Annotated in this window: 107 protein-coding genes, 5 pseudogenes and 1 riboswitch (2 of these 113 running past the window's edge); of the genes and pseudogenes, 49 read left to right on the plus strand and 63 right to left on the minus strand. The window is 62.9% G+C overall.

The genetic code is table 11. The annotated features are described in order from the left end of the window. Together I7X18_RS28660 and I7X18_RS28665 are read left to right on the plus strand one after the other, a co-directional pair. Window positions 1-155, plus strand: partial view of a class I SAM-dependent methyltransferase gene (locus tag I7X18_RS28660; RefSeq protein WP_193045419.1) — the 3' portion only. The gene continues 688 nt to the left of window position 1, outside the view; 155 of the gene's 843 nt are visible here — the last part of the coding sequence; its start codon lies off the left edge, out of view; it ends in the stop codon at window positions 153-155. A 371-nt stretch (window positions 156-526) separates the two neighbouring features. Next, window positions 527-1,282 carry an SDR family NAD(P)-dependent oxidoreductase gene (locus I7X18_RS28665; RefSeq protein WP_226863296.1) on the plus strand — a complete coding sequence of 252 codons (756 nt, stop codon included), beginning with the start codon at window positions 527-529 and terminating at the stop codon, window positions 1,280-1,282. A gap of 171 nt (window positions 1,283-1,453) precedes the next feature. On the opposite strand, the gene I7X18_RS28670 is transcribed toward I7X18_RS28665, so the two are convergent. After that, complete coding sequence (locus I7X18_RS28670) at window positions 1,454-2,029, minus strand: beta C-S lyase family protein (protein WP_198730501.1); 576 nt, start codon at window positions 2,027-2,029, stop codon at window positions 1,454-1,456. Between I7X18_RS28670 and I7X18_RS28675 the strand changes: the two genes are divergently transcribed. Beyond that, entirely contained in the window at window positions 2,024-2,830 is an 807-nt protein-coding gene (locus I7X18_RS28675) for an MFS transporter (RefSeq protein ID WP_198730502.1), read from the plus strand. The genes I7X18_RS28670 and I7X18_RS28675 overlap by 6 nt on opposite strands. Here I7X18_RS28675 and I7X18_RS28680 read toward each other — a convergent pair. After that, window positions 2,822-3,535, minus strand: a complete 714-nt coding sequence (locus I7X18_RS28680; RefSeq protein ID WP_193045417.1) for an SDR family oxidoreductase — start codon at window positions 3,533-3,535, stop codon at window positions 2,822-2,824. The genes I7X18_RS28675 and I7X18_RS28680 overlap by 9 nt on opposite strands. Window positions 3,536-3,619: 84 nt before the next feature. Between I7X18_RS28680 and I7X18_RS28685 the strand changes: the two genes are divergently transcribed. The 3 genes from I7X18_RS28685 (at window position 3,620) to I7X18_RS28695 (ending at window position 6,281) form a co-directional block, all read left to right on the plus strand. After that, a complete protein-coding gene (locus I7X18_RS28685) occupies window positions 3,620-4,228 on the plus strand; it encodes a TetR/AcrR family transcriptional regulator (protein WP_193045416.1) in 609 nt (202 codons plus the stop codon). A gap of 333 nt (window positions 4,229-4,561) precedes the next feature. Continuing rightward, window positions 4,562-5,170, plus strand: coding sequence for a class I SAM-dependent methyltransferase (locus tag I7X18_RS28690; protein ID WP_193045415.1), 609 nt, complete (start codon window positions 4,562-4,564; stop codon window positions 5,168-5,170). A gap of 364 nt (window positions 5,171-5,534) precedes the next feature. Beyond that, on the plus strand, window positions 5,535-6,281 hold the full coding sequence (locus I7X18_RS28695; RefSeq protein ID WP_193045414.1) for an SDR family NAD(P)-dependent oxidoreductase: 747 nt from the start codon (window positions 5,535-5,537) through the stop codon (window positions 6,279-6,281). A gap of 155 nt (window positions 6,282-6,436) precedes the next feature. On the opposite strand, the gene I7X18_RS28700 is transcribed toward I7X18_RS28695, so the two are convergent. From I7X18_RS28700 to I7X18_RS28715, 4 genes are read right to left on the minus strand one after another with little or no spacing between them, the layout of a single operon-like run. After that, on the minus strand, window positions 6,437-7,525 hold the full coding sequence (locus tag I7X18_RS28700; RefSeq protein WP_193045413.1) for an aromatic ring-hydroxylating oxygenase subunit alpha: 1,089 nt from the start codon (window positions 7,523-7,525) through the stop codon (window positions 6,437-6,439). A gap of 11 nt (window positions 7,526-7,536) precedes the next feature. Further along, window positions 7,537-7,935, minus strand: coding sequence for a cupin domain-containing protein (locus tag I7X18_RS28705; protein ID WP_193045412.1), 399 nt, complete (start codon window positions 7,933-7,935; stop codon window positions 7,537-7,539). A 28-nt stretch (window positions 7,936-7,963) separates the two neighbouring features. Then, window positions 7,964-8,932, minus strand: coding sequence for a PDR/VanB family oxidoreductase (locus I7X18_RS28710; protein ID WP_193045411.1), 969 nt, complete (start codon window positions 8,930-8,932; stop codon window positions 7,964-7,966). Window positions 8,933-8,972: 40 nt separating this feature from the next. Continuing rightward, window positions 8,973-9,500 (minus strand): type 1 glutamine amidotransferase domain-containing protein, encoded by a 528-nt coding sequence (locus I7X18_RS28715; RefSeq protein WP_193045410.1) that lies wholly within the window; start codon window positions 9,498-9,500, stop codon window positions 8,973-8,975. Between the two features lie 593 nt (window positions 9,501-10,093). Here I7X18_RS28715 and I7X18_RS28720 point away from each other — a divergent pair. After that, complete coding sequence (locus tag I7X18_RS28720) at window positions 10,094-10,705, plus strand: helix-turn-helix domain-containing protein (RefSeq protein WP_193045409.1); 612 nt, start codon at window positions 10,094-10,096, stop codon at window positions 10,703-10,705. Here the strand turns inward: I7X18_RS28720 and I7X18_RS28725 are convergent. After that, on the minus strand, window positions 10,702-11,373 hold the full coding sequence (locus I7X18_RS28725) for a TetR/AcrR family transcriptional regulator (RefSeq protein WP_193045408.1): 672 nt from the start codon (window positions 11,371-11,373) through the stop codon (window positions 10,702-10,704). The genes I7X18_RS28720 and I7X18_RS28725 overlap by 4 nt on opposite strands. Before the next feature lie 474 nt (window positions 11,374-11,847). Between I7X18_RS28725 and I7X18_RS28730 the strand changes: the two genes are divergently transcribed. The 3 genes from I7X18_RS28730 (at window position 11,848) to I7X18_RS28740 (ending at window position 16,140) form a co-directional block, all read left to right on the plus strand. Then, window positions 11,848-13,194, plus strand: a complete 1,347-nt coding sequence (locus tag I7X18_RS28730; RefSeq protein ID WP_232375363.1) for an MFS transporter — start codon at window positions 11,848-11,850, stop codon at window positions 13,192-13,194. A 360-nt stretch (window positions 13,195-13,554) separates the two neighbouring features. Beyond that, window positions 13,555-15,021 carry a glutamine synthetase family protein gene (locus I7X18_RS28735; protein ID WP_226863295.1) on the plus strand — a complete coding sequence of 489 codons (1,467 nt, stop codon included), beginning with the start codon at window positions 13,555-13,557 and terminating at the stop codon, window positions 15,019-15,021. A gap of 87 nt (window positions 15,022-15,108) precedes the next feature. Beyond that, entirely contained in the window at window positions 15,109-16,140 is a 1,032-nt protein-coding gene (locus tag I7X18_RS28740; protein ID WP_193045407.1) for an alpha/beta fold hydrolase, read from the plus strand. A gap of 108 nt (window positions 16,141-16,248) precedes the next feature. Here the strand turns inward: I7X18_RS28740 and I7X18_RS28745 are convergent, their stop codons facing one another. Further along, on the minus strand, window positions 16,249-16,644 hold the full coding sequence (locus I7X18_RS28745) for a hypothetical protein (protein ID WP_193045406.1): 396 nt from the start codon (window positions 16,642-16,644) through the stop codon (window positions 16,249-16,251). Between the two features lie 613 nt (window positions 16,645-17,257). Then, on the minus strand, window positions 17,258-18,169 hold the full coding sequence (locus I7X18_RS28750; RefSeq protein ID WP_193045405.1) for a LysR family transcriptional regulator: 912 nt from the start codon (window positions 18,167-18,169) through the stop codon (window positions 17,258-17,260). Window positions 18,170-18,333: 164 nt separating this feature from the next. Here I7X18_RS28750 and I7X18_RS28755 point away from each other — a divergent pair, with 164 nt between their 5' ends. Both I7X18_RS28755 and I7X18_RS28760 read left to right on the plus strand, forming a co-directional pair. Beyond that, window positions 18,334-18,690, plus strand: coding sequence for an asparagine synthase-related protein (locus I7X18_RS28755; RefSeq protein ID WP_332522608.1), 357 nt, complete (start codon window positions 18,334-18,336; stop codon window positions 18,688-18,690). Continuing rightward, on the plus strand, window positions 18,687-19,712 hold the full coding sequence (locus tag I7X18_RS28760; protein ID WP_198730505.1) for a DMT family transporter: 1,026 nt from the start codon (window positions 18,687-18,689) through the stop codon (window positions 19,710-19,712). The genes I7X18_RS28755 and I7X18_RS28760 overlap by 4 nt, the downstream gene beginning before the upstream one ends. Window positions 19,713-19,858: 146 nt before the next feature. Here the strand turns inward: I7X18_RS28760 and I7X18_RS28765 are convergent, their stop codons facing one another. From I7X18_RS28765 to I7X18_RS28780, 5 genes are all read right to left on the minus strand, one after another. After that, window positions 19,859-20,791, minus strand: a complete 933-nt coding sequence (locus I7X18_RS28765) for a MerR family transcriptional regulator (protein WP_193045404.1) — start codon at window positions 20,789-20,791, stop codon at window positions 19,859-19,861. A 184-nt stretch (window positions 20,792-20,975) separates the two neighbouring features. Next, window positions 20,976-21,341 (minus strand): alpha/beta fold hydrolase, encoded by a 366-nt coding sequence (locus tag I7X18_RS28770; protein WP_193045403.1) that lies wholly within the window; start codon window positions 21,339-21,341, stop codon window positions 20,976-20,978. Window positions 21,342-21,377: 36 nt separating this feature from the next. Then, window positions 21,378-21,563, minus strand: a complete 186-nt coding sequence (locus I7X18_RS30205; RefSeq protein WP_404822779.1) for an alpha/beta fold hydrolase — start codon at window positions 21,561-21,563, stop codon at window positions 21,378-21,380. Between the two features lie 286 nt (window positions 21,564-21,849). Then, window positions 21,850-22,674 carry a hypothetical protein gene (locus tag I7X18_RS28775; RefSeq protein WP_193045402.1) on the minus strand — a complete coding sequence of 275 codons (825 nt, stop codon included), beginning with the start codon at window positions 22,672-22,674 and terminating at the stop codon, window positions 21,850-21,852. A 577-nt stretch (window positions 22,675-23,251) separates the two neighbouring features. Then, complete coding sequence (locus I7X18_RS28780) at window positions 23,252-23,779, minus strand: SRPBCC family protein (RefSeq protein WP_332522609.1); 528 nt, start codon at window positions 23,777-23,779, stop codon at window positions 23,252-23,254. Between the two features lie 24 nt (window positions 23,780-23,803). Between I7X18_RS28780 and I7X18_RS28785 the strand changes: the two are divergent. From I7X18_RS28785 to I7X18_RS28820, 9 genes and pseudogenes are all read left to right on the plus strand, one after another. Then, window positions 23,804-23,995, plus strand: a pseudogene (locus I7X18_RS28785) (IS481 family transposase); the annotation flags it as partial. Between the two features lie 62 nt (window positions 23,996-24,057). Then, on the plus strand, window positions 24,058-24,735 hold the full coding sequence (locus I7X18_RS28790; RefSeq protein ID WP_193045400.1) for a TetR/AcrR family transcriptional regulator: 678 nt from the start codon (window positions 24,058-24,060) through the stop codon (window positions 24,733-24,735). A 167-nt stretch (window positions 24,736-24,902) separates the two neighbouring features. Beyond that, window positions 24,903-25,724, plus strand: coding sequence for an ABC transporter substrate-binding protein (locus tag I7X18_RS28795; RefSeq protein WP_226863294.1), 822 nt, complete (start codon window positions 24,903-24,905; stop codon window positions 25,722-25,724). A 16-nt stretch (window positions 25,725-25,740) separates the two neighbouring features. Beyond that, window positions 25,741-26,529 carry an amino acid ABC transporter permease gene (locus I7X18_RS28800; protein ID WP_193045398.1) on the plus strand — a complete coding sequence of 263 codons (789 nt, stop codon included), beginning with the start codon at window positions 25,741-25,743 and terminating at the stop codon, window positions 26,527-26,529. A gap of 16 nt (window positions 26,530-26,545) precedes the next feature. Further along, window positions 26,546-27,331, plus strand: a complete 786-nt coding sequence (locus I7X18_RS28805; protein ID WP_193045397.1) for an amino acid ABC transporter ATP-binding protein — start codon at window positions 26,546-26,548, stop codon at window positions 27,329-27,331. Between the two features lie 33 nt (window positions 27,332-27,364). Next, on the plus strand, window positions 27,365-28,966 hold the full coding sequence (locus I7X18_RS28810; RefSeq protein ID WP_232375364.1) for a gamma-glutamyltransferase family protein: 1,602 nt from the start codon (window positions 27,365-27,367) through the stop codon (window positions 28,964-28,966). A gap of 230 nt (window positions 28,967-29,196) precedes the next feature. Further along, window positions 29,197-29,784, plus strand: a complete 588-nt coding sequence (locus I7X18_RS28815) for a TetR/AcrR family transcriptional regulator (protein WP_193045396.1) — start codon at window positions 29,197-29,199, stop codon at window positions 29,782-29,784. A gap of 86 nt (window positions 29,785-29,870) precedes the next feature. Next, window positions 29,871-30,008 (plus strand): hypothetical protein, encoded by a 138-nt coding sequence (locus I7X18_RS29790; protein WP_226863293.1) that lies wholly within the window; start codon window positions 29,871-29,873, stop codon window positions 30,006-30,008. A 96-nt stretch (window positions 30,009-30,104) separates the two neighbouring features. Continuing rightward, window positions 30,105-31,277 (plus strand): amidase, encoded by a 1,173-nt coding sequence (locus I7X18_RS28820; protein WP_232375365.1) that lies wholly within the window; start codon window positions 30,105-30,107, stop codon window positions 31,275-31,277. 554 nt (window positions 31,278-31,831) lie between these two features. Here the strand turns inward: I7X18_RS28820 and I7X18_RS28825 are convergent. After that, complete coding sequence (locus I7X18_RS28825; protein WP_193045395.1) at window positions 31,832-32,233, minus strand: type II toxin-antitoxin system VapC family toxin; 402 nt, start codon at window positions 32,231-32,233, stop codon at window positions 31,832-31,834. A 530-nt stretch (window positions 32,234-32,763) separates the two neighbouring features. On the opposite strand from I7X18_RS28825, the gene I7X18_RS28830 reads away from it, so the two are divergent. Beyond that, on the plus strand, window positions 32,764-33,558 hold the full coding sequence (locus I7X18_RS28830; RefSeq protein WP_193045394.1) for an SDR family oxidoreductase: 795 nt from the start codon (window positions 32,764-32,766) through the stop codon (window positions 33,556-33,558). A gap of 103 nt (window positions 33,559-33,661) precedes the next feature. After that, window positions 33,662-34,534, plus strand: a complete 873-nt coding sequence (locus I7X18_RS28835) for a helix-turn-helix transcriptional regulator (protein WP_193045393.1) — start codon at window positions 33,662-33,664, stop codon at window positions 34,532-34,534. A gap of 11 nt (window positions 34,535-34,545) precedes the next feature. Here I7X18_RS28835 and I7X18_RS30210 read toward each other — a convergent pair whose 3' ends face one another. The 4 genes from I7X18_RS30210 to I7X18_RS28850 all read right to left on the minus strand — a co-directional run bounded on the left by I7X18_RS30210 (window position 34,546) and on the right by I7X18_RS28850 (window position 37,658). Continuing rightward, entirely contained in the window at window positions 34,546-34,884 is a 339-nt protein-coding gene (locus tag I7X18_RS30210; protein ID WP_404822798.1) for a Mu transposase domain-containing protein, read from the minus strand. Between the two features lie 462 nt (window positions 34,885-35,346). Then, window positions 35,347-36,189: a bifunctional 5,10-methylenetetrahydrofolate dehydrogenase/5,10-methenyltetrahydrofolate cyclohydrolase gene (locus tag I7X18_RS28840; protein ID WP_193045392.1), complete on the minus strand. Its 843-nt coding sequence runs from the start codon at window positions 36,187-36,189 to the stop codon at window positions 35,347-35,349. Window positions 36,190-36,210: 21 nt separating this feature from the next. Further along, window positions 36,211-36,287, minus strand: a riboswitch (ZMP/ZTP riboswitch). Between the two features lie 98 nt (window positions 36,288-36,385). Continuing rightward, on the minus strand, window positions 36,386-36,778 hold the full coding sequence (locus I7X18_RS28845) for an NUDIX domain-containing protein (RefSeq protein ID WP_193045391.1): 393 nt from the start codon (window positions 36,776-36,778) through the stop codon (window positions 36,386-36,388). Window positions 36,779-36,812: 34 nt separating this feature from the next. Further along, complete coding sequence (locus I7X18_RS28850; RefSeq protein ID WP_193045390.1) at window positions 36,813-37,658, minus strand: MerR family transcriptional regulator; 846 nt, start codon at window positions 37,656-37,658, stop codon at window positions 36,813-36,815. 346 nt (window positions 37,659-38,004) lie between these two features. Here I7X18_RS28850 and I7X18_RS28855 point away from each other — a divergent pair, with 346 nt between their 5' ends. After that, a complete protein-coding gene (locus I7X18_RS28855; protein ID WP_193045389.1) occupies window positions 38,005-38,769 on the plus strand; it encodes a class I SAM-dependent methyltransferase in 765 nt (254 codons plus the stop codon). 213 nt (window positions 38,770-38,982) lie between these two features. Here the strand turns inward: I7X18_RS28855 and I7X18_RS28860 are convergent, their stop codons facing one another. From I7X18_RS28860 to argE, 8 genes and pseudogenes are all read right to left on the minus strand, one after another. Then, complete coding sequence (locus I7X18_RS28860) at window positions 38,983-39,483, minus strand: NUDIX hydrolase (RefSeq protein ID WP_193045388.1); 501 nt, start codon at window positions 39,481-39,483, stop codon at window positions 38,983-38,985. Between the two features lie 211 nt (window positions 39,484-39,694). Next, window positions 39,695-40,330 carry a maleylpyruvate isomerase family mycothiol-dependent enzyme gene (locus I7X18_RS28865; RefSeq protein ID WP_193045877.1) on the minus strand — a complete coding sequence of 212 codons (636 nt, stop codon included), beginning with the start codon at window positions 40,328-40,330 and terminating at the stop codon, window positions 39,695-39,697. Window positions 40,331-40,345: 15 nt separating this feature from the next. Continuing rightward, entirely contained in the window at window positions 40,346-40,645 is a 300-nt protein-coding gene (locus tag I7X18_RS28870) for a hypothetical protein (protein WP_226863292.1), read from the minus strand. Between the two features lie 973 nt (window positions 40,646-41,618). Next, on the minus strand, window positions 41,619-42,818 hold the full coding sequence (locus I7X18_RS28875) for a 2-oxo acid dehydrogenase subunit E2 (RefSeq protein ID WP_193045386.1): 1,200 nt from the start codon (window positions 42,816-42,818) through the stop codon (window positions 41,619-41,621). A gap of 1 nt (window position 42,819) precedes the next feature. After that, window positions 42,820-45,157: pseudogene (locus I7X18_RS28880) on the minus strand (transketolase-like TK C-terminal-containing protein). A gap of 4 nt (window positions 45,158-45,161) precedes the next feature. Beyond that, window positions 45,162-46,166, minus strand: a complete 1,005-nt coding sequence (locus tag I7X18_RS28885) for a 1-aminocyclopropane-1-carboxylate deaminase (RefSeq protein WP_193045385.1) — start codon at window positions 46,164-46,166, stop codon at window positions 45,162-45,164. Window positions 46,167-46,383: 217 nt separating this feature from the next. Continuing rightward, window positions 46,384-47,676, minus strand: coding sequence for an MFS transporter (locus I7X18_RS28890; RefSeq protein ID WP_193045384.1), 1,293 nt, complete (start codon window positions 47,674-47,676; stop codon window positions 46,384-46,386). Window positions 47,677-47,678: 2 nt separating this feature from the next. Then, on the minus strand, window positions 47,679-48,833 hold the full coding sequence (gene argE, locus I7X18_RS28895; RefSeq protein ID WP_193045383.1) for an acetylornithine deacetylase: 1,155 nt from the start codon (window positions 48,831-48,833) through the stop codon (window positions 47,679-47,681). 415 nt (window positions 48,834-49,248) lie between these two features. Here argE and I7X18_RS28900 point away from each other — a divergent pair, with 415 nt between their 5' ends. Then, window positions 49,249-49,986, plus strand: coding sequence for an Lrp/AsnC family transcriptional regulator (locus I7X18_RS28900; RefSeq protein ID WP_232375366.1), 738 nt, complete (start codon window positions 49,249-49,251; stop codon window positions 49,984-49,986). Window positions 49,987-50,228: 242 nt separating this feature from the next. Here I7X18_RS28900 and I7X18_RS28905 read toward each other — a convergent pair whose 3' ends face one another. The 11 genes from I7X18_RS28905 to I7X18_RS28955 form a co-directional block, all read right to left on the minus strand. Further along, entirely contained in the window at window positions 50,229-51,113 is an 885-nt protein-coding gene (locus I7X18_RS28905; protein WP_193045381.1) for an NAD-dependent epimerase/dehydratase family protein, read from the minus strand. 28 nt (window positions 51,114-51,141) lie between these two features. Continuing rightward, window positions 51,142-52,230: a TauD/TfdA family dioxygenase gene (locus I7X18_RS28910; RefSeq protein WP_193045380.1), complete on the minus strand. Its 1,089-nt coding sequence runs from the start codon at window positions 52,228-52,230 to the stop codon at window positions 51,142-51,144. Window positions 52,231-52,490: 260 nt separating this feature from the next. Next, entirely contained in the window at window positions 52,491-53,579 is a 1,089-nt protein-coding gene (locus I7X18_RS28915) for a TauD/TfdA family dioxygenase (protein ID WP_193045379.1), read from the minus strand. Then, window positions 53,576-54,832 (minus strand): MFS transporter, encoded by a 1,257-nt coding sequence (locus I7X18_RS28920; RefSeq protein ID WP_193045378.1) that lies wholly within the window; start codon window positions 54,830-54,832, stop codon window positions 53,576-53,578. Before I7X18_RS28920 ends, I7X18_RS28915 begins: the two co-directional genes overlap by 4 nt. Next, complete coding sequence (locus I7X18_RS28925) at window positions 54,829-56,028, minus strand: amidohydrolase (protein ID WP_193045377.1); 1,200 nt, start codon at window positions 56,026-56,028, stop codon at window positions 54,829-54,831. Before I7X18_RS28925 ends, I7X18_RS28920 begins: the two co-directional genes overlap by 4 nt. After that, the gene (locus I7X18_RS28930; RefSeq protein ID WP_232375367.1) at window positions 56,025-56,930 is read right to left on the minus strand and encodes a polysaccharide deacetylase family protein; all 906 of its coding nucleotides are present in this window, start codon (window positions 56,928-56,930) and stop codon (window positions 56,025-56,027) included. The genes I7X18_RS28925 and I7X18_RS28930 overlap by 4 nt, the downstream gene beginning before the upstream one ends. Window positions 56,931-56,958: 28 nt before the next feature. Continuing rightward, the gene (locus tag I7X18_RS28935) at window positions 56,959-57,846 is read right to left on the minus strand and encodes an ABC transporter permease (RefSeq protein WP_193045376.1); all 888 of its coding nucleotides are present in this window, start codon (window positions 57,844-57,846) and stop codon (window positions 56,959-56,961) included. Then, complete coding sequence (locus I7X18_RS28940) at window positions 57,843-58,643, minus strand: ABC transporter ATP-binding protein (RefSeq protein WP_193045375.1); 801 nt, start codon at window positions 58,641-58,643, stop codon at window positions 57,843-57,845. The genes I7X18_RS28935 and I7X18_RS28940 overlap by 4 nt, the downstream gene beginning before the upstream one ends. Then, complete coding sequence (locus I7X18_RS28945; RefSeq protein WP_193045374.1) at window positions 58,640-59,428, minus strand: ABC transporter permease; 789 nt, start codon at window positions 59,426-59,428, stop codon at window positions 58,640-58,642. The genes I7X18_RS28940 and I7X18_RS28945 overlap by 4 nt, the downstream gene beginning before the upstream one ends. Window positions 59,429-59,456: 28 nt before the next feature. Next, a complete protein-coding gene (locus I7X18_RS28950) occupies window positions 59,457-60,833 on the minus strand; it encodes a substrate-binding domain-containing protein (RefSeq protein WP_193045373.1) in 1,377 nt (458 codons plus the stop codon). A 35-nt stretch (window positions 60,834-60,868) separates the two neighbouring features. Further along, entirely contained in the window at window positions 60,869-62,062 is a 1,194-nt protein-coding gene (locus I7X18_RS28955; protein ID WP_193045372.1) for a M24 family metallopeptidase, read from the minus strand. A 251-nt stretch (window positions 62,063-62,313) separates the two neighbouring features. Here I7X18_RS28955 and I7X18_RS28960 point away from each other — a divergent pair, with 251 nt between their 5' ends. From I7X18_RS28960 to I7X18_RS28970, 3 genes are all read left to right on the plus strand, one after another. Continuing rightward, window positions 62,314-63,045 carry an IclR family transcriptional regulator gene (locus I7X18_RS28960; protein WP_193045371.1) on the plus strand — a complete coding sequence of 244 codons (732 nt, stop codon included), beginning with the start codon at window positions 62,314-62,316 and terminating at the stop codon, window positions 63,043-63,045. A gap of 247 nt (window positions 63,046-63,292) precedes the next feature. Beyond that, a complete protein-coding gene (locus tag I7X18_RS28965; protein WP_193045370.1) occupies window positions 63,293-64,210 on the plus strand; it encodes a phytanoyl-CoA dioxygenase family protein in 918 nt (305 codons plus the stop codon). Between the two features lie 41 nt (window positions 64,211-64,251). Then, complete coding sequence (locus tag I7X18_RS28970) at window positions 64,252-66,261, plus strand: alpha/beta hydrolase family protein (protein WP_193045369.1); 2,010 nt, start codon at window positions 64,252-64,254, stop codon at window positions 66,259-66,261. Window positions 66,262-66,306: 45 nt separating this feature from the next. On the opposite strand, the pseudogene I7X18_RS28975 reads toward I7X18_RS28970, so the two are convergent. After that, a pseudogene (locus I7X18_RS28975) lies at window positions 66,307-67,471 on the minus strand (IS481 family transposase). A 149-nt stretch (window positions 67,472-67,620) separates the two neighbouring features. Between I7X18_RS28975 and I7X18_RS28980 the strand changes: the two are divergent. The 6 genes from I7X18_RS28980 to I7X18_RS29005 all read left to right on the plus strand — a co-directional run bounded on the left by I7X18_RS28980 (window position 67,621) and on the right by I7X18_RS29005 (window position 72,007). Beyond that, complete coding sequence (locus I7X18_RS28980; RefSeq protein ID WP_226863290.1) at window positions 67,621-67,881, plus strand: nucleotidyltransferase domain-containing protein; 261 nt, start codon at window positions 67,621-67,623, stop codon at window positions 67,879-67,881. Between the two features lie 183 nt (window positions 67,882-68,064). After that, window positions 68,065-68,889, plus strand: a complete 825-nt coding sequence (locus I7X18_RS28985; protein ID WP_193045368.1) for an alpha/beta fold hydrolase — start codon at window positions 68,065-68,067, stop codon at window positions 68,887-68,889. A gap of 75 nt (window positions 68,890-68,964) precedes the next feature. Further along, window positions 68,965-69,759, plus strand: a complete 795-nt coding sequence (locus tag I7X18_RS28990) for a MerR family transcriptional regulator (RefSeq protein ID WP_193045367.1) — start codon at window positions 68,965-68,967, stop codon at window positions 69,757-69,759. Window positions 69,760-69,876: 117 nt separating this feature from the next. Beyond that, window positions 69,877-70,506, plus strand: a complete 630-nt coding sequence (locus tag I7X18_RS28995; RefSeq protein ID WP_193045366.1) for a TetR/AcrR family transcriptional regulator — start codon at window positions 69,877-69,879, stop codon at window positions 70,504-70,506. Then, window positions 70,503-71,750, plus strand: a complete 1,248-nt coding sequence (locus I7X18_RS29000; RefSeq protein ID WP_193045365.1) for a glycosyltransferase — start codon at window positions 70,503-70,505, stop codon at window positions 71,748-71,750. Before I7X18_RS28995 ends, I7X18_RS29000 begins: the two co-directional genes overlap by 4 nt. An 8-nt stretch (window positions 71,751-71,758) precedes the next feature. After that, complete coding sequence (locus I7X18_RS29005) at window positions 71,759-72,007, plus strand: NUDIX domain-containing protein (protein WP_332522616.1); 249 nt, start codon at window positions 71,759-71,761, stop codon at window positions 72,005-72,007. Between the two features lie 240 nt (window positions 72,008-72,247). On the opposite strand, the gene I7X18_RS29010 is transcribed toward I7X18_RS29005, so the two are convergent. Beyond that, window positions 72,248-72,787, minus strand: coding sequence for a P-loop nucleotide/nucleoside kinase family protein (locus tag I7X18_RS29010; RefSeq protein ID WP_193045364.1), 540 nt, complete (start codon window positions 72,785-72,787; stop codon window positions 72,248-72,250). A 157-nt stretch (window positions 72,788-72,944) separates the two neighbouring features. Between I7X18_RS29010 and I7X18_RS29795 the strand changes: the two are divergent. Next, window positions 72,945-73,106 (plus strand): annotated as a pseudogene (locus I7X18_RS29795) (IS3 family transposase); the annotation flags it as partial. Between the two features lie 522 nt (window positions 73,107-73,628). On the opposite strand, the gene I7X18_RS29020 reads toward I7X18_RS29795, so the two are convergent. From I7X18_RS29020 to I7X18_RS29030, 3 genes are all read right to left on the minus strand, one after another. Further along, window positions 73,629-75,398 carry an AAA family ATPase gene (locus I7X18_RS29020; protein ID WP_193045362.1) on the minus strand — a complete coding sequence of 590 codons (1,770 nt, stop codon included), beginning with the start codon at window positions 75,396-75,398 and terminating at the stop codon, window positions 73,629-73,631. Between the two features lie 208 nt (window positions 75,399-75,606). Further along, window positions 75,607-77,079, minus strand: coding sequence for a hypothetical protein (locus I7X18_RS29025; protein WP_193045361.1), 1,473 nt, complete (start codon window positions 77,077-77,079; stop codon window positions 75,607-75,609). A gap of 112 nt (window positions 77,080-77,191) precedes the next feature. Next, window positions 77,192-78,214, minus strand: a complete 1,023-nt coding sequence (locus tag I7X18_RS29030; protein ID WP_193045360.1) for a DUF3644 domain-containing protein — start codon at window positions 78,212-78,214, stop codon at window positions 77,192-77,194. A 292-nt stretch (window positions 78,215-78,506) separates the two neighbouring features. Here I7X18_RS29030 and istA point away from each other — a divergent pair, with 292 nt between their 5' ends. From istA to I7X18_RS29045, 3 genes are all read left to right on the plus strand, one after another. Next, entirely contained in the window at window positions 78,507-79,739 is a 1,233-nt protein-coding gene (gene istA, locus I7X18_RS29035) for an IS21 family transposase (RefSeq protein ID WP_226863382.1), read from the plus strand. A gap of 2 nt (window positions 79,740-79,741) precedes the next feature. After that, entirely contained in the window at window positions 79,742-80,524 is a 783-nt protein-coding gene (istB, locus tag I7X18_RS29040; protein ID WP_193045358.1) for an IS21-like element helper ATPase IstB, read from the plus strand. 289 nt (window positions 80,525-80,813) lie between these two features. Beyond that, window positions 80,814-81,155 (plus strand): thiol-disulfide oxidoreductase DCC family protein, encoded by a 342-nt coding sequence (locus I7X18_RS29045; protein ID WP_232375527.1) that lies wholly within the window; start codon window positions 80,814-80,816, stop codon window positions 81,153-81,155. Window positions 81,156-81,582: 427 nt separating this feature from the next. Here I7X18_RS29045 and I7X18_RS29050 read toward each other — a convergent pair whose 3' ends face one another. After that, a complete protein-coding gene (locus I7X18_RS29050) occupies window positions 81,583-82,197 on the minus strand; it encodes a TetR/AcrR family transcriptional regulator (protein WP_193045356.1) in 615 nt (204 codons plus the stop codon). 188 nt (window positions 82,198-82,385) lie between these two features. Here I7X18_RS29050 and I7X18_RS29055 point away from each other — a divergent pair, with 188 nt between their 5' ends. After that, window positions 82,386-82,994 (plus strand): hypothetical protein, encoded by a 609-nt coding sequence (locus I7X18_RS29055; RefSeq protein ID WP_193045355.1) that lies wholly within the window; start codon window positions 82,386-82,388, stop codon window positions 82,992-82,994. Window positions 82,995-83,165: 171 nt separating this feature from the next. Then, window positions 83,166-84,233 (plus strand): FAD-dependent oxidoreductase, encoded by a 1,068-nt coding sequence (locus I7X18_RS29060; protein ID WP_193045354.1) that lies wholly within the window; start codon window positions 83,166-83,168, stop codon window positions 84,231-84,233. Between the two features lie 173 nt (window positions 84,234-84,406). On the opposite strand, the gene I7X18_RS29065 is transcribed toward I7X18_RS29060, so the two are convergent. Beyond that, window positions 84,407-85,450: a hypothetical protein gene (locus I7X18_RS29065; RefSeq protein ID WP_193045353.1), complete on the minus strand. Its 1,044-nt coding sequence runs from the start codon at window positions 85,448-85,450 to the stop codon at window positions 84,407-84,409. 29 nt (window positions 85,451-85,479) lie between these two features. Between I7X18_RS29065 and I7X18_RS30215 the strand changes: the two genes are divergently transcribed. Next, window positions 85,480-86,070 (plus strand): NAD(P)-binding protein, encoded by a 591-nt coding sequence (locus I7X18_RS30215; RefSeq protein WP_193045352.1) that lies wholly within the window; start codon window positions 85,480-85,482, stop codon window positions 86,068-86,070. Window positions 86,071-86,344: 274 nt separating this feature from the next. Then, on the plus strand, window positions 86,345-87,064 hold the full coding sequence (locus tag I7X18_RS29075; protein WP_193045351.1) for a class I SAM-dependent methyltransferase: 720 nt from the start codon (window positions 86,345-86,347) through the stop codon (window positions 87,062-87,064). Here the strand turns inward: I7X18_RS29075 and I7X18_RS29080 are convergent, their stop codons facing one another. Both I7X18_RS29080 and I7X18_RS29085 read right to left on the minus strand, forming a co-directional pair. After that, complete coding sequence (locus I7X18_RS29080; protein ID WP_193045350.1) at window positions 87,065-87,655, minus strand: P-loop NTPase family protein; 591 nt, start codon at window positions 87,653-87,655, stop codon at window positions 87,065-87,067. 13 nt (window positions 87,656-87,668) lie between these two features. Next, window positions 87,669-88,031: a ClpX C4-type zinc finger protein gene (locus tag I7X18_RS29085; RefSeq protein WP_193045349.1), complete on the minus strand. Its 363-nt coding sequence runs from the start codon at window positions 88,029-88,031 to the stop codon at window positions 87,669-87,671. Window positions 88,032-88,598: 567 nt separating this feature from the next. On the opposite strand from I7X18_RS29085, the gene I7X18_RS29090 reads away from it, so the two are divergent. Further along, the gene (locus I7X18_RS29090) at window positions 88,599-89,831 is read left to right on the plus strand and encodes an IS110 family RNA-guided transposase (RefSeq protein ID WP_193045348.1); all 1,233 of its coding nucleotides are present in this window, start codon (window positions 88,599-88,601) and stop codon (window positions 89,829-89,831) included. A gap of 15 nt (window positions 89,832-89,846) precedes the next feature. Here I7X18_RS29090 and I7X18_RS29095 read toward each other — a convergent pair whose 3' ends face one another. Further along, window positions 89,847-90,437 carry a recombinase family protein gene (locus I7X18_RS29095; protein WP_193045347.1) on the minus strand — a complete coding sequence of 197 codons (591 nt, stop codon included), beginning with the start codon at window positions 90,435-90,437 and terminating at the stop codon, window positions 89,847-89,849. Between the two features lie 266 nt (window positions 90,438-90,703). Between I7X18_RS29095 and I7X18_RS29100 the strand changes: the two genes are divergently transcribed. Then, complete coding sequence (locus tag I7X18_RS29100; protein ID WP_193045346.1) at window positions 90,704-91,267, plus strand: GrpB family protein; 564 nt, start codon at window positions 90,704-90,706, stop codon at window positions 91,265-91,267. Window positions 91,268-91,720: 453 nt separating this feature from the next. On the opposite strand, the gene I7X18_RS29105 is transcribed toward I7X18_RS29100, so the two are convergent. Next, complete coding sequence (locus tag I7X18_RS29105; protein ID WP_232375368.1) at window positions 91,721-94,792, minus strand: arabinosyltransferase domain-containing protein; 3,072 nt, start codon at window positions 94,790-94,792, stop codon at window positions 91,721-91,723. A 338-nt stretch (window positions 94,793-95,130) separates the two neighbouring features. Here I7X18_RS29105 and I7X18_RS29110 point away from each other — a divergent pair, with 338 nt between their 5' ends. Next, window positions 95,131-95,751 (plus strand): TetR family transcriptional regulator, encoded by a 621-nt coding sequence (locus tag I7X18_RS29110; protein ID WP_193045345.1) that lies wholly within the window; start codon window positions 95,131-95,133, stop codon window positions 95,749-95,751. Further along, window positions 95,748-96,458, plus strand: coding sequence for a VC0807 family protein (locus tag I7X18_RS29115; RefSeq protein ID WP_198730508.1), 711 nt, complete (start codon window positions 95,748-95,750; stop codon window positions 96,456-96,458). Before I7X18_RS29110 ends, I7X18_RS29115 begins: the two co-directional genes overlap by 4 nt. Window positions 96,459-96,981: 523 nt before the next feature. Here the strand turns inward: I7X18_RS29115 and I7X18_RS29120 are convergent. The 4 genes from I7X18_RS29120 to I7X18_RS29135 all read right to left on the minus strand — a co-directional run bounded on the left by I7X18_RS29120 (window position 96,982) and on the right by I7X18_RS29135 (window position 100,773). Next, window positions 96,982-97,494: a lipoprotein LppJ family protein gene (locus I7X18_RS29120; protein ID WP_232375369.1), complete on the minus strand. Its 513-nt coding sequence runs from the start codon at window positions 97,492-97,494 to the stop codon at window positions 96,982-96,984. A gap of 12 nt (window positions 97,495-97,506) precedes the next feature. Continuing rightward, on the minus strand, window positions 97,507-99,249 hold the full coding sequence (locus tag I7X18_RS29125) for an alpha/beta hydrolase (RefSeq protein ID WP_232375370.1): 1,743 nt from the start codon (window positions 99,247-99,249) through the stop codon (window positions 97,507-97,509). Window positions 99,250-99,271: 22 nt separating this feature from the next. Continuing rightward, window positions 99,272-99,571, minus strand: a complete 300-nt coding sequence (locus tag I7X18_RS29130; RefSeq protein ID WP_193045343.1) for a type VII secretion target — start codon at window positions 99,569-99,571, stop codon at window positions 99,272-99,274. A gap of 944 nt (window positions 99,572-100,515) precedes the next feature. Further along, complete coding sequence (locus I7X18_RS29135; protein ID WP_193045342.1) at window positions 100,516-100,773, minus strand: type II toxin-antitoxin system Phd/YefM family antitoxin; 258 nt, start codon at window positions 100,771-100,773, stop codon at window positions 100,516-100,518. Window positions 100,774-101,327: 554 nt separating this feature from the next. Between I7X18_RS29135 and I7X18_RS29140 the strand changes: the two genes are divergently transcribed. Together I7X18_RS29140 and I7X18_RS29145 are read left to right on the plus strand one after the other, a co-directional pair. Beyond that, the gene (locus I7X18_RS29140; protein ID WP_193045341.1) at window positions 101,328-101,666 is read left to right on the plus strand and encodes a helix-turn-helix domain-containing protein; all 339 of its coding nucleotides are present in this window, start codon (window positions 101,328-101,330) and stop codon (window positions 101,664-101,666) included. A gap of 49 nt (window positions 101,667-101,715) precedes the next feature. Then, window positions 101,716-102,237: a hypothetical protein gene (locus I7X18_RS29145; protein ID WP_193045340.1), complete on the plus strand. Its 522-nt coding sequence runs from the start codon at window positions 101,716-101,718 to the stop codon at window positions 102,235-102,237. A 26-nt stretch (window positions 102,238-102,263) separates the two neighbouring features. Here I7X18_RS29145 and I7X18_RS29150 read toward each other — a convergent pair whose 3' ends face one another. Continuing rightward, window positions 102,264-102,521: a helix-turn-helix domain-containing protein gene (locus tag I7X18_RS29150; RefSeq protein WP_193045339.1), complete on the minus strand. Its 258-nt coding sequence runs from the start codon at window positions 102,519-102,521 to the stop codon at window positions 102,264-102,266. A 59-nt stretch (window positions 102,522-102,580) separates the two neighbouring features. Between I7X18_RS29150 and I7X18_RS29155 the strand changes: the two genes are divergently transcribed. Continuing rightward, window positions 102,581-104,308, plus strand: a complete 1,728-nt coding sequence (locus I7X18_RS29155; protein ID WP_193045338.1) for a TniQ family protein — start codon at window positions 102,581-102,583, stop codon at window positions 104,306-104,308. Here I7X18_RS29155 and I7X18_RS29160 read toward each other — a convergent pair. From I7X18_RS29160 to I7X18_RS29195, 9 genes and pseudogenes are all read right to left on the minus strand, one after another. Continuing rightward, window positions 104,298-105,254 (minus strand): TniB family NTP-binding protein, encoded by a 957-nt coding sequence (locus I7X18_RS29160; protein WP_226863288.1) that lies wholly within the window; start codon window positions 105,252-105,254, stop codon window positions 104,298-104,300. The genes I7X18_RS29155 and I7X18_RS29160 overlap by 11 nt on opposite strands. Window positions 105,255-105,341: 87 nt before the next feature. After that, window positions 105,342-107,483: an integrase gene (locus I7X18_RS29165; protein WP_193045336.1), complete on the minus strand. Its 2,142-nt coding sequence runs from the start codon at window positions 107,481-107,483 to the stop codon at window positions 105,342-105,344. Continuing rightward, the gene (locus I7X18_RS29170) at window positions 107,476-108,174 is read right to left on the minus strand and encodes a TnsA-like heteromeric transposase endonuclease subunit (protein WP_226863287.1); all 699 of its coding nucleotides are present in this window, start codon (window positions 108,172-108,174) and stop codon (window positions 107,476-107,478) included. The genes I7X18_RS29165 and I7X18_RS29170 overlap by 8 nt, the downstream gene beginning before the upstream one ends. Window positions 108,175-108,379: 205 nt before the next feature. Continuing rightward, on the minus strand, window positions 108,380-109,591 hold the full coding sequence (locus I7X18_RS29175; protein ID WP_226863502.1) for a hypothetical protein: 1,212 nt from the start codon (window positions 109,589-109,591) through the stop codon (window positions 108,380-108,382). Window positions 109,592-109,762: 171 nt separating this feature from the next. Continuing rightward, a pseudogene (locus I7X18_RS30220) lies at window positions 109,763-110,128 on the minus strand (TniQ family protein); the annotation flags it as partial. Window positions 110,129-110,278: 150 nt separating this feature from the next. Continuing rightward, window positions 110,279-112,870, minus strand: coding sequence for a replicative DNA helicase (dnaB, locus tag I7X18_RS29180; RefSeq protein ID WP_404822777.1), 2,592 nt, complete (start codon window positions 112,868-112,870; stop codon window positions 110,279-110,281). A 446-nt stretch (window positions 112,871-113,316) separates the two neighbouring features. Then, a complete protein-coding gene (gene rplI, locus I7X18_RS29185) occupies window positions 113,317-113,775 on the minus strand; it encodes a 50S ribosomal protein L9 (RefSeq protein ID WP_193045334.1) in 459 nt (152 codons plus the stop codon). 29 nt (window positions 113,776-113,804) lie between these two features. Beyond that, the gene (rpsR, locus tag I7X18_RS29190) at window positions 113,805-114,065 is read right to left on the minus strand and encodes a 30S ribosomal protein S18 (protein WP_193045333.1); all 261 of its coding nucleotides are present in this window, start codon (window positions 114,063-114,065) and stop codon (window positions 113,805-113,807) included. A gap of 50 nt (window positions 114,066-114,115) precedes the next feature. Further along, window positions 114,116-114,550: the 3' portion of a single-stranded DNA-binding protein gene (locus I7X18_RS29195; RefSeq protein ID WP_193045332.1), read on the minus strand. Its footprint extends 93 nt past the window's final position; the window shows 435 of its 528 coding nt (coding positions 94-528); the start codon falls outside the window, past its right edge — the gene reads right to left on this strand; the stop codon is at window positions 114,116-114,118.

Consider the following 114,550-nt stretch of genomic DNA (forward strand, 5'->3'; position numbering starts at 1 on the left):
ACGATGCCGTCATCTCAGCGCTGGATGACCGCACACGTGACGATGTCCGTGCGGCGATGAGCCACTTGCTGCGTGAGTATGAACGTCCTTCCGGCGATGGGTTCCTGCTCCCTGTCGCATGCCAGATCGTGCGAGCGTCGAAGGCGCCTGAGTAAACTCCCCCGCGCGCCGCAGCATCGGCGGCGAGGGGTTGAGCGAGATCGATCGGATCGCGCCACTGCGCCGGCGGAACCCGCATCATCCGCCGGCCCGCGTTCTGGTCGTAGGTGTTCGAGCCCAGCGGCACGATCCGGGGGGTGACGCGAGACCCCGAACCCGACATACTCACCGAAGCCATCCCGCAAGCACGAGAACAAAGCCATCGCCAATGTGGCCGGGCCCTAAAGTAGTTCAGCAGGCCGCTGGGCGACGAGATCCGGTATGCATACGCGTGACCGCTTCGGGTCGAAGATCATGTAGTAGTCCAACCGCCACCCCCCCAGCGAGTCCTCGCGATACTGGACCGTTTTGGGGATCTGCCAGCCCGATGTCGGCAGGAAGCGGCGTCCAGCACGGGAATATGCGGCCGGCAAACCCGGCTGACACGGGCATGACAAAACGACGACAACCAACGGCATTGATCGTGGGCGCCTCCAAGGGACTCGGCCTGGCCATGGTCGACGAATTCCTGACCCGCGGCTGGCACGTCATCGGGACCATTCGTGGTACCGGCACGACAGGTCTACATGCCCTGGACACCAGAAACCGTCTGGACATCGAGACGCTCGATATCACCGTGCCCAGGCAGATCTCAGCGCTACGTGAGCAACTGAGCGGTACCACTGTCGATCTGCTATTCGTCAATGCCGCCGTGGCGCATGCCGATATCCCCGTCGCCGACGTTTCCACCGAGAGCTTCGTGGAAGTCATGGTGACCAACAGCCTGAGCCCCATGCGCGTCGTCGAATCCCTGCAGGACCTCGTACCCGATACCGGCACCATCGGCATCATGTCGTCGAGTCAGGGAAGTATTTCGTTGAATACGGTCGGCGGACACGACGTGTATCGCGCGAGCAAGTCCGCACTCAACCAACTGTTCCGCAGCTACGCAGCGCGGCACGCCGCGGATGCACGAACCCTGTTGCTGATCAACCCCGGTCACGTCCAGACCGAACTCGGGGGGCCGGACGCGACATTGACGACGAAAGACAGCATCCCAGGCGTCGTGGACACCATCCTCACCCACCAAGGCGCCGGCGGACTGCATTTCCTCGACTACCGCAACCAGGTCGTGCCCTGGTAAGTGATCACGCGTCTAGTCGTCGACTCGGCCAGGCGGCCGTGCCACCGCGCACCTTTGGAAGACGTAAACGGTTCGAGCACGCCGACCGAGCCGAACCCCACCGCAGCACCACCATGATGGCTACCACCGCACAGATGTCTTGTGGCTTCTCAATTTTCATGGCCACTCCGGCTAGCTGATCAGCGTGGTGCCGGTCCGGGCGAGGATTTCCTCGAGGACGTCCGGCGTCGTCGCGAAGTTCAACCGGGCGAAACTGGCGGTGTCCACGTCGGTGTGTTGGCCGAAATCAGCGCCGGCACTGAGTTTCACACGACCGCGCTCGAGGATTCGTGCCGCAGGATCACCCGCTAGCGGCGTTCGGTTGAAGTCGAGCCAGCTCAGATACGTCGCCTCCGGTTCGTGGTATCGGATGTCAGGATGGGCATCAGCCCAATGCTTCACCCGTTGACGATTCTGTTCCAGCAGGGACAACGTCTGCCGGCGCCAGCCGGCGCCGTGCTGCCACGCGGTGACCGTGGCTATCCGGCTCAGAACGCTTGGCGTACCGAAGTAGTCCAACGGAGCGCGGTCGAGCGCCTGTGCGGTGGGCTGGTGTCCCAATGTGCTACAGCGCAACGGGTACCGGCCAGATTGAAGGCCTTGGCGCTGATGGAAGGGACCTGGCCTGTCGGCTTCATCCTCGCCGGGATCTTCTCCTACATCCTGCGGTAGACCGCGCTCGGATGGCGCGGGTTCTTCGTCATGCAAGCCTGTCTCGCGATCGTCGCGCTCATCGTCCGGAGGAACCTCCCCGAGTCGCCCCGATGGTTGACGTCGCGCGGCCGATTCGCTGATGCCCGAGCCACTTTGGAGTCTATCGAGGCCAACACCGAGCAGGCTTGCGGCAACACACTTCCCGCGCCCGCTGTCGTCGCCCCGGTCGATGAGGTCCACGATCACTCAGCGTCCTGGCGAACCCTGTTCTCGCGTGACTACCGAAAGCGAACGCTGGCCAGCTGGGCGATGTGGTTCTGCCTTCTCGGTGGCTACTACGGTCTGACGACGTGGATCGGAAAGCTGCTCGCCGATTCGGGATTCGATGTGGTGAGAACGGCTGGGTACATCGTCCTGATGGCGCTCTGGGGCATTCCCGGTTTCCTCACCGCTGCCTACCTCATCGAAGTCGTGGGCCGCAAGCTGTGTCTGGTCGGGTTCGCGCTCTGTTCGGCGATCGCAGCCTTCGTCTACGGCAGCGCGTCTGGCCTGACGGAGCTGATCATCGCAGGATCATTTCTCCAGTTCTTCTTCTTCGGAATGTTCTCATCGATCTTCGCCTACACCCCAGAGCTTTTCCCCACCCGAGCCCGGGCGATCGGCATGGGGAGCTCAACCGCCGCTGGTCGACTGGGCTCCATCTTCGGGCCAGTGATCGTTCCAATCATCATTGCTTCCAGCGGCACGAGCGTCGTCTTCACGGCCAGCGCGGTCCTGTTCGTCACCGGGTCACTCATCGCGATCATCTTCCTGCCCGAGACGCGGCAGACAGTGCTCGAGGACATCTCACGCTAGCGCGGCGAAGATCTGCTCGTACCGTTCCTTCGGGTCGAGCGGTAGCCCAGATTTCACGAACTTCGCCCAGTCGTCGCCCAACACCTCCTGCGCGCCCGACTCGATCGCATCGAGACCCGCACCCGCCAGGTCGGCTGGGTCGATCTTCGCCCCCTCCATGCCCTTGACCATGTCGGTGTCGACCAGCCCCATGTGCACGCCGACCACGTGCGTGCCCTGCGACGCGAGCTCGAGGCGCGTGCTGTCCGTCAACATCCACGCCGCAGCCTTCGACGCAGCATAGGCACCGGAGCCCGGAGCAGTGAACCAGGACAACGCGGAGATGACGTTGAGGATGGCGCCGCCTCCGTTGGACGCAAGGACCGGGGCGAAGGCGCGGGTCATCTGCAGCGGGCCGTAGAAGTTCGTGTCCATTTCCCGCCTGATGGTCGTCTCGTCCCCGGTCATCAGCGACGTACCCGTGGAGATCCCCGCGTTGTTGATCAGGATCTGCACGTCGCCGGCAGCGCGAGCCGCGGCCTCGATCTGGCCGGCGTTCGTGATGTCGAGCTCGATCGGCTCGACGCCGTCGGCCTCGACCGCGCTCGCGTCGCGGGCGGCGGCGTAGATCTTTGCTGCCCCGCGTTTCTTGAGCTGCTTCACGAACTCGGCACCGATGCCTCGGTTCGCTCCGGTGACGAGTACCACCGCGCCGTTGAGTTCCATAACGCCCCTTTTCTGTAGTGATCGCTATTGATTCGCGACGGAGCGTAACACATTCCGTAGCGATCGATACGTTATGCTGCTTGCATGGCCGGCCGACCACGCAGCTTCGATCGCGACGCCGCTCTCGAAGCGGCCGTCGAGCAGTTCTGGCGCGCGGGCTACACGGAGTGCTCCGTCACAACGCTCACCGCGGCCATGGGCGTGACGCCACCGAGCCTCTACGCGGCGTTCGGCGACAAGCACAGTCTCTTCGAGGAAGCTTCAGCCGCGTACTTCCGGCGTACGTGCGACGCCGTCGATCAGGCGGCCGCCCTGCCCACGGCGCGCGAGGCCGTGGCCCGGTTGCTGGTCGACACCGCTCACGCCCACACCGACGCGGCGACGCCCCTCGGCTGCCTGATGCTGACCGAGCCACGGCTGGCCGCGCAACGAGAGGACCTCCACCGCCGACTCCAGGACCGGCTCGACCGCGGGGTCCGGGACGGTGAACTCGCGACCACCACCCGCACCGACCACCTGGCCTCGTTCCTCGTGGCGGTTTTGCGCGGCATGTCCGGTTGCGCCCGCGACGGCGGCACCACCGAGGACCTCCTGGGGATCGCCGAGACCGCGATGGCAGCGTTTCCGCCCCCGCCCGGCTCTGGAGCGGGCCAGTCGGGACTATTCGAGCCCACCGGCGATGCGGGTGAATAGCGCAGCGAGACTTGCGGCGTCCTGGCCGCCCAGGTGATCGAAGATTCGGTGACGCGCACTTGCCAGCGAGATGGAGTAGTTCCGCTCGAGTGCACCAAATCCCCTCTCTGTCAGTGGCGTTACATGGCCGCGGCCATCTCCGTCAGCCCTGTGCTTCGTGACGAGGCCCTCTGCTTGAAGACTGTCGATGAGCCGGCTTATGCGACTAGGCGACAGCCAAGCTGCAACCGCACGCATTGAATCCGCGGCTCGCGAGGTGAATGCGAGCGGGTGAGCAACCATCCACAAAATCGGGACTCTCATGGCAGGTCACTGTTGTGGCAGGGTGGAGAGATGCCTGACCAGGATCCAATCGTGCGGTGGAATAACAACATTCACTATCACCAGGTCATCCTTGATGCCATTCCTGAATCTGCACGCACCGCACTCGATGTGGGCACGGGGAATGGACTCCTCGCTGCCGACCTTCATAAGTGCATCCCGGACGTGACCGGGCTCGATGCCGATGCCGATGTGCTTGAATCCGCCCGCCATGAAGACGGCGATGTCAACTGGATCGTGGGCGACGTCCTCACGTACCCGTTCGAGCCCGCCTCCTTCGATGTCGTCGCGTCTGTGGCGACACTTCACCACCTACCTGACATCACGCAGACGCTGACCCACCTCGCCGATCTGGTTGCGCCGGGCGGGGTGCTGGCCGTCGTCGGTCTAGCTAGAAGTACCCGTCCCAGTGACGCGCTGTACGACCTCGCAGGTTTCCTACAACAGCAGAGATACAAGCGGCGTCACGGAATCTGGGCGCACTCGGCTCCGATTGTCTGGCCACCGCCGCATAGCTACTCCGAGGTGCGTCGTGCGGCCGTCCAGGCGCTTCCCGGTGTCCAGTGGAGGCGGTTAACGATGTGGCGCTATGCCTTGGTGTGGAACAAGGCGGTGATCTGACCGCAGTTCCCCGCAACGATGCTGTCCCAGTGAAATTTTTGGGCCGCAGCTTCGCCCGGCGGAGCGAATACATGATGCTCAACGAGACAGGTCTGGTCGCTTCGTTTCTCGCGAAGCGGCTCAGGTTGCGCCGAAAGTGGTGCGTTGGTGACGGCAGCCCCGATCCGCGGTTGACACCGACACGGTGCCCCTTGGCGCGGCTAGGGCGCGCACCGTACGGGAACGTGACTTCTCCCCAGCCACAGTGGTGGCGGCGCGCGGGCTGGCCCAGCAGGCCGGTTCCGACATTCAGTTCCTCCTACCTGGTTTCCTTAGAATCGCGACGACACGTGGGGTCGCTCCGTTATCTCTTATGCTCGACGGCATGTCTTTCGGGGGCGATGTCGCTTTGGTTACTGGTGCTACGAGAGGGATTGGCGAGGCCACGGCAAAGCTGTTGGCCCATCGCGGGGCCCACGTTCTTGTCAGCGGGCGCGACGAGGAACGCGGGCATCGCGTCGTCGACGACATCCGCGCAGCAGGCGGCACGGCCGACTTCCTGCCGGCCTCGTTGGCCGATGCCACGCATTGCCAAGCGCTGGTCGCCGAGGCGCTCGACGCCGCCGGCCGCGTCGACATTCTGATCAACAACGCTGCCATCGGCACCTTCGGAGCCACCCCGGCCATCCCAGAGGTTGACTTCGACGCCTGTTACGCGCTCAACGTCAAAGCACCGTTCTACCTGGTCGGTGCGCTTGCCCCTGCCATGGTTTCGCGCGGCCGCGGCGTCATCGTGAACGTCACTACTATGGTGGCGTCCTTCGGCACCGCAGGCTCAGCGGTGTACGCATCGAGCAAGGCCGCGCTCAATCATTTGACCAAGTGCTGGGCCACCGAGTTTGGACCGCACGGCATTCGGGTCAACGCCGTCGCCCCGGGTCCGACCCTGACCGAGAACGCCAAAGCAGTCTTCGGCGAAGACGGGCTCACCAAGATGATGCGCCAAGCCCCAGCACGCCGCGCGGCAACTCCCGACGAAATCGCCGAAACCATCGCCTATCTGGCTAGTGACCGAGCCAGCTTCATCCACGGCGCGATCCTGCCTGCAGACGGCGGACGCGCCGCCACCTGACCGTACTGCCGCGTTCTGCTTTGAGACGGAATCTGATCGACCTCAAATCCTAAGACGAGACAGGGTAGGGCGCCTTCTTGAACCATCGCAGCCCCCGAGGGAAACATTTCCCCAGAATCACCGTTCGGGTATGCCTCCACCGCATTGATGCCGTATCAGAGTTCGTCGAGAGCCATGGCGCATTTACGTTGGAAGTGGCGCAGCAGGACTTCGTTGTCGGGAAGCAATACCCCATGCGGAACAACGCCGGCATTGAGGCTGACTTGGACGCGCTCGAATACTTCCCAATCCTCAGCCATGATCTGTTCGATCTCTGCGATGGTTGAAGCGATGAGGGCGTCGTCCCAGTTGTCGGGGAAGAAAAAGTCGTTGCGCTGCAAAGTTTCACCCGGTCCCACCGGGATGTAGGTGTAAGTGTAGAAGTAGTCGTTGCCTCGACCTGACACCATGAAATTCGGCCAGATGTAGGAGAGGTGGAAATCCACCCACTGCCCCTCACTGGTGCTCGCGTCGATTGGCTTCGAAATGTGGGCGAAGCAGTCGTCGAACTGCCGGATCTCGTAATTGTCGGCGTCGACGTGGTACTTGTTGCGAAAGCCCGGGTGAACCGTGGCACAGTGGTAGCACTCAGTATTGTTATCCAAGGTGATTTTCCAGTTGCACTTGATGAGATGCTCACGGGAAGCACGCACGGGATGGCGCCCTAGGTCGAAGCCGTTCTCCTCCGCCACCGATACCAGGCCGCTGATCTGAGCCAAAAGTGGCTCAGCCTCAGGGTTGAGGTTCACGAAAACCAGTGGCCCCCAGGTCTCGACACGTGCCCGCGTCAGCGCAATTTGCGACGAGTCAAAGCACGGCTCCCGCTCAGCTCGCGGCGCCACCTTGAGATGACCCTCCAGGTCGAACGTCCAACCGTGATAGCCACATTGAAGCATCCGACGCTTTCCTTCACCGAGCGCGACAGGGTGTCCTCGATGCGGGCAGATATTGATGTAGGCAGCCAAGGAACGATCGGCTTTACGCACGACCACTACGGGAACACCCCCGACACTGTCGGTGATAAACGAACCCAGTCCGGCCAATTGGCCTGTGTAGCCGACATATTGCCACTGATTGCGGAAGATCGACTTCTGTTCGCGATTGAAGATGTCAGTGGACGTGTACCAGTCCGCGGGCAGCGTCCACGCGCGATCGATGGCTTCAGCGGGACTTATCCGCTCGAGAGGCAGCTGTTGATGTGTCATCGGAGACCTTTTCAGCCTAAAGGGGGTGTTTCGACGTAGAACAGCGTTGCTGGAGCAGTCCCGTTGTTGCGGATACGGAAGCGGCCCTCTGGCGGGAAGAAGACGGTGTCACCGGCCCGAAACGGGATACCGGTGCCGCCGGCTCCCGATTCGAGAACCAGCTCACCTTCGAGCAGATAGAAGATCTCGTGGACGGGCCCGAGATGATGATAGTCACCGGACTGAGGTTTCTGGCTTTCAGTGGACCACCACGCGCTGACGTCTCCGGGATTCATCCAGCTGATGCCTGCCATCAACTGTGATCCGTGATCGGCGTGAGTAATAGTGCGGGCCAGCGTCATTCGGACACCGTTTGATTCCCGCGTCGAGACCGGGCACCTGTCGATCGGGACGATGATGGGATTGGTCATGGGGTTTCCTCGTTAGTTGAGAGACGGGTTAAAGGTCCAGAGTCAGATCGCCACCCGTAGACCGGGATACACAAATCATCATGCAGTCGCCGGCTGCGCGTTCATCCTCGTCGAGCACTTGGTCGCGGTGCTCGGGTTCGCCGGCCAGCACCGGTATTTCACATGAGGAACAAATGCCTTCCTGGCAGGAGAAGTCGACGGCGACTCCAGCTCCACGCACCACGTCGAGAATGCTGCGGTCGCCGGGCACGTACAGTCGCTTGCCGCTGCGCTGCAAAACGACATTGAACGGGCGGTTGTCGCTCTGAACAGTTGTCGGTCGCTGCGGGTCTGCAGCGAATCGTTCGACGGCCAGGTCCCACGGCGCATCTGTAGCGAGTTCTTCGAGGGCAGATAACAGAGGAGCTGGCCCGCACGCGTACACCATTCCGCCGTGCAACGGTGCCGTGAGAGCTCCGAGGTCTGCCCGTCCGTGGACCTCGTCAATGTGCTGCTGGACGCCACGCGGTAGCCAGGCGGCGACGTCGATCAGGCGGTCTGCGCTGCGCACGAGATGAATCATCCGCCACGGCAGTCCCCTTCGGTCGGCCTCGAGTGCGTGCCCTATCAGCGGTGTGATACCTATGCCGCCGGCGATGAAGAGATACTCCGGGGCAGGCTTGAGCGGAAAGTTATTCCTCACGGCGCGGATTTCCAGCGAATCTCCGATCTGGAGATCGTGCATCGCAGCTGATCCACCTCGGCCGTTTGCTTCTTTGAGCACCGCGACCTGCCAGTTCTGCTGCCCACTGGGCAAGCCGATCAACGAGTAGTGCCGCACCAGCAGGTCGGATCCCACGGCGGCCGGAAGCGCGACCTCGATATGCGCTCCCCCGGCCCACGAAGGGAGTGCCGCGCCGGCCGGAGCAAGCTCCAACGAGACGACGTCGGTTGCGACGAGACGCCGGCTAACGATGGTGGCCGTTAGGCCTGGCAACACCCGAACGTGCTCGGGCACCGGCGAATGTGACACCTTCACTCCCTTCGTGGTGTGGCGTCTACGAGGCGGTGCGGATCGCCTCGATGAGAGCTTTCATCCACAGACCCATATCAGCAGGCACGCGCGAAGTGATCAGGTTGCCATCGACGACCACGGGCTCGTCGACGAAGTTGACCCCGGCGTTGACCATGTCGTCCTTGATCGCTGACACCGCGGTAGCCTTGCGGCCCTTGACGATACCGGCGGAGATCGCCACCCAGCCACCGTGGCAGACAGTCGCGACCGGCTTATTGGCCGCATTGATGTCGCGAACCAACTCCAGGGCCTTCGGGAAACGCCGAACCAGATCCGGAGCGAAGCCGCCGGGGATGACTACGGCGTCGAAGGAGTTAGCGCCAACGGCGTCGTAGGAGGCGTCCACCGGGAACGGGCTCATGTGATTCTTGCCAGTCAGTGCCGCCCCATCCGGAGACGCGACCGTCACCTCGGCGCCCTCCTCCCGAAGCCGGTAGACCGCATAGATCAGCTCTGATTCTTCGAAGTAGTTCGCCGTCAGGACGAGCACTTTTTTGCCGGACAAGGACATTTCACTCTCATTTCTTCGTATGCAACACTGAACCAGGAACGATGTTCACTGTCAGTGTACAGTGCGAACCTGTGCGGTGGGAAGTGAAACCGTCTGAAATCAAACACCTTTCGTGTAACGTGGGGTGTTGTGAAGGTCGGCAAGGCAATCCACCAATACGCGTTGGTGGTCTGGAGCCCGATCCCTAGACGGTTTCTCGGAGCACTCGATGTGCCGGTCAATCACAGATGCGCATCAGCCGCATGTTTCCCCGAGCGCCGCTAGCGCGCAGCAGGGGGCACGTCGAACTCAGGTGGCCTCCATGACGAGGGTCGGCGGCCAGCGCGCATAGCTGGCGGTGCAAGTGCCAGGAGAAGGGTTCGTCGCGCAGAGCCCCGCCAACGCAGGCGCAGTCCTTTCCGTGTGTTCGCGTCGGCGGTGTCCTGCTACTGGCCGCGTGTGCCATCTACGACTGCAAATGTCGACTGCGCGCAGGTGACAGTGGGTTGGATAATGTTCACTCGAGCTGCACACAAAGTCAACACGCTGGCGGTATGCCGTGAACGGGCATTCAGCTGAGCTACGCCAGCCGCGGACGACCTAGAATTTGCGCCATGAGCCAAGGACCAGGGACGTCAGAGGGTACGACCCCGGCGCAGACCCTGGGCGAACGGCTGCGCATCGTGCGGCGTCAGCGTGGGATCAGCGTCCGAAAGCTGGCGGCGGAAGTCGGATGTTCGCCCAGCCACGTATCTCAGTTCGAACGCGGGATCTCGGAGCCGTCGATAAGCCTCCTGACCGCATTGGTCGACGTGCTGGACGTGACGATGGACTCGCTCTTCTCGAAACAGGACGCACCACCTGTAACCACACCGGCCCATCTCGAGGCGAGCATCGTCCGACGATCCCACCTTCGACCGGAAATCAAGATCGGCAGAGGAGTCCGGTCCCAGCTGCTGCTGCCGGCCGAAGAAGACGGCGTCGACTTCTGTGAGTACGTGTACGAGCCAGGAACGGGATCCCCGACGGCAAGCGGGGCGCTGAGTCACCCGGGACGCGAATACGGGGTGGTCATCGAAGGAACGATCGATGTTGAATTCGGCGACCAGTGCGTCACACTGCGAGAGGGCGATTCGGTTGCGTTCGACTCCGCCACGCCTCATCGATTTCACAACCGATCGCGGGCTCCGGCCCGGATGATCTGGTTCTCCGCCAGCAGGCTCTAATCTTTTTGAATCAGCCTCTGATAGTCCGACCACTCGAGTCCCAGTTCGAGCGCAGCCGCGGTGCGCACGAGGCGCAAGACGTAGGTGCGTTGGAACCGCGCCCGACTGGTTATCAAGCGAAGACTGAGGCCGCTTACCAGACCCATCAGTCGATCAGCACTCGCCTGTGGGTCGATGCACGTCAGCACCGCGGATTCGACACCTTCTTGAAGTAGCGTGCGCACCAGTTCGGTCCACGCAATGTCAAGGCTCTCAGCAGCTGTCGCCATGTCGTCGTTACGCAGGCTCGACCCCCACATGTCGATCCACAGCATCCATGACTGATCATCGCTGGCTATCGGCAGGGCAAGACGCAACAGGCGGTCTAGCCGTTGCGCGACGGTGCCCTCACCCTCGACGATTTGGCGGGCACGCTCGATGTCTTCGTCGACAGCGACGCGCAGCATCTCGGCAAGCAGCGCTTCCTTGGACTCGAAATGGTAGTGCGCCAGCCCTTGGCTACCACCTGCTTCCGCAGCAACATCAGCTATCCGGGTTCGATCCAGGCCCCGCTCGAAAACAACCTTCCGGGCCGCCTGCAGCAACTGCGCACGACGAACCGCAGCCTTCTGCGCACGCGCTGATGTGCGATCATCCCCAGTTGCCGACAGCGCTGATTGATTCTTCATTCAGTGGCTATTCCCCTGCACTGCTCTCGACGGTGAATCGCTCTCGACGGTGAATCGATTGTCGCCGCAACCTCAGAATTCCACAACCGCCCGCCAGAACTCGGGGGCGCGTCATCGCCGAACGACCGACCGGCGAGACGATCGCCGGCGGAGACGCCCGAACCGTTACTGAATGCCGGTTCAGTTAGATTTGAGATGACGCTATCCGCATCGAGGGCCACGACTCGGGATCGATCACTCCGATTATCCGCCAATAGGCCGGTGGCACAGGGGAATACCTCATGATGGGCCAGGCTAGGGAAATAACGTCGGCGGAGCTTGGACTGTGCCTGACGTAACACTGACGTAACAGTGGGGATCTACACCACTTGACAGATCGTTCATTAGCAATGAACATTTGCCGCGTGGCGATGCAGCCATTCCTTTGAACCGTCAATCCACGCGTACGGCTGGAGATACATGACTACAAAGAACGTGATCGACGACAGCCCGTTGACCGGCTTTCACAAACGCCTTCTCATCCAATCCGCCGGCGGGCCGTTTCTCGACGGCTGGCTGCTGAGCATCATCGGGATCGCACTCGTCGGGATGACGAACGAACTCGGTCTCTCCACCAGCGACAACGCTTGGGCCGGCGCTGCGGCGCTGATCGGAATCTTCTTCGGAGGTCTGGCCTTCGGCCGACTGACCGACCGCATCGGACGTCAGCTGATGTACACCATCGACCTATGCGTGCTGGTGGGTGCGTCGGCATTGTGCATCTTCGCCGACGAGGCATGGCAGATCATCGCTTTGCGCTTCATCATCGGTGTCGCGATCGGCGCTGACTACCCTATTGCGACAGCACTGCTCACCGAGTGGCTACCTTCACGGTATCGTGGCGCCTTTGTCGGATCCTTGATCGCGTTCTGGTGCCTGGGCGCGACAATTGCGCTATTTCTCGGCTTTGGGCTCACCGCCTGGTTGGGTGACGGGGCTTGGCGAATCATCCTGGGCAGTAGCCTCGTTCCAGGCTTGATCATCCTGATCCTGCGCGTCGGGACTCCTGAATCACCGCGCTGGCTGATGTCCAAGGGGCGCATCGAAGAAGCGCAGCAAGTGCTTCGCCGGGTGTACGGCCGAGATGCCGACGTAGCGTCGCTCGTGAACATCGAGACATCAACCGCCACACTGGGTTTTCGCACGCTCTTTCAAGGGGAGTACGGCAGGCGCGTCTTCTTCTGCGGGGCTTTTTATGTCTGTGCGATCACTCCCGTGTTCGCTTTGTACAGCTTTGGCCCCCAGATCCTGTCCTCGATCGGCATGGCCGAGGGCAATATGAGCAACTTGGGCTCAGCGCTGATCAGCTTGCTCTTCCTCATCGGCTGTTTACCTGCACTGTGGTGGACGGAATCGTTGGGTCGCCGGCCGCTGCTCATCTGGTCGTTCGTCGCGATGCTGATCCCACTGATTCTTCTGGGCGTGGTACCTCATGTGGGCTGGCTCGTAATGTTGTGTTTCGCCGTCTACGCGCTGGCCTCGGGTGGGCCCAATATTCTCGAATGGTCCTATCCTAACGAGCTTTTCCCCACAGAGATCCGCGCAACCGCCATGGGACTCATCACCGCGATCAGCCGGGTAGGCGCTGCGGTCGGAACCTTCCTCGTTCCCATCGGCCTTGAAAACTGGGGCGTAAGCGGCATCATGTTGGTCGCCGCGGCAATGACACTCGTGGGCTTGGTCGTCTCCGTGCTGATGGCACCAGAGACCAAAGGCATGTCGTTGTCCGAAGTCAGCGGCCTCGGTACACCCGTGCGCGCCAAGGCCACGGCCACTGATTGACCCGTACGTAGGAAACATCCACGGATGCAGCACATTACAGTGCGAGTCGTGGTGTGCGGGCCGACCACGTTATACGTGAACACAAGTCGCACGGGCTTGGTCTCGAAGCTGGGCCGACCTCGCGCCTCCGCGGCCTGGTCATCCATCGTGGCGCGCTCACCCCTATGAACCCCGGGGCCGTCCCTCCTCCCGCCTCACTTGAGCTTCCTGGCACGTCCACAACTGGCGCTTCACGATGCGGTCGGTTCACACACGATAGGTGCTTTCCTTCAACAAACATTTGCGGATCCGTCAGCGGCATGATGACCTGGCGATCTTGCCGGCTTCATCACCACTCCAACACCTCAACGAAAGAGCGACATGACAAGCACGATCAGCTCCGACAACAGCATTCAGGCTCCGCCGATGCCGCGCTACGCCGAAACGTTCACCGATGCACTGCCCAGCGACGCGAAGATCGCTGCTGTGCGCGCCAAGCTTGAAGAGGCCGGCGTCAAGTACGTGCTCGCTTGCTGGATCGACCTATTCGGAATTCCGAAGACCAAGCCAGTACCGATGAGCGATTTCGAGCCGCTGTGCAAAGGTAAGGGCCCACAATTTGCGGTCCATTCCGTCTCATTTGTTCCGGATCTCACTTCAGCTGACTCTGACCAGGTTCTGGTCCCTGACCTCGACGCAGTGTACGTGTGCCCCTGGGATCCAACCACCGCGATCATCTTCTCCGATCTCTTCTGGGAGGACAAGCCCTACAACGTGTGTCCCCGGCAAGCCCTCAAACGCGCCATTCACGAAGCAGCCCAGCAGGGTTACATCGGATATGCAGGTATTGAACCGGAGTTCATCGTGATGCGGTGGGATGACAACGGGCAACCGGTGAAAGCCTTCGACAACGATCCTCAGCAGGTCGGCGGTCTGCGCTCACGCCGCCAGGCGTTCGGCTACGACGTGGAACATTCACTGGACTCCATGCCCTTCCTCAAGGACATGATGGACATGCTTGAGACCTTGGATTGGGGTCTGCACGATGTGGTCGCGGAGGGGGCATACTCGCAGTTCGAGCTCGATTTTCACTACACACATCTCCTCGAGATGGCAGACCGGTTCGTCTTCTTGCGTCTTGCACTCAAAGAGGTCGCCAAGCGCCACGGCATGTTCGTCACCTTCATGCCGAAACCGACGACCGGCGACTGGCGGTCGGGCGCGCACATCAACTTCTCCCTGCGGTCCCTCAGCGAGCCTGCGGGGAACCTGTTCGAAGACAGTGATGGAGGATGGAGCGACGAGTCCCGGTACGCCGTCGGCGGCCTGCTCTCTCACGCAGAGGCGCTCACCGCCATTACCTGCCCAACGGTCAACTCCTACAACGGGCTTGTGCCGCGGGTGGGCGGTTTCGAAGGTGGAACGGTGACCTGGGCTCCCACCAACATCACCTACGGCCACAACAACCGCGCAGCCCAGTTCCGCCTGCCGCAGAGTCGATTTTGCATCGAGAATCGAGCAGCGGACATGTGCATGAACGTGTACTTGTCGCTGGCGTGCACACTTGCAGCCAGCGTTGACGGCATCGTCCACAAAACCGACCCGGGGAACCCGACCGATCGGGATCTCTACTCCATGACGGCACAGGAAGCGGAGGCGGCTGGCATCCGCCGGTTGCCCCGCAACTTGATGGACGCCCTCGGCCATCTCAAGAATGATGCCCTGATCGCAAAAGTACTAGGGCAGACGATGATTGACTCCTACACCGCTTACAAGCTTGATGAGTGGGAGCGTTATCACCAGGCCGTCACCGACTGGGAGGTCGAAGAGTACCTTCGACTTTACTGACAGCTACGCCACAGTCGATGAAGCCGCCATTGCGTCGCGTGCCGACGGACTGGAGTGTGCCGCCATGCCGCAGCTACGGAGGAGATCATGTCACTGACGGGCCATTCGTCATTCGACCTTGGTGATGTACGTCTGCTCTCCGGTGAGACGCTGCCCAATGCACAACTGGCCTACAAGACCTATGGCCGCCTGAATGCAGCGGGCGACAACGTCGTCGTCTTGCCGACATTCTTCACCGGAACGCACCGGCGCAATGAGGGGTTCTTCGGTCCCGGCAGAGCCATCGACCCCGAACATCACTTCGTGGTTTCGATCAACATGTTCGGCAACGGATTGTCCACCTCCCCAAGCCATGCCGCCCCCGGGCAACAGGGGGCGTGGTTTCCCGAGGTGACCCTTTACGATAACGTCCAATGCCAATATCGATTACTGTTCGATCACCTCGGGGTGCAGCGGATCGCTCTAGTGGCAGGCTGGTCCATGGCCGGGTGCCAGGCCTATCACTGGGCGGCCCTGTACCCCGACCTTGTCGATGCGATCATCCCTTTTTGCGCCTCCGCGAGAACCTCACCTCACAACTTCGTCTTCCTAGAGGGCGTCAAAGCAGCATTGTTGGCCGACAGATGTTGGGATGGCGACGGTGGTATGCCGCCACCCATTCGAGGGCTGAAGGCGTTCGCCCGGGTGTACGCCGGCTGGGCCTATTCCCAGACCTTCTTTCGTGACGGCCACTACCGAAAACTCGGTTATGAGTCCATCGAGGACCTGCTCGTCGACTGGGAGAACGATCATGTCGAGCACTGGAACGCCCACGACCTGCTCGCCAAAATCTGGAGCTGGCAACGTAATGACATCAGCGCGAATCCGCTCTACGGGGGCGACTTTCGATCAGCGCTTCGGGCCATCTCGGCGCGCGCCATCGTCATTCCCTGTACACAAGATCTGTACTTTCCTCCCGAGGACAACAGATTGGAGGTCGAAGAGATGCCGAACGCCGAGCTTCGGCCCTACGACTCACCATTCGGTCACTGCGTTGCCAACCCCGGCAACGACGCAGAATTCGAAGAGTTCTTGGATGCGGCCATCCACGACGTGCTGCAACCCAACGACTACACGTAACGCGTAGGAAGCGATTGACAGGACTTGCCTGTCTACTTTTGACAAGATGTCGGCGCGTCGCGAGAGCTTGCTAATCTCGTGCAAAGAGCCGATCTCCCGGGGTTGTGATCAGAACAGATCGGTAGCGGTCTCGGTGGTACCGAAGATATCTTGTCCCGTCATGCTGGCGTCAGCCGATATATGGTCTTGACCATCCACAATGAGACTTGCAAAAGGCGCCAGCTCGCCCAAAGGCGCAGTCGCACAGGGGTTAATCGATAGGCGCGACATCGTCGAAAGCGGATCCCAGGGTCGCAAAGACTCGCCTAACAGGACCGCAGAAATTCGACTGCCGCGTGCTTCCGCCGGGAATCTCAGCTTCATGTCCAGTTGGACATCGAGTGGACATGCGACTTGAGAAGACGTCAGATTTGAGAAGCGACACTTGTTGTGGCTTTTTAAATTCCATGTCCAGTCGCGATCCCCTGAACTGCGACGACTGCAGAGTTCCCACTCCATGTCCATCCCATGAATTTCTCACTTTCATATCCACATAAGGATTTCGACGGACCTGCCGTCCTAGGCCCCGCCGTCAGCATGCAAAGCCTTCCGGGAATTCATCACGTGACGCAGGCCGTGGACATACCGTCGCCTCTAAACCAGCAGTGCAGCAGACGTTGTCACGGTCGCAGACCTTGGATGGATCCGGGCGGATCGCACTTATCAGCTGCTAATCGTCGGCAGACCAGCGGCAGCTCCGAAACGGAGGAATGGGCGTGAAAGTGCGCGTCGTGCAGTTGAAATAGAAGTCGTTGACCAACGCCGCAATGGGCGTAAGACGCCTGGCACTTGCAGCGAGCGGTTCTGGAACTCCACCAGACCCTCGCCCGCCCAGCGCGCTGTCCCCAATCGACCCGATAGTGTGTGTCCGAGACGCGTGCGCCTGTCACGTTTCTCAGTGCTTCAGGCCTGTCAGGCCATCCTGGCAACCATTGATCGGGCACGGACACCCAGGGCGCCGGAGAGCTGCAGTCCGTCACGGAGGTTCTCAGTAGGGCCCGGTGGTCGGAACACGTCGGCGCTTCACCAGACCAACGCAGCCGATCAAGCGTTTCGCCGGAGCGCGGACGGTCGGCTGTCATTGTGGCCGTGTGTTTTGCTCGACCGTTTCGTGAGCGAGTGTCTTCAGGATCCTTATAACGGCGTTGACAGCGGGACGCGAGGTGGCTCCGGTGCGGGTGACGGCCTCGATGCGGCGGGCGATGCGGACTCCGCTGAGAGGTTTGCGAACTAGATCCCGTGTGCTGAGAACGTAACGCGGTAGCAACGCAACGCCGACGCCTGCCAGCACGAGCTCCTCGACCACGCGAAAATCATTGACTTGTTGCACTATTCGCGGGTTCACCCCGGAGATGGCGGCCAACGAGCGCAGGACGTCGTCGACCATCAGTCCGCCTTCGACGCCGATCCAGGGTTCGTCGGCGAGTTCGCGCAGAGGTATCCGCTTGCGGGTGGACAGGCGATGGTGTGGCGGTAGGAGGATTTCGAGGGGCTCCCTGAGCAACAAGGTTGCTTCAATCCGTGGGCCCCACTGCGCGACATCGCGCTCGTCGCGATGGACCACAACGACATCGAAGTCGGCGAGTTGGCCCGGTGCGTTCGCGGCGGGCTGATCGATGTCGCGTCCTAGAACTTCGACTCCGGCCGCCGCGGCCCGAGTGATGAGTCCGGCGAGCAACATCGCGGCCCCCGAGGGGAACATGGCTACCCGCACGGTGCCGCGTGGTGTGCTGCGGTAGGAATCCATATCAGCCCGCGCTCGGTCTAAAGCGGCGAGCACTTCATCGGTCCGCGACACGAGGACTCGGCCGGCGTCAGTGAGCCTCACCCGGCGCCCCGCAGGCTCCAGAAGAGGTACGCCTGCCTCGCGCTGCAGAATCTTGAGCTGCTGGGAGACCGCAGATGGTGTCAAACACATTGCGTCGGCGGCGGCGTGGACCGTGCCGCGTTCGGCGAATTCCCGCAGAAGGCGTAGACGCTCCACATCCATGTAGCAATCCTAACGGTTCCATGTAATTAGCGTTGCTTGTCTAACTCATCTTTTCTGATGATCATGGAGTTGCCGTGGTAACGGGGCCTCGGTAGTCGCCGGATCCGGCTCATCACTGCGTCATTCATTGCTATGAGCCTGCGCTGATCGAGCACCGGCGGCTTGTGAGGACCACAGAAAGAGCACCGGCGGCTTGTGAGGACCACAGAAAGAGCACCGCCATTTACTCTCACCGATTCCGGTCGTTCGATGAGATCGACCAGCACCTGGACCGCAATAGACCGGTGGTGACCTTATTCAGCGGTGGGCTCGACAGCACGTACCTGCTGTTGCGGCTCCGCGACATGGGATTCGCCGAGGTCCATGCGCTATCCGTCGATATCGGCGAACTGGAAGCCCAGGAAGAGAAGCAGCGAATCGCGGTCGGGCTGGGCGCGGCCCTGCACGTCAGTCACCAGCAGGAGTCCTTCGCCGCCGACCGCGATGTCCTAGTCATCGCCTTCACCGCCGAGATTTCGTGAGCATCTTCAACCGGGCCCATCCAGATGCGGTGAACAACCCCACCACGTCGGTCGCATCCGCTTCGCACCGCACCGTCGACCTTGCACTTCTCGCGGTGGCGATGGCTTGGGGATCGAGCTACCTAGCTGCCAAGGAAGTCGTCGCCGCCGACGGGGTGTTCGCGTTCCTCGTCATCCGGTTCGCGCTCGCCGCTGCGGGATTGGCCATAGTCTTGGCCCCACGGCTGCGCCACATCACCCGCTCAGAGCTCACTCTCGGCATGATGTTCGGAGCGATCCTCAGTGTCATCTTCACCCTCGAAACATTCGGCGTGACTCTCACATCGGCATCCAACGCCGGGTTGATCATCTCTCTGAGCATCGTCATGACACCGCTGCTCGAGCAGTGGATTAGGCACACCCACCTGCCCGCCACATTTTACGGGGCTGCCATCGTCGCTGTTGTAGGCGTCGGGTTGCTAACCCAGAACAGCGGTTTGGCAGCTCCCGGCGTCGGCGATCTGCTGATTCTGCTCGCCGCTGTTGCACGGGCTGTACATGTCACGATCATTGCTCGTCTCTCCGAGAAGCGCACCCTGGATTCGGCGCGCGTCACACTCGTCCAACTCTGCACTGCCCTGTTGGTGTTCGTGGTCTTGTCCCAGGTCACCGGGAGAGGAGTCGGCGAAGTCGCCACCGAGATGAGTGCCCGATCTTGGCTGCTCACCATTTACCTGGCGCTGATCTGCACGGTATTCGCCTTCTTCATCCAGATGTGGGCGGTCAGGCGCACCTCGCCAGCACGGGTGAGCCTGCTCCTGGGCACCGAACCGCTCTGGGCCGCAGCCATCGGGGTCCTTCTCGCGCACGACCCGCTCACCGCTATCGGATTCTGTGGAGCGCTACTGGTCCTCGTCGGCACGAACTGGGGCAGGATGATCGACACACGCCGCCCCCAACGCCGACCATGCACATATGACGCCCGAAGACGTCCAAACAACCCGTACAGCGTGAGTGACTGGGATTTCGACCATCTTCGGTGATCGAGCGAATCCGTGCCGACGCCCGCGCCTACCGCGCCACCGGCCATCACCATTCCGCCACTACCCAACGCACCGGCGGTGACGATCGCGTCAGCAGCCACGATCACTCCTGCTACCACCCATGACGCGCGTCCGGTGGCCGGTCATCACTGCATCCGGCGCTCGGCGTAGGCCAGCATTGCTTGGCGCAGGTATTCGGCTAGTCGGAAATCCTGGGCGTTGTAGTACGAGCGCAGTTCTGAGGGCTCCTGCAGCGCCTCGGCCAACGCGATGTAACCGGCCTTGTCCGGGCTCCACAGCTTGCGCTGCAAGGCCAGGTCGTCGTCGAGTACCGCGAATGTCTCCGCGTCATCGGCGGCCACACCGTTGCGCAGCAGCGCCACCATGCGCCGGGTGAGATCGTGGCCTTCAGCGTTGAAGGCCCCCCAGTCCTGTTCGGACCATTCGGCGGTGTTGCGTTTGATCTCGGTGATTTCCGGTTGTTCTGTGCTGCCGGTGCTTTCGATACGGCGAGCTTCCACTTCGGCCAGGTATTCGGGGCTCATTTCGAAACCCTCGAACATGTGCTCGGCGGGCATATCGGTTCCTTCCTCTAGGTGTTTGATGGTGGCGGCGACCGTGGTCGCGAGGCGGTCCAGGCGGCCCCGCTCGTCAAGGAGCCGGCGGTGATGCTGGCGCAGCGCCTCGATCGGATCGTGCTGCGCGCCGACCACTTGGCCGATCGTGGTCAGATCCAAACCGAGCTCGCGAAGCAACAGGATCTGCTGCAGCCTCAGCAGCTGCTCCCGCTCGTAGTAGCGGTATCCGTTGGAACCGACCCGAGCCGGCCGCAACAGCCCGATCTCGTCGTAGTAGCGCAATGTCCGGGCCGTCACGCCCGAAGCCCGCGCCGCCTGCTGGATCGACCAACTCACCAACCTGCAGCCTCTCTCTCGATGATCGACATCCACGCTAGAAGTTGCCGCAACGGCAATGTCAAGACCAGAACAATCGGGCGCGAAACCGGAAGACGTCGCAGAACCCGCGCGGCTGACGGCATAGCGGAACCCGCAGACCGCCGGCGTAACACCGCTCAACATGATGCCGTGGCTTTCATCGCAAGCTCAAAGGTGCATAAGGTGGCGGTGCGAGGTGCCAGCGCGGCGCTGGGGCTGCGTATAAGCGATTTCAGTGCGCGGGGCGGGGTTGCTAACCCAATCCCTGGCGCCGCGCTGCCTGCGAAGCGGAGGCCGCAAGTAATTCGGCACGCGCCGACGAATCGCCCTACGTGAGAAAGGCGCGGATCTCCTCACCAACGCGATCCGGTGCGTCCTCGGCCGCGAAGTGTCCCGCACCCGGCAGGGACAAGAAATGCGCCGTTGGCAGGAGCGCTCGCATTTGCGAGTCCTCGCAACGAAAGTAGGGCTCGGGTTTTCCCCAGATGATCAGCTTCGGGCCCCCTATGTCCGGGAGTCCCAGTTGAATCAGTTGGCACTCGGATGCATAACCTTCGAGGCGTTCGAGTTTGAGAATGGTTCGCCGCGTTGCCAACTCCTTAAGCAGCCGCTGGTTGCGTGCCCGAAGAGCACGGTCGCGACGCGCAGCTCGCATGAAGAACGGCAGGCCGCGCGAGAAGAGGTTGGCGCCCACCAATGCCCCCTCGCTAAAACCCGGAGCAATCAGGGGTCACCAATACAAACGGCGCCGGGCGGCCGCTGCAGGGCCAATCGGGCCGCCCCAGTCATGACCCACGAGGTGAAAGCGATCGAGCTCAACGGGCGTCAAGAAACGCACGCAGCGCGCGTGCCTGCTGGGTGAAGTCCGCCCCTGCGGCAGCCCCGACGACTGACCGAACGCCAATTGGTCTGGCACGTCTTCGCGTTGCGGAGAAAGCTCGCAACCTCACTCTGAGGCTCACGCCGGACCCCCTTTTCGGCCTCATGGCGGGGTCGGCCCGCTACTGGCGACCACTGGCCACCATCGCGTAAGGCTGCAACACAACGACACTCACATCTTCTACGACTGCTCGCCTGGAAGCGATAATCGATCAGATACCGGTCTTTGGGCATCGGTTGGAAAGTTTGACATTGGACGGCAGCATCACCGGGAGCGAAGTCGTGAATGAGTGTGCGTACCTCGGGGGACAGCCCCTCGTGTCTCACCGAGATGCGGTAGGTGGGTGTAACGCGATGAAGGTGAAGTCGAGCAATCGCGGCCTGCCGGCACGCTGGGCGGTGATGCGCGAGGCGTGATTTCGGCGATGGATGGTGCCCACGAGCAGCTGGTCTCTATCGGTCGCGACGTGGTGTGCCCAGGCGGTTTGAGCGGACGCGGCGTAACCGTGGCCGGTGTGGGGATCATTAATGACTTCTTCGTTGATTTCGTCGCCGGTGATCCACGCGATGGCGCCGGCTGCCACAGCGAGGACCCCAAGGGTGGATCCGTCCCTGCGGATCGCGCGTAGTTGATCTTGTGTATGCCAGTGGCGTAGATCGACAGCTGCAGCGGGCGCGATGCTGCTGGCTAGGGGCGGGTCGAGGCGGGCGAGGCGGGCGTAGCGGCCGGTCACGAGTTCGATGACCTCTTCGGCGGAATCAAACGTCTCGAGGGTGACCCGGCCGTCGGCGGGTGCCATGTCTCGGTAGCGGGCCAGGTGGATGCCGACGTCGAGAAGGCCATCGGGGTGGTCTTCGAGTAGGCCCGGTCTGGTGAGCAGGCGTAGGTATGGGGCGCCGAAGTTGGACCATTCGTGGCGGACGCAATCGATGAGGGCCTCGATGGTGTCGAAGCTGTGGGCGAGTACCTCGATGAACGGTCGCGCGGTGTTGAGGCCGCGGAACCGGATCCCACCTAGTAGCCGACCGTGTGCCGTACGAAGATGACGGTGGGCGAAATCCTGGGCACTGATCCCCGGGAGGTGGGCATTAGCGGCGAACTGCTCGGCGAAGTCGACGTTGTCGACGAGGTCCACCTGTTCGGCCAACCAATCACACAGCTTTTGGCGGCCATCACGGCCATATAGCCTGCCCGCGAGCGTGAACTGATCGTCCAAGGACGGCCACATCGTTGAAGTCCCCACCGTCACAGCATCGCCACCCACCGTGTGGCGCGTCCAACCATTTCCCCCGACACCGGGCTACCTCGCCATTCGCCGCATGCCAAGAGTGCGTCTCATTCGTCGAGAAATCGAGGCCAATCAGATCTTGCCAGGTGATGGGAAGGCAGCCGGAGAGCGGCTGGCTGCATCATTGGTTGTGCAGCCACAACGGTGAGCGTCATTGCGCAAGGCGCCACAGAATCACTGGTACCAAAGGGGCCAGGTCATGTCGACAAACGAATCCAGCGTTCGCCCGCCCTGATTCTCGCCGATCCGAATCCTCTCCGTGACCCCGCTGATGTGGATATGGCTGCTGCTTCAGCACTGCCCGGTTCGATACGGTGTGGTCCGGCGAAACTACAGCGCTTCCGTTCCTACGGCTACGCGAACCACGGGGATCGAAATCGGGATGCTCGCTGTAGACCTGGCCGACGGCCGCCAAACAGGGAGCTACACGCGACGCTCACGGAAGGCGCTTGTCAGGTTGCTCGCGATCGAGCAGTTCGCCAAGCTGCGTTAACACGCGCCGCCACATCCGTTCCATTCCGTTCCGCGCCATCTTCTGCCGCGGGTCACGGATGTCGAATCCACTGTGCCGCAGCAGCAACCGGGTGCCTCCGCCCTGCCGGTCGACGGTCCAGTCGACCAACCACCGCGCGGGCCGCGCTGCCCGCAGATCGACCCAACTCAACGTCAACCGTTGACCTGGACGCAGCTTCAGGACCTCGCAGGCGATCTCGCCAGGAGGCTCCGTCGGCACCGTGAATATGAAATGGGTCCCCACCGCAGCATTCAACATCCCGGTGGACGGCATCAGCCACTTCTCAACCAAGCCGGGGTCGGTCAGGGCTTGCCATACCTGTTGCGGCGCATGGGAATAGAATATGCCGACCTCGACCGATGCCGGATCTAATTCCTTGGGGTCAGTTGTCATCGTAAACTCCCGATCGAGTCCGATGTTACGACCCTGATAATGCCTTCGGGTCGACATTTGCCCGCCGTTCACAGCTTCGCCAGTCACGGCAAGGTCGAACGCTTTCACACGTTGGCCGATGAATGAGCCTACGCCCGGCTCTACACCAGCGACGTACAACGCTGCACCGAGTACACCCGCTGGTTGCACACCGACAATCACCACCGCGGCCACACCGCACTCGGAGGTCAGACACCCGCCAGCCGCGTACCTAACCTCTCAGGTCAGTACACCTACCCGAGTGTCACGCCGGGGCATCGAGCGTTCGCCGGCCTGGCCTATGTCACAGTTGAGCGGTGAAGTACGGGCAGGGCTCGGAGCCGGCCGAGGTCGACTGGTCCTCGACGCGGGGGCGCATCCTGCTGGCCGCGTCCACACTGTTCGCCCAGCGCGGGTACTTTGGCACGTCGACGCGCGACATCGCCGAGGCCGTCCAGATTCGGCAGCCCTCGCTGTTCCATCACTTTCAGGCCAAACACGAGATCTTCCGGACGCTCATCGAACTGGATCTCGGGCCGTCCATCGGCCGGATGAATCAGCTGTTGGCTGAACAGTCGACCTGGGCGGAGAAGCTGCACCTCGGCATCGCCTGCGACGTGCGCGAAATTCTGGTGCAACCGTTCGACGCGCGGGGGCTGTACCAGGACGCCGTCTTGGCCCTCGAGGAGTTCGCGGCCGAGCGTGAAGGCATCGCGCTGTTCCACAGGCAGGTGGAGCGCGTGATCGGCAGTGGCTCCCGTTCCCATGAATTCGTCTCCTGCGAACCGAGTTTCGTACTGCGCGCGATCAACGGCATGCTGTTCGAGACCCTCCGCGAACAAGGCGGGCCGTCCGGGCGCAGGCGTCACGAGCGGCCACTGCAGGCGGCGGACTTCGTCGTGCGGTCACTGCTGGTGGACCAGACACGGCTGGCCGGCATCAGGGACGCCACCCACACCCGGTTGCAGGATCTCGAACTGGCGACGACGGCTTAGCGTCGCGCGTCACGCAGGCCGCTCCCGTGACAACCACGTTAAACCTTCCTCGTTACCGCCGCCTATCGATCGATAGTGACCTATCGTCCGATAGGTCCGCAGGCGATCGGCCATCCCGGTCGACCCCGAACCTGGGAGGAACGTTGAAGAGAGCAATCGTCGCCGTGATGGCAGGTGCCGTGACTCTTGCCATGGCGGGATGCTCGTCGGCGGAGGCTCCGGCGCCGGAGTCCAGCGGTCCCGCCAAGGTGGCACCGCCGGCGATTCTGCAAGCCGGCACGTTGAAGATCTGCGCACCCAACGACGGTACGCCGCCCAACGTCTACCACGATGAGTCGGGCGAACTCGTCGGCAGTGAAGTGGACCTGGGCAAGGCGCTCGCCGCTGAGATGGGTCTGAAGCCCGACTTCGTCGAATCATCCTTTGCCACCGTCATTCCCACCCTGCAGGCCAAACAGTGCGACGTCATCATGGCGCAGCTCTACATCAAGCCCGAACGCGAGGCTGTCGTGGACTTCGTCCCGTACGTCTACTCGGGCACCGGCATCGCGGTGTCGAGGGACGAGCCCGCCGACGTCACCGGCCTCGACGACAGCCTGTGCGGCAAAAAGGTCATGGTCGCCGTCGCCACCACGGCGGAGTCGCTGGCCATGGAGCAGTCCGAGAAGTGTACCGCCGCAGGCAAACCACCGGTCGACGTCAATCGCAGCAACCAGGCCGACGTGTCACTGCAGCAACTGCAGAACGGCCAGGTCGACGCATTCATGGACACTGCCGAAACCCTCGGTTACTACGAGACCAAGACCGGAGCCCGCATCCAGACGGTCGGAGAACCGTTCGGCACCATCAAGATCGGTGCCGCCACGCTGAAGGGCAACACCGAACTGCACGACGCGATCGCCGCGGCACTCGCCACCCTGGAGAGCAACGGGAACTATTCGAAGATCCTCGACGAGTGGGGCATGGCCGACCTGAGCATCCAGAAGTAGCCCGGGGGGATCGACCGTGCAATTCGACTGGCAGTTCTTCTGGAAGTCGCTGCTCACGCCGAGTGACGCATTCCTCGACGGCCTTGGCCTGACCATCGGCATCTCGGTCGTCGCCATGATCCTGGCCACCGTGCTGGGACTGGTGATCGCTCTCATGCGGCGTTCGCAATACGCCGCTGTGCGCGGGTGCGCCAGCGTGTACATCTGGATCGTCCGAGGGACGCCGCTGCTCGTACAGCTGGTGATCATCTACACCGGTCTCGCCGCGGTCGGCATCTATCAGTTTCATGACGTGTCCCTGCTCGGGCTGTCGGTGAAGGCTGCCATACAGGCCGCCGTCATCGGACTGATGATCAACGAGAGCGCCTACATCGCCGAGATCATCAGGGCGGGTTTGGATTCGGTTTCCAAGGGGCAGTTCGAAGCGGCCGCCTCGCTGGGCATGACACCGGGCAAGCTGATGCGGTGGATCATCGTGCCTCAGTCACTGCGCGTCATGGTGCCGCCACTGGGCAACTCGTTCAACGGCATGATGAAGACCACCTCCGTGCTCTCGGTGATCGGCGTCAGCGAGATGTTCCTGGTCACCCAGTCCATCAGCTCCGCCACGTTCCACACCTTCGAGATCTTCATCGTCGTAGCGATCTACTACCTCGCGCTGACGACAGTCTGGACCTTCATCCAGGCATGGATCGAGAACAGGCTGGCCCGGCAGCTCGGCATTGAACAGCGGGTGCGGATCACCCAGCGTCTGCTCGGTGCCCGCCGCGCGGCGGCGAACCCGACCCTGCAGCCGCACGGGTGACCTGGAAGGAGAAACGATGAGTGCCGACACCGAATCCAGCCAGGTCGACGGGCAATTGGTCGTCTCGGTCCGCAACGCGTGCTGCACCCTCGGCGGCCGCCGGGTACTCGACGACGTCAACCTCGACGTCCAGCGCGGCCAGGTCGTAGTCCTGATCGGCCCTTCGGGGGCGGGTAAGACGACGCTGCTGCGGTCGATCAACCATCTCGAGGAACTCGAGAGCGGCGAAGTGCTCGTCAGCGGGGTCTCCATCGCCCGCGGGGCACGCGGCGGCAAGATCGGCAAGACCGAACTGGCGCGCAGGCGGCGCGAGATCGGTTTCGTCTTCCAACACTTCAACCTGTTCCCCCATATGACGGCCCTGGAGAACGTGTGGAACGCCCCGGCGCGGGTGTTGGGACAGCCGAAGGAGACCGCGCGTGAGGACGCGCGGGCGCTTTTGGACCGAGTGGGGTTGGCAGACAAGGCCGAATCCCGTCCGAGTCAGCTCTCCGGCGGTCAGCAGCAGCGCGTCGCGATCGCCCGTGCGCTGGCGATGCGGCCCAAGGTGATGCTCTTCGACGAGCCCACGAGCGCCCTCGACGTCGAGATGGTCGGCGAGGTCCTCGAGGTGATGCGCGAACTGGCCCGCGACCAGATGACCATGGTCGTCGTGACCCACGAAATGCGGTTCGCCCGTGACGTCGCCGACCGCATCGTCGTCATGGACGAGGGGCGCATCATCGAAGACGCCCCACCCGCGGAACTGTTCTCGAATCCCAAGAGTGAGCGCACGAAGGCGTTTCTGTCCACGATTCACTGACCGGACCACCCCGCCCAGCTAGGAGTTGAAGCCGTGCCCACGTCCATCGGGCGATCGTCATTCACAGGTGCCATCGCCACCCCGCACGTCCTGGCTACCGACGCTGCGATGGACGCCTTCCGCGACGGCGGCAGTGCGATCGACGCCGCGATCGCCGCGGCCGCTGTCCTCACCGTGGTCTACCCGCACAACGTCGCCCTGGGTGGCGACCTGATCGCGCTGGTGCGCACCCCCGACGGCACCGTCACGTCCGTCAACGCATCCGGTTGGGCCGGCGCTGCCGCCGATGCCGCCGCCATGCGCCTCGAGCATGGTGCGGCGTTACCCGATCGTGGCGCCGACACGGTCACCGTCCCCGGCGGGGTGCGGGGATGGGAGGCATTGCGGCGCTTCGGAAGTCGACTGTCATGGCAGCGGCTCCTGCAGCCCGCCCGGTGCGCCGCCGCCGACGGGGTGCCGGTCGCCGAGTCGCTCGGGGTTCACCTCGCCGACCCCGAGAACCTCGATCTGTACGGATCCGAGGACTTCGATCGGGTGTTCCGCCCGGGTGGTGTCGTGCTGCGCACCGGCCAGGACCTTCGGCAACCCGCCCTGGCCGATACGTTCGCCGCCTTGGCCGAAGGCGGTCCGGACATGTTCTATGACGGTGAACTGGCCGCACGGTCCGTTCGGTACCTCCGCTCGCGCGGCTCCGTGCTGGATGTCGGTGACTTCGCCGACTATCAGCCCGAGATCACCGAGCCGATCGCCGTGGACTTCCGCGGGCTGACGGTGCTGACCAGCCCGCCGAACACGCAGGGCTTCCTGATGCTTCGCGCCTTACGCGCGTTGGCCGAGTCGGGCGTAGGCGAACCACTGGGCGGCGGGATCGGCACCCTGATGCGGGTGTTCCACCATGGCAACCGCCTGCGGCGCACCCACCTCGCCGATCCACGCATGGCCGCCGTGGACGTCAACGAACTGGTGCACGGCGACCTCTCGGCCGTGACACCGCTCGGCGTGGCGCCTGAATCGGTGAGATCGGTGCCGGGTGGGGACACCGTGGGGATCGCGGCCGCCGATGGCGACGGCATCGCGGTGTCGCTGATCCAGAGCGTCTACCACGCATTCGGGTCCGGGCTCATCGATCCGGAAACCGGGATACTGTTCCACGACCGCGGTACCAGCTTCTCGCTGGACCCAGAGTCGCCGAACGTCCTGGCGGCCCGCAAGCGGCCAGTGCACACGCTGATGCCGGTCATCACCACCCGGGACGGCGGACTCCGCCACGTGCTCGCGACGATGGGTGGGCAGGGACAGCCCCAGATTCTCACCCAGGTGTTACTTCGGATGTTGGACGGGGCGTCGCCCGCCAATGCGGTTGCGGCGCCCCGTGCCGTCGCCGGGTTCCAGGCGGCCGGCGGTACGGACGACTCGGTGGTGGTGGAAGCCGACATCGATGCGTCGGCGATGGTCGCGTTGGCCGCCTCGGAGCTGAGTGTGCTGGAAGTGCCCAGGCATACCGAGGCTCTCGGTCAGGCCAACGTCGTGACCATCGACGCCGACTCACAGTTCCACGCGGCGACCGATCCCCGCGCGGACGGCGCGGCCATCGTGGCGCAGTTCGCGCGTCACCACCGGTCGGCGGGGATGTGACGGCCCGCCCGGGGGGAGCCTGCTGTTGTGACCCGGGAGGTTGTTGACGACGCGTCTGCTTGAAAAGTGGGAGGACCCCTGACGGAGTGGATGTGTCTGGCATTCACGCGTAGGAGGTCCTCGTGTCTCACGCTAACGCGCCGAGTTCTCCATCCCCACCATGCAGTGAGATGCGGGGGCTCGGGATCGGATGGCTAGACGACCGGTCTAATCTGAGTTAGTCTCGCACGGTGGCAACGGCGAAGACGGACACCCGGCAGGCGATCCTCGACACCGCGGAGCGTCTGATGGTGCAGAAGGGTTACTCGGCCGTCGGCCTCACCGAGGTACTGACCACAGCAGGTGTCCCGAAGGGCTCGTTCTACCACTACTTCAGCTCGAAGGACGCGTTCGGCGAGGCGATGCTGCAGAAGTACTTCACCGACTACCTGGCCAACATGGACCGCATCATCGCCACGCCGGGCGCCGGGCCTGCAGAGCAGCTCATGACCTACTGGCAGCAGTTCTACGACAAGCAGAAGGTCGACGACTGCCAGGGGCGTTGCCTCGTCGTGAAATTGGCCGCCGAAGTGGCCGACTTGTCGGAACCGATGCGGCTGACTCTGCAGCAGGGCACGGCCGGCATCATCGACCGACTCGAACGGATGCTCGCAGCCGGGGTCGAAGACCACTCGCTGCCACTCCCGGTCACGCCCGCCCTGGCGGCGAACTCGCTCTACGGCGCGTGGGTCGGGGCGAGTGTCCTTGCGAAGGTCAACCGCAGCCCAGAGCACCTCGACACCGCGATGGCCTACACCCGTCAGATGCTGCACATCTGACACCCAGTTCTCCGTAGGTTCCAGCGCTCCTACGGCACTCTTGTCGACAACTAGTCGACTGGTCTACTAACAATGTGGAGGAAGACATGTCCGACGAACTGATCTACAACGACGCAACGGCAATGGCAGAGCTGATCCGCACCCGGGTGGTGTCATCCGTCGAACTGGTGCGTGCACACCTCGCGCGGATCGAGGCCACGAACCGGCTGTCAACGCGATCGTGACCATCGCGGACGGGGCGCTCGAAGCCGCCCACGCCGCTGACGCAGACCTGGCCGCGGGCAAGGACGTCGGTCCCCTGCACGGCGTGCCCCTTCACCGTGAAGGACTCGATCGACACCGCAGGCGTGCTCACTCAGCGCGGGTCGCCGATCTTCGCGGGGCGGCTGCCCACGACCGACGCCACCAGCGTGGCCCGCATCAAAGACGCTGGCGGAATTCTGCTGGCGAAGACCAACCTGCCGGAATTCTCGTACTCCACCGAGAGCGACAACTTGCTCACCGGACGCACGAACAACCCCTGGAACCTCGATCGCACTCCCGGCGGGTCCAGCGGCGGCGAATCGGCGGCGATCGCAGCCGGTATGAGCCCCTTCGGTCTCGGCACGGACCTCGCGATCTCGGTGCGCGGCCCGGCTGCGCAGACCGGGATCGTCGCACTCAAACCGACCCACGGGCGCATTCCGATGACCGGCGTGTGGCCCCGCGTACCGCGTCGCGACTGGCACGTCGGCCCGATGGCTCGAACCGTCCGCGACATCGCCTTGACCTACTCGCTGCTCGCCGGACCCGACGGCGCAGACGGATTCTCGGTGACGCCGCGCGAATTCGACAGTGGTGTGGGGTCCGCCCCTGATCGTCCTCTGCGCGTGGGTTGGCTGGTTGACTCCGGTCTCGGGCCGGTCGAAACAGAGGTTGCCGCCACCGTCCGTGCGGCGGCGCACGCGCTCGCGGACACCGGCGTACACGTCGAAGAGGTGACGATCCCCGCGCTCGAACGCGACAACCCGCTGGCACTGTTCAACCTTCAGCACGTCATGGAACTCAAGCCGGCAATGGCCGCCGCCACCAAGGGCCGCGAGGACGACATGTTCACGATGTCCACGTCGATGCTCAACACCCCGGACACCTCGATCGAGGACTTCATCGCCGCCGAACAGGGCTTCGAACGGATCCGCGACGGCTACGCCGACTACTTCACCCGCTACGACGCGCTACTGCTACCCGTGCTCCCCATCCCCGCCCACCCGCACGGCACGACCGAGTTCGTCATCGACGGAAAGACCTTCGACGCCACGCACATTCAGACGTTCACCGTCCAGTTCAACGTCACCGGCCTGCCGGCGCTGTCGATGCGCTTCGGCACCAGCAGCGACGGGCTCCCCATCGGAGCCCAGATCGCCGGCAACTGGCACGCGGAATCCACGGTCCTTCACATCGCGTCGATGCTCGAAGGCGTCAGCCCCGTCCGAGACCTCCACCCCGCCCTATAAGCGGTTCCTCCCCACCCGCACCAGGCTTTTCGGCGTCACTCTGAAGTGCGTGCACCGGTTCCCCCACGCTGCATGCGCACATCGATGCGCGCGAAACGTGTCCGACGTATTCAAGAGGGTTCCAACGGCAGCGCTATTAGTGTTCTGGACGCGAGTTCGGCTACCGCCAAGACGAGGTGTGTTGAGGCAACGATCCGCCGGCAGCTGGAATGCTGATTACGGCGGTGCCATGCCATGCGGTAAACCTCTGGGGCCCCAGATTCATCCAGGACCGTTCACTTCCATTCCTGAGCGGGTAGTACCTTTCCCCGGCAGACGACCCGTGTAGATTGCCAAACTCCGTGTCATATTGCGATGGCTCTAACTGCGGGTTCCTGTTTGCCACTGAGATGTCAGACGGCTTCGTGCCATCCAAATGTCAGATCCTAGAACTGCCGGCTGCCGACGAAACATGTTGAGAAGCAGAGGGTTGTGTAGGACAGGCATCTGGCGTCGGCGTTTCATCGAGCCACAATATGACTGTTCGGTACAACCCACTCCACGGGGAGGTCGCCCTACGTCCGCAGGATATCGGCCGGGGGCACCGTCTCGACGAAAGTGCGCGCTGCAGCGGCAAGTTCAGCGTCCGCGGTGGCCAGTGCGTCCGCCTGCAGCTGGGTCAGTGCGATGTACTCCGCCTGGTAGGTATCCCGCCAGTTCAGCTTCGCAGCTATTCGCCATGCGTGATCCTGCAGCGATCGGTCGCCGAGGAGCCGAATGCGCAGCCCACGAATATCGTCGAGAACCTTCCGGCCGGCCCGTTCACCGATTTCACCGCGGTGCACCGATTCGTACACGAGGGCGAGCACTTGCGAGCGCAGAAGCGTGGGTGCCGTCAGGCTGTGCTCGGATGGAATAGTCGCTCCGTTGGTGGCGAGGTCGATGGCCACCGGTGCATCAATGACGAAAATTGTCATGCCCGTACCGTCGCACGGACCGCAGGTGGCTGCAGCTGATCTCTGATGTCGGCCGCCACGATCCAGACACAGATTTCCTAGGAGGTGTTCTCGTTTCTAGAGAATTGAGGCGACTCAAATCTTGTCTCGCGCATCAGCAACTACACGGGCCTTGCCGACGTACAACGTCGGTAGTGATCAGAGATCGTCCATCGCGTTGGGTTTCTGGTCGGCGGCACTGTGGACGCCCGTACCGCATCGACGTCGAAGCGTTCCATGATCATGCCCTCGGCTGGACATCCCGGCTGGCCAGGCCGAGCGGGGCTGCAGCGCAAGCGCGCGGATGCCATCGCCATGCAGCCACTGGGAGCTTCGTATGGACGGGGAGAGTTCACCCGATGACCGTCACCAGCACGGGCGGCGGCGCGGAACCAGCGCGCCCAGGGGGGCTCTGCCAGTACCCGTATCACGGGAATCTCCTTGGGCTCGGGAATGCCGTCTAGCTTGAGAGGAGAGAAGAAATGAAGCCGAGTTAACGAGAAAGGCGACACGTGGTCAACACCCAATTCGTCACGCAGAGAGAGCTCTTCGACCTAAGTGGCAAGAGCGGCCTAGTCACCGGTGGCACCAAGGGCATCGGGATGATGATCGCTCGCGGGCTTCTGCAGGCGGGCGCTCGCGTGGTCATCAGCTCACGCAGCGAGGAGGCGTGCGCTCAGGCGCAGGAACACTTGTCCCAATTCGGCGACGTCCGGGCGGTACCCGCCGACCTGTCCCGCCACGAGGAGTGTGACCGCCTCGCTCAGCTCGTCACGGCCGACTCCGGGAGTCTCGACATCCTCGTCAACAATGCGGGCGCAATGTGGGACGAGCCGTTGGAGACGTTCCCCGATGCTGCATGGGACACGGTCATCGACCTCAACCTGAAGTCGCCGTTCTGGCTGGTGCAAGCGCTGCTGCCAGCACTTCGCCACGCTGGGACCGCCGACGATCCCGCGCGAATCATCAACATCGGCAGCATCGCCGCCATCCACATCCCCGCGCGGCCCAACTACTCGTACTCCAGCAGCAAGGCTGCGCTGCACCAACTCACCAGGGTGCTCGCCAAAGAGTTGGGCCAGCAGCACATCACGGTGAACGCGGTGGCGCCGGGACCCTTCCCGTCGACGATGATGGCAGCAACCCTCGACGAGTTCGGCGAGGCGATCGCGGCGTCGGCCCCGCTGCGCCGCATCGGCCGCGACGACGACATGGCGGGTGTCGCCGTGTTCCTCGCCAGCCGGGCAGGCGCTTATCTAACGGGCACCATCATCCCCGTCGACGGAGGGATCGCCACCACCGCGTGAGCCGGTGGCGCCGACACCGACCGCACTACCGCACTGGTAGACGCGAGGCGTCGGGGGATTTGCGGCACCCCCTTCGGGGTCTGTGCGGGCCTAAAATGAGTGGATGGCAACCACGCTTGACCTGCGCACCGAGATCCGAGAGTTCCTGAGGTCGCGTCGCGCCCGCATCACGCCCGAGAACGCTGGCCTGCCCACCTACGGTGGCAGACGTCGGGTCAAGGGTCTGCGTCGAGAGGAGGTAGCGCTCCTCGCTGGGGTGTCGGTCGACTACTACGTGCGCATCGAGCGCGGCAACCTGGCCGGCACCTCGGAGAGCGTGCTCGACGCCCTTGCCACGGCCTTACAACTCAACGACGCGGAACGCGATCACCTGTTCCACCTCGCACGCAAGTCCGGCCCGCCCGGTGGACGGCATAGCGAACCTCCGTTGACGGTGCGTCCCGCGCTGCAAGAGGTGCTCGACGCCATCACCGGTGCGCCGGCGTTGATCCGCAATGGGCGCCAGGACGTGCTCGCCATGAATCAGCTCGGCCGCGCGCTGTATTCACCGATACTGGCCGACCCGCGACGGCCAGCCAACACGGCGCGGTTCGTGTACTTGCATCCCGCCGAAGCCGAGAGGTTCTTCGGCGACTACGACCAGGCGACGCGAAACGCGGCAGCGATGTTGCGCATGGAAGCGGGCCATCATCCCGACGACGAGCAGCTCATCGCCTTGGTGCGCGAGTTATCGACGTGCAGTGAGCGTTTCCGGCAACAGTGGGCATCTCGAGACGTGCGGCTGAAAGGATCCGGCAGCAAGCACGTAAACCATCCGGTGGTGGGCCGGCTCGACCTGAACTTCGAGTCCATGGATCTGCCCACCGACCCCGGCCTGCAGTTGAACGTGTACACCGCAGCTGCGGCCGCTGACGGTCTGGCCCGGTTGGCATCGTGGGCCAACCGGGACAATTACGTGTGTGGTCTCGGGACATAGGTGACGAAACGTTACCGGGACATGGTTACCGCTTCCGGGGACGGTGAGCGTTGAAGTTGCGGATGGGTTTGGTCGACGTCCGCGCATGGAGTGAAAGCTCCTTGATTGCCGTCGAGCACGCGGAAGTGATGGTCTTCGACTACGACCGTGACGATGGTGCCGGCGTGTGTTCTTCCCACTCGGAATCGCTGTCCAGCGACCATCACGACGCCATCTTTGGGAACCCGCCGCTGCACGCTTTGGGGTCCTGCAGGTGGCGGTGACGGCAGTGGTGACGTCGCAGGCCGGGCGCCTTTGATTGTTCGGTACTCGTTGATAGAACACGGGTTTGGCAGTGTCTTGAGCAGCATGTTGCCCGCCGAGGCGTGGATGAGGCCGACGTCGGATCGCAGTGTCACTCGAGTTCACTCGGAGGTCAGCGCGTAATTGTTGACGTGTATGGGTTCAGGACATCGATTGGCGTCGGTCTTCCGTTGGAGCGGGTAGTGGGTGGCGCGGGCTGTGCGGGGTCGGGTCGTCCGGTTCGAACTCCGCGCAGTGACAGCCGTTCGAGGTCGGCGGTGGTCACTCGCGACGAGACGGTCTTGATCACGTGACGTCCATGCCTCGAATTCTCACTTTCGTGTCCACTGCTTCGGAGGCGCTTTTTGTCTACACGCCACCCCTAGCATCCCCTCCCCAATCCACGGCTTTCGTTTAGTCACGTGACGCGAGTCCGATGGTCAACCCCCCGAATTCTATTTGATTGCAACAGTTCTCATGACCTCGCATTCACTGGGTCCAAGCTGGTACCGGTTGTCGGGTGGTGACCTTCAGCTCGACGCCTGTTCGGCTGCCGTGATGGTCTGCCGAAGAAGCATGGCGATCGTTGTCGGTCCCACACCACCCGGCACCGGAGTGATGAGCCGGGCCCGCTCGGCTGCCTCGGCGTATTGGACATCACCTATGTTGCCGCGGTTGTAACCGGCGTCGATAACCACCGCGCCGGGTTTGATCCAATCGCCCTTGATCAGTGCGGGTTTGCCAACCCCAGCGACGACGATATCGGCCTCGGCGACGACCTGAGAAAGATCAACGGTCCGCGAATGGCAGTAGGTGACCGTGGCATCGCGGGCGAGTAACAACATCCCCACCGGTTTACCGAGGATGAGACTGCGTCCCACGACAACGGCTCGCAGACCCGCCGGGTCGACGTCGTAGGCGTCCAGCAGCGCCATGATCCCGGCCGGAGTGCAGGACTGAAACCCATTGCTGCCCAGTGCCATGGCGGCAAATGATGCGTGCGTCACCCCGTCGACATCCTTACCAGGATCGATAGCCTCGAAGACCGTGCGTTCGTCAATGTGGGCAGGCATTGGATGCTGGACGAGAATCCCATCCACTCCGGTGTCGCCTGAAAGGGCGCGCACGAGCGCCACAGCTTCGCTCGTCGTCGTGCACGCCGGGAGGTGGTGGGTGCGGGAGTCCAGTCCCGTCGTGCGGCACCGGTTTGACTTCATCCGCACGTAAGTGTGCGAAGCGGGGTCCTCGCCGACCAGTACCGTCGCCAGACAAGGCTTTCGCCCCAGCGTGGTTGCGACTGCGGATGCGCGCTGGTGTGTCTGCGCCAAGATCGCGTTGGCGACGCGGGCACCGTCGATGATCGTTGCACGCATGGTTGTGCTCCTCACTGATGGGAGGAGCACCCAGGCGGTCGATGCTTCCGAAGTGTTGCTTCCCGGTGGTGTCCCACCTACGCCAGTCGCCGGTTCATACTCTACCGGCGGGCAGTGCGGTTGATGCCTTCGTGGACGGTCCCGTTGCCACGTGCAGCCAGCGCATCCCGAAGTCGGTTGGCCAACCGTGGGCGGGTCACCGAGCCCACGTCCGCAGGCTCGACCAGGACGACCGCTGCGACTTCCGCGTCACTGCTTCCCTCGCAAGTACCTCTTGTGGGATCGATCCGTCGTCGTAGATGTACATGATCGAGTCACCCCGTTCGCCACCATCGCACTGGTGATCAATCGCCAACAATCGTCCGACAGAGATCTCCATGCCCAGTTCTTCGCGACATTCGCGTGCGGACGCCTGAGGCGGTGTTTCTCCGAGTTCGACGACACCACCGGGTATCTCATAGAAGTCGCGGTAGGTGGTATCGATCATGACGACCCGGCCGTCGTCCGTGGTGATCAGCGCTCCGGCACCTTGGCGGGCGCATGCCAGCGTCGCGTAGTGGGTGCCAGAGGGCACGTGTGTGTTCTCCACCGCTTGATCATGGCGCACGCTTGTGGTCTCTCTCTCAGGCGGCTACGGCGCCGTTCTCCAAGTAGGTGGTTGCACCTGTGGCCTGGGCGCTGCGCGCTGTCTGGATACGGGCCAGCATGTGCTCGGGTAGTCGTGTGGGAAGTTCGTCGCTGGCGCACCATGCCCAAGCCGCCAGTTCATCGGGTGGTAGAACCACGGATTGGTGTTGCTCCGATGTGAGCGTGCCGCCGTCGTAGACAAACAGAAGGCCTTCTATCCGGCTGGGACTAGGCTCGACCCAGTCCAGCACCAGCAGCCTCCCCAGCGTGATGTCCAGGCCGAGTTCGCGCCGGACCGCGCGCGTCGCGGCCGCCCACGGTGACTCATCGGCATCAGCGACCCCTCCGGGTAGCTGCCAATACGGCTTGTACGTCGGCGCCACCAACAGCGTGCGGCCCTTGCCGTCGTCGAAGAGTGCGCCGGCCGCGACGCGCTTCTTCGGCAGTCCCGCTAGATAGTTCGCGCGCTCCGGTGACATTCCTTCGAACAGGTTCTCGGCAGTCATCTCGTGACCCTCCTGTAGTTGGTGCAGTGTTGCCGCCACGGTCGCCGCGACACGATCAAGACGATCGCGCTCGGCAAGCAGACCGCGGTGGTGATCTGTCAAAGCCTCAGCGGGATCTGTCGCGGCGTCGACCACTTCCCGGATCGTGGCGAGATCCACACCGAGCTCGCGTAGCAGCAGAATCTGCTGCAGGCGCAACAGCTGTGCCCGCTCATAGATCCGGTGACCGTTGCTCCCGACGCGGGCGGGTGTCAGCAGCCCGATCTCGTCGTAGTAGCGCAGCGTGCGTGCCGTAACCCCCGACGCGCGGGCCACCTCCTGAATAGACCAACTCACGGTCACTCCCTCCCCTATCCACGACGACCACGCTAGAAGCTGCCGCAACGACAACGTCAACCCCTCGACCGACTGGTGCAAACAGTTTCCGGTGCCCTCATAGGCGAACTACCGACCGTTCTGATCGGGTTGGGGGATGCCCCATCCTGCGAATGAACACGCAGCTAGGTGGCCCCGCGTAGAAGCATCACCCGCACCGGTACCGCCCAACGCCCTGCCATCACCGCCGTCATCGACATCCTGACCCGCGTCACCCGCAGATGGTCACACTGACATTGGTCGGGCACCCGTGACCAGGCCACACCTAGTGCACCGATTCCGGGCGACCATGTTCGATAATGGTGGGATGGCCGAAGTCGTGGGAAACCATCCTCAATACGACGTCTTCGCCGATGAATACCTCGAACACGCTCAGGCGGGTCTGTTCAATGCGCACTATGACCGTCCGGCCTGTCTGGGCCTGCTCGGCGACGTCGACGGCGTCACGCTCCTGGACGCGGCGTGCGGCCCGGGGCTCTACGCAGAAGAGCTGGCGGCGCGGGGCGCGCAGGTGATCGGCTTCGATCAGAGCCCGCGCATGGTCGAACTGGCCCAGCAACGCGTGCCCACAGGTACTTTCAGGACCCACGACCTGGCTCACCCCCTCGACTGGCTCGACGATCAAACCGTCGACCGTGTGTTGTTCGCGCTGGCGTTGGAGTATGTCGACGACAGGATCGCCGCGCTGCGCGAGTTCCGGCGCGTTCTCCGACCCGGCGGGGCGCTCGTGCTGTCGCGGTTGCATCCCACCGGTGACTGGCTTCGCCACGGCGGGAACTATTTTCAACCACGCGTCATCGACGAAACATGGAGCCGAGGGTGGCAAGTGCGGTATTGGCTGACACCACTTGAGCAGACATGCGACGAGATCACACAGGCAGGTTTCCTCATCGAACGGCTGCTCGAACCACGTCCCGTCCCGGCCGCGGCCGCCATCGACCAGGACAAGTACGATCGTCTGCACCGCGAACCCACGGGGTTTCTCGCAATTCGGGCGTTACCGGATCCCCGCCAGACCACAGCCTTAGAGGATCGAACTAACCGCACCGGGAGACTTCGCCAGAACCGGTGACGAATCCCGGTTGTGCCGTGAATACGAAATGAGTCCCTACCGCAGCATTCAACATTCCGGTGGACGGCATCAGCCACTTCTCAACCAACGTGGGGTCGGTCAGGGCTTGCCACCCCCTTTGCGGCGCATGGGAATAGAACATCCCGATTTCGACCGATGCCGGGTCTAATTATCGGGGCCGCGGTGTCTGCGCCGCCCGCCCGCGATGACCGCTCACGCATCGTCTAGACGTGCATGGCCGTTCTCGGCTCCGCGGCCGTACGTGGTGGCGAAACGATGGTCGATCAGCCCCAACCACGTGTCTTGCTCATCTGCCAACGACCGATCTAGAGGAAGAGGCACGAATCTACAGTCGAAGACCAGTCCGTCATCTGAATCGCCTCCGCGAACGCGGTGCTCCCACCTGTCACGCGTCTCGGTGACAACATCAATCACGAAAAAGGCGGTGCTGCGCGGATATCCGGTGAGGGGGTGCAGCTTGTCTTCAACGACTAGCTGGACGCGAACGCTCAGGGCCGTGAGGCCCGTTTCCTCGCGAACCTCGCGGAGCACGGCGTCTTCCGAGGTTTCGTCCGGATGGACACCGCCGGCGGGGACTTGCCTGCCGGCGTGCGGTCGGCCCGCTTGTTCGAAAACCAGCAGCTCCCACGATGAACCCCGCCGCCGAAGGACATAGGCGGCAACGCGTATCCGGGGAGAGCGCACGGGGTTCATTGTGTGCACGTCTCACAACTCCCTGCACAGGTGCAGCGGTGGTGCAGCCGAACCTGAGAAAATGCGGCCAGATTTAGGACCTACACCCCCCGCCCGCCGCCCCCGCCGCCTGTAGGTTCTCACGCTCAGGCTCATCTCTCCGACCGCTGACCAGGGCGTCGAACGTCCGTCTCACTTTCCTACAATGACGACCGATGTCCGTCCGGTGCCCTCACGTCCTGCCCAGCCTGAGACGGTCGAGCAGTGTGGACGCTCCTGGCCCGGAGAGTTCACCGAAAACGGCGGCACGGCCAGCGAGGCTCATCAATAGCGCTTCTCCTGGCGCTCGCACTTCAGGTCCGCTGCCGTGCGTCCAGTCCACGTCGGTCGCAATCAATCGCAGTCCTCGGCCACGCCAGGCGCTGCACAAGATCGGCACATAGAGCGAGCGCTGCAAGGCGGTGCGAAGACGTTCTGGTGGGATGTTGCGCGCAATGCCCAGCGGGCGACGGATGTCTTGCTGGTGGATCATGGCATCGAGCAGACCGATGGTGCCGCCAAAGGCTGCCATGTAACCGCGTGGTTGCGCCCGCTGGCGGATGAGGTCAACCAGCGCAACCGTTGTGAGACAGGCGTAGTCATCGATGGCTATGGCGTTGAAGCGATCCATGCTGCCGCGGGCGTCGAGGACGCGTCTCTTCGCGATCTGGGCGAAGGAGAGGCTGTCGTAACTGATGACGTGCGCGGCGAGATCGCGTACCCGCCACTGGCTGCACAAGGTCGGGTGCGACCATTGCTCGGGTGTCAGATCGGCGAGCAAGTTGGCCAGAGCTAATCGTTCGGCGCGAACCAAGTCCGTCACTCTCATCATCGTCACGCGCTTTCAAAGCGTATGCATCGCACGTGACCTCGCTCGGGATCGCAGGATCGCGATTCCGACGAGCCCGAACACGGTGTCGGCGATGATCTCGATGACAGCGGTCACCCAGGAGAACCAGGTGACCCGCGCAGCCGGTGGCGCATTGATGAAGCTATCGCTGAAGAAGCCCCCCGTCGGCAGCAGATGCGCAACAGTGAACCCCGCTGCGCTGACCAAGCCGACAAAGGCAGCGGCATGAGGCGCCCACCGGCTACCGAAGAACACCAGCGCGATGGTGACGACAGCGAGCGCGATCTGGATCATGCCCGCCACCATCACCGCGGGCGGTATGACGTCCATGCCTCGGCGTAGATGGTCCGCGCCGTGCAGCGCTACTGCAGCACCGAAAACTACTGCGATAGGGCGAAGTCGGGCGTCCCAGCGGGTCTGATTTACCTGCGATTGTCCAACCATGTGAACCCCACTTCGGCCGCTGTGTCTACTACGGACTGTAGTATCCGCACCTCGTGATGTACAGGGCGTTTCCATCCGTCTTCGGCATGCCCCCGCAGTAGCACTATTCTGGCGAAGCCTGGCACTCCTCTTGATGCGGCCCAGCTCCACGCGAGCCGAACGCGCTGCGGCATGGGTGACGGGCCACCCTGCACCAGGCAGCGCAGCAGACCTACTCACCAGACTCTTCCTAACCGGGTTTGGCTCATTTGCCCCACCCTTGAACACTCCCCCACTGCGATTCTCAGGTAGCCAACTACTCCGGTCGGTCGGCCCACCTGTCCAAGTTTTCCTTGCAGGAAACTCAATTCACAACTCGGAAAGGGCGATCCAGCGGGGCCCGACATGGGCCCCCAGAAGGCGACCTGACTGCCCGCGAACGCGCCGAGTTGGTGCGGTTTCGCGCGGAGCTCGCTGAGAAAGACCGAGATATCGCGTTCCTGAAAAAGGTATCGGCGTACTTTGCGGGACAGCAACCTCGGTGAGTCCATTCGAGCTCATAGCCGCGGAGTGCGCCGACCACGCTATCGCCACACTGGCCGAACTCCTCGGGGTCTCACGATCTGGCTATTACGCCTGGGCAGCGCGCCAGCGCCGCACTGCACCCACGCCGCGCCAGCAGTGGCGCCGGGACCTGGAAGTCAAGATCCTGGCCCGCTGGCATCAATCCCGTCGCACCTACGGTTCACCCCGCATCAACGCTGACCTGCACGCCGTTGCCCGTGCGCGCAGCCATTCTCATGTTCCCAGGGATCTTTGAGCAGTGCTTGACTTCGATGGCAGGTTACGCTCGGCGACTCGTTGCGGTATAGCCTTCGGCTACTTCCACTAAGACCTCGTCGTCGCTGAAGCCATTTTCCAGCCGGGTCCGCACCGTCGTCAGGTAGCGGGCAGCGTCAGCGCCGTCGACGATACGATGGTCGTAGGACAGCGACAGGTGCGCCATCGACCGCGCCCGGATGAGAAGGCTACCATCGTTATCACGTTGCGGCACAAGCCTTTCGACGACGGCACCTATCCCTAGGATGGCTGATTGCGGTTGATTGATGATCGGAGTATCGAAGAGCGCGCCACGGCTGCCGGTGTTGGTGATGGTGAAAGTTCCGCCTGTGAGTTCGTCTGGGCGTATGGCACCGTCGCGAACGGCGTTGGCTGAAGCGGCGATCGCGCGGCTGACCGCCGCGATGCTGTGGTCTTGGGCATCACGAATGACCGGCACCATGAGCCCCTTTTTGCTGTCGACAGCCATGCCCAAATGCACTGACCTGTAATAGGTGATCTCGGTGCAGTCCGCGTCAACGGACGCATTGATGATCGGATGCTCGATCAATCCTTCGACCGCAGCGACAACCACGAACGGTAAAAACGACAGCTTGACACCTGTTTGTTCGAGGAAGGCTTGTTTGTGTTTGGCACGCGATGCGGCAACGAGGGAGAGGTCTACTTCGACGACAGTGGTCAGCTGAGCGGCGGTTTGCAATGACTCCATCATGCGTCGGGCGATGGTCCGCCGAATGCGCGGCATCTTCTCCACCCGGTCGGATTGTTCGGTGATGACCGGCACCGCCTGCTCTGCGTCGGTCAACGGCGGCGGCGCCGATGTCGCCAGCGTGGTCTGTGGGAATGCCGTCTTCTGTTCTGTCTGCGTTGGTGATGTTTCTGCCGGTGCGGGCGGTTGGGCGGCGACGGGTTGTGTGGTCTGAGGCTGTGGGTCGGCTTCCGGCACGGGTGGTGCAGCGGCGATGCGGGCGATCGTCGCGCCGACCGCCACCACTGCATCTTCGGGCTCGAGAATTTCGGCCAATATGCCTGCTGCCGGCGCGGGGATTTCGGTGTCGACTTTGTCGGTGGCTACTTCGAGGAGCGGTTCGCCGTCTTCAACGGTGTCGCCTACCGATTTGAGCCATCGTGTGATGGTGGCCTCTGTGACGGCCTCCCCCAGCTCGGCGACGGTAACCGCGATGTGGGTCTCTGCGGCTGTCATGTCAGCCTTTCTGAGCGAGATCGAGTGCGGCGCGCACGACGCTGTCGCTGTCGATGCCGTGGTAGCGGTATACGTCTTCCAGTGAGCCCACCTGGCCGAACTTTCTGACGCCCAACGCCGTGCCGGGTACACCGTTGATTCCGGTGAGGAACGCCAGGGTGTGGGGGTGGCCGTCGAGAACAGTGACCATTGGTGTCGCGCGCTCCGCAGGAAAGAGTTGCTCCAGAATCCATGACGGGCTCTCTGAGAGGCCGCGGCGGGCCTGCACTGCGGCGAAGAGCAGCCCTGGGCTAGTCACGCAGACGACATCGGCGTCGATTCCTTGGTCGCTGAGACGGCCGGCGGCCGTTAGCGTTTCGGTCATGATCGGCCCCATGCCGACCAGCGTCACTGTTGGCTTGTCGGCGCGGCGAAGCACGTAACCGCCGGCAATCGTCTGACGGCGCCGACGTTCCCGGGCTGCCGGATCCTCGGGGACGGCGGCCAGCGTCTGGTCGACCGGCCGGGTCGACAGCCGGAAGTACGACGACGTGCCATCCGGACGACCCAGGCGTCCGATCGCCGACAACAGGGTCCATTCGACATCGATGGCGAACGCCGGCTCGTAACTGACGCAGCCGGGCTGCTCCAGACCGATCGAAGGCGTCTTGATCGATTGATGGGCACCGCCTTCGGCGGCCAGTGTGACCCCTGAGGGGGTGCCGATCAAGATGGATTGTCCGCCGGCGTAGATGCCGTAGGACCACGGCTCCAGCGCACGCTCGACGAACGGGTCATACATCACTCCGATGGGGAACAATGGCTGCCCCCACCGACTCCAGGTCGCCCCCAGTTCCCCCATCAGGCCCACCAGGTTGGTCTCGGCGATACCCAGTTCCATGTGCTGCCCGGTCGGCTTTTCCCGCCAATGCATGACTGTCTCGGAGTCGTCGTCAAACCAGTTGCGTCGCTCGATCGGCGACCACACGCCCACCTTGTTCAGCCAGCCGGCCAGATTGGTCGTCGAGCTGACGTCGGGGCTGACGGTCACCACCCGCTTGGCGGCCGCGGGTGCCTCACGACTCAAGTCCAGCAGGACCCGGCCCAAGGCCGCCTGAGTGGTCGCCGTGCCCGACGGGGTGCGGCCCATGTCGCCGGGCACCGGCGGAGGTGTCATCAACTGCGGCGATTCCCGTTTCAGACGCCGCGCAGTCTGGGCGCAGACTTCGCCCGCGGCGCTGTCCCGGTCGAATGTCGCCCACATCTTGTCGGTGTCCATTCCGAGTTCAGTGGCCAGTTGCTCGTACTGCTCCACCGATAGCAGCGATGAGTGGTTCTGCGGGTGACCCTGGGTCGGCAGCCCGCGTCCCTTGATGGTGTAGGCGATGATTACGGTTGGCCGGGTGTCATCGATTTGGGCGTATGCCGCACGCAGCGCGTCGTGGTCGTGACCACCGAGGTTGCGGATGGCGCGCAGCAGGGTGGCGTCGTCGAGTTCGGCGATCAACGACGCGACAGCGGCTGCGCCCACCCCGGTGCCGGGCAGCCGGTCACGGACATCGCTTGCGCTGCAACGAAGCAGCCGTTGGTATTCCGGGTTGGACATCTCCAGGATCCGGGTGCGCAACGGCTCCGCCGCCCTGACGGCTGAACAACGATTCCAACAGCGTGCCGAACTTGACGGTGATGACCTGCCACCCCGCGGCGGCGAACATCGCCTCCAGGCGACCGGCGGCGATGTTCGGCACCACGCGGTCCAGCGACTGGCGGTTCAGATCGACGATCCACACGACTTCACCCAGCTCAGCCACCGAGTGGTCCAAGATGGCTTCCCAGACCGCACCTTCGTCGAGTTCTGCGTCGCCGACCAACGAGTACTGCCGCCCCTTGCCCGCATCACCGATTTGGGTGTCGACATAGCGGCGGGCGATCGCTCCCCAGATGGGTGCGGTGGCCCCGATCCCCACCGAACCTGTCGAATAGTCCACTGGGTCTGGGTCTTTGGCACGGCTGGGATAGGACTGCAAACCGCCGAACTGCCGCAGTGTTGGCAGGTATTCTTCATCCAGTTCGCCGAGCAGGTAGTTGATGGCATGCAGTACCGGTGAAGCGTGTGGTTTGACAGACACCCGATCACCGGGCTGGAGTTGCTCGAACCACAGCGTGGTCATGATCGACACCATCGATGCACTGGAGGCCTGGTGTCCACCGACCTTGAGGCCGCTGGTGTTGGGTCGGACACGGTTGGCGTAATGAACGATCGACGTGGACAGCCACAGCACCCGCTGTTCGATCTCGTGCAATGGCGTGGCGGGGCTGTTGACGGGAAAAGCAGTGCTCTCCACTGCGGCGGTAGCCATCGCGTCAGAAGATCCCGCTGTAGGCGTTCAGCGCGGGTTGCCCGCCCAGGTGCGCATAGAGGACCTTCGAGGTCGGCTCGATCTGTCCGGACCTGACCAGATCGATGAGGCCGGCCATCGACTTGCCTTCGTACACCGGGTCGATGATGACCCCTTCGAGGCGGCCGGTCAGTCTGATGGCGTCGATGGTGGACTGGACCGGAATGCCGTAGAGATCACCGGCCCACCCGTCGAGAACCGTTATCTCGTCGTCGGACAGGTCGCGGCCGAGGCCGATGAGTTCGGCGGTGTTGCGGGCAATGCGCTCGACTTGCTGGCGCGTCTTGTCAAGAGTGGCCGAGGCGTCGATTCCCAAGACACGCCGGGGACGGCTTTGCCCGGCGAATCCGGCGATCATCCCAGCGTGGGTGGAACCAGTGACGGTACAGACCACGATGGTATCGAAGAAGATTCCGAGTTCTTCCTCCTGCTTCTGTACCTCGTACGCCCAGTTCGCGAACCCAAGCCCGCCGAGACGGTGATCGGAGGCGCCGGCGGGAATGGCGTACGGGGTGCCTCCGGCGCGTTTGACGTCCTCGATGGCGTTCTGCCAACTGTCTTTGAACTCGATGCCGAAGCCAGAAGGGTCGAGTCGGACGTCGGCGCCCATGATGCGAGACAGGAGGATGTTGCCCACCTTGTCGTTGACCGAGTCCGGCCAGTCGACCCACTTTTCCTGCACCAGTACCGCTTTGAGTCCGAGCTTAGCTGCCACGGCTGCGACCTGCCGCGTGTGATTGGACTGCACACCCCCGATTGAGACCAAAGTGTCGGCGCCTTGGGCAAGCGCTTCAGGGATGTAGTACTCCAGCTTGCGGGTCTTGTTGCCCCCGTATGCCAGCCCGGAGTTGACGTCTTCGCGCTTCGCCCAGATCTCAGCACCTCCGAGGTGATCGCTCAGCCGTCGCAGCGGGTGAACGGGGCTGGGGCCGAAAGTCAGTGGGTATCGCTCGAAGTCGTCGATGGCCATGGGTTTCTCCTGTTCGCAGTGTCCGCGATTGCATTCATCTGGAGTGGCACGGACCCAACACCAGGTAAAGCAGTATTTAACATGCAATATATTGTCTATTGTTCGATGTGCTGTCAATGCCGCCCTGACCTCCCTGGGCCAGCGGCCCGACGCCCAGGGGCCAGCAGAACGCTGGGTATGCGCGTTCTGCCAGCCACCTTCGAATGCGTGAAAGCTGCTAGTTTTGCGCGAACCGCCGCCGCGCCAGCTCTAGCGCGATAACGGACGCACCGCAGACAGCGATGTAGAAGTAACTCGGCGAGACCAGCGAGCCGGTGAACTCCACCAGGGCGGCAAAGACCACCGGGGCAGTCCCGCCGAACAGCAGAACGCCGATGTTGTAGGCGACCGAGATACCAGTTGTCCTGATAGCCGTTGGGAAGAGGTAACTCATGAGTGCGGGCAGTGGGGCGAAGTAGAAGGCAAGGATCACACCGAGGACAGCCTGAACCAGGGTCAGTGCGGCCACCGTCGGCGCCTGTTGAAGCAGCCAGAACAGCGGTGCCCCGCCAAGCATCCCCACCACGGCCGCAGGTCGCATGACCGTGACGCACCCGAAGCGGTCGGCGAGCTTACCGATCTGGGGCGAACATACCAAGACAGTCAGCCCACCGATGATGCCGCCGATGTAACCCGAGTAGGTGGGTAGACCCAGGTTTCGAATAGCGAAGGTGGGCATATAGAGCAGCAGGTACATGGTGATGGTCGCTGCCCCCACACAGCCAGCTGCGGTGAGCACACGGGATAGGTTCTTGCCCAAAGTCGTCCGCAAGGGCGACTTCAGGATTTCTGCGTCGGCGAACTCCGGCGTGTCATCGATCCTGGCCCTGATGTACAGCCCGACTGGGCCGATCATGAGCCCCACGCCGAACGCGACGCGCCACCCCCACGAATCGAGTTGCGTCGTTGCGAGGGTGGCGGTCAGGATGAAACTGACCGTCGCGGCCAGAAGCAGTGAGCCCCCCTGCGTGGCAGTTTGCCAGCTGGCGTAGTAGGCCTTGCGACCTACGGCGCTCTCCGTCAAGAACGTTGTGGCCGAGCCGAATTCACCACCGGCAGAGAAGCCCTGTAGCAAGCGGGCAATCAACACCAGGACTGCAGCGGCCGGGCCGATGTGGCTGTGTGTGGGGGCGAACGTCAGCAAGAGGGTGCCCACGAACATGATCTGGATGGTGAGGTTTAGTGCCGTCTTACGGCCGCGCCTGTCACCGATGTTCCCGATGACCATCGCGCCGATGGGCCGGATGAGGTAAGAGATCGCGAACGTGCCGAAAGTTAGTAGCAGTCCAACGAACTCGCTTTCACTGGGAAAGAACAGCTTGCTGATCACGGCTGCGAAGTATCCGTAGATCATGATGTCGTACCACTCCAACGCGTTGCCGATAGAGGCAGCGGCCACGGCCTTCTTGGCGCGGGACCGTTGTTCCTGCGTCAGATCACCGGGAGTCGTCGCGCTTTTCGATGTCGGCATGGTCATACCTCGCAATACGTGTCGATGAGTGCGCCAAGGACGCGCTCGCATTCAGCGATCTGTTCAATAGCTACGTACTCATCGGCGATGTGAGCCTGCGCGATGCTTCCGGGGCCGCACACAACCGTCTCGATACCCGCAGCGTCGAAGAAGCCCGCCTCGGTGCCGTAAGCCACGCTCCCGCCGCTACTGACTCCAGCGTCGTTCAGTGCTGCCAGCAGCGTTGAGCGCGGCGAGGTGTCTAATCCTGGTGCCAGCGCGATTGCCTCAACCGTGATGTCTAGATCCTGCATTTGCTTCTCAAGGGTCTGAGCGTGGGCCCGAACTCTGTCCAGCACTTGCAGCGGCGGCATGGCTGGGATGGTGCGCAGGTCCAGTCGAATCTGGCAAAGGGCGGGGACTGTGTTGCTTGCGTTACCGCTCAGAATCTGGTTGACGCTGATGGTGCTGAACGGGACGTCATAGGTCGAGTCGAACGGCCCGTGATCTTCAAACTCTTTGGCTAACTGTTCGATGAAACCGACCAGCTGCGCGCCGTAGAAGGCGGCGTTGACCAGATGGGGGGCACGAGAGGAATGGCCGTCGACGCCGCGAACGGAGATCGAGGCCAAGGAGAAGGATTTGTGTGCGCGGACTGCCTGCATGCCGGTCGGCTCGCCGACGACGCAGTGGCGCGGCGAAAGACCGAGTTCTTGCAGATCGCTGGCGATTTGCGCTCCGCCGTGTAGACCGATCTCTTCGTCATAAGACAGCACGTAGTGAATGGGCTCGCGTAGCTGCGCTTGCTGAATGCGAGGCACCACCGACAGTGCCGCACCGATGAATCCCTTCATATCGGCAGTGCCGCGTCCGTAGATTCGGCCGTCCTTCACCTCAGCGGTGTATGGATCACTGGTCCAATCTTGGCCCTCGACCGGAACTGCATCAGTGTGCCCCGATAGCACCAGGCCGCCGGCGAGGGATCCGTCTGCAGACGGGAATGAGGCTACCAAGTTAGCCTTGTTGCGGTGCTGGTTCGGCCGAAAGGCCGTGCGCGCGCCTGCCTTTCGCAACTGAGTGTCGATCAACTCGAGGATCGGTAAGTTGCTGCGGTCGCTGGTGGAATCAATGGCCACAAGCTCCTTGATCCATTGCAGTGAAGTGAGTTCGTCGGTCACGGTTCTCCTGGACGTTGGCTGTTCGAGAGTGCCGCCGCCGCGCACCTTGGGCAGGCCACTATTGACGGATAGCAACCACCGTAGAAACATTCGATGCACGCAGGTCAAACCCGCAGATTCCTTCACAAATGACCGATCGGAAGCAGGAATGATGCACGTAGGCGCCTTGACAGAGGAAGATCTGTCACTCCTGCACGCACTCCAGATCAGCCCCAGAGCCTCGTGGACTGCGCTCGGGCAAGTCTTGGAGCGTTCGCCGGCCGCGCTGGCTGCTCGATGGTCGCGGCTCCGCGAGGCCGGCTTGGCATGGGTCACGGTGCACCCGATCATTAAGTCCCCCCGTACGCAGATGGCGTTTGTCGAAGTCGATTGTCTTCCAACCCACCGGACCCGAGTCGTCAACGAGCTGTGTCGCGTGCCCGAGATCATCTCGATTGAGTTATCCGCGCGTGGCAGGGATCTCTTGCTGATGGTGGTCGCACACGATTGGGCGACTCTGTCAGGTTTGGTTCTGTCGCGGTTGCAGCTCGATGGGATTCTGCGGCATCGCACTAGCCTGGTGACTGAGATTCATATCGAGGCATCGGATTGGCGTCTGGATGCGCTAAATCGTTCACAATCAACGCGATTGGCTGCCGCCGAAGCTAGTGTCACGCTGGCTACACCGAACTATCATGCCTCCGACTCACAGCTGGTAGCGCTACTAGCGGCCGACGGCCGCATCGGCTTCGCCGACCTCGCCCGCCTCACCGGTCGAACCCCGGCTACGGTGCGTCGGCAGGTTGCTCGACTCCTTGCCACAGGGGCGGTGCGGTTCCGGTGTGAAATCTCGCAAGAGAGTTCGCGGTGGCCGATCTGCTGCACGTGGTTCTGCCGTGTCGACTCCCGGCATCTCAGCGAGACTGCGCATGATCTCCGGTCGTTACCGGAGATTCGGGGATGCTTCTCGACCACGGGTGAGTCCAATTTGATGTTCATCGCCTGGGCGCGATCCGTCACCGATCTCTTGCGGATCGAAAAAGAGGTCACTCAGCGCCAGCCCTCACTACGCGTACTGGACAGCGCCGTGGCGCTCTCCACTCGTAAGCGGATCGGATGGCTCTTGGACGATCACGGCTGCGCCGTGGGTGATGTGGTTACGCCAGAGTTCTGAAAGCTCGATCTCTGCTCGTTACGTACCGGGACAGCCAGCGATTCCGCACTGTCAAACCCGCCGGACATCGACCGCAGGCCGCGTCGAGGGAGCGGGCGGACCCAGCGCTTTCCCAGTCGGCTGCCATCGTTGAGGTCTCGTTCCCCGGGAGGTGAACGCTGCTCCCATCGGGCGAGAACCTCGAGCAACTCGGGATGTCGGCCCGGGGCGGCCACCACCACCAGCTCAGCTGGACAACACAGTCAGCCGTCATGCGCACGCTGCAGGTGATTCGCGTATCGGGCGATGCCGTCACGCATGCTCACCTCCGACTCGAAACCGAGGAGTTCCCTGGCGCGGGTCAGGACGAACGGGCCCTGCACGTCGTCGTCATCGGGGTCTGGTCCCTGGCCGAATTCGATTCTCACTTCAGGCAGCATCTCGGTCACGATGTCGGCGATCTCGCCCACCTGGAGCAACTCGGTACCCGAAATGTTGACCGATTGGCCATCGACTTCGGGGCCCGCGGTCAGCACGCAGACGATGGACCGCACAGCATCGTCGACGTAGACATACTGGCGGGAGAAATCCGCGCCGAACGCCACCCGAGACACTCTGCCCGCCAGTGCATCTCGGATGAACAATGCGATGATGCAGTGGGTGCTCCGGCCGGGTCCGTACACCGCCGAGATACGCAGCGAACAGGTCGACAGGCCATACCTACGTCCGTACGCCGCCACCAGATGCTCGCCGGCGACCTTGGTAGCACCGTAGACGCTGGATGGCTTCAACACCGTCACTTGTTCGTCGAGCGGCCCCGGGTTGCTGCCGTAAACGGCGTTCGACGACGCCAGCAGGAATCGCCGGGTGCCGTTGATCCGCGCAGCTTCCAGCAGATTGGCTGTGCCCCCGATGTTCACATCGACGATCGACCACGGTCGGTCACGCGATACCATCGGCCCGGAGATTGCGCCCAGGTGCACTACCCCCTCGGGTTTGAAGCGGGCGAACACTTGGTGCACCTGATGAGGGTCGGTGACGTCAAAGAAATCCCCGACCGTGTGGGCGGCACCGACCACGTCGACGCCCGCTGTCCTGAGCGAATCCACCAGGTGTCGACCGAGAAACCCGGTGGCCCCGGTGACCAAGACCGACGCCGGTAGATCCGTCACAGATTCAGGCGATATTGGTGTAGGGAACACCACCGCGGGCAACGCCGTCGTGGTTGACGCCACGGTCGAAGTCGAACGGCAGCGGACGCCCGTTTTCCATTGCGAGCCAGAGCCGTACCAGCAGTCGGCGATTGGATTCGTCTTCGGAGTCGATGAACTCGGAGCGGCCGTGCATGACGCTGTAGTTGTTCGCGATCACCAGGTCACCGGAACCGAATCCGACTTCGACGCCGCCTTCGTTGGATATCTCGTCGAAGACCTCCATGAGCCTGAGCTGACGCTCGGTCAACGGCGGACAGTCACCGCGCTCTTGCGCTGCGTCGATGAGCAACCGCACGTAGCGGCTGGTGATCTTGCCGTTGACGATGGTGCACAGCCGGGTCAGGTAGTAGCTGGTGTCCCCTTCGAGGATCTCCATCTGCCGATCGAAGGGGAAGTAGTCCTCGAAGAGCGAGGGCAGCAGTTCGGGGTAGCGGCGGGCGATCTCCTTGACAGTGCGTGCGGAGCTGGAGACCACGGAGTTTCCGCCGACCATGGCCTGACGAATGCACATGAGCATCAACAGGTCGGAACCGTCGGTGTGGTAACCCAAACCCTCGTTGGTGTTCTCCGGCCGGACAATGTCCTGCCGGGCCTTTTTGCGTTGAGCCAGGGAGGCGAGCAGGGTCCCGCCACCCATCTGGTTGACGGGTTGTCCGATGGCGGCGCCGATGAGCCAGAGCAGGTTCTCGTTATAGGGCAGTTCGGCATCAGGGGTGCGCACCGGCAAGTTGCGCAACAAGGCGATGCCGGTGCCGCCCTCGAGGGAATGTTCGACGCCTGTGAAGTATTTGATCAGCGGTGCGGCGAGTTTCTTCCATTCCTCGCGGGTACCGTTTCCTTCCGACCACTGGCCGAACTTTTCGGTTGCTTCCACGGCGAGTTCACCGAGTAGCGCGCTTTCGGCATCGGTGAGGGCCAGATCCCATGTGTCGCGCCGGCTTTCGAGTTCCTCGGCATTCCATGCGGCGGGCTCATCGAGGTCCAGGATGTAGTTGCGCACCCGATCGAGTCCCGAGGTGATCAGGGGGGTGGGGCTGTAGGAGGTCGTCATGTCCGGGTCCTGCTTTCGCTTTGTCGGTTAGGTGTTCATTGGCGTCATGGAGCATGCGGGCGGCGGCGGTGCGGTTCTGGCAGTGCGTTTCGCGGCAATCTCCGCAAAGCTCGAGTTGACCTCATTCTGTCTCGGGTGGATGCAGTTCCACTGACACCACTTTCCCGGACCGCTGTTACGAATCCATCGCCCCTCTGGTTACGCTATGTAAAATTCGAACAGGCTTGTGCAAAATACGCAACACCGAACAGCAGGTTCCGTCAGGCAATGCTGGTGTAGGGGACACCGCCGCGGGCGACGCCGTCGTGATTGACGCCACGGTCGAAATCGAACGGCAGCGGACGGCCGTTTTCCATTGCGAGCCAGAGCCGTACGAGCAGCCGGCGCTGGGATTCGTCCTCGGAGTCGAGGAACTCAGAACGCCCGTGCATGACGCTGTAGTTGTTCGCGATCACCAGGTCGCCGGAATCGAATCCAACTTCGACGCCGCCTTCGTTGGATATCTCGTCGAAGACCTCCATGAGTGCGACCTGACGCTCGGTCAAGGGCGGGCAATCTCCTCGGTAGAGCGCCGCATCGGTCAGTGGACGCACGTAGCGGGTGGTGATCTTGCCGTCGACGATGGTGCACAGCCGGCTCAGGTAGTAGGTGGTGTCGCCGTCGAGGATCTCCATCTGCCGGTCGAACGGGTAGTGATCCTCGAACAGGGCGGGTAGTAGTTCGGGGTAGCGGCGGGCGATCTCCTTGACGGTGCGTGCCGCGCTGGACACCATCGAGTTGCCGCCCACCATGGCCTGACGAATGCACATGAGCATCAGCAGGTCTGAGCCGTCGGTGTGGTAACTGAGGCCTTCGTTGGTGTTCTCCGCGCGGGGATGGTCAGGGCGTGCCTTTCCCTTGTAGGCCAGTCGAGCCAGTACGGTGCCGCCGCCCATCTGGTTGACGGGTTGTCCCATGGCGGCGCCGATGAGCCAGAGCAGGTTCTCGTTGTACGGCAGTTCGGCATCAGGGGTGCGCACCGGCAGGTTGCGCAGCAGCGCGATACCGGTGCCGCCCTCGAGGGAGTGCTCGACGGTGGAAAAGTACTTGGTCAGCGGGGCGGCGAGCTTCTTCCACTCGTCGCGGGTGCCGTTTCCCTCCGACCACTGACCGAACGTCTCGGTTGCTTCCACGGTGAGCTCACCCAATAGCGCGCTTTCGGCGTCGGTGAGGGCCAGATCCCAGGTATCGCGGCGTGATTCGAGTTCGTCGGCGTTCCAAGCAGCGGGCTCGTCGAGGCTCAGGACGTAGTTGCGTACTCGTTCGATTCCCGAGGTTGTCAACGGACTCGGTGAAACGGACGTGGTCATTGCGGCTCCTTGGTCAAGGTCGGTTCCAGTGGTTCTGAGAGGCCGTTGAACTGAGGGAACTGGGATCGGTCGACAACCGCCCGAGGTATCAGCCACCACTGCGCGATCGCGACGAGGACAAGAACAACCCCCACCGTGGCAACAGCGTCGATTCCGCGCCACGCGTACATGAGCGGTCCCAACGGCCCCCCGATTCCACCTCCCAAAAAGACGATGAAACTGAATACCGTGTTGAGCTGGGCAGACCGCTCGGGGTCGGTCGCCAGGGCCCGAACTTGATTGCCCGACAACGCCGATTGGTTCGCCCACGTCGCGACGAACATGACAGCTCCGAAAGCGACAGGCGTGCTGTTGGTCAGCAGAATGGCCATCATCGCCGTCAGCAGAATGAGCAGGAACCACCCCGTCATTCGTCTGGCCCCGTGCCGGTCGATGAGACGGCCCGCATACGGGGTGAAGAACCCTGCGACCAGCCCCACCACGCCGAAGAGACCGGCCTGCCCCAGGGTCCACGAAAGCTCGGGTCCGGTGAGATGGAGAACCATCACTGTCCAGAGCGCATTGAACGTCGCCAGCACACAGGCCTGGGTCAGCGCTGATCGCACCAGGATCGCGTTGGACAACGCCCGTCGCAACGTCGCGAGGACGAGTCGACCATGCGTCAGTGCTCCACCTTCCGGCGCAGGCGCGTGCCGCAGCGCCCAGCGGGTCGAGGGAATCGTGGCGGCGACAGCCAGCGCGGAGACGAATACGGTTCCGCGCCACCCGATCCACTCAGCACACAGGCTGGCGAGAACTCTGCCACCGAAGATTCCGACGAGCAACGCTCCCACGAGCACAGCGTTCGTCTTGCCTCTGCTGTCGTGGGTGCTCATCCGGTTTGCCGCCGGAATGAGCACCTGTGAGACGTTCGCGACCAGTCCGACAGCCAGGAACGCTGCCATGGCGCCGTAGAAACTCGGAACCACCGTGGCCAACAGCAGTGTGCAGGTGAGAGCGAGCGTCTGGTAGGTCACCTGCTTCCTGACCTCGAGACGAGCGGCGAGCGGTACGAGAAGCAGGATCCCGACGGCATAACCGACTTGCGCGATCATCGCGAGCACACTGGCGAGCCCGTGTGATACGCCGAGATCGCCGGCAATACTCGTGAGCAGAGACTGCGGAATGTAGATGACGCTGACGGTCAAGCTGCAGGCACCCGACAAGGCGAGCAAACGCAGCCAACCCAATCTCCCGGCGACAGAAGCGGTCATGACGCGCCCGTCATCGCTAGGCGAAACTGGGATTTCACCTCCGCACGGATTTCCGGACTGCTCGCGAACTCCGCAGCCATGGAAGCCAGCGCGATCGCAGCATCAAAAATGCATGACTCGGAATCAGGACCGACGCTGGCCTCGTGGAAGCCGTGGGAATGCGGTGGAATCGAACGCGGCGTCATCTTGATCTGGGGCTGCAAATAGGGCACGCGTCGGCTGAGCGTGCCTGCGTCAGTGGACCAGGCGCCGGCAACCTCGTCGGTGGGTCGAGGCGAGCGCCCCACGGCACACAGCGCGGTATCGAACATGGACGCCAACGCCTCGATGTTGAGGACCGGTTCGGCGCATCGCGCGGCAGGTGTCACGGTGCATGTCGCACCGACTGACTCGACTGCCTGCTCGAACGCGCGGGTGACCCGCGCTCGGATGTCGGCGAGTTCTCTGAGGTTTGCAGCCCGGACGACGACGGTTGCCCGCGCGTAATCGGGAACAACCTGCGGGTGGATGCCGCCCTCGGTGATGATTCCGTGAATTCTCGCCGCTGGTGGCAGATTCGGACGCAACATCGCCATCGCGGAAAAGCCCAACACGATTCCGTCGAGTGCATTGATCCCGAGCTCCGGATGTGCTGCCCCGTGGGCAGCCTTTCCGAATGCCTCGATGGTCAGCTTGTGAGCCGCAAGGGTCCGCGAGGCGGAAATGTCGTCCATCCCGGGATAGATCGACGCGGCGAAATCCACATCGTCGAAGACTCCGGCGTCACCCAGGATGTACTTCCCACCAATCCCCTCTTCAGCCGGAGTACCGATCACCAACAGCCGGAGATCGAGACCGTCGGCCAAGGACCGCAGCGCCAACCCCGCTCCGTACGACGCTGCGGCCACGACGTTGTGTCCGCAGCTCTGCCCGTACGGGGGAAGCCCGTCGTATTCACAGACGAACGCGACCGTCGTTGTTGCGGAGGCGGATCCGAATGATGCCCGGAACGCAGTGTCCATGCCGGCAATGCCACGTTCGACGGCGTACCCGTGATCTTCCAACTCCATCATCAGCCGAGCACTGCATTCGAACTCTTTCGAGGACTCTTCGACGTGCGAGTGGATGAACTCACTCAGCGCAACGACGTTGTGCCAGTCTTGCTCCAGTGCCACTCGGATTTTCGGTGCGAAGAGCTCTGCGATTCGGTTACTCACGGAGCGGGATGGTGTTCGAGCCAGTGGTTGGCGATGTCCATCCGGCGGGCGAACCACACCTTGCCGGTAGCTTGTGCGTGTTCGATGAACTGGCGCAAGGCGTTGGCACGCGAGGGTTGGCCGACGGTGCGGGGATGCAGGCCCACGGACATCATCTTGGGCGACCCGTTCTCCCCCTCGCGCCACAGTTCGTCAAACGCTCGGGTGATGTAATCGGAGAACAGATTCGGGCTCTTGTCGCCCTGAAGATCGTTGTTGGTCAGGCTGTACGGGATGACCAGCTGTTGATGGTCGCCCATCTTCTTGTAGTAGGGCAGGTCGTCGTTGTAGGCGTCGGAGTCATAGACGAACCCGCCTTCCTCGACCACGAGTTCCCGGGTGTTGACCGAGGCGCCGTAACGGCAGTACCAGGCGCGAGGACGTTCCCCCCAGGTGCCTTCGAAGGACTTGATGGCCAGCTTCATCTGCTCGCGCTCCTCGTCGCGGGTGAAGCGCCACTGCTCAACCCAGCGATTCCCGTGGCTGAGCAGGTCATAACCGGCGGCACGGGCGTACTTGGCCACCTCAGGGTTCTTCTCGAAGGCTTCGGCGCAGGCGTAGAACGTGCACGGTACGTCGAGCTCGTCGAACAGTCGCATCAGTCGCCAGATCCCGGCGCGACTGCCGTATTCGTACATCGACTCTCGGGACAGGTCGCGCGTATCCAACGGGAAGTTGTAGGCCGCTTCGACGGGGACGTCGTTCTCACCATCCCGGTCGAACGAGTACTCCGACCCTTCCTCGTAGTTGACGACGAGGTTGATTGCGACGTTGGCGCCGTTCGGCCACGTCACCTTCGGCATGTGCTGGCCGTAGCCGACGAAGTCGCGGACGGTACCGGTGCCGGCGGGCGGGGTGCTCACTGCGGTGCTCCTTGTCTGGAACTGCTGATCAGTCGACCCAGCGGGTCAGGTGGTTGAGGGATTTCGCGAGGACGAGGTGGGTACATCCGGCGATGATGATCACCACCAGAGCGGTCACGGCGACGATATCGGTTGCGGCGTAGAGCAATGCGAAGTTGAGAATGCGGCCGAGACCGTACTGCTTGCCGATCACTTCGGCTGCGAGCACAGCGCTCCACGCGAAGGGAACTGCCAGGAGGATTCCGACCTTCAGGCTCGGTGTGATCGACGGAATGATCACCGACAGGTAGATACGACGGCGACTGGCCCCGAGAGAAGCCGCCGAGTCGTTGTAGATCCTGGGAACGTTGTCGACGGCAGCCACCGTGAGAACGAACAGCAAGACGGCGACTGCGAACGCCGTGAACGAATAGGTGCCGAGTTCGGAGTTGCCGAACCACAAGCCGAACAGGGGCAGCATCGCGAGCAACGGCATCATCCGGAAGAAGTGCGCCGGAAAGGTCACCGTCCGGCGCGCAATCGACGACCAACTGACGAGCAGGCCAGCTCCAATTCCGACGACAGATCCCAGTATGAATCCGACCATGAAGCGGGACAACGAGATCGCGACATTGTAAGCAAGGCCCAGCGTCGCACCCCACACCGTGGATCCGGCGCCGCCCACCGTGCGCTCGGCGCCGAGGCCGCCTGGCCAGTAGTCGGCGAAGACCATGAACGACGACAGCACATCGGAGATGCTCGGCACCAGCCGTATTCCGGAGTCATCTATCCCGACGACAACGGATGCGAGCTGCCACACCACCAGGACGAGCGCCAACGACGTTGCACCCCAGTACAGATCGGATCTGTTGCGCTTGGACTTCGGCGCTGACTCGGACTCGAGGGCCGCAACCACCGGTACCAGCGTTGCCGTCATCGCGAGAACTCCTCCAGAAGCTGCCTACGCAGTGCGTTCGCCTCGGGACCGGTGATGTCGTCGGTCAGGCGCGGCCGCGGTAGGTGGACCTTCAGGTCGAGCGCCAGCGTCCCATGCTTGACCACGAAGATTCGGTCGGCGAGCGACAACGCCTCATCAATGTCGTGCGTGACCATGAACACCGCCCGCTTCTCTGCCTCCTGCCACAAGTCGAGCAGGACCTCGTGGAGTTGAGCCAGTCGGAGATAATCGATTCCAACGAACGGCTCGTCCATCAGCAGCACCTTGGGCTTGTTGGCGAACACCGCGGCGATCGCCACCCGCCGCCGCATCCCGCCGGAGAGCTGCTTGGGCCAGGCGTCGGCGAACTTCTCCAGGCCGATGATTTTGAGCATCTCGGCGACAACGGCCTTACGTTCGTCCTTCGGTATTCCCCGAGCGTTTAAGCCGAACTCGATGTTCTGCGCCACCGTCTTCCAGAGGAACAGCGTGTCCCGTTGGAAGACGACCCCACGATCGGGTCCCGGTTTGGTCACCGGGGTTCCGCCTACTGTGACGGTGCCGCTGGTCGGGGGAAGGAACCCGGCGATCATGTTCAGCAGGGTCGACTTACCGTGCCCGGAAGGTCCGATGACACAGATGAATTCACCAGGCTCGATCCGGAATGAGACCGCGTTGACGCTGTTGACCACCTCGCCCGACTCGAGCCGGAAGTCCTTGGAAACGTTGTCCAGTTCAATAGCTGCGGATTGCGTTGTCACACCCGCGAGTTGATGAGCACTGGTTTCGACTGTCATTCGTTCCACCTCACAATCCAACGGCCGGCGAGGCCGATCAGGGCATCAACCACAACGGCGACGATGCCGACGACGATCAGGACGCCGATGGCGCCGGCAGTTTGGGTGGCATCGGAGAACGACCGGACCAGACGCCCCGCACCCTGGTTGCCACCGAGCACCTCCGCGATGCACTGGAAGCCCCACCCGAATGCCGTTGCCGCACGAACGACACCGATGGTGGACGGCACCAACGCAGGCAGGATGACCGACACGGTGGTCCGACTCTTCGAAACACCGAGTGTCGCTGCGTAGTCCGCGTACCTGACTTCTGCCGCAGCTGCCGCGGACTGCACAGTGCTGGCCACGGTGAGAGCAGTGAAGAAGATCACCAGCCCGCTGGTCGCCAGCGTCGAGTTACCGAACCACAGCGTGAGGAACGGCAGAATCGCGAGGACGGGGACGGTGCCGAGGATGGCCACGGGTAGCCGGCCCAGGCGGTTGAACCACTGGATCCGCGCCAGTGCCAGCCCGGTCGCGAACCCCACGATCAATCCCGTCGCCACACCCAGGAGAACATTCTGTGCCGTCCACAGGACGTTGGACCAGATCCCCCCTGTCCCGAAGGTGGTGTAGGCGAGAATCGGCGCGGCAGAGAAGTTGTCGATCGTTGCCTGGACGATGGCCGGAATTACCGGAAATCGCGCCGCCGTGTTGACCGATGCCACCGCAGACCAGATGGCTGCGACCACCAGCACACCCACGAATCCGCCTGCGACCGTGGGGACAGCAGTTCTGACGCGCATGTCTTCCTCCTCTCAGAGCATCGGCGGGTCAGCTCTTGACGGCTGCCTCGATGATGCGCGCAGCGTCGAGGTGGTTGCGGTGTGCGTACTGCGTCGCAGCGATCTCGGCGAGCTTGGCTTGGTCACCACTGAGGCCTGCGGCTTGCGGTAGCAGCGACTCGTACTGTTCCTTGTAGCCGACCAGCTCCTTGTAGACCTCGTCGGCGATGATGAAGTCGGAGGCATCGAGGTCGGGGTTGGTGATCACCCCGGCTTCCTGGGCAGCTTTGACCTGCTGGTTGTAAGTCGCCTTGAAGTAGTACGGCGATTCGGTGTTGAGCCACCAGTCGGCTTGGTCTTCGAAGGACGCGAACGGGCCGATCTTCTCGAACGTGATCTTCAGGGCCTCGGCCGAGGTATCGATGGAGGCGGCGGACTCCAGGACCGGCACAATCGGCTCGGTGGCCTCGGTGGTGTTGTTCTCGATGTCGGCCAAGAGCGCATCGACGATGCGGAAGGCGACCGACGAGACCCGCAGCATGGTGTCGTGGTGTTCGTTGATCCACTTCTCGTCGGCCATGTGGCCGACGTGGCCGAGGCCGGAGACGGCGCGCGGATCACCGGCTGGGAGGTTGGCGATGAGATCCTGCAGGCCTATGACGGGGTACCAACCGGCCTGGAGAAGCTCCGCAGTCTGCGCAGCACCAGCGGGTTTCGCGTAATCGAGCTGCCCGCCGCGCGACAGGAGGAGGATCTGGGAGTCGTCCACGACGTCGACCTGACCGAATTTGTCCTGCGAGAAGTTCCCGATCTGGTACACCGCCTCCAGGAAGTTGCGATGGGCGGCGGTGTCGTCGGTGGCGAACCGCTGGCCTGCCATATCGCCCATTACCGAGGCCGCGGCGTCTTCGAAGGAGGCGCCGTCGGCCATGAGGTCTGCTACTGATGCCTTGCCCGAGTCCGGGGCGGCAAGGATCGCCAGGCCGCTGGTGACGTCGATGAAATTGAAGACCTTGATCGACGGGGCACCTTCGGCGTTACGCACGGAATTGGGGCCGTACGCCGAGGTGACGTCGTAGTCTCCGTTCAGGATCAACGGCACAGCCTGATCGTCGGCGATGCTGGCGAACTTCTCCGGTCCGACGGTGATACCCACTTCCTCGAACCAGTCTTTGGCCATGCCGACCGCGAGCATCGAGTTGTCCGCGTACGGCAACAATCCGATGTTGACGACTTCCTGCGGAATACCGACGCCGTGTTGCTCGAGCAGGGCGTTGTCGGTCACGGTGCTGGGGCCGGCGGCGGCGGCGGCCGACTGGTCGGTGCTCTCTGGAGCGTTGGAGCATGCGACCAGGGTGCCGGCGAGCGCAATGCACGCCGCCATCGCGGTTCCGCGGGATATGCCGCGTCGACTGAGCGTTTTCATGAGTATTCCTGTCCTCGTGGGAATTCGGTGGGCTTTTACAGTTCGATGAATGCGGAGGTGAGGTGCTGGTCGTTCGTCATCCACCGGCCACCACCGGGTGTTACGAGGATGTTGTCGGTGAGTCCGAAGAGACCGAACTTCGCTGTCGCCTCGGCCGTTGGGAACAGCCGGTGTGGGTGGATGTTGACAACCTCGTGCTCGAGCAGAATCCGGTCGTTCCCGCTGACCCACACTCCCTGGATCGCATCCGTTCCGATGCCGTGAAGATGGAACGACCGGTGCTGGTCTGCGGGGTTGGTGTAGTCGAGCTCGATTCCGTGCGAACGGAATACGGTGGCGACGCCTTCGACGAACTCGCTTGCCATGGCGCCGGGTCTCATCGCCGCAACGCCGGCCTGATGGGCTTCGGTGTAGATCTGCCACGCGTCCCGGTACTCGGGGGACACCGGTCCGACGGAGTACATGCGGCGGTATTCCAGCCAGGTCCCGTTGGGACCCGCAGATTCGATCCAGACTGTCACCACGTCACCGTGCTCGATGACTTTCTGTGTCCCGAACGTCGTGGCCCCTTTGAACGGGGTCGAGTCGAGGACGACCATGGGATCACGCACTCCGTGCTCACGGCAGATCCGATGCGCTTGGGCCGCCAGCGAGATCTCGGTGACGCCGGGATTGACGAACGCTTCGAGCTCCGCGTAGATCGAGTTCCAGCATGCGGATGTGTCCGTCATGGAGGCGAGGGACTCGGCGCTGTTGACCTGCCGGCATTGTTCGAAGAGATCGGTGGCATCGCGGATTCGGGAGTCGGGGAGCGCATCGACGAGCTGCGTGTAATGGCTGTAGGCGAAACCGCCGTCGAGCAGTCCGACCACTCCGATTGTGCTCGCCGATAAGCCCTGCTCCGCGAGAACGTTGCCGATCTCGGTGCCAGAAGTCCCGCTGAGGCGGCACTCCGAGATCCAACTGGACTGACGTGCCTGCGAGATGCCCCACACAGTGCCGCCGATCAAGACCGGCCCGGATGTGTGGGTGAGTACCACGTGACTGTCGGCGAAGAGCTGCCAGTAGTCCGTCGCATAGAAAACTCTGCCGCGGAACCGGATATCGTCGCGACCAGCGATGACCAACGCATCGAGCCCGTGCGACGTCATCGCGGCGCGAAGCGCGTCGATGCGTCGAGCGCGCTCCGTGTCCGTGGTGAAGCGGTGGTCCTCGACCAACTGCATCATGTAGGGGTTCCTCGTGTTGGCTCGGACGACGCTCGTCTGCGGCAAACCCGGTAGCCAAGTTGTGCGTTTTTCGCACAACCTTGTGCGTACCTGACTACAGAGAACGTTGAATGTAAAACGTTACGAAGACGATGCCGCGATGGTTAAGTTGTGTAAATTCCGCGCAGCGCTGTGCATTTCATGCAACAGTGAGAGCAGGGGGTGGCTTCTGCGCGGCCCCGTCGGCACAGCACACTCGTTCAAGGAGATCGATGACGGCAGCCACCCTCCGCATAGCGGAGATCATCGAACGGATCGCCGAGCAGCCGATGTCGGTTGCTGAACTCGCGGAAGACTTCGACGTTCATCGATCATCGATGTTCCGCCAATTGAAGTCGCTGGAACAGGTCGGCTACGTCAGACGTCGCGACGACGCCCGATTCGTGGTGGGTGCCAAGCTGATCGCGCTGGCCCGCTTGAGTTTTGACGATGTGGATCTGCGCCAGGCGGGCTACCAGCACGTGCGGAAGTTGCAGGCGAAGGTCGGACACACCATCCAATTGGTCGGGCTGATCGGCGACAGTTTGATCTACGTCGACAAAGTCGAAAGTGCGTCAGGTGTGGGCATGTACTCCCGCATCGGGCGTGAGGCACCGGCCTACTGCAGCGGGGTGGGAAAAGTCATCCTGGCGGCGCTCGACTCTTACCGGCGGGATGCGATCGTGGATTCGACACCGTGGAAACAATTCACTCCCAATACGTTCACTACACGCGCGCAACTCGATGATGCGCTGCAACTGGCCGCCGAACGGGGCTGGGCAGTAGACGATCGAGAACTCGACATGATGATCAATTGCCTCGCCGTCCCCATCGGCAGGCCCCCGGTGGTGGTCGGTGCCGTTTCCGTCACAGCTTTGTCGAGCGTCGAAGACATCGATGCGCTGATGAAGTATCTCCCGCTTCTCCAAGACACCGCCCGCGCGATCGAGGGCGAGCTACGGTGACATTTGCGAATCATCGGTACTGGCGCGGATTCTGCCGCGGGGTTCGGTAGAACTCGCAGGAATCGCGGGTGGGATGCCGCCGGGATGGCCGAGCTCGCCACACCAAGAGCTGGACGCTGGACGCCAGCATGCGACAGGCCCCCCTGCCGACCCAGTCTTAACCCGGTTTTTAACCTCCACGGCGTCACAGAAACACGTGGGAGTTCAGGCTTGAGTCACATCTGTTGATCTGCCGAGGAGTGGCCGCGTGCCCGAACTACACCATGTACCGCCGACGACCACCCCAGCCGACATCTCCCGTCACCTGCGCGAGGACGGGTACGTCATCGTCGACAATCTCGTGGGCACCGACCACATGGACCGTATTGCAACGGAATTGGGTCCCTACATCGACGGTACCCCGGTAGGTGAGGACAACTTCCTCGGGACGAAGACCCGCCGCACCGGACGGTTGATCGCGCGGTCCCAGGCGGCCCGCGAACTGATTCAGAACCCCACCGTGCTCGAAGTGGCCGGCGACTTTCTGAGCCACGCCTCCACCTACCGGCTGCACCTGACTCAAGTCATCTCAATCGGCCCGGGCTCGCCGGCCCAGCCGCTCCACCGTGACCAACTGGCCTGGGACTTCTTCCCGTTCCCGAACGACTATGAGGTGCAGTGCAACACGCTGTGGGCCATGTCTGACTACACCGCCGAAATGGGGGCCACCCGAGTGGTGCCCGGAAGTCACCGCCTCGGCGACAACGAGAAGTTCACCCAGGAGGACTCGATACCTGCCGAGATGGAGCGTGGATCGGTCTTGTTCTACAGCGGCAAGATCTACCACGGTGGCGGCGCCAACACCACCGAGGAGGCAGAGCGACAGGCGTTGAACATCACCTATGCAGTGGGCTGGGTGCGCCAAGAGGAAAACCAGTACCTGTCCACACCGCTGGAGATCGCCAGAACGCTCGACGACGATCTGCTCAAGCTGATGGGCTACCAAATGGGTTGCTTTGCACTGGGATACGTCGGCGATTTCCAAGACCCGATATCGGTGGTCCGCGACGGCGTCACCGGTGTACGCGGTATCGGAGAAATGCAGAAGGCGGCTCTGCGGGACGACTCAGCCAGCACCCTGATGAACCTGGTATCCGATGCCGGTTTCGCAGCGACCAAAGGGTAGCTGACGGTCGCTCCACGGATCGCAGCTTAGGCTGGAGTGTCATGGCGACCTTCGGCTCGTGGCCCACCCCGATCACCTCCGAGCTCGTAGTACGTGCCGCTGCCGGACTCGGCGGCGCGATCTTGCACGGTGACACCGTGATCTGGGCCGAGCAACGGCCCGAGGAGGGCGGCCGCACCCAGCTCGTCCAGCGCACGGGTAGGGGACCGGCCGTCGACCTGTTGCCTGCGAGAGCCAACGCCCGCACGGCCGCCCACGAGTACGGCGGGGGCGCGTGGTGGGTTGCGGACAACACACTGTGGTTTGCCGACTGGGCGGATCAACGGGTCTACACCATCACCGGGCCGGCGACACCCGTGCCGGTGACCCCGGAGCCCGAGGTGCCCCGCGGTGACCGCTGGGCCGACGGATGCGTCACCGCCGACGGGCGGTGGGCGCTCGTGGTGCGCGAGCACCATCCTGCCGGCGGCGGCCCGGCCGAAGTCGTGAACGAGATCGTCATGCTCGATGCCACGGGCCGGCTCGCCCCGAGGGTGCTGGTGTCCGGCCCCGACTTCGTCTCCGATCCCCGGATCTCGTCGGACGGCGGGCGCCTGTGCTGGCTGCAATGGTCGCATCCCGACATGCCGTGGGACGGCACCGAGCTGTGCGTCGCGGATCTGCGGGCCACCGAGACCGGTCCGCTGTTGGGCCATCCCACGGTGGTGGCGGGCCGGCCCGACGCAGGGCCTGGTGGTACGGGCGCCGGCGAGTCGGTGAGCGAACCCCGCTGGGCCGACGACGGGTCGCTCTGGTTCGTCTCCGACCGGTCGGACTGGTGGAACCTCTACCGGTGGGCTTCGGACCGCGTAGAGCCGATGGTGACCCTCAGCGCTGAGATCGGCGCGCCCCAATGGGTTTTCGGTCAGTCCAACTACGCCTTCCTGTCGGAGGGGCGCGCCGTCTTCGCCTCGTCACGCGGCGGGCTCGGGTACCTGGCGATCCGCTTCGCCGACGGGCGCGTGGTCGACCTCGACGTGCCCTACACGTCCTTTGCCTCGCTCCGGGCCGAGGGCGACCGGGTCGTCTTCGTCGGCGCGTCTGCGATCACCGAACCGGCCGTGGTGTCGGTGACCGTCGACGTCGCAGGTGCGGTCACCACGAGCGAGATACTGCGTCCACCACGTGATCTCGGGCTCGAGCAGGACTGGTTCTCCGTGCCCGAATCGATCTCGTTCCCGACCAGCAACGGGCGCACCGCCCACGCTCTGTTTTACCCACCCACCAACCCAGCGGTCCACCCACCCCCCAACCCAGACGTGACCTCCGAGCCCGGCGAGCTTCCGCCGCTACTCGTACTGATCCACGGCGGCCCCACCAGCGCTACCCGGCCGATGCTGCAGCTGGGTACGCAGTACTGGACTAGCCGGGGCTTCGCCGTGGTCGACGTCAACTACGGCGGGTCCACCGGGTATGGCCGTGCCTACCGCAACCAGCTTCGCGGCCAGTGGGGGGTCGTTGACGTCGACGACTGCGAGGCGGCGGCCCGGTGGCTGGGCGAGCAGGGACGCGTCGATCCGGCCAGGCTCTGCATTCGGGGCGGCTCGGCCGGCGGTTACACCACGCTGGCAGCCCTCGCCTTCCGGGACACGTTCGCCGCCGGGGCCAGCCACTTCGGCGTGGCCGATCTCGAGGCACTCGCCACCGAGACCCACAAGTTCGAGAGCCGGTACCTCGACGGCCTGATCGGCCCGTACCCCTCGCGACGCGATCTTTATGTCGAACGCTCACCGATCCACCACGTCGACGGCTTCGACCCGCCGCTGATCGTGTTGCAGGGCCTCGAGGACGAGGTGGTGCCGCCAAACCAGTCCGAGATGATCGTCGACGCGCTCCGCACCAAGGGTGTGCCCGTGGCCTACGTGGCGTTCGAGGGTGAGCAGCACGGGTTCCGCCAAGCGGCCAACATTCGCCGGGCGCTGGACTCCGAGTTGTCCTTCTATGCACAGATATTCGGGTTCGCACTTCCCGACACCGAGCACATCGAACCCGTGCTCGTGCAGAACCTGTGACCGCTCACGTCCGCGGTCCGCCCCCGAGTGACTCTCGGACGTCGATCAACGCCGTGTCCGCCGCATGCTACGCGCGGCGGTCTTGACCAGAACATCGCCGATGAAAAAGCGCAGCAGCCCGCCGTCGACGTGGACATCGCACCGCGCCCCGGCGTAGTGCCGGCCCAGACTGACCTGCTGCCAGGACACACACACGACCCCGTTGGTGGTCACCCGCCTGCTCACCCAGTCCGACCCGGTGCGCTCGGACTGCAGTCCCTCGATCGGTGTGGGCGTGATCGCCGTGGCCACATCGGTAGGGCCGGCGGTGAACCGCGACGCCGGGGTGGCCATCTGCAACCCCTGATGCGGCCGGGCAGTGTTATAGAACTCAACCCATTCATCGAGAGCCTGCTGCGCAGTCTTCAGATTCTTGAAAGGAGCTAGACCAGAGAGGAACTCCGCACGCACACTGCGGTGGAAGCGCTCAATCTTTCCGGTCGTGGTCGGCGATCGTGGCTGGGTGAGGCGATGGTCAATGCCGTGCTGGCGGCAGATCGCATCAAAGAGGACCTCGACCGGGGGGGTTAAACCGCCCGGTGAACACCTTGCCGTTATCGGTCAAGATCTGCGTCGGCGCCCCATAGGTGGCCAACGCCGCGCGAAGTCCGTCGCAGACCGCGCGGGTGCGTTCGCGGGCCATCACCGCGGCGCACACGCATAGACGCGAGTGGTCATCGATACCGGTCAACACTTTCGCCGAGGTGCCGTCAGCGAGCGGGAACCCGCCCACCACGTCCATCTGCCACAACTCCATCGCAGTGGCGCGTTCCCAGCGTTTCCACTTCCGCGACCGCCGATCCCGCAGATGCGGGTCAATCATCTGTGCCCGCACCAACGCTCGATACGCCGCCGATTCCGAGGGCACCGGCCGCACTCCCCGTTTGGCCAGTTCGAACACCAACCGCCGCGGCCCCCAATACGGTCTGGATCGCCGCAACTCCAGCAGCCGCGCCTCGACCTCGGCGGGCATCTGATGCGGACACGCCACCGGCCGATGCGACCGATCCACCAGCCCCTCGAGGCCCTCAGCCTCATATCGGGCCAACCAGGAGTGCAGCGTCTGGCGCGACACCCCCACCTTCGATGCGACCTGCGATATCGACAACCCATCGCTGATCACGGCCAATATGGCCTGATACCGCTGCTCGGCCACGCTCAACTCCCTCATCTAGGGAGTCTCAAGGATCAACCGAAGCAACTGACAAGCATCAGCCGAAACACTGTCGCCCATCAACCGAAGACGAAAAGTCAGCCCTCAGCCGACGCAATACATGATGCAGTGGATGCGGCAGCCATGGTCTGCGGACTCAATCGGTCATGAGTCCGATGCTCTGCATGCCGTCACATGAGGTGCTCGCGTTGTACCGCGCGGCCGTGGCCGCCGGTGTCCGACTGTGGGTCGACGGCGGGTGGTGCGTGGACGCGTTGGTTGGTGAACAGACCCGAGAGCATGACGACCTCGACGTGGCGGTTGATCGCGACGACCTCGATGTCCTGGTTGGCTCCGTGCGCCGATACTGGCGCCGTTTTTGCTCGAATATTGACGTCGGCTCCTGGTGGGTGTCTTGCTGTGCGTGAATGCTGACGTCGGCTCCCGACGTGGATGGGCAATGCCGCACGGTACAAATTGCCTCCGCGAGCGCTGGGGTTTGGGCCTGTCGCTATCGGCGATGGGGTTGACCTTGCCGCTGCGGCAACTTTTAGGGTGGGAGATCGGTCATCTACTGAGAGGTTGCACAATGAGTTGGCCGATAGCGATTCATGGACTTCGCTAAGTACGATCAGCTGCCCGCTCGGCGGATTGTCGTTGAGGGCGGCGAGATGTTTGCGATTGACGCCGGCAGTGGCCCCGCCGTGGTCCTGGTCCACGGCAGTCCCCTCTTCTCGTTCGAGTTCCGAGCGACCATCTCGAGACTCCTGCCGCACCATCGCGTTCTCGCGCCCGACCTGTTGTCATTCGGCCGGTCGCAGGGTCCGCCTCAGGGGGCGGACTTCACACAACAGGCTCGCGCGCTGCGTGGCTTTCTTGACGCCGTCGAGCTTGATCGCTTTCACCTCGTTGGTCATGACTGGGGCGGCCCCATTGGCCTTGCAGCGGCTGCTCGGCGCCCCACGCAGGTCGACCGCCTGGTGCTGTTGAACACCAGCGTTCGCGCGGACTTCCGGCCACCGTGGTACTGGCTGCCACTGACGGCTCCAGGCCTCGGCGAGGCGGCGTTGGTGAGCGCAAATCTCTTCTCGCGCGCGTTACCGCTGTTCTTGCAAGCCGCACGTCGCGACCGTGCGCTTCGCGAGTGCTACCAGCGGCCGCTTGAGCAACTCGCCACGCGGCGAACGATTCTCAAACTTGAACGCCTCGAAGGCTACGCATCCGAGTGCCAACTGATCGAACGCAGACTCCCGCAGATCAGCGGCCCGAAGCTGATCATTTGGGGCAAGCCAGAACCTTACTTTCGCCGCGAAGGACCACACATGCGGGCTCTTATGCCCACGGCGTACTTCACGTACTTGTCAGGAGCCGGACACTTCGCAGCCGAGGACGCACCAGATCGCGTTGGCGAGGAGATCCGCGCCTTCCTCGCTTAGGGCGAGATTCGTCGACGCGCCAGGAATTGACTCTGTGTATTGACCTTCTCGTTGCGGCAACTTCTAGCGTGGATGGTGGCCATCGAGAAAGGCGGCGCGGCAGTGAGTTGGTCGATTCAGCAGGCGGCTCGGGTGTCGGGGGTGACGGCTCGGACGTTGCGTTACTACGACGAGATTGGGCTGTTGCGGCCGGCGCGGGTCGGTTCCAACGGCTACCGCTATTACGAGCGGGAACAGTTGTTGCGGCTGCAGCAGATTCTGCTGCTTCGCGAGCTCGGGTTGGATCTGACCACGATCGGCAAAGTGGTCGATGCCCAGCACGATCCGATCGAGGCGCTGCGTCAGCATCACCGCCGGCTCCTTGACGAGCGGGGCCGCCTGGACCGCCTCGCCATCACGGTGGCCGCCACCATCAAACACCTGGAGGAAGGAACCGATATGCCCGCCGAGCACATGTTCGAGGGTTTTGAGATGAGCCCCGAATACCTGGCCGAAGTGGAAGCTCGCCGTATCGAAAGCACCGGCAGCACAGATCAACCCGAGATCGCCGAGATCAAGCGCAACACCGCCGAATGGTCCGAACAGGACTGGGGGGCCTTCAACGCTGAAGGCCACGATCTCACCCGGCGCATGGTGGCGTTGCTGCGTGACGGTGTGGCCGCCGATGATGCGGAGACATTCGCGGTACTCGACGATGATTTAGCCTTGCAGCGCAAGCTGTGGAGCCCGGATAAGGCCAGCTATATCGAGCAGGCTGAGGGACTGCGGCAGCCCTCAGACCTGCGCACGTACTACAACGCCCAAGATCCCCGCCTGGCGGAATACCTACACGAAGCAATGCTGGCCTACGCCGAGAGCCGGATGCAGTGATGACAAGCCGCCGGAGGTACGTAATGGGTTACTGCAGGAGCGATCGTGGCCGCCGACCCTGAACTCATCGACGCGATCGCTCGCTCCGGAATTGATCACTTGATCTAATATCTGACTATGCGATCAGCGGAGCAGAAGCCTCGCACATTCACACAGTCCGCGCGTCGGGCACAGATCATCGAGTCCGCGATCGACGTCATCGCCGAGGCTGGCTGGGCTCAGACATCGATCCGCAAAATCGCTGACCGGGTGGGCGTGGCGATGAGCGCGGTGCTGTATCACTTCGGCACCAAGGACAACCTGGTCGACGCGATCATCGAGCACATGTACCGCTCGGCGTTGGCCGTGGTCGTCCCAGCCGTGGACGCGGAGTCGACGGCGGCAGGGAAGCTCACCGCCTACATCAGAGCCACCATCGAGTACTACGACGCGCACCGTGTGCATCTTGCGGCGCTGAGCCAACTCGCTTCGAGCTACCGACCCAGCGACGGCCGCCCATTCGACGAACTGGGAGTAACCCCCGCGCTGGCGGAGGATCTCACCTCCCTCGATGCCCCCGCGATTCTGAGAAGCGGACAACTGTCCGGTGAGTTCGGAGACTTTCCTGTCGAGTCGGTGGCCATGGCCATCAGTGGGGCCGGCCATGCACTGGTCTACAAGTTCCTTCGTGAACCTGACTTCGATGCGCACCGCTACGGCGAGGACCTGATCGAGATCTTCGGTCGAGTCGTGGGAGCACGGCGATGAGCACCGTTGCGATCGCCGCAGTCGGCAGCCGCGGCGACGTCGCTCCATTGGTGGGACTGGGGACCCGGCTGACCGATGCCGGCCACGATGTGGTGATCGCCGCCTACACTCCGTTCTCCGAGCTGATCAGCGGATGCGGGTTGCGGTTTCGTGACATACCGGTGGATTTCATTCCCGGCAGCGACCTTCCCGACAACCCGGCCAAGGCGTTCGTGTCGCTGTTCGGCCCCAACGGCATGCGCGATATGGGGCGTGCCGTCCATGCTGCCCTCCACGATGAAGGCGCCGATGTTCTTCTGCTGCCGCCCCTGTCAGAGCTGGCCGGTCACCCCCTGGCCGAGGCGCTGGGCATCCCCTCGATCGGGGTTCGGATGCAGCCGATCTCGGCCACAGCGGCCTATCCGCCAACGGTGATGGGCGCCTGGTCGGCAGGCCCAACCGCAAACCGGGCCGCGTCCCACGTGGGCGGGTGGGTGCTCGACCGTGCCTACAAGCGGGTTCTCCCCGATCTGCGGCGCGACCTCGGACTTCCGGCGGCATCGCCGCGCAGACTTCGACGGGCCCGCGCAGACGCGCACTGGCCGGTACTGCACGGTTACTCGCCGAGCGTCCTGCCGCGGCCCGACGATTGGCGGCCGGGTCTGGAGGTGGTGGGCTACTGGTGGCCCCCGCCGGCCACCGACTGGGCACCTCCTGCCGCGCTGACCGATTTCCTGGACGCAGGTCCGGCGCCGGTGTTCGTCGGGTTCGGTAGCACCACGCCCACCGAGCAGCGGGCCGCCGAGTTGTCGAGCATCGTCAGCCAGGCATTCGGACTTGCCGGGGTGCGGGGCATCGTTCAATCAGGTTGGGCTGGTCTACACGTCACCGCAGATGACGTATTGACCATCGGTGAAACCCCCCATGAATGGCTCTTTCCGAGGATGGCCGCAGTCGCCCATCACTGCGGTGCCGGCACCACCGCCGCAGCCCTGCGTGCCGGCGTCCCCAGCATCGCGATGCCGGGCCCCGTCGGAGATCAACCATTCTGGGCGCGCCGACTCCAACAACTCGAGGCCAGCGCCGCAACCATCAAACAAGGCAACCTCACCGCCGAACGCCTCGCTGAAGCCATGCGCACCTCCGTCTCCAACCACCAACTCCGCGATACAGCAGCACAACTCAGTGCCCTCATCGCAACCGAAGACGGATCCGCAGCAGTGCTCTCCACTATCGAAACTCTCCTCACAGCCCGACCGCGCTAGCACTCGAGCTGCCGGGCGGTGCGGTCGAAGCAGGTGAGTCACCTCCGGCAGCATGTGCGCGGGAGTGCCGGGAGGAGCTGGGCATCGACATTGCCGGTGGGCGGCTGCTCGTGCTGGATCACCAGACCGATGAGGGTAATCGGGGCGACTCGGTCATGTTCGTCTACGACGGGGGCGTTGTCGACGAGGCTGCCTTCGGTCGGTGCCCGCCAGCGAGGAGGGTCGAGGCGTGGTGCTCGTTGATCCCGCCGATTTAGGCGGCGCCACGATCCCACGGCTGGCCAACCGAATTCGCGCCGCGTTGACTGCCCGAGACACCGCATGTGTCGTCGAAGCGATCAACGGAGAGATCCGCTAGGAACCCTGCGCCCCTTCATCTTGATTGACTGCGGGCATCGTCAGTTGCGTGTTGCTCCATTTTCGAGATAGGACGTTCGCCTGTTGTTCGTGCGTGTCGTGTGGCTGTGATCCGGCGCAGCATGTGCGCGGGTAGGCGCTCATAAAGCTGTCGTTGGGAGTTCGTAGTGGCCTGCGATTAGTGCTGCGGACTCTTCGGGCTCGTGCTCGGAGGTGTCAATCGTGAAGACATCGGCGTAGGGAAGCGACGGATACGGATTTTGTTGCAGCAGCGATGCCAGAGTGTCGCGGTCGCTGAGTTTGTTGTGTTTCGTGCGAGATAGGTCCGATACCCGCTGCAGCAGAACGTCGTGTGGCGCGCGCAGTTCCACCATTAGAACCTGGCCGCCGTTTGCCGTCACGGCGTCGACTCGTTTTCGGACCACGTCGTCGTCCTGGGGCCCGTCGTAAACGAAGGTGAAGATGACGCCGGTGCCATGCCGTGCGCAGTAACTCAGGACGGCTTCCCGGAGGAGGTCGACAAGCTCGTAGTTGGCCGCGAGTTCGCCCGGGTAAATGCGCTGTACCAAGTCACGCGTCACATGATTGTGGAACACCGGATATCCGGTGAGCTCGGCTAGTTTCTCGGCGACGGTTAACTTCCCAGACGCGGGAGGACCGTAGATGAAGATCAGTTTCATCTCGATGGTTAACGGACCGGACGAACAGGCGCGTACGCGAGGTCGCGAGGTTGGCCGGCTCCTAATGGGCCGAACAACGCGCCCACTATCTCGACACGCGATCCGCGGTGATGCTGCGCCCAGACCCGGCGTGCCGTCCGTGCTGAACATGCGGAAGGTCCTGTACAGGCACCGCTGGGACCGGCAAGCGCTTCGGATCGCGATCGTCACCTGGATCGAAAGGACCTACCACCGACGCCGCCGCCAGGCCGGCCTCGGCCGGTTGACCGCGATCGAATACGAAGCGCTCATGACCGCACCGGCCAGTCAGACCGCGTGACCGCAACTATCACCCGACCGTGCAGCAGACCCACCCGCTGATGGGACACTTCGGTATCGTCGGCCGCGCACGTGTCCCAGCTGCCCAATCGTCACCCCGCTTACCTGGGCGATCACCGGGGACAGCTACACCCCGGACTAGCTGACACCGGTATAGCAACCCGTGCTGAGCGAATCCTAAGCGGACCCGGCTCCATCACGGCCACCCCACCCGCCGCCAGTCCAGGGGCCATGCGGCGTGAGTATGGCGTGCCGCCCCGGACTATCCCCGCCGTCGTGCTTGTGTGCCGAGAGCAGATACGTGACAGCCTCGACGTGGTGGTGTGGTGTCGAGATGCAGCGAAGATTGACAGGACTCGCCTGCCTACTTTGACAAGATTTCGGCGTGTCGCGGGAGTTGCTAATCTTCGCTGCAAAAGCGCTGGGTTTAAATTGTTCGTTAGTCGTGCTAGGCGCCGGGATCGAGATGCCGTCCGAGCCCTGCGCAGGAACCAGAAGCCGACGCAGACTGTGCGATTCGCGTCTAGGGCGGAGCCTGGTTGAACTCAGGCGCATCCTTCGCGAGAACCGACTTCGTGGGTGCCCCGTTCGCTTCCTCGATCAGATGAACAAGCTCCAAAACTCGCGCGTGAAGATCCAGCCAGTCCAGACCAGACTTCCATTGAGCGACGACCTCCTTCGCAACCTTGATCTTGTCTGCCTTTCGTGTTTCGTTGGCGTCGACGGGTTTCATCACGTTCGACCAATGATTCACCGGCGCCGTGAAATCGATGTTTGGGTGCAGTGCGCTCAGAACGGTCGTCAATCGCTCTGGCGGCACGTAGTTTTCGATGTACCTGCATCCGGTGATCCAGGCGACTCCCGGTGCAGCCATCTCGTCTCGCACGCGCCGCTTGGCTTTACCGATCCCGCTGTTGCCGGTTTCCCGGTCGCTGTCCATGACGACGGCCAAATGACGATTGAGGCGCCGGAGGCTGATAAACTCTCCAACCTCGGGATCGTCCGGCGACAGATGATTCAGCAGACGACCGCCGTAGAACATGATCGAAAAGTCGATGTTCTCTCGCAGTGCCGGGTTCACGATGCTGATCCAGTGAGCCAAGTAGATGCGATCCGACGGCCCTTCAACCCAAATGACACAGTTGGTCTGCAAGAGGTCGCTGGGCCGGTACCCAAGGTCATAGCAAACGGCGCTCAGCTCGGCCGGATTGCCCGCGTAGTCAAGTGCCGAGCCACCGGTGGTGTAGGTCGTGTGGAACACCGAGGCGATGTCGGAATCGAGCATATGGGCTGAATGCGTCGCGATCAGATACTGGTTGGTCGTGTTCTCGTATAGATAGCGCAACAGCTTTCGCTGCAGGAGTGGATGTAGGTGCACCTCGGGTTCTTCCATGCAAACGAGGGTGTTCGTCTCGATCGTCGCTGCCGCAGCGAGAATCACTACCTGCGCGACACCGGAGCCCAAGTGTTCTAACGGGAGCAGGCGTCCCTGCCGTCGCACGTTGAGTTCAGTGTTCGACTGCGGCACCTCCAACCGTGCAGTCTCGTCCTCCAGCACCGTCTGGACGAATTTTCTGATGTCGGCGAACCGCTCGCGGTCGCCATCTTTGGCGAGCAGCGGGTTCTGCAGTTCACCCAACCGTCTTATTAGTCCGATGCCACTGAGGGCCTGGTCGTCGTCGATAGGATCATCCCCGACCGTTTCCGCAATTCGCCGTGACGCCTGTACGAACCTCACCTTGGGCCAGGTCACTGTAGGTGCGAGCACGCGGGTCAAGAACTCCAGCGCGTTCGTTCGGCTATCGCTGGAGTAACTGCCTCTCGTCTGAAAGTACTGGTCGTTGACGCCGAACACATCGGTCATTAAACCGGCCTGACGGTCGAGAGTGACAGCGCCGTTTCGCGCGTCCTCCTGAGACCAGTACAGCCATACCGATCCGTCCTGTCGGATGTCGAGGGCCTCGCTCCCCATTACCGCTTCAACGAGATTGGCGGCCGTCGATTGCTGGCGTTCCAGATCAAGCTTCTCGAGAACCTTGTTGGTGGCTGTGTCAAGGTCGCCGAGTCGTAGTGCAATCTGGAAGTGACCCATCGGAGCATTTCGTGGGACATCGAGATCCGCCGGAGCTTCCGTAGTCAGGGCGTGAAGTCGTTGCGCGACCCGTAGCACGTTGGACTTACCGCTGTTGTTCTGTCCGGCGATCAAGTTGATCTTGCTCATCGGATCGATGACTTGAAAGTCACCGAAGAAGCTGCGGAACCCTTGAAAGCCAAAACCAGTCAGCAACTGCACCCATATATCTCAGCAGACAGAGCATGTAGGCGTCCACAAAACTAGACTGCCAAGCCCTGCTCATAACGCGTTGATGACGAGCGGGCCAGCGCATCATGGGTCATTCAGCGAAAGGATGCGTTCTTGTCGCGCTGCCAAAGGGTCCGACACCAACGGTAGGCACTATTCTTGGTCGGATCGCGTGCAAGCGGTCGAGTGGTGCTGTCTCCTACTCGCCTTCGTAAATCCCGAACGTCGGAAATGGGTAGGTATTCCAGGCATTTTCAAGAATGCTGTTCGGTCTGTTGCTGTGCAGGCGATCATCGTGAATGGGTAATGCGGTGCCGACAGCGTGGTTATCAAGGACCTCTAGGAGACGATCTTCGATTGTGGCGCCATGCGTCACCCACGCTTCTAATTCACGGGCACTGATCGCCGCCACCGGCACGTTCTGCAGATGGCCAGCCGACAGCGTGGCACCGTGCTTCTCGACGAGGTAGGCGTTCCCGCCGTAGATTGGCTCGGCAGACACGACTATTGCGAGTAGTGGCCGGTCTGACGGAATGTGTTCGAACTCAGGTCTTTTGGAGGCCAATTGCTCGATTGAACGTCCAAGCTGTTCGTATGCCTTGTCCACCGCGCGGGCGAGTTCAGGGAAGAGTGCAGGGCCGCCCGCGCGGGCCTCAAGACTGAGACGTTTGAGTTTGCACTCGATGATGAGCACCAGACCCGGCAGAACGACGAACCAGTCGACGCTCTTCTTGTCCCGCCGGGGTCCGTAGCTGAGCTCGGGATGCACTTCGGCACCGTCGATCAGACGTAGTTGTCGTCCGACGTAATGCTCGAACAGATATCCAAGGTCCGTCGTGAACGCGCGGTCGTAGCGCACCAAACCTGGATAGTAGAGCCCTCCTGGTGTCACCGTCCGCATGATCAGACGCGGTGCCGGCGCCACGGTGTCGCCGTTTGTCAGCTCCACGAACGGCGTCCGCGCCAGCGGGTTGTAGTCGAACTTCGCGAGTTCTTTAATTCCGTGCGACCACTTAGCAAAGTCGTCCTGAAACTCCGCCTGCGTCGCCGTGAGACGACCTGCTGCTGCCTCGATGTTGCCGCGTGGATACAGCTCAAGAACATCCTTGAAGTTGTCCTGGTCGAGCCATGAACTGTCGTAGAGTCCGCCGTTCCGGTTGGCTCCGACCTGTAGAACGAACGTCGCGGCGATGGCATCGCCCAGCGGCACGCCGCCGAGTACCTCCGCCAAGGCGGACTCGGAGATCACTTTCGTGTCGACGTCCTTAAGTCCCTCAATCATGAGGGCATGGGAGCGCGCCAGCTCTTCGTAAATAGGCTCCTGCCAGGGGAATTGCTCGTAGAGAATCGGGGTAACGAGAGAGATAAGGACCCCTGGATCGCCTGGAGCGGGGTCCCGCGGAACGTCGGCATCGAAGAACTTCTGCAGCAGAACGCGGATCCCATCGTCCGTGACAGCCTTGTCTCGGTGCTCGTTGCCGTGTAGCAGGGACTCGCGCGCAATCGCCGCGAGACCCCACGGCGGGCATCGGCGCTTCACGTCGTCGGAGTACGGCGGCTCCCCCAAGGCCGCGGAGATCCGAGCGATCGTGGGAACGAGCTCGCTCGGTCGATAAGCGCGACAAGCCTGCACGAACTCGTTGAAGTTTCTACTCCATCGCGGCTGTGCCATCCAGTAAGGGTATTTAGTGGTGCCGACGAGGCAGACAAGGAACACGCCCCCGGTCTGACCGGCGAGGACAACACCTGGGTGAGCACGTCCTCGAAACGTGTTCGTCAGTTGCCTACTTAATTGCTGCTACTGCGTCGTATACCTCCTGGTCAGACAGCTTCCTCTTTAGATAGGCGACCCACGCCGGGGTGTATACGTACTTGCCCACAAGTTGGTTCCAGTAGCAAAACTGGGTCTTGGTCTTGAACTTATCGGCTGCCCCGGTTGCGGGACGGACGTCGAAGTACTTCCACGCTTGGGTGTGCATGTGCATAGTGAACTCGCGATCGGTCTCGGCGTTGACCTGCTCAACGACTGCCCCCGGTAGAAACTCGTCGACACCGCCGATAGGCACCGTGCGGTCACGGATGATGGTTCTTACTTGATCCATCACGCTCTTCTGCTCCTTGGTGAGTTCGTCCTCATGTACGAACGTCATCGCGGCGTCAGCGTCGGTCTTGGCACCCTTATGCGGAATCAGATAGACCTTGAAATCGAAGCGCTGGTCGGCCGCGATGTCAGGTTCGACGGAGGTGTCAAAGTCCTGCACCCACTCCAGCACTCCCCTAGGGATACGGGCGCGCACCTTCTTGAGCGAGGCGACAGCATCGCCGGTGATCGACGATAGGAACAGTGGAAATCGCAGCTCGTCGGCAAGTCCTTCATCCTCCCCGAATAACTCGACGACCGTCTGCTCGTAATTGAGAAGGTAAGCCTGGGTCCTACCGGCGACCAGCGCAGCGATGTCTCGCTCGTAGCGGTGCTCAATGATATTTCGAAGTCCGGTGAAGAAGCCGAGGTTGGCTTTTCGAGGATCATTCTCTGCGAAGTGCTCCTTGGCCAGATCGTGCAGACCGCGATGCTTGTATCCACCATCAGGGTGTTTTATCCTCCAACCTCGCTCATCGCGGATATGAATGTCCCGGCCACTCTTCTCAAAGTGCGCCTGCAATAACTTGAGCCAACCCATCGACATGTGAACGATGAATGCTTCGAGCTGTCGTTCCGTACCCGATCTGTTGTAGAGATCAACCGCGAGCCGCACCTCGTTCTTCGAGTCCTGGAGGACATACCACCACCGCGGCTTCCTTGGCATCGGCGCAGTATGTCATTTCACCCGAACATCAAGGAGACCCGCGAGTCGCTTCGCCGCATTCGAACCGCAGTCGAGGCGGACGGATGCGCTCCGCGAAGAGGGTTGCGCGCATGCTGGCGTACCCAGCGAGAGGAGAGCGCGCCGATAACACCCGATTACGTCGGTACCGCGACAGGTGCAGCTGCTCGGCCAGGGTGACTGTACTGGCGGAACTGTTGACGACGGTTGAAAATCCGGCCAGTCGCGACGGATGAAAAGTAGGCCACCCAACCAGATTGGATGGGTGATCTCCTTGGAAGACTGGGCCTTGATCCGGCACCTTCACCGCAGCGAAGGGCTATCGCAGCGGGCCATCGCACGGCAACTCGGTATCGCGCGTGACACCGTGGCCGGGGCGCTGGCCAGTGATGATCCACCGAAGTACGAGCGGGCCTCGACGCCGTCGGCGATCAACGAAGTGGAACCGCGGATCCGCGCGTTCTTGTCGGCCTATCCGACGATGTCGGCGACGGTGCTCGCCGAGCGGGTCGGGTGGACCGGTTCGATCTCGTGGTTCCGGGAAAGGGTCCGGGCGATCCGCCCGGAATACCTACCTGCTGATCCGGTGGACCGCCTCGAGCATCCACCGGGGCGGGCGATCCAGTGCGACCTGTGGTTCCCGGCACCCAAGATCGCGGTCGGGTTCGGCCAGGAGGCGATGCTGCCGGTGCTGGTGATGGTCGCGGCGTTCTCCCGGTTCATCGCCGCGGTGATGCTGCCGTCGCGCCAGACCATGGACCTGGTGGCCGGGATGTGGCAGCTGCTCGCGGGCAACTTCACCGCGGTGCCTCACGAGTTCTGGTGGGACAACGAGGCCGGGATCGGACGCCGCGGCCGGTTGACCGATCCGGTCACCGCGTTGATGGGCACCCTCGGGTCGCGGCTAGTCCAACTCAAACCCTATGACCCCGAATCCAAGGGCATCGTCGAGCGAGCCAACCGCTATCTGGAAACCTCATTCTTACCCGGGCGCAGCTTCACCTCACCACATGATTTCAATGATCAACTGAGTCAATGGCTTCCGAACGCCAACGCTCGCAGGGTGCGAGTGTTGGATGGCCGTCCGGTCGACTTCCTGAATGCCGACCGAGCCCAGATGCTGGCCCTGCCGCCCGTGCCGCCGACCGTCGCGACGATGACCTCGGTGCGGTTGGGACGCGACTACTACGTCCGGGTGGCCGGCAACGACTACTCCGTCGACCCGAGTGCGATCGGCCAACTCGTCGACGTGTGCACCACCCTGGCCCAGGTGAGGGTGAGCCGGGCGGGGCGCGTTCTGGGGGCTCACCAGCGCTGCTGGGCGGCGCGACAAGCCCTCACCGACCCCGCCCACGTCGCCACCGCTGCGGCGTTGCGCCGCCAGTTCCAGAGCGGCCCACCACCGCCGCCGGGTGATCACCTGGTGCGGGATCTGTCCGATTACGACCGTGCGTTCGGTGTGGACTTCGCCACGGGCACAGCGACTTCCGATGGCGAGGTGGCGTGATCATGGCTGCGGATCCGATCAAGGACGTCCTGCACTACGCCCAAGCCCTCAAAGCGCCACGCATCCGCGATTCCGCCGCCCGCCTCGCCGAGCAAGCCCGCGACGCCAGCTGGACCCACGAAGAATATCTGGCGGCGGTGCTCTCACGTGAGGTCGCCGCCCGCGAAGCCTCCGGCGCGGCAACCCGCATCCGCTCGGCTGGATTCCCGACACGGAAGTCCTTGGAGGACTTTAACTTCGATCATCAACCCGCACTCAACCGGGACATGATCGCCCACCTGGGCACCGGGGCGTTCTTGGCCAAGGCCCGCAACGTAGTGCTGCTCGGTCCGCCCGGCACCGGCAAGACCCATCTCGCCATCGGGCTGGCCATCAAAGCGGCCCAGACCGGGCATCGCATCGCGTTCGCCACCGCCGTGGACTGGGTCGCCCGGCTCAAGGCGGCCCATAACGCCGGCCGACTCCCCGCCGAGCTGGCGAAACTGCGCCGCATCGGCCTGCTCGTCGTCGACGAGGTCGGCTACATCCCCTTCGAACAGGACGCTGCGAACCTATTCTTCCAACTGGTCTCCAGCCGCTACGAACACGCCTCGCTGATCTTGACCTCGAACCTGCCCTTCGCCCGCTGGGGCGACGTTTTCGGCGACCAAGTGGTGGCCGCGGCGATGATCGATCGCATCGTGCACCACGCCGACGTCCTGACCCTCAAAGGCTCCAGTTACCGACTCAAGGACACCGGAATCGACACCTTGCCCTCCGCTAGAGCGGACAACACGGCACAATAACCACGACCACGTGGCCTACTTTTCACCGTCGCCTCTGGCCTAGTTTTCGACCGTCGTCAACAGGAACCGCACGCAGTGTCTGCCCCAACTCAGAGGAACAGTGGACGTCAGTCGCCACTCGGGCCGGGCTGCGGATGATGGATAACCGGGATTATCCACGGCTCTTCGTCGAAGCGCCCGAGGATCCTGAGTTCGGTCGACTCGCCGTCGAAGTCGCTGGTGATCGCACCTAACACTATGAAATAGTTGGGTTATGAGGGGAGTGCTCTACTTCGATGGCGGGTGTGGCATGTGCACCCGCTGCCGAAATTTGTTGCTCAAGGCAAACCGGACGGGTGAACTAAAAACGGAGCCACTTCAGGCTGCTGGCGCCGCCGACCGCTTGGGCCTTCCCGCTTCCCAGCTGCTGGACGCCGTCAGATGGCTTGACGAATCCGGTGAGGTGTATTCCGGCGCTGAGGCCGCCAACGCTGCGTTATCGTCAGCGCTTGGGACTCGCCTGCCCTTGATGGCTTATCGGCTTCCAGGCATCCGATGGTTCCAGGATGCTGTTTATCGCTGGGTGGCCGGTCATAGGTACCGATTCCCCGGCGTAACGCCGTATTGCGAAACCTCTCCAGCCAATTGCTGAGTGCACGAACTCGACCAATTGCGAATTGTCGATTTCCCGCAGTCTGGTCGGAGGATGACACCTGGCGCCGGGGGTAGCTTCTAGCTACTAGGTGTCTCGTTTTGGTAAACGAGACAGCCGGATAGACACCACTCCCCCGCCACGAATGCTGAGCTCATGCTGGCTCATCCCGGTCTCGAATCTATTCGAGTTCGGCCGCAGGACAGGCGGCCCAGACGCCGACGCCGGCCGACCGCCACGCGTCAGGAGTGATAAGACGCAGACCGCCGGAGCTGACATGAGACCGGACGATCGATCGGAGCCACGCGGATCAGATCGGCAGCGGTGCAACATTACTGGAGGGCCATCAGCGCGGGCGGCCCGTCGATACGCGAGGTTCTCGCCGTTATGCATCAACTTCTCTGCGTGACTGCGTTCAGTCCCGCAATCACCCGTGCCCTCTTGCTAACTCGCCCATCGCGATGACACCCTGCCGAATTGACTCAGCCACCGCGGTCGGGTCGGCATCACGCAGCTCGACGATGTTGGACGTCAAAGCGAGAGTCGCGAACCCGTGCGACAACGACCAACCCGCCAAGGCTAGCGAGCTGACCTCCTCGTCGCTGACGGGCTCCGAACGATCGGAGCTCAGACTCGCCCGAGCGGTGTCGTACAGCACCTCGAAGGCGGCGTCCTTTGCAACCAGCAATTCCGGATCGTCGCCGCGGTACAGATAGGGACGGAACATCACCTCGAAATGACCGGGATAGGCGAGGGCAAACGCGATGTACGCATGGCCACCGTGCAGAAAACCATCAGGTCCGCCCACACCCGCGTTCAGCGCTTCGGCTTGCAACCGAAACCCCTCGGCCGCCACAGCAGTAAAGATCCCGGTCTTATCCCCGAACTGATAAGCGAGCGCGGCGTGCGACACGCCTGCTCGGCGTGCGATGCGCCGCATGCTTACCGATGCAACTCCGACGGTTCTGACTTCCTCGACCGCGCCGTCAATCGCCGCTCGTTCGAGGTGGCCGTGGTGATAGGGGCGTGGACTCGTTGCCATGAGCAGCCACATTACCGGCGATCTGACCATTGATAAGTTTCGCTTTCACCGGCATGATGATCAACCACAACCTTAGAACTTACCGCTGGAAAGATCCGTAGATGGGGGCGTCGATGCGGAACCCTGACCGAGCCTCAACTGGGCTTGTAAGTGCTTGGGATTCCGGGCGAGTTGCGCGATGGACCGGCGTGCTCGGCTTTGCGCTGCCCGCATTCACCCTCGTCGCGTACCCGATCTGGTCCTTTCCCGGGACTCAGACCGCTGGCACAGAGGTGGCGCGTTGGGCCACGGCCAACCACGACCGGCTGATCGTGACGATGCTGCTCAACACTGGCGGCGTCACACTGTGGTTCGTCTTTGGTGCCGCCGTATGTGCAGTCCTTCGTGATCGCCTTCCCGCGCGCTCGATGCTTCCGATGTGCTTCGGAGCAAGCTTTCTCGGCTGCGTGGTCCTGTTGCTCGGCGGGTTCACCGCATTCAATCTGCTGCTGTACCGCAATCACGGCGCCGAAATGCCACTCTTGCTCTACGACTTGACGTTTGGACTGTTGGCTATGTCCGGGTTGCCCACCGTGATAGCGCTCGGGTCTTTCGCCGTCGCGATCTACACCTACCACGTGTTGCCGAACTACACCGCGCATCTGGCTATGGCCGGCGCTGCCGTTCATCCATTCTTGCTCGTGACCTTCATTGTCAGCGACGGTCCTTTCTCCTTGGAGGGCATCGCGATAACAGTGATGCCGGCGTTCCTGTTCGCCTGGATCCTCGCCGTCGCACTCGCAATGCCACGCAACTGATCTTCGAACTGATCCGTGCGTAACTGGGCTGATCGCGATCGCAAGATCACTCCTACTGGCGCCGCTCGCCGCGTTCACCTTGTCACGCCTGACATTGCTTATCTACTCGCCGTCCAGTTGAACGTCGCGACCCCCCTCGACATCTACTACACGTCGTCGTAGCTTAGAGAGATGAGGGTGGGAATCGTCGGCGGCGGCTTTGCAGGACTGGCGGCGGCGATTGCGTTTCGGCAAGGCGGTCACGACGTCAGCATTTTCGAGAGATCTGCTGGTCCATCGGTAACTGGTGGCGCAATCTCCCTCGCCCCGAACGCGCTCACGTGTCTGTCAGCTCTCGGTGTTCGCGCACGTGTCGTGACGGAACCCTGGTCGCGCATGCCGGCCACCGTACGCACGCCTGAGGGCCGCGTTCTCGTCCGACGAACGCTCGCTCAGCTCACCGGTGGAGACCACTACGCCGCCGTGCCGCGCACTCAACTGCTCACCTGGCTGGCCGAGAAGCTTCCCCCGGATTGCCTGCACTATTCAAGCGCCGTCACAGGGATCCATACTGACGGTGTTCTCGTCGTGGGCGAGGCAGAACAGCGGTTCGATCTGGTCATCGGTGCCGACGGAACACGTGGCGTTGCCAGAAAATTACTGTGGCCGGATGCGGGACCGCCGACGGTCACCGGCATCAAAGGGTGGGCCTGGATCGTTGACCGTGAACTGGACACCGGGTTCGGGCCAATCTGGGGCTGCACCACTGATTTTGGGATCTTGCCGCTCGCCGATGGGCGCACCTACGTCTACGGCGGAACCCAGGACCCGGGAACCGACCTGCGCGCCTACCGCCACTGGCCGGCACCACTCCCGACGCTGATCGACGCCGCCGATCCCGACCGCATCGCCACTCCGGAAATTTTCGAAGCCCGACCACCCCACCATCTCGTACGCGGCAAGGTCGTCCTGATCGGCGATGCGGCTCATACGATGCGCCCCACGTTCGGCCAAGGTGCCGCGCTGGCGATGGAAGACGCCCTCACCCTTGTCAAGTGTGGAACAGAGGGCCTGGAGAAACGCCGGTTACGCATCCTGGCGCTGTACACCGCTTCAAAGGCCGGATCATTCTTCGCGACCCCACGCCTTCGCGTTGCGGAGAAAGCTCGCAACCTCACTCTGAGGCTCACGCCCGACCCCCTTTTCGGCCTCATGGCGGGGTCAGTCAGCTACTGGCGACCACCGGCCCGCATCGCATAAGGCTGCAGCACAACGGCGCTCACATCATCAGCGATTGGCTCGCCTGGAAGCGATAGTCGATCAGATACCGATCTTTCGGCATCGGTTGAAAAGGTTGACATTGGACGGCAGCATCACCGGGAGTGGCGTCGTGAACGAGTGCGCGTGACCTCGGGTGGACAGCCCCTTGTGTCTCACCGAGATGCGGTAGGTGAATGTAACGCGATGAAGGTGAAGTCGAGCATTCGTGGTCTGCCTGCACGCTGGGCGGTAGCGCGCGAGGCGTGGTTCAGGCGGTGGATGGTGCCCACAAGCAGCTGGTCTCTATCAGTCGCGATGTGGTGTGCCCAGGCGCTTTGAGCGGACGCGGCGTAACCACGACCGGTGTAAGGCTCGGTGATCAATTCTTCGTTGATTTCGTCGCCGGTGATCCATGCGATGGCTCCCGCTGCCACAGCGAGGACTCCCACGGTGGATTCGTGCCTGCGGATCGCGCGTACTTGATCCTGCGTATGCCAGTGGCGTAGATCGTCAGCTGTAGCGGGCGCGATGCTGCTGGCGAGGGGTGGATCGAGGTGCGCGAGGCGGGCGTAGCGGCCAGCTACAAGTTCGATGGCCTCTTCGGCTGAACCAAATGTCTCGAGGGTGACCCGGCCGTCGGCTGGTGGCATGTCTCGGTAGCGGGCCAGGTGAATACTGACGTCGAGAAGGCCGTCGGGGCGATCCGCGAGAAGACCGGGCCGAGTGAGCAGGCGTAGGTATGGGGCGCCGAAGTTGGACCATTCGTGGCGGATGCAATCGGTGAGCGCCTCAATATCGTTGAAACTGTGGATGAGTACCTCAACGAACGGCCGCGCGGTGTCGAGGCCACGGAACCGGATCCCACCCAGTAGCTGACCGTGTGCCGTGCGGAGATGACGGTGAGCGTAATCCTGGGCACTGATCCCGGGCAGGTGGGCATTAGCGGCGAACTGCTGGGCGAAGTCAGCGTTGTCGACAAGGTCCACCTGTTCGGCCAGCCAATCGCACACCTTCCGCCGGCCGCCATCGCCATAGAGCTTGTCCGCGAGCTCAAAATGATCATCCAACGACGGCCACAGCGTTGAAGTCCCCACCGCCACAGCATCCCACCCACCGTCGGGACGTCCAATCATTTCAACCGACGCCTGCGCCCTCCATTCGCCGTACGCCAAGAGTGCGTCTCGTTCGCCAGTTGGATGCCCCAACCTGATCGACATCTACTACCCATCGTCGTAGTGTCGGGGCGATGAGGGTGGGAATCGTCGGCGGCGGCTTTGCAGGACTGGCGGCTGCCCTTGCATTTCGGCAAAGCGGTAATGACGTCAGTGTTTTCGAGAGATCCGCGGGACCACCGGTAGCTGGTGGCGCCATCTCCCTGGCCCCGAACGCGCTCGCGTGTCTGTCAGTTCTGGGTGTTCGCGAACGTGTCGAAACCGAGCCCTGGTCACGCATGCCGGCAACCGTGCGCACGGCTGCTGGCTGCGTCCTCGTCCGACGCACGCTCGCTCAGCTCACCGGTGGAGACCACTACGCGGCGGTGCCGCGCGGTCAGCTGCTGGGTTGGCTCGCTGAAAGGCTTCCTCCGGACTGCCTGCACTACTCGAGCGCCGTCACCGGGGTGCGCACGGACGGTGTTCTCGTCGTGGGCGAGACAGGTGGGCAGCGGCGGGGAGCCTCACACCCCTTCTCCACCAGCGCTCAGATGTGTCGGCTCAGTGCGGCAACCTCTGGTTGCGGGCCAGCGGAGCCGACCCGTGGGAATACGACATCCAGCTCAACAACGTTGACGGGCAGACCTGGCGATACAAACGCAACCCGAACATCGCACGCTCACTGAGCGATTGCCTTTGGTCCCACGACGGAATCACATACTTACGACCGGAGATTCAACTTCTGCACAAGGCCAAGCATCTCCGAGACAAGGACACCGTCGACTTCCAGCGCTGCTTGCCACTTCTCGATGAACCCAGCCGCACATGGCTCGCCCAGTCGCTGCTCTTGGAAAGCCCGCATCATCCGTGGATCACTGCGATAGCCACCCACCGTTGAACGCTTTGTCTCGGCCGAGCAGGGCTCGCCCCCTGCGCCCCGCCGGATAAGATCATCAGCCGATGGAGGCGGATTGGAACGGCATCGCGGACTGGTACGCCGATTTGGTTCGTGGCGGATCGGCGATGCATCAGTTCTCGCGGGACATTCTGCTCAACGCTCTGCCCGACAGAATGCCCGGTTTCGATGTCCTTGATGTGGGGTGCGGTGAGGGCATCGTCAGCCGCGCGCTGGCGACGGCCGGAGCGCGCGTGGTGGGCATCGATCCCACTCACACGCTGATTGCCCACGCCGAGGCAGCAGAACGTGCTCATCCAGTGGGAGTGGCCTACCGAGTCGATGACGGAGCCACCCTGCGCACCGTGGCTGACGGCTCCGTCGATGGTGTGACCGCTGCGTTGTCGCTGAATAACATTGCCGATCTTGATGCCGCCCTGAGATCGGTCCGACGAGTGCTGCGCCCCGGTGGCTTTCTCGCCTTCACTGTGCCGCATCCGTGCTTTGACGCCCCCGGTACCGAGACGATCTCGACGCCGAGCGGAGTGCGACGTGTCGCCGGCGACTACTTCGTCGAAGGGCTCTGGCGATCGGCGCACCCGCAGAGCGTTCGCCGAGCCGGCAATTACCACCGCACCATCTCGACATACCTCACGGCGGTGTTGGACCACGGCTTTACGCTTCAAAGTTTCGAGGAGCCGGCCCCCAGCGACGCCGTACGCGCCGAGGCCCCGCATCGCCTGGGATTGCCCCCGTTTCTGCTGGTCAGCGCCACGCTGCCATAGCTAGGATTCGGTCAGTCTTCTTTGGGCCGCCAACGTGTGGAGGGGGCCGCGGATCCACTTATTGACTTGGGGTTGACCGCGGAGGCGCACGACGACGGGCCCGTTGTCTTGGCGTGCGATGGCCTGAGCTTCGTTTCGCCGCTTCTGATGGGTGTTCCAGGACCAGCGGATGATGTGTTCGGGGTCGGTAAAGATCGTGTGCAAAGGCGGCTCACGGTTGCCGTTCCATAGCTCGGTTCGGTGGATTCGTCGGTGCAGGGTTCGGCGTACGACGCGTTGGGTGACGGTGAATTTGCTGTGGTCCAGCCAGATGACGGTGTCGGCGCGCTGCAGCAAAAGTGGGCGGACCTGCGCGTACTGCCATTCGACGACCCATTCTGGGCCGGCGGAGAATTGCTCGACGTCAGCGACGAAGCTGGGACGTTGCGTCCAGCCAGGGCCATGATGCAGTGAGTCCAGTTCAACGGTGGGTAGTCCTAGAATGTCGCTGATGGTTTGGCGCAGTGTGCTTTTGCCGGCGCCGGATGCGCCGGTGACGAGAATTCGCTGAGTGGTGGGTGGCAGTGGGTCATTCGGCCCGCGCAGCACCATGGTTCCCAGATTACTAATCGTGAGTGAAGCGTTCCCAGGCCGACTGTCGCGTGACGCCCAACGCCGCGGCGATCCGGGACCACGCGACTCCGCGTTGCCGAAGCTCGTCCACGCGAGCACGTAGGTCTGCCTCGACATTGGCCGTCGTAGCTGCAACGCGCGGGATCTCGTCGAGCAATTCATCATCCGAGTAATCCTCACGATCCCGCAGCGGGAGCGTGTCTCGATCAGGTCGATCCTCGACAATTGCAACACATTTGGTGACGCAATCGCTGCAGATATACACACCGTGACCGCTAATCAGCTTCTTGACCTGACGCGATTCGCGCCCGCAGAACGAGCAGTACATCACTGCCGACACCGCTTTGCCCAGCATCCCCACCCTTCCCTATCTGTCAGGGCTATCCTGACGGATAATGTCAGGATAACCCTGACGGAGACGATCTTCAAGCTTCCATCGCAGCGGTAGGGGTAAGCGGCGCTGTCTCAGATCTAGAGACCTGAGACAACCGGCGGGGTGCTACTCCCCCACCGTGCAATTCCAGGTCGCCTTGTCTCGTTTCTACTTAGAGGCGAACAGCCGCCAATCTTGGTAGACGCCGGTGGATCGTCGGGTGTTCATCCCTCGCGGCCTTGCCGTGGCGACGCCTTTCTCATTTCGGGACCGTGCTGAGTCCTCAGACAAGACCGAGCGTGTCGTGGCGGGGCCGCGAGGTCGTCTTTGGGTGGGATTGGCGTCGTGGTTCAAGCCCCTCGCACGGATGCAACGTCTCAGTCATTTCGGGCGTGGAAGCCCTCAACGAAGACCGACGCCATGCGGGTCGCTGGGATCGCGAACAGCTCATCGGAGGGAAGGCCATCGAGCCTCGTAAGTAGAGCGCTGCGCATCCTGCTGGGGTTTGACCAGCACCAACACCCGCTATAGGTCGGAGGCAATACCAACGTGAAACTCTTCTGCGGCATCGACTGGGCCGAAGCGCACCACGACGTCGCCATCATCGACGGCGACGGTCACCTGGTCGCCAAGAAACGCATCACCGATGACCCCGAGGGGTTCGCCGAGCTAATCGAGGTGCTCACCGCCGCCGGCGACGAGGCCGAGGACCCCATTCCGGTGGCGATCGAAACCCCACGCGGGCTGCTGGTCGCCGCGCTGCGCGCCACTGGTCGGGCGGTGTACGCGATCAACCCGCTCGTAGTCGCCCGCTACCGCGAGCGCCACTCAGTGGCACGGTCGAAGTCCGATCACGCCGATGCCATGACCCTGGCCCACATCTTGCGGGTCGATGCCCATCTGCACCGCCAGCTGCCCAAGGACAGTGAACTGTGCCAGGCCATCGCGGTCCTGGCCCGGGCCCATCAGGATGCGATCTGGGCACGCACCAAGGCGCACAACCAATTACGTTCGGTGCTGCGGGAGTTCTATCCCACCTTCCTGGCCGTGTTCACCGGGCGATTCGCCTTGGGAATCAGCAGTCCAGAAGCTCGCGCCGTGCTGGGGATCGCGCCGACACCGGCAGCTGCGGCCAAACTGTCGGTGAGGCGGATCGCCGCGGCACTGCGCCGGGCCGGTCGCAGCCGCAACATCGACCCGACCGCAGCCGATCTGAAGGCAGCGTTGCGCAAACCCCAATTGCGACAACCAGTTCTGGTGGAGACCGCGATGGGACGCCAGACGGTGGCGCTACTGGCCGCCCTCGATACCGCGTGCGCGAGTGTCGTGGACCTCGGCCGGGCCGCTGCCGAATCGTTCCAAGCCCATCCCGACTACGCCGTCATCACCAGTTTCCCTGGTCTGGCCGACTCGACCGGCGCCCGGGTGCTCGCCGAGATCGGCGATGACCGCAGCCGGTTCGTCGACGCGCGGGCGTTGAAGGCCTACGCCGGGTCGGCACCAGTCACCCGGGCCTCGGGGCGCTCCATCTCGATTAGTCACCGCCGCATCAAGAACGACCGGTTGGCCAACACCGGATGGGTCTGGGCGTTCGCCGCCGCCACGCACTGCGAACCCGCCCGCCTGCATTACCGGCGTCGGCGAGAACACGGCGACCGTCATGCCGCGGCCAATCGGCACCTGTTCAACAAGCTCCTGGGTCAGCTCTACCATTGCCTGCAGCAAGGGAGTGCCTTCGACGAGGCGAAGGCGTTCGCGCAGACGGTCGACGCGGCAGCCTAGAAGACGTCAAAACGATTACTCATCAACGGTTTTCGTCATCTCAGGTTGATCGGTGCGGATGTGGCGGTAGATCGTCATGGGTGTGACCGAGCAGGATGCGGCGATCTCGGCCATGGTGAATTGGCGGGAGTCATACATCCGTTGAGCCTTGCCGATCAGGGCCGGTGTCATCTTGGGTGTGCGTCCCCCTCGTCGTCCGCGGGCCCGGGCCGCGGCCAAACCGGCCTGGGTGCGTTCCCGGATCAGTGCTGCCTCGTATTCCGCCATCACGGCGAACATGCCGAACACCAGGGCGCCGTGCGCGGTGGTGGTGTCGACCAGGCCGTTGCATAGTGACTGCACCCCGACGCCGCGGGTCTGCAGGGTGGTGACGATGTCGATGAGGTCGCGCAGGTTGCGTCCGAGGCGGTCGATGCGCCAGATGATCAAGGTGTCCCCGCTGCGCAGATCGGCCAGACAGGCATTCCATTGCGGTCGGTCGGCCTTCGTCCCGCTGGCATGGTCGGTGTAAACCTTCAGGCAGCCGGCGCCGCCGTCGAGGGCGTCGAGTTGCAGCTGTGGATTCTGGTCTGCCGTCGACACCCGCGCGTACCCGATCTTGGCCATCGCCGGACTCTATCGAATGCCGTCCCATGCGAAGTGTTGTGTGAGTGTGTTTTCGTGATGAGTTTCGATAGCGCAGCGACCTGCAGGGATCCATCGATCCGTCCCGACCACCCTGGGTCTATCGCAACCGATCCTTTGCGATAAAGCCGCGGAGACCAAACCAGCTTGGGCAGCTGTCAAGATGACGGGCATGCTCACCAGCGCCGCGGCTTGGAGGTTCTGATCGTGCCCCGCCTGACCTTCGCTCCAGTGACCGCTCTCATTCGATGAGCGGCGATCATTCCTGGCCGGCCTGGGCGATCGAACGCATTGAGGTCGTCGACGCCGACCCCAGCTGGGCCGACCGGGGCGAGCAGGAACGTAGTCACCTGCAAGTGCTGCTCGCACCATGGCTGACTGCCCGTGTCGAGCACATCGGCTCCACCGCTATTCCCGATCTGGCGGCCAAACCGATCATCGACCTGCAGGCTGCCGTGGCTGATCTCGGCGATGCCGATTCGATCGCAACAGCACTTGCTCCTCACGACTGGCACTATGTTGCACCCGAGTTCGACCATCGTCTGTGGCAGCGGTTCTTCGTCAAGGTCGCCAACGGGCGGCGCAGCGCCCACCTGCACGTCATGACCATCGACAATGCGCACTGGTCTGAGCGAACCGCGTTCCGCGACGCGCTGCGCGCCGAACCTGCCTTCGCCGCTGAATACGGCGACCTCAAACGCGCGCTCGCCGCCGAGCATGCCAGCGACCGCGAGGCCTACACCGAGGCCAAAGCCGACTTCGTCCACTCTGTTGTCAAACGATGGACACAGCAGCAGCCGAGGCCCGAATGACGCCGGGACCGTCGCACTGGCGCCGAAAACATTGACTCTTAGCTTGATCGGAGGTCTTGTCTCGCACTGCGCTGGGGAGTACTCCACAACGCGGAGGCGACGGTCAAGGGATCTGCGCCGTAGGAAATGACGCGTTTCGAGAGACACCCGATGTAGACGACGTGAGACAGTCGCGGAAGGCCCAGGCCCGAATCGCCGCTGATGAAGTCGCAGGCGAGAACCTACACCCAGTGTCGATTCTCACGTTCGGTTGCATCTGCGCGACCTGCTGACCTCGACTTTGCGAACTGTCTCACGCCGGCTGCACGGCGCTTTGTCTCACGAGCCGCTTCATTTCCTACGGTTCGAGCAGCTCAGCTGACCACCGTCTCCTTGAAAACTCCCCTGCTGACCGTCTTGGTCGATGACCGTCTCCCGGTGGCGGCAGTGATCACCTCGGGCACGCCCACGGGGTCAGCCTGTCTTCGGGGGCGCAGGGTTCCAAAGGCCGGATCGCTTGATCGGCGTCGTTCGTAGTCGCGCTATCTCGCTGTTGGCGACTCGGGGGGTGTATTGCTCGAGTTCGCCCCAGTCGCGACCGAGGTCGTCTTTGAGGTAGGAGGGCAGTGTTCGGGCGGTCAGTAGGGGGTCGATCCAGCCCAGTGGTCCGCCGCCGAAGGCGTCTTGCCAGAGGTTGGTTGTCTGTGCGCCGCGGCGGTCGGGGAGTATTCGGTACTGGGGAATTTGCATGACCCCGTCTCGGAGTGTGAGTAGGTGCTGGCAGGGGAAGTTGAGACCAACAGCCCAGTCGATCATCACGGGGGTTTCCGGGCCAATGAGGGTGTTCAGGACGACGGTGTGTGGCACCCGCGGCGGGGTGATCGCCAGCCATTGATTGGCGTCGAGGTCTGTGTCGCTGGCAACGATCCGTATCACATCGACCTCGGAAGGTATGGCCGACAGGGGAATCCGCAGATTGCGCCATGACGGCGCTGGCCCGATGTCGATGGGGGTCACCTTGGCGCGCGCGACGACGTCTCCGGTGGGCGTCGTGGCGCCTAGTTCGACCTGAACGTCTTGGCCGTAGGTGGCGATGCCATCGCGGTCGATGGAGCGCACACGCCCGGCAACGGCGATGGCGACCAGGTCGCCACGGTGCCCCGCCGAGTTTGGCTCCGGTAGCCGGTACCAGTCGGTGGTGATCGAGGCTGTACCGGTTGCGGCGAAACTCCCAAGAATGGGCGTGGCGCGGGGGTTGAGCCCGAACGGGAGCGCGACGGAACTTCCGTTGATGCCGAGGGTTCCACGGCCGCCTCCGGTTCCAGCGGAGTTGGTGGGCGAGGATGCGGCAGCGGCCACGGTGGCTACGGAGTTTGCGGTGCCGGCGGTGCCGAGGTCTTCATCGGACGTAAGGTCAGCTGCGACCCCGTTGGGCGTGAATCCGGTCGCGCCGCCGGCGTCCAGTGCGGCACCGGGATCACCGTCGAGGGGTGCCAGCAGGGAGGCGTTGGGATTGGTCTCGACGAGGACGTCGTTGGCCAGGCCGCAGGGGCTGCCGAGAAGGGCGTCGATATTCGACCGGGCGATCGAATAGGCGGGATACTGGGCTACCGCGGCCTTGGCCAGGGAGGCGACCTCCAGGACGACCATGAACGCCGCGGCGATGACTACCGGTGAGGCTCGTCCCCACCGGCTCGGCCTGGCCGTTTGGTTGGCCAGGGGCGATTCGATGCGGTCGTGAATGTGAAACCACAGCGCGGCCGCCAGCGCGATCACTGTGACCCCTCGGAACACGGTAGCGACGCCAAATCCGTTGATGGAGGGTGCTTTGTCGAACCACGGCACACCCCAGGTCGACACGTACCAGTAGCCGTTTCGGCTGGTTAGGACGAGCGCCATCAGGAACGCGGTGGCGGCCGTCGCGAGCGCCTGATTTCGGCGCGACCGAAGAACGGTCGGGCCGATCGCAATCACCAACACGGCCGCTACGGAAGCGGTCAGCCCGGCGAAGACGCCGAAGTGATGAGTCCACTTCGTGGGGGTGAACATCATCAGCACGATCGCGCCTGCCGTCACCCCGAGCAGTCGACGCGTGGGCCCAGTGGCCAGGCCGGGGATGCCGTGCCTGCGTAGCAGCACTGCCGTCGCCGCCAGGATGGAGGCGATCATGACGAACACGCCGAATCGCCGTGCCGGAGAGCCATCGACGGTGTCTTGCAGCAGGTACTGGTAGCGCAGGTATTCCTGGAACCACGGCAAGCTGGGACCCGCCGCGTCGTGTGCGGCGATCATCGGCGGAACCGCGGCGATTGATTGGTCGACGAAGACAGCGACGAGCACGATGAGCCCGGCTGCCAGCAGCGGCCCGACTACCGGGAGCCAGCCGTAGTCCCGGGCTTTGGAACGGATGATCGCAGCGATCGGTCGAGATGCTGCCAGGAGTGCCGCCACACAAATCAGGCCCGATGGCCCCGCCGTCAGGGTGAATGCCGCCACCAGGATCGCCGCTGCTACTGGCAGCAGCCGCCGCGTGGCGACGGCCCGCTCGCAGGACCACCAGGTCAGCAGAACTCCGAGGGCGACGGCGGGCTCGGGGCGAAGCCCATTGTTGTAGGGCAGCCAAAAGGCGAGGAAGACCAGCGCCGCGCCCCATAGCGGCAGGCGAGAGTTGACAGCAGCTGCGCCCAGCCGCGGCAGCACCCTAGTGCTAATGAGCCACCATGTGGCCAGCGCGAGGACCAGGGCGGGCAGGCGCATCCATACGCTCGCCGTGGATAGGTGGGTCAAGAGGGCGAAGAGATTGTAATACGGTGTGCCGAACGGCGTTTCGGGGATCCCGAAGTAGCGGAAGTAGTTCACCATGTAGCCGGCGTCGGCTGACGCGCGAGCCATCCCCAGTTGATAGCCGTCATCAGCGGTGTTTGCCCCGATGACGTGCCACAACGCCAAAACCGCCACGACCAGGACATCGGGTGCCGACAGACGTCGCCACCGCCACCGCCACCGGTGCAGACCGGACTGCAGGCGCGGTGCACGTCGATCCATCCGAGCCAGCAGAATCAGCGACACCGACGTCGTCACACAAGCCAGCGCGATGAAGGCGACCTTCGTTGGTGCGGGGTGAGAGTCGAATCGGTCGTCGATGTGTGCGGTGATCGTCAGACCCGGTGTGGTAGCGGGGTCGACGTCGCTGAAGATGCCGACGACTTGCGGGCGGTAGTCGCCAGACAGGACCGGCGCCGTCACCGCGGATGCGTTCTCCACGGTGGTGGTGGTCTCGGTGGCCGACGACGCGATACGGATCGTGCAGTCAGCATCGGTGAGCCGGTCGAGCGGGACGTCGAGGACAGCGATGTTGCGCAGGATGATCCGCAGCCGGGCGGCATCGCCGCTGCCTGCCGCTTCTGTCCGGACGAAGAGCCCGTCCTTCTGCGCGGTTGGGCTCGATGACGGGATCGTGGAGGCGATAACGGTATCGCGATCTCCACTGCGGACCGCCACGGCGCACGGAATGGCGGCTTCGAGGTCCAGAGGCGCGTACGCCACCAGAGGTGCAGTGACGTTTGCGCCGGATCCGGGCTGCGGCCAACTCAGGGTGACATCGTCAACGACTACGGGCAGGAACGGGACGGCCAGTGCCAAGGCCGCGCCCAAGAACCCGCAGACCGCGGCTAACACAGCGACGGCCCGACGGCGATCCGGTGTCCGGGGTTGTTGGCCGGTTACCTCCACCGCCGCAGCCGAACTCACGACGGCGCCGTAACGATAAGTCCCACTGTTCGGCGAACATGTGCTGAGTCGGTCGATCGGCCGCAGTGGGCCCGGCTTCCGCCCCCCTCTTTCACAACTCCACAGATATATGAAGCATTTGTTACAGTCAAGTGGTGCCACGCACCGTCGACCTCGACAAGCGCCGCGAGCTGCTGGCCGACGTCGCGACCGTACTGGCCCGCACCGGGTTGATCGACACTTCGCTGCGCGCGTTGGCCGCCGAACTGAACACCAGCGCACGCATGCTCGTGTACTACTTCGGAAGCAAAGAGCAACTCATCCTGGAGGTCCTCAACCGCCAGCAACGTGCCGCGATACCGCAGACATCCGAGGTTGAGCTGCCCACATCGATTGCTGCGCATCGCCAATGGTGCTTCGAGGACTGGCATGCTTGTACCCAAGGCGAGCGCCGCGACACACTTCGCATCGTTGAACAAGTGTTCGGTGCGGCCTGCGGCCGCGACAGTCCCTATCGCGAATACACCTGGGAAACACTGACTCTGCTCACTCGCAATTCCCGCGCTCGACTACTCGCACTCGGAATGCCCGTTCACGTTGCGGAGACCCGATCGCGGATCGCCCTGGCCGCCTTCCAGGGCATGCTCATTGAGTACTTCACCGCGCCCGACCCAAGTTATGTCGATGACACCTTTAGGCGATTCGTCGACGAGTTCCTGCTCGCCCCGTTTCCTCCCGTCGACCAAGAATCCGAACCTGAGACGAGGTCAGGATGAGCATGACCCCCGACGACAAAGCCTGCGACACAGTCGCCGCAACCAGATCGCCGGGGTCGTCGACACCGACTGTCGAGACGGGCGCGGGGTATCGCGATCTTCGACGCGGGCTCCTCAGCGCAGCGATTGGGTTGTCGGCCTACTACGGTGCCCGCGGCGCCGGAGCTACCCCCGTCGACGCAATGATCATTAGTACCCTGGTCTGCGCCGGCCGCGCGGCCTACATCGGAATCAGACAGCGACGGTTCGATGCCATCGCATGCTTCCTGATGTTCGCCAACGCAGTCACGCTCGCGGTAGCAATCTGCGCCCGGTCTCCTGTCGCCGTGATGTTCGGCCAGAAGCTACCCGGCGTGGTGTTCCTGGCGTTCGTACTAGGAAGTCTGGCAATGGGTAAGCCCATGACCGAAGCATTCGTCAAATGGATTCGCCCACAATGGGTTCCCGATCACACAACTCAGGCCGGACGTACCGCACACGAGGCACGGGCCTACCACCGCACTCACATGCGACTCACGACTTGCATCGCTGCAGCACAAACACTGCATCTCGCCGCGGCCAGCATCGTCATCCTCACACTGTCGGTCGACGTCGCCCAAGGACTGCTCAGTTTTCTTGCTCTGGCCACCGACCTCGCGGTTCTGCTGATCACCGTTGGTGGGGTCAGTCGATATCTCATGCGACGAAACTCCACCGTCCCCGGGTAGGCCCCGCACGTACCGTCCGGCGTGTCTCAAATCCGCTGCACAAGTGCAGCGTTGGTGCAGCCGACGCGCCACGGCGAAAAATAGGCGGGCGTTATGTGATCGACTGAAGACCCGCTAGGGCGCCTGCGGATGAAGTCGAACGCGAAAACCTACACGGCCGTCGCCGCGGCTGTGGCTTCTCAAGCTTGATGTCCGATCTCAAGTGCGATGTCCACCCGATGTCCAATTGGGCTTGAGCTGGGCTCTCCTGGACTGTCTCACGTCCGCCTGGCTGTGTCGTCAAGGCGTCAGGCCAAGCGCGAGTGGTGTTCAGTCACGAACCGACGGATCTCATCATTGACCGCTTCGGGTTCCTCTGCTGCTAGCGCGTGTGAGGCGTCGGGCCACAGTCGATGTCGCCAGCTTGGTACGGCCGCCTCGATCCGCTGGATCGCCCGCTCGGAGTTGTGAATTGTGTTCCGGCAAGGAGAACCTGGACAGGGGCTGCATGTCCGGTCTTGGAGCCGTGGGGTACCGCCAGCACTCACCCCAGCGTGACCGGTTCGGGCTGGTTGTCGCCCTTGGTCGTGGTCATGTCGCGGCACTCTCCGTAAACCTGGATGTCTCGGTTCGGGTTGCTTGCATTCTGCGGTCCCAGTACGGCAACGACGTTGTTTTTCTTTAACACGGTGCCGTGGCTCTTGAAATTAGGGTCGGGACTCCATCCCCTGTCCTGGAGTCGCTGCGCCATCTGCGCGATCTCTTCACTGGACGCATCGAAGGTCTCCGCCGGCGGATACGCGATTCTGATCTGGCCCCGAAAGGGCGCCTCGCCCTGGTCGTTGCACGAGGAATGCCAGAAGAATGCTTCGATGACCGGCAGGTCGAGTGTGTCGACGAGGTCGGTTGCGGCGTCGACGACTTGTGCCCTGGACTGTTCAGGCGTCACGGGGTTGGAAGCCTCGTTATTGAGGGAGTTCACGGCATCACATCCTGATACGAGAGCGGCGATGAGTGCCGCTGCGGTCACTGCGCTGCGCCATACCAGTGTCTTCACGTTTATGGCTCGCTATCCGTAGGTATGTCCGCTGGTTCCCGGGCGGAAAATCTCCGGGTCTATTTCTGGGCCCATCTCGGGCAGGCCGGGAATGCCGATCTGGAATCGGTGGTCGGCCGTCATTCCGAGATCCTCCAACATATTGCCGTGCCCTGATGCGATGGTGGCGATGCTGTACAGCGATTCACTGCCGGGTTGCAGGTAGGTGCTGTGGTCGGAGATGGGATTGGTGAGACCGGGCACTTCGGCCTTGAAGCGTGTGGAGCCGAAATCGTCGTCTGCGGGGTCGTTGCCCAATCCGACGGTGATGTCGGTGCCGGGAATTGTGGACTGGTTGCCGCCGAGGTGGGTGACGGGGTCTGAGGATGCGGCGCCTACATACACGTGGCCGCCTTCGGGGAGATGAAAGTCGGCGGCGCTTTGAGCTAGGTCGGTTCCTGGGGAGCCGATGAGTACGACGTCGTCGACTCGCATCCCCGATCCGGCGGCCGCGTCCGCCACCGTTGTGGATCCGTAAGAATGGCCCATCACCGTGACGTGCGAATCACCCTGGTTCGTGACGCTGAGCGCGTTGACGTCGGCGGCGAGCAGGTCGCCGCCTTGGCGTGCGAGGTCCGGTTGACCGACGCGTATGTCGGCCATGCTGTCGGGGGCGTCGTAACCCATCCAAGCTACGACTGCGGTGCTTCGGGTCGGGTCGGCCTTGGAAGTCTGGTCGTAGACACGCGCCGCGTCGTCTTGGCTGAGCCAGCCCGATTCGACGCTGTTACCGGTGCCGGGCACGACGACGGCTGTGTTGTCGGCCTTGTCGGGGTTGCCGATCGCGATCGCGGCCCGGCCCTGGTTGTTGAAGGCATTCGGCTCGTAGACGTAAAGGTAGGTCTCCGCGCCGGTCTTCGCGTGCTGGGCCGCGAGACCGTCGCGCACCTTGAGCGCGTTGTAGTAGCGCTGCATGTCGTCGTACGGGACCGCTTCGGTCGCGTTCTCCACACGGGCGATATCGCGATTCATCACCTCGATGTTGGCTTTGCTTCGGTCCTCGACGGGAATGCCGTTGAGGTTGCCTACTTTGTCGGGCTGCTCGCGTAGAAGCCGGTCTTTGTCGGCCTGGCTCAAGGACTCCCACCACTTCTTGACCTCGTCGGGTGACTTGTCCTGCGGGATCCTGGGGCCTGTGTCCGGGGGCTTTTGAGGGATGTCGCCGATGCCGGCCCAGGACGTCGAAGGCTTTGCATCCAGTGCGGCCACTGCGCTGCGCAGGTTTTGGCCGATTTGTCGATCTGTCGTATCAAACGACGCGAGAAGGGTTTTCATCGTCGTGCTGTTGGTTACCGCGAGCTGCTGGACCTGCATGGCGTTGACTTGGCTTGTTTTCGCGTACTTGTCGAGGGGACTGCCCGGACGCACCGACACGCTGCCATCGGCCCCGACCTGCCAACCCTGGTTGCGCAGTTGATCGGCTGTCTGCAATACATTGTTGCGGGTCTGGGTCAGCGTTGCGCCGCCCTCCTGCAGGGTGGACTGCAGCTTCGTCATGGACTCATGCATCTGCTGCATCTGTTGCACCGTCGGGGTGGCCTTCGCGATCGCCGCGTCAGACCCCGAGCCCTGCCAGGAGGACTTCAGGGCGTTCAGCGTGCTCTGCTGTTGGTGGATCCGGTCGTTGAGTCCGGAGGCGGACTGACCAAGTGCGGTGCCCGATTGCGTCAGGCTGTCCGGATTGGAGGCTTCGACCTGCGGGATTGTCACCGGCACGCGGCGCCTCCAGCCGGCCGGTTCATTCGGCGATCCGTCGCAATCGCTGGGCGAACTCGCTGTCTGCCTGGTGATAGCGCTCGGCAGCCGACGATAGCCGCTCCGAATGCGCCGTTAGGTCGGCGCTCACCGCCGCGGCCGCACCGTCGAGCACCGAGGCGACGATCTGGCACGCCTTGCCGCTGTCCAGTCCTGACATCGCCTGCACTGCACCTGCCATCGATTGGCCTGCGTTGATACCCGCGACGTAGGCGCTGACATCGGCCTGCGCCTCTGAGGCAACGCGTAAGCGCCCAGGGTCAACGCGCAACGTAGCAGCCATAGAAACGATGGTAAGTCCGCAAGGAAAGGGTGCCGCACATCAACTTTGTCTGGAAGGACCTGCGGCGTCGCTCGCCGGAGATTGCCCGGACCGCCTGCCGTCGCCGTCGACATGCGCCCCGGGCGGACGACGTGGACCGCGTCCGGTCTGCGGTGGGCCACAGCGAGGATCGGGGAAGCGTCCGCGCGCTGAGGCGCTCCCGAGATTAGCGCTTGGGCGGCTGCTGCTTCGCGAGGTAGGCCTTGACCGCCGCAGAGCGGCGATGGTCAGCCGGGACCACCCTGTCTTCCAACTTGGCCGAGGCCTTGGTGGAGCGCACGCCAGCCTTTTTGATGGCAGCCTTCGATACCACCACCGTCTTCGGTGTTCGTTGAGCTACCACTGCACCTCCCTGAACCAACGAAAGTACAAAGCTACCGCGGCGAGACCGACGTTGACCACGACGTTTACCCCCACCTCAGCGCGTCAATGCTAGGGGCACAGGCTTTATCCGCGCTCGTCGGCCATGAGGTACACAGGGTTTCGACCCAGCCGCGGCGAGTCGGGTGCAGGATGCTCGGTTCTCCGCATCGTTCGCAGGCGATCGCGGAGGCGTGTTCGGCTTCGTCGGTGGTGGCTCGACACCGAATTCGAGTGCGCTGCCACCGCCGGCTAGTTGGGTCAGAACGTCGACCGTTGGACCGACGATGTCGTCGCTGAATATGTCGGAAGCATCCGAATCGTAGGTCGCTGCAACATCGTCGCCGAAATACCCGTCCCGCTCGTCCATCGAGCGTCGACAGTACTGCCGTTGACGTTCTACCTCACCTGGTTTTCGGCGCAGCGGATCGCCTCTGATGCCAAGCTACTGGCAGATCTGGTGCGCACTGACCGGCACAACCACCGCCCGATCGCCGGCACGCCAGAGGTGGGGCTCCGCAGTCGAGTGTCTGGCGACCGGCCCATCAACGCCCCGCGGAGGGATCCCACGGGTCGATAACACCATCTTCAATCTCGACGCGCTCGTGCTGAAGGTTCGGATCGCCAGATCCTGCAAACACCTCGGCCACGTCTGGCCATCGCCGCCATGACCGCGGCTTCGGCGGAACTAACTTGGCTACCGGGCGGCCTGCACTAGTAATCAGGAATTCTTCGCCAGCCTCAGCCCGACGTACAAGCTCTGCCGCCTGCCGCCCAAAGTCCCGGAGGTCAACGGACTCCATGACGCTGTCTTAGCACAGTCGCGGCACCATTATCCCTCAATCTTCCGACACGGCGCAATGGCTAGTAGTAGACCCTCTTCGGGAAGGCGGCGCTCGAGACACTCGACACCCTTGCATCAGTTCCGCACCCCTTTAACCCTTTTGAAAAATGATGGTTTCAAAAATCAGCAGATTATCCCGCCGTCTTTCGGCTGCAGTCGTGCTACTACTTCAAATGATTTGAAGACATATGAGTACTGACATGTGCGAGGTCTAGATTTCCACTTTCCGGAACTCCCAGCAAATTCCCTTTACAAAGATTGTCGGCGCTGGCTAGTCACGATATGCACAACGTGCTGGCCAGACTTGAACGGGCTCGAGGCTCTTCCAGTCCTATTCCGTGGTCTGTCAGAAAGTTTCGCGCCAATTTGGACGCTGATTGCATCAAAGACCGCGCTTGCGTAAACCGCAGCCCGCTGCTTAACTCGTACCTGGTGTTGCGGTAGTTCAACTAAGAGCTAATCTTTGGTGGCAAGTTATACAGAGATCGACTAGATCCGAGGAAAGGACTTGTGGTGACCGATTTTGTCGTTCAACAAAACCCTCGAAAGAAATCTCCTAGGCCCCACGTAGGCCCCGCGACGAAATTTTTTGCCGACGTTTTCAATCAGCTTCTGGGAGTCACCGGCGCGCGCGATGTTGAAACGGGGCGCGTTAGACAAGCGAAATGCACGTCGCTATCGCAAGTGCTGAGGTATCAGCGGATGGGACAGGCTTTGCGGGGCACGTCCCAAACCAGTCTTTACAGGCTTTCGCGTGCTGAGACGAGTCCGAGCATCGACGTGGTGTACGAGCTCGCCAAAGCGTTCAAGGTGTCGCCACAGGTGTTCCTGCCCGAGCGCCTGGACGATTGAAGACCAGCCTTCTCGGAGACGCCGGCAACATGACGGAGGGAGATCCCCTGTGATGCTGAACGAGGCTGAAAGCTCCGGCGACGAGGGGCAGACGGGGGGGCAAAGATTCCAGCACCCCGAGGATCCTGAGATCTTGGGGATGGAAATCCCCGACGACGCCGGGCCGCACCGCGAAGCGCTTATCGAGATCCTGTCGCGGATCCCACCGCACTGGGGACGGTGGATCGATTGCGAGGCGGGGTGGTATCACCTGATCATCGAGCTACACGAGCACCTTCTCGACCTAGACCCGAACTACGTGGTGCAGCAGATCAAGCAGAAGTACGGCGCGCTCCGTTACTACGCGGGCTCATCGATTAGCGATCCCGTTGTACAGGAACGGTTTTCTGCTCTGGTCGACGTGGCCGAACGATTCTCGAAGTCGGTGTGCGAGGTTTGCGGTGAGCAAGCGCGACTATCGGTCTCCGATGATCCGGAGCCCGCGTATAAGACGATCTGCGCCGACTGCGCGGCCGCATCCGCTGCCGCCGGCGGCCGACGCTATCGCCCTTACGTCACGCCACCCAGGTGAGGTAGGTAATCGTTAACGCTCGGATGTCACGCGTTCCGGACGAGTTCGGCGACGGAGACCTCCAGCGCGTCGGCGATATCGAACAGTCGCTCGTACAGCAGACCTCGGCGGCCTGACTCAACCGCGACCAGCAGCGTTCGATCCACCCCGCAGTACTCCGCCAGCCGCTCCTGCGTCAGGCCCCGCTCGGTTCGCACCCTCCTGATGTTCTGCCCGACGGCACGTCGTCGCTGCTCCCATTTGTCGACGCGGCGTGGATCATGCTGGTTCGGACTGGTGGGCACCTAGACAAGAAATGGGCACAAAAGGCCAAAAGTCTGTAGCAGTAGTTCTACATTGCTGGATGAGTTCCACCGCAGCCCACGCAGCTGGACCAAGCGGGAAGGCTGACGCGCCCGCCAGGCGCGAACTCCTGCCCTCTCGAGTCACCCTTCAGCGCGATGAATCCCTGGACGGCTTCCTGGAGCGGCTCGCTCGCGCGAACGGTCTGCGCTCACGCCAACTCCTGCGCGTGCTGGCCTCGCTGGCCGGCCCGAGCATCCCGACGACAGCATTCCTCATGTTCGAGGTCGACCCGGCGTTCCTCGATCGGTTGGCGCGGATCAGCGGCGTCTGTCCTGAGGAGCTGCAAAACGCAACGCTCGCCCGCTTTGGCGGGGGCTTACCACTGCAGTTGGATGGGCTCAATCCGCGGGAGCGCACGAGCTTTCGTCAGGTTGTCATGCAGGGGTGGTTTCCGCAGTTCGGCTCTGCGATATGCCCGGAATGCCTTGCCAGCGATGGCTTGTGGCAACTGGCGTGGCGGCTCCCTATCATCGCCGCCTGCGTTCGTCATCGGGTCCTACTCACGCCGCGTTGCGCCGGCTGCGGCAAGCGGTTCCGCACCCATCGCTACGCAACACTGCGACCTATCCTCAGCGCGGCGGAGCCGTGCGGTAACTCGTTGGGCTTGCGCACCCACTGCCACCACCCGGTCACGGCTCACAGTAGCCAACCTGCGGGCCCCGAAGTCCTCGCTGCGACCTGCGCCATTCAACAGGCAATAGAGGGCTGCCCGACCAAAATGCTCGGGAGCACAACCGACGCCCGGGTGTACCTGGCTGAACTCCGGCACGTCGCGACCCTGCTGCTTCATCTGTTGTCGAGGTCGGGCGGGGAATCGGCAGTGGCCTGGGGCGAGGAGCTTCATCGAGAGGCAGCCACCCGCACGACATCACGTCGCGGCCCGCGGTGGGGCATCACCCCACCCGGCAGCGCGGCGGCGCGAGGCGGCGCACTCGCCGAAGCCCACAACATTCTGAGCCAAGACAATGTGCAGGCCGCAGGTGACCGGCTCGCCGGCTGGCTCTGGTTGATCGAGGATCACAACGGCCCCGCGGTCTGGCTCAAGCAGCGAACCACCCAGACGACCACCACCACGCAGATCATCGATGCCGCGGTGGCTCCACGCCGTCACGTCGGTCGCCGACTGCGCGCTGTCAGCGATGGCGGCCGCAGCCTCCTGCCCGCGGCGATCCCGCAACTGTTCGACGCCGCTCTCTATGCGGAGCTTTTCGAGGGCATGCTCGGCGGCTACGAGGTGACCGGCAGAATGTATGTGTCGCTGTGCGTCGTGCGGCTGGTGAGCCCCGCGACCAACTGGTCCGAGGCCGCCTTTCAGCTCAACCTGGATCCGGACATCGGAAGGCGCACCGCCCGTGCTGCCAGCAACCGAATGCGCGTCACCCCGGCCGCCCTCGAGGAAGCGGTTCGTCAGGCGCACCGTGCGCTCCCCCGCGGCCGTGACTTCCGTGTACGCGAGTCCCGTGTTCGCGCGCTCGCCGCCAACCCGGTTGCATGGGAGGACTGTTGGCGTGACACGACCTCACCGCGGCGACGGTCAACGTCGTTGCCGTACGCCGTGACCTGGATGTGGTGTGAGGTGGCACAAGGAACCCTTGACACCAGCCCAGCTTGGGCCGAGGGGCCGACGCCACCGGCGAAGGTGGCTTACCGCGCCTTCCGCGACAAGCTCCCCGAGGCGTCGAAGGACTTCCTTCGCGCGCTTGTGCTAACCGACGCTATGAGCTGATGTCTAGGCCACATCCTTCGTCGGCACGTTTGCTCAGATCCACTTCATCGAGATGGCGAGGCAGGATCTTGTGCGTGCCGTCGACGGTTGCGTTGATCGCCGCCTCGCACAGCAGCGCTTTGAGGTCTCCGAGATAGCCCTGAGTACGCTCTTGAAGTGCCCCGGCGAGCTCCCTGAACAACTCCTCGGGCTTGCTTCTCGGCAGGTGAGGAGCAAGTAACTGTTCGAAGTCACGCACAATCACCTGCCAGCCCACACGGTCCTCTTCATCATCGGGACTCTCGACTTTGTAAGGCCCGAAACGACTGAGGCGAAGGCGGCATGCGATCTGCGGGTCGTTTACCAGGGCCGTGTCTTCTAGATCGGCGCCGATCAGAACTAACGAGACGCCGATCTGACCGAGGCGTGTATTGAGGTGTTTGATGTGATCGAGCACGTCCCGTCCCGACTTCCAGTTCGTCTTCAGCAGATGAACGTCGTCAACGATGACGACCTGTGTTCGATGTCGTCGCACCGCTTCCATCGCTGCTGCCGAAATGTCTCGTTTCACCCCGTCCGCGGGCAAGTTGAACACGCCCAGAATGGCCGCATCAACGTCCTTAATCTGGGATGCAGCGTCGAGGTCGATCCACGCGAGCGGACACAGATCGACTTCGTGCCCGGGTTCGGGGTGGAGGATCGGTCGTCCGTAGGTGTCCAGTTCAGCGCCGTCAATCCACATCAGGTACTTCTCGCGTGCCCAACGCATCATCATCGTGCTCTTGCCGGCATAGTTCGGCCCCGAGAGTGCTGGCAGGGTCTTGGCACCTGGTGGTGTCAGCTTGTTGATTCGTACAGCCTTGGAAATCTCTCTGAAGATCTGATCCACCTCGCTCGTCGGCAAAAACAGGTTCTGCAACCATGCGGTCAGCCTGTCCAGGTGGTCTTCACGTTCCTGGTCGTTCATCCCCTTCCATTGCCTCACTGTGAGGGGCGCAGGTTCTGATGGAGGTTGCCTCACGCAGTACTCATGCCACAGTTGCGCGTCCACGAACTAGATCCCCTCGGGAAGGGGTGGCCAGACTTCCCGCGCCGCCGCCGACCTACGCCTTGCGGGTGGCCGCGCGGGCCGTAGGTGGTCTTGAACCCGTTGTGCCTCAGCATGATCAATCTTGGCCCGCTCTTCCCGCATCCTGGCCGCGATCAGCTGTTTCTGCAACTTGGGTTTGGCAGGCGTCTCGGTGATCTGCCCGAGCTCGTCGATGATCTGACGCGTGGCGGAGTGCTTGTTGAGCACCAGGTTCCCCCCGCGGCGGCGAATGCGCTTGAGCGCGAGATTCACGATGGCCTCGGTCATGGGGGCAACGGTGCGGTCCGAGCCGCGCCATTCGATGGGTTCCACCCGTTTCGTCGCGGGGTCGTGAAACCAAATGCGTGAGAGGTCCTGTGGGTCATAAAAGAAGGGTGCCGCGCGGTCGCCGGCTCGGAACTGCCCGACCGGCACCGACCGGTAGGGCTCAAGAACTGTCAGAGAGTCATACACCATGTTCTTGAACTCGACGCCGGCGTGACTGATCGTGCCCCACTTGACCGGGAGAAACTGGTAGATCAGATCCGGCTGCTGCGGTACATCGATGCGCCCGGTGATCTCGGTCATCGCATCCCACAGCTCGAGTGGACACACCCTCGCCGCTTCCTCCCCCGGCAGGATGATGCCCTCGTGCCCATAGCGGTGGTAGTCCAGCGCGATAAAACGGCACAGATGATCCTGCAGTTGGCGAGCGGTCAACAACGGTTCTTCCGCGACGAGCTTGCCGCGTTGAGAGACATTGCGGCCCTTGTACCCTGGGATCTGTTGCAAGCCGCGTTGGATGGTTTCGTGCCACCGCTCCACATGCGGGTTGTCGTTCGGCTTTCCGCCACGGTTGAGCATCAGGTCAATACCCAGCATGATCAGAAGCGCCCGGAACTGCATGCATACGAAGATGGACCCGTGGTCACAGCGAATAGCATCCGGCATCACCGACGGGATCCCGTGCTCGCCCTGGAGGGTGGTGAAGTTCGGCGAGAGAACACGTTTGCCAACCTGAATGGGTACGCCAGACAAGTCGAGCTGCTCGGGTAGCCCCACCCACCTCCAGTCTCCGATCGAGGTGCCATCGACCTGCAGAGAAAAAGGCCGACAGATGTCGTAGAGCAACAATCCTGCTTCGAAACCTTTTGCACTTCGCGGGACGACGCGTAACGCGAGGACCACCCGGGTCGCCACGTCGATGGCGGTGATGATCTCCACGCTGCACGGGTCGCCGGAGAGAGGGTCGTAGACGAGATTGTCGGCGCGAGTGACGTCGATGGCGACGACTTGTCCCGGCCGAATCGCCGGGTAGTGCTTCGCACCGGAGACCCTGCGGGACTTGCGACTCCTCTGCGCCCGGGTTGTGGTTCCTCGCTCCCGCTTGAGGTGAGCGAGGTACTCGCGGGTGATGCGTTCAGGCGCTACAAAGTCATCGATACCATTCTCTTTCAATTGAACTCGGGTGCGGCGGTCGATCTCTTGATTCGATATGGTCGATCGGTCCCCGTCGAGGGTGTCGACGATCTGGGTTGCCACCTGGCGGTACCGCGAGTCGATCAACTCCCAGGACTTGCTTTGCCGTGTGCTTCGCTCATCGATCAGAGCGAGGAGGCCGCGCTCCTTGAAGTTACGTACCCAGAGCCTAAGCGTGGAGGGGCTGTACTGAGCTGGTCGGGTTTCACCATCCTGAAGCCGCCCCCGCACTCTCCGATCAAGTTGTGCCCCAGCATTCAGTTCTGCTGCCATCGCTTTGCAACGTTGGTTCTCGGACGCTCCGCTCGGGCCGTACGGGGGTCGCGGCTCACCGGGACGTGCAAGACACTGGTGACCATCGCGGTAGCCGGTCAGGATTTCCTGGACGATTTCCATTTTGAACAGCGCCGCTTCGCGTACGTCGTCTACGAGGGTGTCCCACAGTGGGCGTAGCGAATCAGAAAGCGCACAGACCTCGCCGCCCTCGAGGCCGCGGATCACGCCGAGCGCCACCCAGCTGACCACCGACGTTTCACCGCAGGAATAGTGCAAAGTGACACCCGCAGCGCCGACTACACCCGTGAGTGCGAACCCTCGCTGGGTCAGGACTTTCGTGCCTTCGATCAGGCTGGTACGTCCATCAGACATGGCTTCTCCGCGATCTCGCTGAGATAGGGGTGTACAAGGTCCACTGGGTGCCCATGTCGAGACGCAACTCGCCAGTCCACACCAGATGCCAAACCACCGAGATGTTTTCACCTGTCCCGTCATCGGCGCCGAGAAGCGAGCCCACAGTCTGACCGTCACGTTCGGCCATGCGGAGTATTTCCTCCTCGAAGCGGTCCGCCCAGAGAGGTCTGCGACGAAACCCGTGCAACCACAACAAGTTCGTGCGCTCGGTGGTACTCACTCCTGTGAACACCCGGTAGCGCCAGCCAACCCGGTCACATGCGTGGCGAGTGACGCCACTCTTGGTGCGGAAGTCGTCGTCTTGCTGCTCCAATGATCTGGCGTCCCACACAGTGACGCTTCCATCCGTGTGCTGGGTCAGGAGGTCAGGAACGTGGCTCACGGAGTCATCGGTCCTCCATTCCAAGCGGAACGGTTGAGCGATCAGCAGAACCACATCGGGATCACGATCGAGCTTGCGAACCAAGTCGTGCTCAAGTCCCGACTCCAGATGCAGCACACCAGAGTTGGTGTGCGAATATGCCGATACCGGGATATGACGGTTCTTGGACGACGACCGAGGCGTACGGATCGGCGCGAGCTTGTGCAGTGGTGGCGCGCCTTGAACTTGCCACATCCATCTTGTCTTCACGCCGTCGTGAAACTTCATTACCCATTCGAGATGTAGGACGCCGTCCGATAGAACTCGAACGTTTGTCAATGATTTCGTGCGACTCACAGCCTTTACCTCCATTAGGGTTAGGTGCGCCACAATATGCACCTCGGAGGTAGTTCACAGACCGAAATTCGAAAACTAGTATCAGTTTCTCCATCGGTACGCAGTTTTGCTGCGCACTCGGGCATCTACGTCGCGATTACTGAAAGTTCAACCTCTTGAGCAGTTTTAGAGGGGGATGCCAGTGCACCGGCTCTGCAACGTCTTGCTGCGCAAGGAACTCGCGAGCGACTTGATCTAGAGCAGTGACGGCGGTACCTGCAAGTCCCGCCCTAAAAGCAGTCACGAGTGTGTTCAGTTCCCGTTCGTCCATCTCGGGGTAATCGGACAATGCCAGGTTTGGCGACCCGCTTATTCTTTCGATCAGGTAGCACCTCGTCGCCACCAGTGAATTTACCATTGGTGGTGAATTTACCAACAATGGTAAATAGGCGCCTTCGGCTAACCGTTGTAGAGGAGCATCGTTGTCAAGCAACATTGAGTAGTCCAATCGGCGGCGACGGTCGTAGTTGATTTGGCCGCCGGCCTGTTCCAAGAAGTCACTCAGTTCGACCAGCGCAAGACTAACGGGCTTCCACGAGCCGGTGACGCTCAAAGCCGACAGCTGTTGAGTCAGAAGGCTTGGTCTTACGGCGACTCCTAAGAGTTGTAGGACTTCAGCAACTTTCAGATTCGCAGCGCCCACGAGGAGGGTCGCGCACGATAACGCCTCGCGCAGGACCACGGTCTTGCGACGACCGGTTAGCAGGCACGATGCCCATTCGGGCCAGATCGCCGCGGGCAGATGCGCAGCCTTCTTCTGTATCCGTTTTCGGCCAGACGCAGGTGCGCATGGCATTGCCGTGGCCGTTCGGTATCGGAGTTGCAGCTCGGGGCCCATGCTGTCACTGCGCGCTTTCAAGACGATGGCGGCGGCAACTGTGCTATCCCGCGCACAGGACCCAATCTCACCCGAGGCGGCACACGCGTTCTGTCCCTCGACGAACCACTGAGCCGCACGCCCGCACTCGCTCACAGTGGCGTTCCGCAGGACCGACAACGCCACCGTAACGCCGACCGCCATATCGATAGCGGATTGTGGCGCTTTGGCATTCAACGTTCCGCGAGCGGTCGCCGAGACATACTCGACTTCGACTTCGGCGGTTGAGTCTCCCTCTAGCCCCTTGACGCGTAGGGGCCGCACCGAGGCAGAAGTCAACACCCGATTCGTCAGGCTCCGAACCGCGTCCAGGGCCTCCGGCAACTGCCCCGGGTGCTCACGGAAAACGCCGAAAGTGTTGGCGCCTGAGTCGATAAAGGTATCGATAGTTCGTTGCGCCCAGGAGAATGCATGATCATTTGGCCATCGCATCGTGGGAACAGCGCCCAGCGGTTGTCCACACCTACAGGTGGTCGGAGTAGGTCTACGCCTGTAAGGCTGGGTCAGCCTTTGGTGCTTACCGCACTTCGTACAGAAGTCCACAAGAAGACAGTCGTGTCTTGGACACGCAAACGACCAGCCGAGCCGCCAGCGTAGCTGCCACCTCCCGTCTGTCTCGCGTATGCAGGCGGGGCAGAACCGAGACCGAGACAGCGGCCCGAAAGGAAACTTGGGGTCAAGGCGGTGAGATTCCGGATCCAGCCTCAAGGCCGCTCCGTCGTACCGACTCAGGGTCATAGCCTCGAGAGATTCTGGAGGTACGCCCGTGACGGCTGCTAGCGACTGTGATTGTGCCGGCGACAGCCACCTCGTCCAAGTCGACATTGCGGCGGCGGGCAAATTAGCAATCGTTGCGACGCCGCCGACGGTCATGCCCGTGGCCAGCGCGGTGGCCTCCAACCACGATTCGAGCGATTCACCCTTAAGTGGTTGCACCCGAACCGGCAGTAGGCGACGGTCGACTCTCACTTTGCACAGCTACTTTGACAAGGCCGTCGGGCCGATAGGGCCTATATCGACTTGACCTGCAGTTAAGCGTCGAGGAAAGTCAGGTTCACTGACGATGTTGTTTAACAATCAATGCACGCTTGTCAATCATCACTGCATCTCGACATGTGGCTACGTGTGCGCCATGTTGGCGAACCGCGACAAATGCAGTTGGTGCGCAACGGTAATCGTCTTCGTCGGCCCGTTACGGTGCTTGGCCACGATGAGGTCAGCTTCACCGCCACGCGGGTCGTCGCGCTCGAAAGCGTCCGGCCGGTGCAGGAGGATCACCATGTCCGCGTCCTGCTCAATTGCGCCCGACTCACGAAGGTCCGACAGCATCGGCTTCTTGTCGGTCCGCTGCTCCGGACCACGGTTCAACTGGCTCATCGCGATCACCGGGACCTCGAGTTCCTTGGCCAGCAGCTTCATGTTTCGGGAGAACTCCGACACTTCCTGCTGGCGCGACTCGACCTTCTTGCCCGACGTCATCAGCTGCAGGTAATCGATGACAATCAGCCGCAGACCGGCCTTCTGGTGCAGCCGGCGTGCCTTGGCCCGGATCTCCATCATGGTCAGGTTCGGTGAGTCGTCGATGTAGAGCGGCGCCTCGCTGATCTCGCTCATGCGCCGCGCCAACCGCGTCCAGTCGTCGTCGCTCATCCGGCCCGAACGCATATCGGCCAGTTTGATTTTCGCCTCCGCCGAGAGCAAGCGCATGACGATCTCGGACTTACTCATCTCCAGCGAGAAGATGACGCTCGGCAACTGGTTCTTGATCGAGCACGACCGCATGAAATCCAGCCCCAGTGTGGAGTTGTGCGTGGGCACCATTGACCGGCTCGCCAGGTACATGTGGCTGGCGTTGTCCACCTCCACGCACCGCACCGGGACGCTGGGGACCGGCCGCACATCGATAATGAACCGCGAGCTCGAGCGGGCGGTGCTCGCCGCGCCACGTCGTTCCTTGTGCAGTATCGCCTTACGGCTCAACCCGAAGACCTCGTCGTCGGTCGAGAAGTTGAGGGTGTACGCGGTCGACGAGCTCTCGGTCCGGCCCTTCACGACTTTCGTCGCGGTCTGGCACCGATAGCCCAGGCTCACAATCAATTCCGCTACATCGGCGGCCAACCGCATGTTCGTGACACTGAACTGAACTCCCCCACCGACGGTGACCGTGCCATCGGTGTCGAGTAGGCCGGCCAACACCGCCCGCCGCTGCGCTTCCGAAGCTCGCAGGTAGTCCTTCGGAATGTGCTTGTCGCCCAACACTCCGATCGCACGGAGTCGACCCTGCAGCGTCCCCGCCTCGTTGCGGCAGCTCTGGCATAGACGCAACCCGCACGACTTGCCACCACAGCGTTCACACGTGGGTGCCGGCACCGGCGCAGACACGAATCGCACTCGGCCGCCGCAGGAGCGCCCGCAGGTACGGACCTGACTGGTCTGAGGGACGAACTCTGCGCCGCATACCTCGCACGGCCGCGGCGCAATGGCCACAGGCGCGGGCAGCTTTAGCTGATACCGGTACGGAGCGCTGGTCGATGGGTGCGCCTCGACGCCTTCCCCCTCGATCCGCATCAGGATCTCGGGGTCCGCACTGGTGATCTGCGCGGAGGCGGTGGTGCCGTCACCCAACCACGCCCCCAACGTGTACGGGGGCACCAACAGCTCACGCGCCGACGCCTGCAGTGGTGCGGCGTTCATCACCGAGTGGTTCAGCCTGCGGTCGGCGGTCTGGCAGCGCAGCGTGGCTGCGATCTCTTGCGTCGTGCGTACCGCCGCCGACTCCGCCGATCTCCGCGACGCCCGCGTATCCGTCAACCACTGGTGTTCCGCGTCGGCGACGATCGTCGTGCCATCGGAGAACTCGACCTCGTAACAGGGCCGCCCCACCATGACGTCCGTCGCCGCGACGACCCGCGTCGGCCGTCCGTCCTCACCGATCAACTGATCGCCGACAGCGACCTCGCCCATCGTGGTCCAACCGTCCGGTGTCGGCAGCGGCGTATCCAACGCCAGCGCCTTCCCCATACCCGGCCGAGCCGCGATCACGATCATCTGCCCGGAATGCAGGCCGTTCGTCAACTCATCGAGCTCGGTGAAGCCCGTCGGCACACCGCGGGAGATGCCCCCTTGGGAGGCGATGGCGTCGATCTCGTCCATGGTGGGCTGCAGCAGGTTCTCCAGCACCACGAAGTCTTCGGAGGACCGGCGGTCCACCACGTCGTAGATCTCGGCCTGTGCGCGGTCCACGACATCGGCCACGTCCGCCCCGTCGGCGCCCGCGTACCCGTACTGCACAACACGGGTGCCCGCCTCCACGAGCCGGCGCAGCAACGCCTTCTCGGCCACGATGGTGGCGTAGAAGCCCGCGTTCGCCGCCGTCGGCACCGTCGAGATCAGGGTGTGTACGTACGGCGCCCCACCGATCCGGCGCAGCAACCCGCGCCGGTCCAACTCGGCGGCCACCGTCACTGCATCGGCTGGTTCGCCGCGCCCGTACAGGTCGAGGATCGCGTCGTAGACGTTCTGGTGCGCCGGCCGGTAGAAGTCGCCGGGACGAAGACGCTCGAGCACATCGGCGATCGCGTCCTTGCTGAGCAGCATGCCACCCAGCACCGCCTGCTCCGCGGCCGCGTCATGGGGAGGCTGGCGACCGAAGTCCTCACGGGGCGGCCCTTGATCCATATCCGGATGACCACGGTCGTCCACGACAGCCACAAGTCCCCCTATAGATCGAACACCAGTTCGCTTTCGCCGGCTGTGACTGTAGGGATCCCTACCGACAACTCCACGCGACGGCCAACGTTAGACGTTGCTGAGGGAGCCCGGGGATGGCCCTGTTCATGAACCTGTGGACGGACTGTGCATAGATCAGGACAGGCGTGTTGAGGCCTTGGGGAGAACCTGTGGATAGGCATTCGTTATATGGATATCACCGCAGATACGCGCACCATAGCGCCGATTAATCGTTGTGGATAGAAACTTCTTCGGCGTGTCGTGTCGGGTTGACTTCTCGGGCGTGTTGAGTGGCGCCGGAGGACCCCGCAGGTTAACAGCGGATTACCTTCGCTAGTGAAGCAACATCACGCGATGTTCGCCAGACAACACAGCAACGCCCGGGTGAGAACCGACACGGTTCCCACCCGGGCGTATTGACGCTGGCGTCAGGCTTCGGCGACGACGTTCAGCGACACCGAGGTCTCCACACCCGGGTGCAGCCGCACCTTCACCGAGTGCGCACCGAGGCTCTTGATGTGCGCCTTCGGCAGCTGAACGGTCCGCTTCTCGAGGTTCGGACCGCCGGCCTTCTTGATTGCGGCGACCACATCGGTCGAGGTGACCGAGCCGAACAGCTTGCCGGTGTCGGCCGAGGCGTTCACCGCGAGCTCGACACTGTCGAGCGCCTCGATGGCGGCCTTGATCTCGTTGGCATGCTCCACGCCGCGAACCGTCTTGGTCTCGCGGGCACGACGGATGTCATCCGCCTGGCGCTGGGCACCGCGGCTGGCGACGATCGCCAATCCGCGCGGCAGCAGGTAGTTGCGGCCGTAGCCGTCTTTGACTTCCACGGTGTCACCGGGCTCGCCCAGGTGATCCACGTCAGCGGTAAGAATCAGTTTCATCTCGTTGATCTTTCGTTTCCGGTGGCGGACTACCGCGTGGACGAACCGAACGGCAGCAGAGCCACCTCGCGGGAGTTCTTCACCGCAACCGCGATGTCACGCTGGTGCTGGACGCAGTTGCCGGTCACCCGGCGGGCGCGGATCTTGCCGCGCTCGCTGATGTAGGTGCGCAGCAGTGCGGTGTCCTTGTAATCGATGATGGTGCCCTTGCCCTTCTTGGAGCAGAACACGCACTTGCGGGTCTTGACCGGCTTTTCCGGTGCCGGCCGCCGCTTATTGGACTTGGCCATATCGCTATCTCTTTCTCAGTATTGCTCGTGGGAGTGCTTCAGGAAGCCACTCAGAAGGGGGGCTCGTCATCGGCGCCGTTGAAGGACCCCGACGCCGGGGCACTGCCCCACGGGTCCTCGGCCGGGGCCGCCTGGCCACCACCGCTGCCGCTGCCGCTGCCGCGGGATCCCCCGCCGCCACCGCCGCCGAAGCCACCGCCACCGCCGCCTCCGCGGCTGGCCTTGTTGACCTTGGCGGTCGCATATTTCAGCGACGGACCGATCTCCTCGACCTCGACCTCCATGACGGTGCGCTTCTCGCCCTCGCGGGTTTCGAAGGACCGCTGCTTGAGCCGCCCGGTCACGATCACCCGAGACCCTCGGGTCAGGCTTTCGGCCACGTTCTCGGCGGCCTCGCGCCAGATGTTGCAGCGTAAGAACAGCGCTTCGCCGTCCTTCCACTCCCCGCTCTGGCGGTCGAAGATCCGCGGAGTCGACGCCACGGT

It is taken from the genome of Mycolicibacterium baixiangningiae (genome assembly GCF_016313185.1).
In the GTDB taxonomy this organism is placed as follows: domain Bacteria; phylum Actinomycetota; class Actinomycetes; order Mycobacteriales; family Mycobacteriaceae; genus Mycobacterium; species Mycobacterium baixiangningiae.

What these genes read in the sequence shown, in the direction of transcription:
- I7X18_RS28665 (WP_226863296.1), top strand. Translation starts at nt 527, where the DNA reads ATGTCGGCAGGAAGCGGCGTCCAGCACGGGAATATGCGGCCGGCAAAC.
- I7X18_RS28675 (WP_198730502.1), top strand. Translation starts at nt 2,024, where the DNA reads ATGCAAGCCTGTCTCGCGATCGTCGCGCTCATCGTCCGGAGGAACCTC.
- I7X18_RS28680 (WP_193045417.1), bottom strand. Translation starts at nt 3,535, where the DNA reads ATGGAACTCAACGGCGCGGTGGTACTCGTCACCGGAGCGAACCGAGGC.
- I7X18_RS28685 (WP_193045416.1), top strand. Translation starts at nt 3,620, where the DNA reads ATGGCCGGCCGACCACGCAGCTTCGATCGCGACGCCGCTCTCGAAGCG.
- I7X18_RS28690 (WP_193045415.1), top strand. Translation starts at nt 4,562, where the DNA reads ATGCCTGACCAGGATCCAATCGTGCGGTGGAATAACAACATTCACTAT.
- I7X18_RS28695 (WP_193045414.1), top strand. Translation starts at nt 5,535, where the DNA reads ATGTCTTTCGGGGGCGATGTCGCTTTGGTTACTGGTGCTACGAGAGGG.
- I7X18_RS28700 (WP_193045413.1), bottom strand. Translation starts at nt 7,525, where the DNA reads ATGACACATCAACAGCTGCCTCTCGAGCGGATAAGTCCCGCTGAAGCC.
- I7X18_RS28705 (WP_193045412.1), bottom strand. Translation starts at nt 7,935, where the DNA reads ATGACCAATCCCATCATCGTCCCGATCGACAGGTGCCCGGTCTCGACG.
- I7X18_RS28715 (WP_193045410.1), bottom strand. Translation starts at nt 9,500, where the DNA reads ATGTCCTTGTCCGGCAAAAAAGTGCTCGTCCTGACGGCGAACTACTTC.
- I7X18_RS28720 (WP_193045409.1), top strand. Translation starts at nt 10,094, where the DNA reads ATGAGCCAAGGACCAGGGACGTCAGAGGGTACGACCCCGGCGCAGACC.
- I7X18_RS28725 (WP_193045408.1), bottom strand. Translation starts at nt 11,373, where the DNA reads ATGAAGAATCAATCAGCGCTGTCGGCAACTGGGGATGATCGCACATCA.
- I7X18_RS28735 (WP_226863295.1), top strand. Translation starts at nt 13,555, where the DNA reads ATGACAAGCACGATCAGCTCCGACAACAGCATTCAGGCTCCGCCGATG.
- I7X18_RS28740 (WP_193045407.1), top strand. Translation starts at nt 15,109, where the DNA reads ATGTCACTGACGGGCCATTCGTCATTCGACCTTGGTGATGTACGTCTG.
- I7X18_RS28745 (WP_193045406.1), bottom strand. Translation starts at nt 16,644, where the DNA reads ATGGACATGGAGTGGGAACTCTGCAGTCGTCGCAGTTCAGGGGATCGC.
- I7X18_RS28750 (WP_193045405.1), bottom strand. Translation starts at nt 18,169, where the DNA reads ATGGATGTGGAGCGTCTACGCCTTCTGCGGGAATTCGCCGAACGCGGC.
- I7X18_RS28765 (WP_193045404.1), bottom strand. Translation starts at nt 20,791, where the DNA reads ATGTTGAGCGGTGTTACGCCGGCGGTCTGCGGGTTCCGCTATGCCGTC.
- I7X18_RS28780 (WP_332522609.1), bottom strand. Translation starts at nt 23,779, where the DNA reads ATGTCGACCCGAAGGCATTATCAGGGTCGTAACATCGGACTCGATCGG.
- I7X18_RS28795 (WP_226863294.1), top strand. Translation starts at nt 24,903, where the DNA reads ATGGCAGGTGCCGTGACTCTTGCCATGGCGGGATGCTCGTCGGCGGAG.
- I7X18_RS28805 (WP_193045397.1), top strand. Translation starts at nt 26,546, where the DNA reads ATGAGTGCCGACACCGAATCCAGCCAGGTCGACGGGCAATTGGTCGTC.
- I7X18_RS29790 (WP_226863293.1), top strand. Translation starts at nt 29,871, where the DNA reads ATGTCCGACGAACTGATCTACAACGACGCAACGGCAATGGCAGAGCTG.
- I7X18_RS28825 (WP_193045395.1), bottom strand. Translation starts at nt 32,233, where the DNA reads ATGACAATTTTCGTCATTGATGCACCGGTGGCCATCGACCTCGCCACC.
- I7X18_RS28835 (WP_193045393.1), top strand. Translation starts at nt 33,662, where the DNA reads ATGGCAACCACGCTTGACCTGCGCACCGAGATCCGAGAGTTCCTGAGG.
- I7X18_RS30210 (WP_404822798.1), bottom strand. Translation starts at nt 34,884, where the DNA reads ATGCTGCTCAAGACACTGCCAAACCCGTGTTCTATCAACGAGTACCGA.
- I7X18_RS28840 (WP_193045392.1), bottom strand. Translation starts at nt 36,189, where the DNA reads ATGCGTGCAACGATCATCGACGGTGCCCGCGTCGCCAACGCGATCTTG.
- I7X18_RS28855 (WP_193045389.1), top strand. Translation starts at nt 38,005, where the DNA reads ATGGCCGAAGTCGTGGGAAACCATCCTCAATACGACGTCTTCGCCGAT.
- I7X18_RS28860 (WP_193045388.1), bottom strand. Translation starts at nt 39,483, where the DNA reads ATGAACCCCGTGCGCTCTCCCCGGATACGCGTTGCCGCCTATGTCCTT.
- I7X18_RS28865 (WP_193045877.1), bottom strand. Translation starts at nt 40,330, where the DNA reads ATGAGAGTGACGGACTTGGTTCGCGCCGAACGATTAGCTCTGGCCAAC.
- I7X18_RS28870 (WP_226863292.1), bottom strand. Translation starts at nt 40,645, where the DNA reads ATGATCCAGATCGCGCTCGCTGTCGTCACCATCGCGCTGGTGTTCTTC.
- I7X18_RS28875 (WP_193045386.1), bottom strand. Translation starts at nt 42,818, where the DNA reads ATGACAGCCGCAGAGACCCACATCGCGGTTACCGTCGCCGAGCTGGGG.
- I7X18_RS28885 (WP_193045385.1), bottom strand. Translation starts at nt 46,166, where the DNA reads ATGGCCATCGACGACTTCGAGCGATACCCACTGACTTTCGGCCCCAGC.
- I7X18_RS28890 (WP_193045384.1), bottom strand. Translation starts at nt 47,676, where the DNA reads ATGCCGACATCGAAAAGCGCGACGACTCCCGGTGATCTGACGCAGGAA.
- I7X18_RS28910 (WP_193045380.1), bottom strand. Translation starts at nt 52,230, where the DNA reads ATGACGACCTCCTACAGCCCCACCCCCCTGATCACCTCGGGACTCGAT.
- I7X18_RS28915 (WP_193045379.1), bottom strand. Translation starts at nt 53,579, where the DNA reads ATGACCACGTCCGTTTCACCGAGTCCGTTGACAACCTCGGGAATCGAA.
- I7X18_RS28920 (WP_193045378.1), bottom strand. Translation starts at nt 54,832, where the DNA reads ATGACCGCTTCTGTCGCCGGGAGATTGGGTTGGCTGCGTTTGCTCGCC.
- I7X18_RS28935 (WP_193045376.1), bottom strand. Translation starts at nt 57,846, where the DNA reads ATGACGGCAACGCTGGTACCGGTGGTTGCGGCCCTCGAGTCCGAGTCA.
- I7X18_RS28940 (WP_193045375.1), bottom strand. Translation starts at nt 58,643, where the DNA reads ATGACAGTCGAAACCAGTGCTCATCAACTCGCGGGTGTGACAACGCAA.
- I7X18_RS28945 (WP_193045374.1), bottom strand. Translation starts at nt 59,428, where the DNA reads ATGCGCGTCAGAACTGCTGTCCCCACGGTCGCAGGCGGATTCGTGGGT.
- I7X18_RS28950 (WP_193045373.1), bottom strand. Translation starts at nt 60,833, where the DNA reads ATGAAAACGCTCAGTCGACGCGGCATATCCCGCGGAACCGCGATGGCG.
- I7X18_RS28955 (WP_193045372.1), bottom strand. Translation starts at nt 62,062, where the DNA reads ATGATGCAGTTGGTCGAGGACCACCGCTTCACCACGGACACGGAGCGC.
- I7X18_RS28960 (WP_193045371.1), top strand. Translation starts at nt 62,314, where the DNA reads ATGACGGCAGCCACCCTCCGCATAGCGGAGATCATCGAACGGATCGCC.
- I7X18_RS28970 (WP_193045369.1), top strand. Translation starts at nt 64,252, where the DNA reads ATGGCGACCTTCGGCTCGTGGCCCACCCCGATCACCTCCGAGCTCGTA.
- I7X18_RS28980 (WP_226863290.1), top strand. Translation starts at nt 67,621, where the DNA reads ATGAGTCCGATGCTCTGCATGCCGTCACATGAGGTGCTCGCGTTGTAC.
- I7X18_RS28985 (WP_193045368.1), top strand. Translation starts at nt 68,065, where the DNA reads ATGGACTTCGCTAAGTACGATCAGCTGCCCGCTCGGCGGATTGTCGTT.
- I7X18_RS28995 (WP_193045366.1), top strand. Translation starts at nt 69,877, where the DNA reads ATGCGATCAGCGGAGCAGAAGCCTCGCACATTCACACAGTCCGCGCGT.
- I7X18_RS29000 (WP_193045365.1), top strand. Translation starts at nt 70,503, where the DNA reads ATGAGCACCGTTGCGATCGCCGCAGTCGGCAGCCGCGGCGACGTCGCT.
- I7X18_RS29010 (WP_193045364.1), bottom strand. Translation starts at nt 72,787, where the DNA reads ATGAAACTGATCTTCATCTACGGTCCTCCCGCGTCTGGGAAGTTAACC.
- I7X18_RS29025 (WP_193045361.1), bottom strand. Translation starts at nt 77,079, where the DNA reads ATGGCACAGCCGCGATGGAGTAGAAACTTCAACGAGTTCGTGCAGGCT.
- I7X18_RS29030 (WP_193045360.1), bottom strand. Translation starts at nt 78,214, where the DNA reads ATGCCAAGGAAGCCGCGGTGGTGGTATGTCCTCCAGGACTCGAAGAAC.
- istB (WP_193045358.1), top strand. Translation starts at nt 79,742, where the DNA reads ATGGCTGCGGATCCGATCAAGGACGTCCTGCACTACGCCCAAGCCCTC.
- I7X18_RS29045 (WP_232375527.1), top strand. Translation starts at nt 80,814, where the DNA reads ATGTGCACCCGCTGCCGAAATTTGTTGCTCAAGGCAAACCGGACGGGT.
- I7X18_RS29050 (WP_193045356.1), bottom strand. Translation starts at nt 82,197, where the DNA reads ATGGCAACGAGTCCACGCCCCTATCACCACGGCCACCTCGAACGAGCG.
- I7X18_RS29060 (WP_193045354.1), top strand. Translation starts at nt 83,166, where the DNA reads ATGAGGGTGGGAATCGTCGGCGGCGGCTTTGCAGGACTGGCGGCGGCG.
- I7X18_RS29065 (WP_193045353.1), bottom strand. Translation starts at nt 85,450, where the DNA reads ATGTCGATCAGGTTGGGGCATCCAACTGGCGAACGAGACGCACTCTTG.
- I7X18_RS30215 (WP_193045352.1), top strand. Translation starts at nt 85,480, where the DNA reads ATGAGGGTGGGAATCGTCGGCGGCGGCTTTGCAGGACTGGCGGCTGCC.
- I7X18_RS29075 (WP_193045351.1), top strand. Translation starts at nt 86,345, where the DNA reads ATGGAGGCGGATTGGAACGGCATCGCGGACTGGTACGCCGATTTGGTT.
- I7X18_RS29080 (WP_193045350.1), bottom strand. Translation starts at nt 87,655, where the DNA reads ATGGTGCTGCGCGGGCCGAATGACCCACTGCCACCCACCACTCAGCGA.
- I7X18_RS29085 (WP_193045349.1), bottom strand. Translation starts at nt 88,031, where the DNA reads ATGCTGGGCAAAGCGGTGTCGGCAGTGATGTACTGCTCGTTCTGCGGG.
- I7X18_RS29095 (WP_193045347.1), bottom strand. Translation starts at nt 90,437, where the DNA reads ATGGCCAAGATCGGGTACGCGCGGGTGTCGACGGCAGACCAGAATCCA.
- I7X18_RS29100 (WP_193045346.1), top strand. Translation starts at nt 90,704, where the DNA reads ATGAGCGGCGATCATTCCTGGCCGGCCTGGGCGATCGAACGCATTGAG.
- I7X18_RS29115 (WP_198730508.1), top strand. Translation starts at nt 95,748, where the DNA reads ATGAGCATGACCCCCGACGACAAAGCCTGCGACACAGTCGCCGCAACC.
- I7X18_RS29130 (WP_193045343.1), bottom strand. Translation starts at nt 99,571, where the DNA reads ATGGCTGCTACGTTGCGCGTTGACCCTGGGCGCTTACGCGTTGCCTCA.
- I7X18_RS29135 (WP_193045342.1), bottom strand. Translation starts at nt 100,773, where the DNA reads ATGGAGTCCGTTGACCTCCGGGACTTTGGGCGGCAGGCGGCAGAGCTT.
- I7X18_RS29155 (WP_193045338.1), top strand. Translation starts at nt 102,581, where the DNA reads ATGAGTTCCACCGCAGCCCACGCAGCTGGACCAAGCGGGAAGGCTGAC.
- I7X18_RS29160 (WP_226863288.1), bottom strand. Translation starts at nt 105,254, where the DNA reads ATGAACGACCAGGAACGTGAAGACCACCTGGACAGGCTGACCGCATGG.
- I7X18_RS29165 (WP_193045336.1), bottom strand. Translation starts at nt 107,483, where the DNA reads ATGTCTGATGGACGTACCAGCCTGATCGAAGGCACGAAAGTCCTGACC.
- I7X18_RS29170 (WP_226863287.1), bottom strand. Translation starts at nt 108,174, where the DNA reads ATGAAGTTTCACGACGGCGTGAAGACAAGATGGATGTGGCAAGTTCAA.
- I7X18_RS29175 (WP_226863502.1), bottom strand. Translation starts at nt 109,591, where the DNA reads ATGCGATGGCCAAATGATCATGCATTCTCCTGGGCGCAACGAACTATC.
- rplI (WP_193045334.1), bottom strand. Translation starts at nt 113,775, where the DNA reads ATGAAACTGATTCTTACCGCTGACGTGGATCACCTGGGCGAGCCCGGT.
- rpsR (WP_193045333.1), bottom strand. Translation starts at nt 114,065, where the DNA reads ATGGCCAAGTCCAATAAGCGGCGGCCGGCACCGGAAAAGCCGGTCAAG.